The 115343-nt window shown below is 65.3% G+C and carries 101 protein-coding genes and 4 pseudogenes (2 of these 105 only partly in view); 58 read left to right on the top strand and 47 right to left on the bottom strand.

The window, feature by feature from the left end; all coding sequences use genetic code 11:
• The 3 genes in view from ACF3NH_RS20725 to ACF3NH_RS20715 are tightly spaced (at most 2 nt apart) and all read right to left on the bottom strand, a layout consistent with a single transcriptional unit that may run on beyond the window.
• Positions 1-664, bottom strand: partial view of an ABC transporter permease gene (locus ACF3NH_RS20725; RefSeq protein ID WP_422925638.1) — the 5' portion only. The gene continues 449 nt to the left of window position 1, outside the view; only the first 664 of its 1113 coding nucleotides appear in the window; its start codon is at positions 662-664; its stop codon lies off the left edge, out of view.
• Between the two features lie 2 nt (positions 665-666).
• Complete coding sequence (gene rbbA / locus ACF3NH_RS20720; protein WP_459077150.1) at positions 667-3489, bottom strand: ribosome-associated ATPase/putative transporter RbbA; 2823 nt, start codon at positions 3487-3489, stop codon at positions 667-669.
• Positions 3453-4493 carry an HlyD family secretion protein gene (locus ACF3NH_RS20715; protein ID WP_422925699.1) on the bottom strand — a complete coding sequence of 347 codons (1041 nt, stop codon included), beginning with the start codon at positions 4491-4493 and terminating at the stop codon, positions 3453-3455. The genes rbbA and ACF3NH_RS20715 overlap by 37 nt, the downstream gene beginning before the upstream one ends.
• Positions 4494-4751: 258 nt before the next feature.
• Here ACF3NH_RS20715 and ACF3NH_RS20710 point away from each other — a divergent pair, with 258 nt between their 5' ends.
• The 10 genes from ACF3NH_RS20710 (at position 4752) to ACF3NH_RS20665 (ending at position 15281) form a co-directional block, all read left to right on the top strand.
• Positions 4752-5099 carry a TetR/AcrR family transcriptional regulator gene (locus ACF3NH_RS20710; RefSeq protein WP_422925636.1) on the top strand — a complete coding sequence of 116 codons (348 nt, stop codon included), beginning with the start codon at positions 4752-4754 and terminating at the stop codon, positions 5097-5099.
• Complete coding sequence (locus tag ACF3NH_RS20705; protein WP_422925634.1) at positions 5096-5386, top strand: TetR/AcrR family transcriptional regulator; 291 nt, start codon at positions 5096-5098, stop codon at positions 5384-5386. The genes ACF3NH_RS20710 and ACF3NH_RS20705 overlap by 4 nt, the downstream gene beginning before the upstream one ends.
• 6 nt (positions 5387-5392) lie before the next feature.
• The gene (locus ACF3NH_RS20700; RefSeq protein WP_422925632.1) at positions 5393-7177 is read left to right on the top strand and encodes a PHA/PHB synthase family protein; all 1785 of its coding nucleotides are present in this window, start codon (positions 5393-5395) and stop codon (positions 7175-7177) included.
• 8 nt (positions 7178-7185) lie between these two features.
• The gene (gene fabI / locus ACF3NH_RS20695; protein ID WP_422925630.1) at positions 7186-7965 is read left to right on the top strand and encodes an enoyl-ACP reductase FabI; all 780 of its coding nucleotides are present in this window, start codon (positions 7186-7188) and stop codon (positions 7963-7965) included.
• A gap of 6 nt (positions 7966-7971) precedes the next feature.
• Entirely contained in the window at positions 7972-8574 is a 603-nt protein-coding gene (locus tag ACF3NH_RS20690; RefSeq protein WP_422925628.1) for an HdeD family acid-resistance protein, read from the top strand.
• Positions 8575-8677: 103 nt separating this feature from the next.
• Positions 8678-9730 (top strand): alpha/beta hydrolase, encoded by a 1053-nt coding sequence (locus ACF3NH_RS20685; RefSeq protein WP_422925626.1) that lies wholly within the window; start codon positions 8678-8680, stop codon positions 9728-9730.
• Positions 9731-10167: 437 nt separating this feature from the next.
• Positions 10168-11673: a DASS family sodium-coupled anion symporter gene (locus tag ACF3NH_RS20680; RefSeq protein ID WP_422925624.1), complete on the top strand. Its 1506-nt coding sequence runs from the start codon at positions 10168-10170 to the stop codon at positions 11671-11673.
• Between the two features lie 85 nt (positions 11674-11758).
• The gene (locus tag ACF3NH_RS20675) at positions 11759-12433 is read left to right on the top strand and encodes a 2Fe-2S iron-sulfur cluster-binding protein (protein ID WP_422925622.1); all 675 of its coding nucleotides are present in this window, start codon (positions 11759-11761) and stop codon (positions 12431-12433) included.
• A complete protein-coding gene (locus ACF3NH_RS20670; RefSeq protein ID WP_187777956.1) occupies positions 12430-14049 on the top strand; it encodes an FAD-binding protein in 1620 nt (539 codons plus the stop codon). Before ACF3NH_RS20675 ends, ACF3NH_RS20670 begins: the two co-directional genes overlap by 4 nt.
• On the top strand, positions 14046-15281 hold the full coding sequence (locus tag ACF3NH_RS20665) for a complex I 51 kDa subunit family protein (protein ID WP_422925620.1): 1236 nt from the start codon (positions 14046-14048) through the stop codon (positions 15279-15281). Before ACF3NH_RS20670 ends, ACF3NH_RS20665 begins: the two co-directional genes overlap by 4 nt.
• 80 nt (positions 15282-15361) lie before the next feature.
• Here ACF3NH_RS20665 and ACF3NH_RS20660 read toward each other — a convergent pair.
• From ACF3NH_RS20660 to ACF3NH_RS20645, 4 genes and pseudogenes are all read right to left on the bottom strand, one after another.
• Positions 15362-16434 (bottom strand): annotated as a pseudogene (locus tag ACF3NH_RS20660) (IS630 family transposase).
• A gap of 302 nt (positions 16435-16736) precedes the next feature.
• Positions 16737-18377, bottom strand: a complete 1641-nt coding sequence (locus tag ACF3NH_RS20655; RefSeq protein ID WP_422925618.1) for a Na+/H+ antiporter — start codon at positions 18375-18377, stop codon at positions 16737-16739.
• Between the two features lie 81 nt (positions 18378-18458).
• On the bottom strand, positions 18459-18938 hold the full coding sequence (locus ACF3NH_RS20650; protein WP_422925616.1) for a hypothetical protein: 480 nt from the start codon (positions 18936-18938) through the stop codon (positions 18459-18461).
• A gap of 151 nt (positions 18939-19089) precedes the next feature.
• Positions 19090-19749: a TetR/AcrR family transcriptional regulator gene (locus ACF3NH_RS20645; RefSeq protein WP_422925614.1), complete on the bottom strand. Its 660-nt coding sequence runs from the start codon at positions 19747-19749 to the stop codon at positions 19090-19092.
• A gap of 140 nt (positions 19750-19889) precedes the next feature.
• On the opposite strand from ACF3NH_RS20645, the gene ACF3NH_RS20640 reads away from it, so the two are divergent.
• The 22 genes and pseudogenes from ACF3NH_RS20640 to ACF3NH_RS20535 all read left to right on the top strand — a co-directional run.
• Positions 19890-20207: a phasin family protein gene (locus ACF3NH_RS20640; RefSeq protein ID WP_422925612.1), complete on the top strand. Its 318-nt coding sequence runs from the start codon at positions 19890-19892 to the stop codon at positions 20205-20207.
• 303 nt (positions 20208-20510) lie between these two features.
• A complete protein-coding gene (locus tag ACF3NH_RS20635; RefSeq protein ID WP_422925610.1) occupies positions 20511-21686 on the top strand; it encodes an acetyl-CoA C-acetyltransferase in 1176 nt (391 codons plus the stop codon).
• Between the two features lie 89 nt (positions 21687-21775).
• On the top strand, positions 21776-22501 hold the full coding sequence (gene phbB, locus ACF3NH_RS20630) for a beta-ketoacyl-ACP reductase (RefSeq protein ID WP_422925608.1): 726 nt from the start codon (positions 21776-21778) through the stop codon (positions 22499-22501).
• Between the two features lie 331 nt (positions 22502-22832).
• Entirely contained in the window at positions 22833-23201 is a 369-nt protein-coding gene (locus ACF3NH_RS20625) for a phasin family protein (protein ID WP_187777964.1), read from the top strand.
• A gap of 38 nt (positions 23202-23239) precedes the next feature.
• The gene (locus ACF3NH_RS20620; protein ID WP_422925606.1) at positions 23240-25699 is read left to right on the top strand and encodes a DUF3141 domain-containing protein; all 2460 of its coding nucleotides are present in this window, start codon (positions 23240-23242) and stop codon (positions 25697-25699) included.
• The gene (locus tag ACF3NH_RS20615; RefSeq protein ID WP_422925604.1) at positions 25696-27099 is read left to right on the top strand and encodes a bifunctional enoyl-CoA hydratase/phosphate acetyltransferase; all 1404 of its coding nucleotides are present in this window, start codon (positions 25696-25698) and stop codon (positions 27097-27099) included. Before ACF3NH_RS20620 ends, ACF3NH_RS20615 begins: the two co-directional genes overlap by 4 nt.
• On the top strand, positions 27096-28289 hold the full coding sequence (locus tag ACF3NH_RS20610) for an acetate/propionate family kinase (protein WP_422925602.1): 1194 nt from the start codon (positions 27096-27098) through the stop codon (positions 28287-28289). The genes ACF3NH_RS20615 and ACF3NH_RS20610 overlap by 4 nt, the downstream gene beginning before the upstream one ends.
• Before the next feature lie 24 nt (positions 28290-28313).
• Positions 28314-28811 (top strand): Rap1a/Tai family immunity protein, encoded by a 498-nt coding sequence (locus ACF3NH_RS20605; protein ID WP_379656219.1) that lies wholly within the window; start codon positions 28314-28316, stop codon positions 28809-28811.
• A gap of 19 nt (positions 28812-28830) precedes the next feature.
• Entirely contained in the window at positions 28831-29121 is a 291-nt protein-coding gene (locus ACF3NH_RS20600; RefSeq protein WP_187777968.1) for a glycine zipper domain-containing protein, read from the top strand.
• A 605-nt stretch (positions 29122-29726) separates the two neighbouring features.
• Positions 29727-30461 carry a hypothetical protein gene (locus tag ACF3NH_RS20595; RefSeq protein ID WP_422925599.1) on the top strand — a complete coding sequence of 245 codons (735 nt, stop codon included), beginning with the start codon at positions 29727-29729 and terminating at the stop codon, positions 30459-30461.
• Positions 30462-30512: 51 nt separating this feature from the next.
• Positions 30513-30824, top strand: coding sequence for a hypothetical protein (locus tag ACF3NH_RS20590; RefSeq protein WP_422925597.1), 312 nt, complete (start codon positions 30513-30515; stop codon positions 30822-30824).
• Between the two features lie 24 nt (positions 30825-30848).
• The gene (locus tag ACF3NH_RS20585; protein ID WP_422925595.1) at positions 30849-31802 is read left to right on the top strand and encodes a DUF3991 domain-containing protein; all 954 of its coding nucleotides are present in this window, start codon (positions 30849-30851) and stop codon (positions 31800-31802) included.
• Between the two features lie 87 nt (positions 31803-31889).
• Positions 31890-32138: a hypothetical protein gene (locus tag ACF3NH_RS20580; protein WP_422925593.1), complete on the top strand. Its 249-nt coding sequence runs from the start codon at positions 31890-31892 to the stop codon at positions 32136-32138.
• Between the two features lie 141 nt (positions 32139-32279).
• Entirely contained in the window at positions 32280-32555 is a 276-nt protein-coding gene (locus ACF3NH_RS20575) for a hypothetical protein (protein ID WP_422925591.1), read from the top strand.
• A 70-nt stretch (positions 32556-32625) separates the two neighbouring features.
• Positions 32626-33909: a DUF1173 domain-containing protein gene (locus ACF3NH_RS20570; protein WP_422925589.1), complete on the top strand. Its 1284-nt coding sequence runs from the start codon at positions 32626-32628 to the stop codon at positions 33907-33909.
• Positions 33910-33921: 12 nt separating this feature from the next.
• The gene (locus tag ACF3NH_RS20565; protein ID WP_422925587.1) at positions 33922-34239 is read left to right on the top strand and encodes a hypothetical protein; all 318 of its coding nucleotides are present in this window, start codon (positions 33922-33924) and stop codon (positions 34237-34239) included.
• Between the two features lie 71 nt (positions 34240-34310).
• Positions 34311-34733, top strand: a complete 423-nt coding sequence (locus ACF3NH_RS20560; protein ID WP_422925585.1) for an ester cyclase — start codon at positions 34311-34313, stop codon at positions 34731-34733.
• A 585-nt stretch (positions 34734-35318) separates the two neighbouring features.
• Positions 35319-36264 (top strand): IS630 family transposase gene (locus tag ACF3NH_RS20555; RefSeq protein WP_198368402.1). Its coding sequence is split into 2 segments (ribosomal slippage): positions 35319-35659 and positions 35658-36264, totalling 948 coding nucleotides; the frame shifts between segments, so codons are not numbered across the junction.
• A gap of 216 nt (positions 36265-36480) precedes the next feature.
• Entirely contained in the window at positions 36481-37002 is a 522-nt protein-coding gene (locus ACF3NH_RS20550) for a hypothetical protein (RefSeq protein ID WP_422925583.1), read from the top strand.
• Complete coding sequence (locus ACF3NH_RS20545) at positions 36999-39164, top strand: type IV secretion system DNA-binding domain-containing protein (RefSeq protein WP_422925581.1); 2166 nt, start codon at positions 36999-37001, stop codon at positions 39162-39164. Before ACF3NH_RS20550 ends, ACF3NH_RS20545 begins: the two co-directional genes overlap by 4 nt.
• A 15-nt stretch (positions 39165-39179) precedes the next feature.
• Positions 39180-42179 (top strand): MobF family relaxase, encoded by a 3000-nt coding sequence (gene mobF / locus ACF3NH_RS20540; RefSeq protein ID WP_422925579.1) that lies wholly within the window; start codon positions 39180-39182, stop codon positions 42177-42179.
• Positions 42180-42316: 137 nt separating this feature from the next.
• Positions 42317-42630, top strand: a pseudogene (locus ACF3NH_RS20535) (transposase); the annotation flags it as partial.
• Between the two features lie 158 nt (positions 42631-42788).
• Here the strand turns inward: ACF3NH_RS20535 and ACF3NH_RS20530 are convergent.
• Entirely contained in the window at positions 42789-43370 is a 582-nt protein-coding gene (locus ACF3NH_RS20530; RefSeq protein WP_422925577.1) for a TetR/AcrR family transcriptional regulator, read from the bottom strand.
• 436 nt (positions 43371-43806) lie between these two features.
• Here ACF3NH_RS20530 and ACF3NH_RS20525 point away from each other — a divergent pair, with 436 nt between their 5' ends.
• From ACF3NH_RS20525 to ACF3NH_RS20500, 6 genes are read left to right on the top strand one after another with little or no spacing between them, the layout of a single operon-like run.
• The gene (locus ACF3NH_RS20525) at positions 43807-44922 is read left to right on the top strand and encodes an HlyD family secretion protein (RefSeq protein ID WP_422925575.1); all 1116 of its coding nucleotides are present in this window, start codon (positions 43807-43809) and stop codon (positions 44920-44922) included.
• Positions 44923-44931: 9 nt separating this feature from the next.
• Positions 44932-45984 (top strand): FUSC family protein, encoded by a 1053-nt coding sequence (locus ACF3NH_RS20520; RefSeq protein ID WP_422925573.1) that lies wholly within the window; start codon positions 44932-44934, stop codon positions 45982-45984.
• Positions 45985-46036: 52 nt separating this feature from the next.
• A complete protein-coding gene (locus tag ACF3NH_RS20515; RefSeq protein WP_422925571.1) occupies positions 46037-47197 on the top strand; it encodes an MlaE family ABC transporter permease in 1161 nt (386 codons plus the stop codon).
• Positions 47198-47200: 3 nt separating this feature from the next.
• Positions 47201-48004 carry an ABC transporter ATP-binding protein gene (locus ACF3NH_RS20510; protein ID WP_422925569.1) on the top strand — a complete coding sequence of 268 codons (804 nt, stop codon included), beginning with the start codon at positions 47201-47203 and terminating at the stop codon, positions 48002-48004.
• Positions 47991-48965, top strand: a complete 975-nt coding sequence (locus ACF3NH_RS20505) for an MlaD family protein (RefSeq protein WP_422925567.1) — start codon at positions 47991-47993, stop codon at positions 48963-48965. Before ACF3NH_RS20510 ends, ACF3NH_RS20505 begins: the two co-directional genes overlap by 14 nt.
• 53 nt (positions 48966-49018) lie before the next feature.
• Entirely contained in the window at positions 49019-49594 is a 576-nt protein-coding gene (locus ACF3NH_RS20500; RefSeq protein WP_422925565.1) for a PqiC family protein, read from the top strand.
• Between the two features lie 191 nt (positions 49595-49785).
• On the opposite strand, the gene ACF3NH_RS20495 is transcribed toward ACF3NH_RS20500, so the two are convergent.
• The 5 genes from ACF3NH_RS20495 to ACF3NH_RS20475 form a co-directional block, all read right to left on the bottom strand.
• Positions 49786-50016, bottom strand: coding sequence for a hypothetical protein (locus ACF3NH_RS20495; protein ID WP_422925563.1), 231 nt, complete (start codon positions 50014-50016; stop codon positions 49786-49788).
• A 61-nt stretch (positions 50017-50077) separates the two neighbouring features.
• Positions 50078-53788 (bottom strand): conjugal transfer protein TraG N-terminal domain-containing protein, encoded by a 3711-nt coding sequence (locus tag ACF3NH_RS20490; protein WP_422925561.1) that lies wholly within the window; start codon positions 53786-53788, stop codon positions 50078-50080.
• Between the two features lie 12 nt (positions 53789-53800).
• The gene (locus tag ACF3NH_RS20485) at positions 53801-55216 is read right to left on the bottom strand and encodes a conjugal transfer protein TraH (RefSeq protein WP_422925559.1); all 1416 of its coding nucleotides are present in this window, start codon (positions 55214-55216) and stop codon (positions 53801-53803) included.
• Complete coding sequence (locus ACF3NH_RS20480; protein ID WP_422925557.1) at positions 55213-56145, bottom strand: conjugal transfer protein TraF; 933 nt, start codon at positions 56143-56145, stop codon at positions 55213-55215. Before ACF3NH_RS20480 ends, ACF3NH_RS20485 begins: the two co-directional genes overlap by 4 nt.
• A gap of 98 nt (positions 56146-56243) precedes the next feature.
• Positions 56244-56561 carry a hypothetical protein gene (locus ACF3NH_RS20475; RefSeq protein ID WP_422925555.1) on the bottom strand — a complete coding sequence of 106 codons (318 nt, stop codon included), beginning with the start codon at positions 56559-56561 and terminating at the stop codon, positions 56244-56246.
• 442 nt (positions 56562-57003) lie between these two features.
• On the opposite strand from ACF3NH_RS20475, the gene ACF3NH_RS20470 reads away from it, so the two are divergent.
• From ACF3NH_RS20470 to argC (ACF3NH_RS20460), 3 genes are all read left to right on the top strand, one after another.
• Positions 57004-57657, top strand: coding sequence for a hypothetical protein (locus ACF3NH_RS20470; RefSeq protein WP_422925553.1), 654 nt, complete (start codon positions 57004-57006; stop codon positions 57655-57657).
• Between the two features lie 53 nt (positions 57658-57710).
• A complete protein-coding gene (locus ACF3NH_RS20465; RefSeq protein ID WP_422925551.1) occupies positions 57711-59486 on the top strand; it encodes a S49 family peptidase in 1776 nt (591 codons plus the stop codon).
• Positions 59487-59850: 364 nt separating this feature from the next.
• Positions 59851-60828 (top strand): N-acetyl-gamma-glutamyl-phosphate reductase, encoded by a 978-nt coding sequence (argC, locus tag ACF3NH_RS20460; RefSeq protein ID WP_422925549.1) that lies wholly within the window; start codon positions 59851-59853, stop codon positions 60826-60828.
• Positions 60829-61011: 183 nt separating this feature from the next.
• Here argC (ACF3NH_RS20460) and ACF3NH_RS20455 read toward each other — a convergent pair whose 3' ends face one another.
• The 18 genes from ACF3NH_RS20455 to ACF3NH_RS20370 form a co-directional block, all read right to left on the bottom strand.
• A complete protein-coding gene (locus ACF3NH_RS20455) occupies positions 61012-61737 on the bottom strand; it encodes a nuclease-related domain-containing protein (protein ID WP_422925547.1) in 726 nt (241 codons plus the stop codon).
• A gap of 2 nt (positions 61738-61739) precedes the next feature.
• Positions 61740-64490, bottom strand: coding sequence for a conjugal transfer mating pair stabilization protein TraN (gene traN, locus ACF3NH_RS20450; protein WP_422925545.1), 2751 nt, complete (start codon positions 64488-64490; stop codon positions 61740-61742).
• Between the two features lie 13 nt (positions 64491-64503).
• Entirely contained in the window at positions 64504-65538 is a 1035-nt protein-coding gene (locus tag ACF3NH_RS20445) for a TraU family protein (protein WP_459077149.1), read from the bottom strand.
• A complete protein-coding gene (locus ACF3NH_RS20440) occupies positions 65528-67000 on the bottom strand; it encodes a TrbC family F-type conjugative pilus assembly protein (RefSeq protein ID WP_422925544.1) in 1473 nt (490 codons plus the stop codon). The genes ACF3NH_RS20445 and ACF3NH_RS20440 overlap by 11 nt, the downstream gene beginning before the upstream one ends.
• On the bottom strand, positions 66987-67541 hold the full coding sequence (lepB, locus tag ACF3NH_RS20435) for a signal peptidase I (protein WP_422925542.1): 555 nt from the start codon (positions 67539-67541) through the stop codon (positions 66987-66989). Before lepB ends, ACF3NH_RS20440 begins: the two co-directional genes overlap by 14 nt.
• On the bottom strand, positions 67538-68140 hold the full coding sequence (locus ACF3NH_RS20430; protein WP_422925540.1) for a hypothetical protein: 603 nt from the start codon (positions 68138-68140) through the stop codon (positions 67538-67540). The genes lepB and ACF3NH_RS20430 overlap by 4 nt, the downstream gene beginning before the upstream one ends.
• A complete protein-coding gene (gene traC / locus ACF3NH_RS20425; protein ID WP_422925538.1) occupies positions 68137-70611 on the bottom strand; it encodes a type IV secretion system protein TraC in 2475 nt (824 codons plus the stop codon). Before traC ends, ACF3NH_RS20430 begins: the two co-directional genes overlap by 4 nt.
• Positions 70612-70780: 169 nt before the next feature.
• A complete protein-coding gene (locus ACF3NH_RS20420; protein WP_422925536.1) occupies positions 70781-71674 on the bottom strand; it encodes a DsbC family protein in 894 nt (297 codons plus the stop codon).
• 15 nt (positions 71675-71689) lie between these two features.
• Entirely contained in the window at positions 71690-72118 is a 429-nt protein-coding gene (gene traA / locus ACF3NH_RS20415; RefSeq protein WP_422925534.1) for a TraA family conjugative transfer protein, read from the bottom strand.
• A gap of 228 nt (positions 72119-72346) precedes the next feature.
• On the bottom strand, positions 72347-73057 hold the full coding sequence (locus tag ACF3NH_RS20410; protein ID WP_422925532.1) for a TraV family lipoprotein: 711 nt from the start codon (positions 73055-73057) through the stop codon (positions 72347-72349).
• Between the two features lie 14 nt (positions 73058-73071).
• The gene (locus tag ACF3NH_RS20405; RefSeq protein WP_422925530.1) at positions 73072-74556 is read right to left on the bottom strand and encodes a TraB/VirB10 family protein; all 1485 of its coding nucleotides are present in this window, start codon (positions 74554-74556) and stop codon (positions 73072-73074) included.
• Positions 74553-75617, bottom strand: a complete 1065-nt coding sequence (locus ACF3NH_RS20400) for a hypothetical protein (protein ID WP_422925528.1) — start codon at positions 75615-75617, stop codon at positions 74553-74555. Before ACF3NH_RS20400 ends, ACF3NH_RS20405 begins: the two co-directional genes overlap by 4 nt.
• Positions 75618-75620: 3 nt before the next feature.
• Positions 75621-76247 carry a TraE/TraK family type IV conjugative transfer system protein gene (locus tag ACF3NH_RS20395; RefSeq protein ID WP_422925526.1) on the bottom strand — a complete coding sequence of 209 codons (627 nt, stop codon included), beginning with the start codon at positions 76245-76247 and terminating at the stop codon, positions 75621-75623.
• Positions 76244-76525: a type IV conjugative transfer system protein TraL gene (gene traL / locus ACF3NH_RS20390; protein WP_422925524.1), complete on the bottom strand. Its 282-nt coding sequence runs from the start codon at positions 76523-76525 to the stop codon at positions 76244-76246. The genes ACF3NH_RS20395 and traL overlap by 4 nt, the downstream gene beginning before the upstream one ends.
• A gap of 219 nt (positions 76526-76744) precedes the next feature.
• Positions 76745-78604 carry a hypothetical protein gene (locus ACF3NH_RS20385; RefSeq protein ID WP_422925522.1) on the bottom strand — a complete coding sequence of 620 codons (1860 nt, stop codon included), beginning with the start codon at positions 78602-78604 and terminating at the stop codon, positions 76745-76747.
• Positions 78605-78606: 2 nt separating this feature from the next.
• The gene (locus tag ACF3NH_RS20380) at positions 78607-79173 is read right to left on the bottom strand and encodes a hypothetical protein (RefSeq protein ID WP_422925520.1); all 567 of its coding nucleotides are present in this window, start codon (positions 79171-79173) and stop codon (positions 78607-78609) included.
• On the bottom strand, positions 79173-79724 hold the full coding sequence (locus ACF3NH_RS20375) for a transglycosylase SLT domain-containing protein (protein ID WP_422925518.1): 552 nt from the start codon (positions 79722-79724) through the stop codon (positions 79173-79175). Before ACF3NH_RS20375 ends, ACF3NH_RS20380 begins: the two co-directional genes overlap by 1 nt.
• A gap of 436 nt (positions 79725-80160) precedes the next feature.
• Positions 80161-80424: a hypothetical protein gene (locus ACF3NH_RS20370; RefSeq protein WP_422925516.1), complete on the bottom strand. Its 264-nt coding sequence runs from the start codon at positions 80422-80424 to the stop codon at positions 80161-80163.
• An 865-nt stretch (positions 80425-81289) separates the two neighbouring features.
• Between ACF3NH_RS20370 and ACF3NH_RS20365 the strand changes: the two genes are divergently transcribed.
• A complete protein-coding gene (locus ACF3NH_RS20365; protein WP_422925514.1) occupies positions 81290-82090 on the top strand; it encodes a pentapeptide repeat-containing protein in 801 nt (266 codons plus the stop codon).
• Here ACF3NH_RS20365 and ACF3NH_RS20360 read toward each other — a convergent pair.
• Entirely contained in the window at positions 82072-82530 is a 459-nt protein-coding gene (locus ACF3NH_RS20360) for a hypothetical protein (RefSeq protein WP_422925512.1), read from the bottom strand. The two genes, ACF3NH_RS20365 and ACF3NH_RS20360, sit on opposite strands and share 19 nt — an antisense overlap.
• Before the next feature lie 36 nt (positions 82531-82566).
• Between ACF3NH_RS20360 and ACF3NH_RS20355 the strand changes: the two genes are divergently transcribed.
• The 3 genes from ACF3NH_RS20355 (at position 82567) to repC (ending at position 86356) form a co-directional block, all read left to right on the top strand.
• Complete coding sequence (locus ACF3NH_RS20355; RefSeq protein WP_422925510.1) at positions 82567-83238, top strand: hypothetical protein; 672 nt, start codon at positions 82567-82569, stop codon at positions 83236-83238.
• A gap of 362 nt (positions 83239-83600) precedes the next feature.
• Entirely contained in the window at positions 83601-84800 is a 1200-nt protein-coding gene (locus ACF3NH_RS20350; RefSeq protein ID WP_422921854.1) for an IS256 family transposase, read from the top strand.
• Between the two features lie 236 nt (positions 84801-85036).
• Positions 85037-86356, top strand: a complete 1320-nt coding sequence (gene repC / locus ACF3NH_RS20345) for a plasmid replication protein RepC (protein WP_422925508.1) — start codon at positions 85037-85039, stop codon at positions 86354-86356.
• Here the strand turns inward: repC and ACF3NH_RS20340 are convergent.
• From ACF3NH_RS20340 to ACF3NH_RS20325, 4 genes and pseudogenes are all read right to left on the bottom strand, one after another.
• Positions 86318-86476 carry a hypothetical protein gene (locus tag ACF3NH_RS20340; protein WP_422925695.1) on the bottom strand — a complete coding sequence of 53 codons (159 nt, stop codon included), beginning with the start codon at positions 86474-86476 and terminating at the stop codon, positions 86318-86320. The genes repC and ACF3NH_RS20340 overlap by 39 nt on opposite strands.
• Before the next feature lie 157 nt (positions 86477-86633).
• A complete protein-coding gene (locus tag ACF3NH_RS20335) occupies positions 86634-88955 on the bottom strand; it encodes a S8 family peptidase (protein ID WP_422925506.1) in 2322 nt (773 codons plus the stop codon).
• 160 nt (positions 88956-89115) lie between these two features.
• Positions 89116-90099: an AAA family ATPase gene (locus ACF3NH_RS20330; protein WP_422925504.1), complete on the bottom strand. Its 984-nt coding sequence runs from the start codon at positions 90097-90099 to the stop codon at positions 89116-89118.
• 583 nt (positions 90100-90682) lie between these two features.
• Positions 90683-91334, bottom strand: a pseudogene (locus ACF3NH_RS20325) (IS5 family transposase); the annotation flags it as partial.
• Between the two features lie 188 nt (positions 91335-91522).
• On the opposite strand from ACF3NH_RS20325, the gene ACF3NH_RS20320 reads away from it, so the two are divergent.
• Together ACF3NH_RS20320 and ACF3NH_RS20315 are read left to right on the top strand one after the other, a co-directional pair.
• Complete coding sequence (locus ACF3NH_RS20320) at positions 91523-92554, top strand: IS110 family RNA-guided transposase (RefSeq protein ID WP_073140731.1); 1032 nt, start codon at positions 91523-91525, stop codon at positions 92552-92554.
• Positions 92555-92896: 342 nt separating this feature from the next.
• Positions 92897-94236 (top strand): annotated as a pseudogene (locus tag ACF3NH_RS20315) (IS701 family transposase).
• A 258-nt stretch (positions 94237-94494) separates the two neighbouring features.
• Here the strand turns inward: ACF3NH_RS20315 and ACF3NH_RS20310 are convergent.
• The 3 genes from ACF3NH_RS20310 to ACF3NH_RS20300 form a co-directional block, all read right to left on the bottom strand.
• Positions 94495-95217, bottom strand: coding sequence for a hypothetical protein (locus tag ACF3NH_RS20310; protein WP_422925502.1), 723 nt, complete (start codon positions 95215-95217; stop codon positions 94495-94497).
• Positions 95214-95879 carry a ParA family protein gene (locus ACF3NH_RS20305; RefSeq protein WP_422925500.1) on the bottom strand — a complete coding sequence of 222 codons (666 nt, stop codon included), beginning with the start codon at positions 95877-95879 and terminating at the stop codon, positions 95214-95216. Before ACF3NH_RS20305 ends, ACF3NH_RS20310 begins: the two co-directional genes overlap by 4 nt.
• A 352-nt stretch (positions 95880-96231) precedes the next feature.
• On the bottom strand, positions 96232-96459 hold the full coding sequence (locus ACF3NH_RS20300; RefSeq protein WP_422925498.1) for a P-loop NTPase family protein: 228 nt from the start codon (positions 96457-96459) through the stop codon (positions 96232-96234).
• A 264-nt stretch (positions 96460-96723) separates the two neighbouring features.
• On the opposite strand from ACF3NH_RS20300, the gene ACF3NH_RS20295 reads away from it, so the two are divergent.
• Both ACF3NH_RS20295 and ACF3NH_RS20290 read left to right on the top strand, forming a co-directional pair.
• Positions 96724-97481, top strand: a protein-coding gene (locus ACF3NH_RS20295; RefSeq protein WP_422925496.1) for an IS5 family transposase whose coding sequence is annotated in 2 segments (ribosomal slippage) — positions 96724-97063 and positions 97063-97481 — 759 coding nt in all. Because the reading frame shifts where the segments join, the coding sequence is not laid out codon by codon here.
• A 506-nt stretch (positions 97482-97987) separates the two neighbouring features.
• Entirely contained in the window at positions 97988-98185 is a 198-nt protein-coding gene (locus ACF3NH_RS20290; protein WP_422925494.1) for a transposase, read from the top strand.
• A 691-nt stretch (positions 98186-98876) separates the two neighbouring features.
• Here the strand turns inward: ACF3NH_RS20290 and ACF3NH_RS20285 are convergent.
• From ACF3NH_RS20285 to tnpA, 6 genes are all read right to left on the bottom strand, one after another.
• A complete protein-coding gene (locus tag ACF3NH_RS20285; protein WP_422922157.1) occupies positions 98877-99953 on the bottom strand; it encodes an IS5 family transposase in 1077 nt (358 codons plus the stop codon).
• Positions 99954-100686: 733 nt separating this feature from the next.
• Positions 100687-101886 (bottom strand): IS256 family transposase, encoded by a 1200-nt coding sequence (locus tag ACF3NH_RS20280; protein WP_422921854.1) that lies wholly within the window; start codon positions 101884-101886, stop codon positions 100687-100689.
• A 449-nt stretch (positions 101887-102335) separates the two neighbouring features.
• A complete protein-coding gene (locus ACF3NH_RS20275; protein WP_422925492.1) occupies positions 102336-102935 on the bottom strand; it encodes a plasmid pRiA4b ORF-3 family protein in 600 nt (199 codons plus the stop codon).
• Positions 102932-104524: an IS66 family transposase gene (gene tnpC, locus ACF3NH_RS20270; RefSeq protein WP_422925490.1), complete on the bottom strand. Its 1593-nt coding sequence runs from the start codon at positions 104522-104524 to the stop codon at positions 102932-102934. The genes ACF3NH_RS20275 and tnpC overlap by 4 nt, the downstream gene beginning before the upstream one ends.
• A gap of 60 nt (positions 104525-104584) precedes the next feature.
• Complete coding sequence (gene tnpB / locus ACF3NH_RS20265; RefSeq protein WP_422925488.1) at positions 104585-104932, bottom strand: IS66 family insertion sequence element accessory protein TnpB; 348 nt, start codon at positions 104930-104932, stop codon at positions 104585-104587.
• Positions 104929-105333 (bottom strand): IS66-like element accessory protein TnpA, encoded by a 405-nt coding sequence (tnpA, locus tag ACF3NH_RS20260; protein WP_422925486.1) that lies wholly within the window; start codon positions 105331-105333, stop codon positions 104929-104931. Before tnpA ends, tnpB begins: the two co-directional genes overlap by 4 nt.
• Before the next feature lie 185 nt (positions 105334-105518).
• Between tnpA and ACF3NH_RS20255 the strand changes: the two genes are divergently transcribed.
• Both ACF3NH_RS20255 and ACF3NH_RS20250 read left to right on the top strand, forming a co-directional pair.
• Complete coding sequence (locus ACF3NH_RS20255; RefSeq protein WP_422925484.1) at positions 105519-106025, top strand: transposase; 507 nt, start codon at positions 105519-105521, stop codon at positions 106023-106025.
• Positions 106026-106029: 4 nt separating this feature from the next.
• Positions 106030-106344 (top strand): transposase, encoded by a 315-nt coding sequence (locus ACF3NH_RS20250; protein ID WP_422925482.1) that lies wholly within the window; start codon positions 106030-106032, stop codon positions 106342-106344.
• Between the two features lie 115 nt (positions 106345-106459).
• On the opposite strand, the gene ACF3NH_RS20245 is transcribed toward ACF3NH_RS20250, so the two are convergent.
• Together ACF3NH_RS20245 and ACF3NH_RS20240 are read right to left on the bottom strand one after the other, a co-directional pair.
• A protein-coding gene (locus ACF3NH_RS20245) for an IS630 family transposase (RefSeq protein WP_198368402.1) occupies positions 106460-107405 on the bottom strand; the annotation gives its coding sequence in 2 pieces (ribosomal slippage) (positions 106460-107066 and positions 107065-107405; 948 coding nt in all).
• Between the two features lie 118 nt (positions 107406-107523).
• The gene (locus ACF3NH_RS20240; protein WP_422925480.1) at positions 107524-108450 is read right to left on the bottom strand and encodes a replication protein RepA; all 927 of its coding nucleotides are present in this window, start codon (positions 108448-108450) and stop codon (positions 107524-107526) included.
• A 1306-nt stretch (positions 108451-109756) separates the two neighbouring features.
• Between ACF3NH_RS20240 and ACF3NH_RS20235 the strand changes: the two genes are divergently transcribed.
• The 7 genes from ACF3NH_RS20235 to ACF3NH_RS20205 form a co-directional block, all read left to right on the top strand.
• Entirely contained in the window at positions 109757-110752 is a 996-nt protein-coding gene (locus ACF3NH_RS20235; protein WP_422925478.1) for a site-specific integrase, read from the top strand.
• A 221-nt stretch (positions 110753-110973) separates the two neighbouring features.
• Positions 110974-111462 (top strand): hypothetical protein, encoded by a 489-nt coding sequence (locus ACF3NH_RS20230; protein ID WP_422925476.1) that lies wholly within the window; start codon positions 110974-110976, stop codon positions 111460-111462.
• Positions 111459-112244: a segregation and condensation protein A gene (locus ACF3NH_RS20225; protein WP_422925474.1), complete on the top strand. Its 786-nt coding sequence runs from the start codon at positions 111459-111461 to the stop codon at positions 112242-112244. Before ACF3NH_RS20230 ends, ACF3NH_RS20225 begins: the two co-directional genes overlap by 4 nt.
• A gap of 195 nt (positions 112245-112439) precedes the next feature.
• On the top strand, positions 112440-112886 hold the full coding sequence (locus tag ACF3NH_RS20220; protein ID WP_422925472.1) for a hypothetical protein: 447 nt from the start codon (positions 112440-112442) through the stop codon (positions 112884-112886).
• Positions 112887-113365: 479 nt separating this feature from the next.
• Complete coding sequence (gene argC / locus ACF3NH_RS20215; protein WP_422925470.1) at positions 113366-114343, top strand: N-acetyl-gamma-glutamyl-phosphate reductase; 978 nt, start codon at positions 113366-113368, stop codon at positions 114341-114343.
• A gap of 433 nt (positions 114344-114776) precedes the next feature.
• On the top strand, positions 114777-115184 hold the full coding sequence (locus ACF3NH_RS20210) for a hypothetical protein (RefSeq protein WP_422925468.1): 408 nt from the start codon (positions 114777-114779) through the stop codon (positions 115182-115184).
• Positions 115073-115343, top strand: the 5' end (the start) of a protein-coding gene (locus ACF3NH_RS20205; RefSeq protein WP_422925466.1) for a site-specific integrase. It continues 410 nt past the right edge of the window; only the first 271 of its 681 coding nucleotides appear in the window; its start codon is at positions 115073-115075; its stop codon lies off the right edge, out of view. Before ACF3NH_RS20210 ends, ACF3NH_RS20205 begins: the two co-directional genes overlap by 112 nt.

The following is a 115343-nucleotide window of genomic DNA, read 5'->3' as shown; positions in this document are numbered from 1 at the left end:
TGACCATGATCTCGGTTGCCGTCACAGGCATCACCAGCAGATGCTCGATGGTGCCATGCTCGCGCTCCCGGATAAGCGCGGCGCCGGTGAGAATGATCGAGAGCATGGTTACCGAAGAGATGACGTTGGTGATAGCGCCAAACCAGCCTTTGTTGAGCTCCTGGTTGAACCGCGAGCGAAGGTTCAGGTCGATCGGGACCGTGGCGCCGCCGCGATAGCCATTGAGGAACTCACTGACCTCACTCGAGGTGATGGACTGGACATAGCCGCCTCCAGAGAAAGCCTGGGTCATCCGGGTGGCGTCGACGTTGAGTTGGATGGTCGGTGCGCGGCCAGCCAGAAGATCGCGCTGGAAATTCGGCGGGATATCGAGGGCGAAGGTATCGAGGCCCGCATCCATGCGGCGATCCATCTCCGGCTGGGAGATGATCCTGGGTACGGAGAAATAGGGGGGAGTGAAGGCTGTGATGATGCGGGAGGAGACTGGCGACTGGTCCTCGTCGACGATCGCGATGGCGGCTTGATTGAGGGTCTCCGGCATTGATTTCGAAGCGGTGTAGATCGACAAGGTAAAGGCATAGACGATCAGCACCAGCAGCATGGGATCGCGCACCAGCCCGCGCAGCTCCTTGATGCCCAGCTGGAGGATATTTTTGACCTGCATGGTCAGCGCGCCTGCTTGTTGAGCAGCATCGTCCCCAACAGGAGAAGTACGGGAATAGCGATGAGCAGGGGCAGGAAATCGGCCCAAAGGTCGGCGAAACCCAATGCCTTGGAGAACGTCCCGCGTGAGATCGTCACGAAATAAGTGGTGGGGTAGAGCCGTCCTATCACCGCCCCAGCGCCCTGCAGTGACGAGACAGGGTCCGTCATACCAGAATACTGCACCGCGGGAATAATAGTCATCAGCGCGGTGCCAAAAATCGCGGCGATCTGGCTGTTCATGAAGGTCGAGATTACCAGCCCCATTGCGGTCGTGATGATCACATAGAGCAGGGCCGCAGCGGTAAAGGTGAGTAGGCTCCCAGTGAAAGGAACACGAAAGATGAAGATGGCCACGGCCGTCAGCATGACGAAGTTCGACATTGCCAGGGCGATATAGGGAAGCTGCTTGCCCAGCAGGAATTCGAGGCGCGTGACCGGGGTCACGTAGAAGTTGATGATCGAACCGAGTTCCTTCTCTCGCACAACGCTGAGCACTGCCAGCATCGCCGGAATCATCATGAGAAGAAGCGGAATGACCGCCGGCACCATCGCCACCAAGCTCTGGATATCCGGGTTGTAGCGGTACCGGATAGCGAGCTGGAAACTCCCGACCGTAGCAGCATCGCCATGGAGCTGCCGGGCCTTCTGCGTCAGCCAGCTCTGATGCATGCCCTGCACGTAGCCGCTGACGGTCTCGGCTCTGGATGGCATGGCGCCATCGATCCAGGCGCCAATCTCGACAGCCCGACCGCGCGCCACATCACGACCGAAGCCGGAGGGGATCTCGATGGCCAAGCTCAACTCGCCGTTGCGCATGCGTCGATCGAGATCGGCATAGTCGGCGATGGGGGCCTTTTCAGTAAAATAGCGGGAGCCGGCGATCTGCAGGGTGTAATCGCGACTGACGGTCGTATCGTCCCGGTCGAGTACGGCGAATGACAGGTTCTCGACATCCATGTTGATGCCGTATCCTACCACGAACATCAGGATCACGGTGCCCAGAATGGCCAGCGTGGCCCGGATAGGATCGCGCCGAAGTTCGAGAGATTCACGCTGCGTATAGGCGAACATGCGGCGGACATCGAAGATCCGCTTCCGATATGTCTGCCTGGCTGACACTGCCGGCTTTTGATCACCGGTCTGAGCGGGAGAGGCTTGCGATTCGGATCCTGCTGTGCCCTTCGCTGCGCGAATGGCATCCTCAAGATGGGCGATGAAGGCCTCTTCAAGGGTCGCGGCACGACGTTTCTCGACAATGGCGGATGGCTTATCGCTGACCAGGACCTTGCCGGCATGCATCAGCGAGATGCGGTCGCAAAGCTCCGCCTCGTTCATGAAATGCGTCGAGACGAAGATCGTCACCTTGTCCTTGCGGGACAGGTCGGAAAGGATCTGCCAGAAACTGTCGCGGGCGATCGGATCGACGCCGGAGGTCGGCTCGTCCAGGATGAGGATGTCCGGCGAGTGGATCATGGCTACGGCCAGCGACAAGCGTTGACGGATGCCCAGCGGCAGAGAGTCCGGTAGTGCCTCCATGATCCCGGCAAGATCGAAGCGCGAGACCATCTCATCGATACGCGCCGGAATGACCGCAGGCTCCAATCCGAAAAGACGGGCGTGCAGATCAAGATTCTGCCGTACGGTCAGCTCGGTGTAGAGCGAGAAGGCCTGCGACATGTAGCCGATGCGGCGACGCACTGCCATGTCCCTGGCATTGACCTCCTTGCCAAAGAGGTGCGCCTTCCCCTCAGTGGCGGAGAGAAGACCGGTCAGCATTTTCATGGTCGTGGATTTGCCGCAGCCATTCGAGCCGAGAAATCCGAAGATCTCGCCCTTGCCGATGCGGAAGCTCACATCGTTGACGGCCGTGAAGTCGCCGAAGCGCATGGTGAGATGCTCGGCCTCGATCGCGATCTCGCCTTCCGCCTCGGCCTGCGGTGGAATCACCACCTCCTGGTGACCGCTGCGCCGTTCTTCCGGCAGCAAAGCGATGAAGGCCGCATCCAATGTCGTGGCACCGGTCTTCTGGCGTAGATCATCCGGGGTTCCCGTCGCCAGCACCTTGCCCGCATCCATGGCCACCAGCCAATCGAAGCGATCGGCCTCCTCCATATAGGCCGTTGCGACGATGATGCTCATGCCTGGGCGGTCCTTGCGGATCTCGTCGATGAGTGCCCAGAACTGGCGACGCGACAGCGGATCGACACCGGTCGTGGGTTCGTCGAGAATCAACAGATCAGGGTCATGGATCAGCGCGCAGCACAGCCCGAGCTTCTGCTTCATACCGCCGGAGAGCTTGCCGGCCGGACGGCTCGCGAAGGGTGACAGCCCGGTGCTGCGCAGCAATTCGGCGATGCGGCGCTCGCGCTCCTGCTTGTCATGACCGAAGAGGCGCCCGAAAAAGTCGACATTCTCGAAGACAGACAGCGTCGGGTAAAGATTCTTTCCCAGGCCCTGCGGCATATAAGCGATCCGGGCGTAGATGCTGCCGCGATGGCTTGTATTGGCGATATCACCGCCGAGAACCTCCACTGTCCCATCCTGGACCGCGTGGGCTCCCGACACCAGCGACAGAAGGCTGGACTTGCCGACGCCGTCCGGCCCGATCAGCCCAACCATGACACCCGATGGCAGGTCGAGATTGATCGCCTCCAGGGCTATTGTCTTGCCGTAACGCAGCGTCACGGCCGTGATCCGGACGACGGGCGGGTGCTCGGCTGCCCGCGGCGCGATGGGGGCCATTCTGGTCATTGTGCCAGCTGACCGGTCAGGTGTGGCGGCCATGCCGCCTGCGGATCCAGCCGGACATAGGCCATGCCCGGCAGGCCGGTCTTTACTTGCCGGATGTAGCGCTGCAGAAGTTCAGGCGAGATCTGAGCGCGGATCCGGAACATCAGCTTCTGGCGCTCTTCTGCGGTTTCCACCGTCTTGGGGGTGAACTGCGCCACGTCGGCCACGAAGCTCGCCGTTGCGGGGATGACGTATTGCGGGGCGGCATCGAGGATGATGCGGATCTCAGTGCCCATGGCGACGCGCCCGGCCTGCTCCGTCGGCAGGAAGAACGTCATATAGACATCCCCGAGGTCGACAAGATTGAGCACCCGTCCCCCGGCCGAGAGAACCTCGCCGGGCTCTGCCACACGATACTGCACGCGCCCGGCGCGTGGCGCGACCAGCGTGCTGTCGTCGATGTCAGCCATGATGCTTTCGATGGCCGCTTTCGCGGCATCCACCGACGCTTCCGCATCGACGACTTGCGCCTTGGCCGCATTGATGGCGGCCTCGGAGGCGGCCAGTTGCGCCTGTGCGGCGCCCACCGCGGCACGCGCACCCTGCATGGTCGCGCGGTTGTCGTCGAGCGTCTGGACAGAGACGGTATTGCTGGCCGCGAGTTGCTCCGATCGCGCCAGGCGCCTGGTCGCGGCATCGAGTTCAGCCTGCCGTTGGGCGACGACGGCGACTGCCGCGGTGCGCTCGGCCTCGCGTTGGGTCACCAGGCTTTGCGCCGTACCGATGCCGATGGTCGCCCGCTGCAACTGCGCCTCGGCCTGGCGCCTCTGCGCCTCCAACTGCATGGTGTCCATCCGCGCGAGCACCTGGCCCGGTTCCACGAAGTCCCCTTCCCGGACCAGAATTTCCCTGATACGGCCTGCCGCTTTTGTCGAAACGTCGATCTCAACCGCTTCGATGCGGCCGTTTCCACCGGCAATCCCCTCCGGAAGATCGCTGCCGCCCAGCTTCTTCCAGGCAAAATAGCCTCCGCCGGCGACCAGCACGGCGAGTGCCACCAGCAGCAAGCGCTTACGAGTTGCTGTCATTGCCATTTAAGCTTGGCCCCATCATTACCTCGTCCGGCATAAGATCATGCCCGACATGCCTCAGTGCTCCGGCGCCAGGTCCAGAGGACTGGGATCCTATCCTGGCTGCAGGTTCGCTCTCCCTTGCCCACCCGGGGTCGACCGGACCCGCGCTGCAATGTTCTCTTTTAGTTTTCCTCTGCAGTCAACTACTGTTGACCCTCGGTGACAAGGGGGTAATGTGGGCGCATGGCAAAGGAAATCCCCTCGGTTTCGAGATTCGGCGACGCGTCTGCAGCGCAGAAGGCCACGACGCGGGATCGCATCCTGAGCGCTGCAATCGTCCAGTTCTCGCGCCGGTCCTATGAGGAGGTCGGACTGAGGGATATCGCCGCCGTCGCCGGGGTCGACGTCGCTTACGTCCATCGGAGCTTCGGATCCAAGGAGCAGCTCTTTGCCGAGGCGGTTCGACGAGCGACCGCTGTCGATCGTGTGGTGTCGACGGCCGGAAGCGACCTCCCGAGATCACTGGCTCGCCAGATCCTTCTGCCCGCCGGAGGATGCACGACTGCTGAGATCGGCAGCTGGAGATCGTGATCCGCTCGCTCTCCGGTGTCACAGCAGGACCATTGCTGAGAGATTTCATTCTGAACGGTTTGATCGAACCCCTGAGTGACCGGATCAGGGATCCAGAAGCGCGGCGGGCCTCACTGGTCGTGGCCCTGTTGGCAGGGGTGAGTATTCTGAGGAATGTTCTCCAGGTTCAGCCTTTGAGTGGCGCGGATAAGGGCGTGTTTGAGGCCCTGATCACCGACACCATTGACCATATCGTCAGGGCCGATCCCGACGAGCTTCGGGCGAACAGAATCACAAAAGGGGCTTAGTGGCTGATGAACATCATGCAGGTCATCCCCCATCCCGCCCCGCTTGCTCAGGATCATGAGGCGCCGGAGGGTGAAGCCTTCAAAGTCATTGATCGGATGCGCGAGGCTTTGGGCGCGCAGCTGACAGGCGGGCTCTCACCGGCGGCTCTGGCGCTGGCTCTCTTCGACTGGTCGCTGCATCTGGCCATGGCGCCCGGCAAGCAGATGGAACTCGCCGAGAAGGCGTCACGAAAGCTGGGCAGGCTGATGACCTACGCGGCCACCGCCGGCCTCGATCCCGAAGCGCCAGTTTGTATCTCGCCACAGCCGGGCGACGACCGTTTTCGCGCCCAAGGCTGGCGGCAGGCGCCTTTCAACATCTCGACGCAGGCTTTCCTGCTCAATCAGCAATGGTGGCACGATGCCACCCATGGCGTAGCCGGCGTCACCCCACATCACCGCGACGTGGTCTCCTTTGCCGCCCGCCAATGGCTGGACATCTTTTCACCGTCGAACAATCCGCTGCTGAATCCCGAGGTCCTGACCAAAACCATGGAAGCAGGTGGCGGCAATCTACTGCAGGGCTTCCAGAACTGGGCCGAGGATGTAAGCCGCCTCGCTGCCGGCCAGCCGGCGCTCGGTACCGACGCCTTCCTGCCGGGACGCAACGTCGCGGTTACACCGGGCAAGGTGATCTATCGCAATCATCTCATCGAGCTGATCCAGTATGCGTCGACGACGGAGGTGGTGCTAGCCGAACCCGTGCTGATCGTTCCGGCGTGGATTATGAAATACTATATCCTTGATCTGTCATCACAGAACTCCCTGATCCGCTATTTGGTCGATCAAGGTCACACGGTGTTCTGCATTTCTTGGCGCAATCCCGATGCCAAGGATCAAGACCTGACCCTAGATGACTACCGGCGCCTGGGGATCATGGCGGCGCTCGACGCTGTGGCGGCCATTCTGCCGTGCCGCAAAGTGCATGCCACCGGCTATTGCCTGGGCGGGACCCTGCTCGCCATCGCAGCGGCGGCCATGACACGCGCCGGTGACGACCGGCTGGCGTCCATGACGCTGCTCGCGGCCCAGACCGACTTCACCGAGCCAGGAGAGCTGGCGCTCTTCATCGACCACAGCCAGTTGCATCTCCTGGAGAGCATGATGTGGAAGCGCGGCTACCTCTCCTCCGACCAGATGGCCGGCGCCTTCCAGCTGCTGCGCAGCAATGACCTCATCTGGTCGCGCGTCGTGCACGACTATCTGATGGGCCAGCGCACCCCCATGATCGACCTGATGGCCTGGAACGCGGATTCCACCCGCATGCCCTACAGGATGCATGCGGAGTATCTGCAGCGCCTCTACCTGGACAATGAGCTCGCCGCAGGCAGCTTCATGGTGGAAGGGAGGCCAGCGACGCTGCAGAACATCCGCGTCCCGATGTTCGTCGTCGGCACGGAGCGCGATCATGTCGCCCCATGGCGCTCGGTCTTCAAGATCCATCTCCTGAGCGACACGGAGATTACCTTCGTGCTCACCAGCGGCGGCCACAATGCCGGCATCGTCAGCGAGCCAGGCCATCCCCGCCGCCGCTTCCGCATGGCCACGAAGCAGGCGGCCGATCCTTGCGTCGGTCCCGATGAATGGATGGACATGGCCCGCCTCAGTGAAGGCTCGTGGTGGGCTGAATGGGCCTCCTGGCTCGCTGCCCGCTCCGCGCCGGATCGCCTACCGCCTCCCGCCATGGGCGCAGCCGGGAAGGGTTATCCTCCTCTCGAAGACGCCCCGGGCAGCTACGTGCTCCAACGATGAGGCCCGGCATGAGCATGACCTCTATTGTTGATCTGAGTGGCAAGCGCGGCCTGGTGGTTGGCATCGCCAATAAGCACAGCATCGCGGCCGGGTGCGCCGCGGCCTTTCGGCAGGCCGGGGCCGAGCTTGCAGTCACCTACCTGAACGAGAAGGCGAAGCCCTTCGTGCAGCCTGTCGCAGAGGCCTTGGGGGCCTCCCTCCTGCTGCCCTGCGATGTCCGCGTGCCCGGCCAGCTCGAAAGCGTCTTCGATGCTGTGCAGCGGGAATGGCCGAGGCTGGACTTCCTGCTGCATTCCATCGCCTTCGCGCCCCGCGAGGATCTGCAGACCGGTGTGGTCCATTGTTCCGCTGAGGGCTTTGCCCTGGCCATGGACGTGTCCTGCCATTCCTTCATCCGCATGGCGCGGCTCGCCGCGCCGCTGATGAGCGAGGGCGGCTCCCTGATGACGGTGAGCTTTTACGGCGCAGACCGCGTCGTCGAAAACTACAACCTCATGGGGCCGGTCAAGGCAGCGCTGGAGGCAAGCGTCCGCTACATCGCCGCGGACCTCGCCAGCCAGGGCATTCACGCGCATGCCATCTCTGCCGGCGCGGTCAAAACGCGGGCGGCTTCAGGCATCGATCGCTTCGACGCCCTTTTGGACAAAGTCCGTGACCGCACTCCTGCCGGTCAGCTTGTCAGCATCGATGAAATCGGCCGGATCGCGGCCTTCCTGGCGAGTAGCGCCGGCGCGCCGCTCTCCGGCTCCGTCATCTTCGCCGACAATGGTTTCCACACCACGGCCTGACCAAAGATGCTCATCACCGATCGACAATGGAAGGACACCGGCATGGCCCGGGATATCGACTTGAACAGCCTCGAAGGCGCCATGGGGCGGATCCAGTCGAACTGGATTTGGTTTCTGGCCTTCGGTCTCGGGCTGGTACTGCTCGGCCTGGTGGCCTTTGCCAATCTCTTTGTGACGACCCTGGCCACGATCTTCGTGCTCGGCATGCTCATGCTGGCGGCGGGAATTGCGCATATCGTACTGGCAATTCGTAGCAGGAACTCCAGCCGCTTCTGGGTCTGGCTGGTCTCCGGGCTGCTCTATGCCGCCGCCGGTCTCCTGGTCATCGTGAACCCGCTCCTGGCCTCCACGGTCATTACCCTGTTCGTCGCCCTCGCCCTTCTCGTGGCGGGCGTGGGCCGCCTCTGGGCTGGCCTTGGCAGCAGCGCCGACCGTGAGAAGATCTGGTTCATTGTCAGCGGCGTCCTGACGATGCTGACGGGCGTGCTCATTGCGACCGGCTGGCCCGTGAACAGCCTTTGGGTCGTCGGCTTGTTCCTGGCCGTCGATCTTCTCATCCAAGGCTTCGCCTATGCCAGTTTTGGCCTCGCTCTCAGGACGGCAAAGTAAGGCCTCTATGGACGATCACCTCCGCGGCACGACGGGCACATGGGGAAGGCTCCCGGCCGTTCTCCTGCTCCTTCTTCTGATAGGCTGCGCAGCCCGGCCAGGAATGGAGGTCCTGGCCCCCTCTGCAACTACGCCGACCTCAGTAGACGCCATTACGGTCTATGTCGCCACCACCCGGGAGCGACAGGCTCCCGATCAGAACAGCTTCACCAATCGTCGGGCGCGCGAGCTGAACTTCGCCGATTACACTGTCTCGGTTCCGCCGACGCACAAGCCCGGACGCATCGAGTGGCCGCGCACGCCCGCCGATCCGGCGACGAGTTTCACGCCGATCCGCGACACTGTGCTGACGCGCCCCTCCTTTGAGGCCGCGCTCGCGGGTCGCCGATGCGGCGAGACCGGGGCGAGCACCGCCGTCTTTGTTCATGGCTACAATACTAACTTTCCTGAGGCCTTGTTCCGGGTTGTGCAGATGACCGCGGATACGGATCCCAGGACGATCTCCGTTCTCTTTGCCTGGCCATCAGACGCATCGACCCTTGGCTATGTCGCGGACCGCGATTCAGCGATGTATTCCCGTGACTATCTTGCTGATTTCCTGTTCAGGCTGACCCAGCTCTGCGGCGGCGGCCAGATTACCCTGGTCGGTCACAGCATGGGGGGTTGGCTGACAGTTGAGGCACTCCGCCAGTTGCGCCTGACGGGCCGTGACGACGTCCTTAAGCGATTGCAGGTCGCGCTGGCCTCGCCCGATATCGATATTGAAGTGTTCCGCACCCAGATGAGCATTATCGGGCCCCTCTCCCCGCCGATGACCGTGCTGGTGTCCCGTGACGACCGGGCCCTGTCCGTCTCCAGCCGCCTTGCTGGCGCGCGCCAAAGGCTGGGTCGGCTCAACGTCGACGAACCCGAGGTGCAGGAGGCGGCCCGCACCGCTAACCTCAACATTATCGATATTTCTGGCCTGGAAGCGTCGGACAGCTTCAACCACGACCGGTATGTCAGCTTTGCCGGGGCTTACGCCAAGATGGCGGCGACCGGAACTGTCTCACCCGGAACCGGGCTGCGGCAGGCCGGGGCGTTCGTGTTTAGGGCTGTCGGAACAGCCCTTTCCAGCCCCTTCGTGCTGGCCGGCCAGGCACTGTCGCCTGAATGATCGCCAGCGGCGACAGATCCACTTGGTAGCGTGGGCTTCAATCGGAGCCACGCCATCTTCGGAGAAGGTTCGTGAGATTGCCACTTCCTTATCGCACCTTGCGAAGCAGTTGGAGGTGTGGACTGCTCCTGCTGTGCTTGGTGAAGTCGGCCAGCGGCGTCGTCGCGCTGAGGACCCACGTGAGGCTGCAGCCGCCGAACGATTGTCCTGAAGAGGTTATACTGCGCCTCGTGCTTGAGCGGCTGCCCCGCCTCGCTTGCTGAGCAGCAGGATGGGGCCTGATTGAGATGCCCGGGCCATCGTGGCGCTGGTCCCTACTGTGGAACCCTTAAAGGTGGACCTGCTTCATGCAGCGGCCCTACTCCCGAGGTAGGAAGCCGTCGAGAGACTGTAACCGGGGCCTCTTCCGGCCGTCTGTAAATTGATAGGGAACCGCGATGTACGAGCGTATAAGGGCGATACTGCATTATTTCGACCAGGTCGTACCGTTCCGGCTTAAACCGGCTATTATCACGACGCTCGTCCTCGTCGCGCTGCTGTTGCTACCGGTGCCAGACGGCCTGACACCCAAGGCCTGGGGCCTGGTAGCCATCTTCCTCACCACGATCGTCGCCATCATCCTCAAGGTGATGCCAATCGGCGTCATGGCGATGATGGCGATCGTGATCGTCTCACTGTCGCAGGTGACCTCCACTTCCTCGAAGGGGGCAGTGGCCGATGCACTGGCCAGCTTCTCCAGCCCGCTGATCTGGCTGATCGTGGTGGCCATCCTGATCTCGCGCGGCCTCAAGAAGACCGGGCTCGGCAACCGGATCGGCCTCATCTTCATCTCGCTGCTCGGCCGCCGCACGATCGGGATCGGCTATGGTCTCGCGGTCTGCGAACTGGTGCTCGCGCCGTTCACTCCCAGCAACACGGCGCGCGGTGGTGGCATCGTGCATCCGATCATGAAGTCGATCGCTACCGCCTTCGATTCGGATCCTGCCAAGGGGACAGAGCGCAAGATCGGAAGCTACCTCGCGCTGGTGAACATGCATGCCAATACGATCACATCTGGCATGTTCGTGACTGCCACCGCGCCCAACCCACTGGTGGTAGATTATGTGGCGAGGGTGACCAACGGGAGTTTCCACCTGTCCTGGACGACCTGGGCTCTGTGCATGGTCCTCCCTGGTCTTGTTTGCCTTCTGCTCATGCCGTTGGCGATCGCCGTCTTGTCGCCGCCCGAGGTGAGGGCTACCCCGCATGCGGTGCAGTATGCGCGCGACGAACTGCGGCAGATGGGACCGCTGAGCGGCAAGGAGAAGGTAATGATCGGCACCTTTGCGCTGCTGCTGATGCTGTGGGCCAATATCCCGGCGATGCTGTTCGGACCCGCCTTTATTTTAGACCCGACCGCCGTGGCCTTCGTCGGCCTCTTCGCGCTCATTATCACCGGCACCATCAACTGGGACGACGTGCTTTCGGAGAAGAGCGCCTGGGATACGCTGGTCTGGTTCGGTGCGCTGGTGATGATGGCGGAGCAATTAAATAAGATCGGCGTGATCGCCTGGTTTTCCGATGCCCTCAAGAGCGGCATTCTTGCCGCGGGGATGGGCTGGCAGGCGGCGGCCGCGCTGCTCGTCGCCCTGTTCGTGTTTTCACACTACCTCTTCGCTAGCACCACAGCGCATATCAGTGCGATGATGCTCGCCTTCCTCACGGTGGGCGTGCAACTGGTGCCGCCAGAATACCATGTGCCCTTTCTTCTGATGATGGTGGCCGGTTCGACCATCATGATGACCCTGACCCATTATGCCACCGGCACTTCGCCTATCATCTTTGGCAGCGGCTATGTGACGCTCGGCAATTGGTGGCGGGTCGGTTTCGTGATGTGCGTCGGTGAGTTGCTGATTTTCGCAGTGCTGGGCAGCTTGTGGTGGAAGCTGCTGGGCTTCTGGTAAGCCGATCCGGCATCGGCGATCAAGCGGCCCGCACAGTCGAAGCCTAGCCGGGCCGGCAACAAGGTGATTTTGGAGGGGGGCCGCTGTGAAAGAGAATGGCACCGGCAGCGCGGCGGAGGTGAGCTTCATCTTCGATGGTCATGCTATCGCAGCCACGGCCGGGCTTTCCCTGCTGCAGGCTTGGAGCGCTGCCGGCTTGCCCTTGACCGAGAATGTAGGCTGCATGGGCCAGGGCGTCTGCGGCGCCTGCCGCGTGTTGGTGCGCCGTACCGGCGAGAGGCTGGCCGGCACGGCACTGGCCTGCGAGACGCAGGTGGAGGAGGGGATGCAGGTCGCCTTCGTCGACCACTTCCCGGCCGACCGCCCCCATGCTTACGACCTGCGCACGCTGACCGATAGCTGGACCGCACTGGACCAGATCGACGCCGTCTTCCCAGAGGCCAAGCACTGCCGCCACTGCGGCGGCTGCGATCGCGCCTGCCCCAAGGGCATCGAGGTGCAACGCATGGTCAACCTGGCCGCCGGGGGCCACGCCTTCGCAGCGGCCGAACTGTTCGATCACTGCGTACTCTGCAACCTCTGCGTCGCCGCCTGCCCGGAGCACATCGATCCGGCGCATCTCGGCCAGTTCGTGCGCCGCATGAACGCCGCGCTGACCTTGCGCCCCGTCGACCTGATTATGCGCCTGCGCGAGATCGAGGAAGGGCGTCAGCCGGTCGATCCCGACGCCCCCGGCGCCAACCCACCGGTGCGGCTATGACTGCCGGCATTCCCTACCCCGAGGCGCTGGCCGCCTGGCGCGCCCGGATGCCCGCCCTGCCGCAGGCGCTGGACCTGCCAGTGCCCGATTTGCTGCGCGGATTCCACCCGGACCAGCAGCCCGATGCCACGGTGCCGCTGCGCGTGGGCGCCAGCGCCGGGCAGCCCTGCCGGGCCGAGTTGGCCGCGCTGTTGCACGCGGATGCACTGGTCGAAGATGTTGACATCGCCGGCGCGCCGACCCTGGACACCGATGTGCTGGTGATTGGCGGCGGCGGCGCCGGCTGCGTAGCGGCGCTGACGGCGGCGCGCGCCGGGGCGCGGGTGGCATTGGCCACCAAGCTGCGGCTGGGCGACAGTAACACGGTGATGGCGGAGGGCGGGATCCAGGCCGCGGTGGGCCCGGACGACAGCCTGCAGCGGCATTTCGAGGACACTCTGCGCGCCGGCCAGTTCGCGGCCGACAAGGCGCTGGTGGCGGCGCTGATCTCGGACGGGCCGGCGGTGATCCGCTGGCTGATCCAGGAAGGCATGGGCTTCGATCTGGCCGAGGGCAGCGACCGCATGGGCGGTACGCTGCTACGCAAGAAGCCCGGCGGCGCCACAGCGGCGCGGCTGCTGTCCTACCGCGACTTCACGGGCCTCGAGATGATGCGGGCGCTGCGCGAGGCAACGCTGCTGGCCCCCGGCATCACGCTGCTAGACCGCCATCCGGCGCTGGAGCTGCTGACCGACGATCGCGGCCGCTGCGCCGGCGCCGCGCTGCACGATTTGGCGCGGGGCCGCACAGTGCTGGCGCGCGCCGGCGCCACGGTGTTGGCCACGGGCGGTGCCGGCCGGCTGCACATCGCCGGCTTCCCGACATCCAACCATTATGGCGCCACGGCGGACGGGCTGGTGCTAGCCTACCGGCTCGGCGCCACGCTGCGCGAGATAGACAGCTTCCAGTATCACCCGACCGGCATCGCCTGGCCGCCCTATCTGGAGGGGCAACTGGTCAGCGAATCTGCCCGCTCCTCTGGCGCCGCGCTTGTGAATGGCCTGGGCGCGCGCTTCGTGGACGAGCTGAACACGCGCGACGTGGTGGCCGCCGCCATCCTGCGCGAGATCGTCGAGGGGCGCGGCATCGTGCGCGACGGCTATGCCGGGGTGTTTCTCGATACGCCCGGGCTGGAGCAAACGAAGCCCGGCATCCTGGGCAAAAGCCTGGTCACGCTGACCCATCTCGCGCGCCGCGCCGGGCTCGACGCGGCGGCCGAACCCTTCCTGATCCGCCCGACCCTGCACTACCAGAATGGCGGCGTGCTGATTGACCCGGAGGGGCGCAGCGGCATCCCCGGCCTGCTCTGCGCCGGGGAGGTGACGGGCGGGCTGCATGGTCGCAATCGCATGATGGGTAATGCGCTACTGGAGCTGGTGGCGTTTGGCCGCCGCGCCGGCCGTAACGCCGCCGCCGATGCGCGGGGGGAGCGGCCGCGCAATGTCGGCCTGACTCACCTGGCTGCTTGGCGCCGCTCCCTGATCGCGCAGGACCTGCCGCTGTCGCGCAAGGCGCCGCTGTTATTCCCCCCCTATGGCAATTTTAACGCGGTCACGGACCGGGGGAGAGCTGCATGAAAGTGCTGACCGAAGACCGCAACTGCGTGGGCGCCGACCTGGCCGCCTGGACGGCGGTGGGCGGCGGCGGCGGCCTGGAGCGCGCCCTGGCCGATCCCCCCAGCATCATACCGGCTATCGAGGCATCGGGCCTGCGCGGTCTGGGCGGCGCCGGGTTCCCGACGCACCGAAAATGGACGGCCGTGGCGGCGCAGCCGCCCGGCCTCGGCAAATGGGTAGTGTGCAACGGCAATGAGGATGAGCCAGGCACTTTCAAGGATCGCTTCCTGCTCTCCCGCACACCGCACCAGGTGATCGAGGGCGCTCTGGTGGCGGCCCTGGCGGTAGGCGCCGCCAATATTGTCCTCTACGTCAACCCGCGCGAGGGCGCCACAGTGGCGGTGCTGCGGAAGGCGGTAGCGCAGTGGGAGGCCCACCCGCTGCTCGCACGGCTGGGGGCCACCATCGGGGAGGCGCTCCACCTTGTCGTCGTCACCGGGTCGGGCCTGTATATCGGCGGAGAGGAAACAGCTGCCATCGCCAGCATCATGGGCGGCTTCCCCTTCCCCTCGCTCAAGCCGCCATTTCCGGCGGAGCAGGGAGTGCATGGCGCACCGACCCTGCTGAACAATGTCGAGACCTTGACGTATGCTGGGCAGATCCTGCGCCATGGGCCGGCATGGTACCGCGCGCTCGGCCTGGGGGGCGCGCCGGGCGCCAAGCTGTTCTCGCTGTCGGGCGACGTGCTGCGTCCTGGGCTGCACGAACTGCCCATGGGCACCTCTCTCCGCACCCTGGTCTTCGAGCATGGCGGCGGCATGCTGGGGGACAAGGCCTTCAAGGCGGTGTTCACCGGCGGCCCCTCCAATACGCTGTTGACGGCTGCGGACCTTGACGTGCCAATGGATTTCGACAGCCTGCGGGCACGCGGCTCCCGCCTCGGCACCGGCGCGATGATCGTGGTGGGGGAAGGCACCAGCATCCTGCGCAAGACGGCGGAATATGTCGCTTTCTTCGCCAATAATTCCTGCGGCCAATGCCCACCCTGCAAGATCGGCACGCATCAGGTGTCGCGCATCCTGGAGCGGATCGAGGCCGGCGCCGGCCGGCCTGGAGACCTCAAGGCGCTGGAAAATCTGACCCAATTGTTGCCTGGTAGCGGACGCTGCGGGCTTGTGGATGGAGCGGCCACGGTACTGGCATCCTCACTGAAGACCTTCCGTGCCGAATATGAACGGGCATTGGTCGGCTGAGCCCAGCCGGTCAGCAAGCCCGCTATCATCAAGACCACGAGGTCGCGGGGCGCGGAGAAAGGTGACTGATACGCCCGGTTTCATCGAGTGACCTGTGCCCAAGCGCGAGTTCCGATGCTTGTGATGCGTTGAGGCTGTTGTGTAAGCCAGTTCCAGGCATCGGAGCAGGCCTCGACGATGGCGTCGTAGCTGTCGAAGACACGATTGCTGAGCTTGTTGCTGCGCAGATAGGCCCAGACGGTCTCGACGGGGTTGAGTTCCGGACTGTAGGGCGGCAGGTGCAGGAGGATGATGTTGTCCGGCACGCGCAGCCTGCCGCCCGGGCGATGCCATCCCGCACCATCGATGGTCAGCACGGCATGCGCCCCGGGGGCGACATTGGCGCTGATCTCGGCCAGATGCAGGTTCATCATGGCGGTATTGGCCAAGGGCAGTACCAGGCCCGCGCCGATGCCGCGGGCCGGACAGATGGCGCCGAACAGATAGGCCCAGGAATAGCGCTGGTCTCGCGGGGCCACGGGCCTGGAACCGCGTGGGGCCCAGAGCCGGGTCAGCGTGCCTTGCTGGCCGATGCGGGCCTCGTCCTGCCACCAGAGTTCCAGCGGCTTGCCGCGGGCCCGCTCTGGCAGCCGGGCCTCTATGAGGGCGGGGAACGCCTGCTGAAAGACGCCTGCGCCGCGGCGTCACGGCCAGGATGGCGGGGGCGCGCGACCAGGCGGCGAAAGCCCAGCCGATGCAGCAGGGTGCTGATGGTCCGCTCGGCCAGCACCACGCCGAAGCGGGCCTGGATCTCGTGTGCCAGATCCGCCCTGCGCCAGCGCACCACGCCGTGCTGCGCCAGATCCGGCCCCCGGGCGCACCCATTCGGCAACCGCGCTTTCCTGCTCGGGCGACAGCCGCCGCCTGGGGCCGACATCGCCTGGCCGATCCGATAGCCCGGCGAGGCCTTCGTCATTGTAGCGGTGCACCCAGTCCCGCAGCGTCTGCCGCTCCATCCCCGCAGCTCTGCCGCCTCCGTGCGCGAGGCACCCTCCAGCACCAACGCAAGCGCCAGTATCCGCCGCGAGGCCGCAGCATCCTTCGTGCGCCGGGCTGCCTGGCGCAGCCCGGTCGCATCCAGCTCCATACGGGTTATCTCGATCGCTATCGCCATGCCGGACACTCCGTCTGTCAGATGCAGAGCCCAGCGAATCACCTCCAGCCCGAGCCCGATAGCCCTCACGAGTCAACCAAATCAGCTGGCCGTATGAGTACGACGCTTCGAATAGCTCATAGTGATCAAGATATTATTCGATCACGGAGCATTTACTATAAACGCAATATTTTGCGACCATCTATGAACACCCAATCCTTCCTCGGTATCCTCCGCCTTGAAGCCGCCGCCGAATGGACCAGTCCTGACAGAGCCTCAACTTGCGTGGCTACCCCCTATACTATCTCCTGTGATGCGATCCGCTAACGCATTCCGACGCGGGCCTCGACAAGATCAATCTCACGGACAAGCCTACGGACAAGATCATCGTGGATCTGGCGGGAACGACCGAGACGATAGAGTTCCTCACGCTCGGCCCGCATGGCCTCCAACCGAAGCCGGTGATCGATCTCCTCCAGCCTTCTGACCTGGGCCGCGGCTTCACCGGTCATGGCGCGGCCGTCAATGCGTTGCCGGTAAAGCTCCATCAGCCGGGCGGCGGCGTCTGTGATGAGATCCGCATCGCTACGGCCCTGTGACAAGTCATGCTGCATCCCTTCGATGGCCTTGATCGCAGCATGGGCCGCGGCGATGCGGGCACTATCTTCCTCTTGCTGATGGGAAGGCTCAGGCGGCAATTCGAGGCCTGTGAGAAGAATAGGCAGGCCGATGCTGGCGGTGGCCAGCGAGACGATGATCACCCCGGCGGCCAGAAAGATCGCCAGGTCGCGCGCCGGGAAGGGAGAGCCATCGTTCATGAGAAGAGGAAGCGTCAATACACCTGCCAAGGTAATGGCGCCTCGGACGCCTGCCAGTGAGGTGGCGACGACCAGGCGCCAGCTGGGCTTCGGCACTTGTGTCCCTTTCCTGGACGCACGAAACAACGTGAAGCGCAGCGACAGCCAGACCCAAAGGAAACGCAGCGCCGCCAGAGCCGCGTTGATCGCAATGACATAGACAATCAGCCAGACAGGATCGTGGTGGCCGGTCGTACGCACGACTTCCGCCGCGCCGACCACAATGCTTGGTAGCTGCTCGCCGAGCAGGACAAAGATGATGCCATTCAGGGTGAACTGCACCGTGTCCCAGACTGCGCTGCGGCGCACGCGTGTGACAGCGAGTGCCTGACCGCTCTGTTCCGCATAACTCATGGTGATACCCGCTGCCACGGCGGCAAGAATGCCGGAGCAGTGGAGGTGCTCGGCCAGGAGGTAAGCGCCGAAGGGGATCAGCAGACTGATAAGGATCTGGGAACCGGTCTCCTCGCCTAGACGGCGGGAGACAAAGTCCTTCGCCTTCATCACGACCCAGGTCACGGCGGCGCCGAGAGCGATGCCGCCGAGAGCGACCCACAGGAAGGTGCCGAAGGCCTCTGTCATCGAGAAGATGCCCGTGAGCGCAGCCGCTACGGCAAACTGCATGCAGACCAGCCCCGAGGCATCGTTGAGCAACGATTCCCCCTCGAGGATATGCATCAGCCGCTTCGGGATCGGCACGCGGGCAGCGATGGCGGATACCGCGATCGGATCCGTTGGCGAGACGATGGCCGCCAGTGCGAAGGCCACCGCCAGCGGCATCGACGGGATCATCCAGTTGATGAACAGGCCGAGGCCGACGACCGTGAAGACAACCAGGCCGAGGGCCAGCTCGAGGATCGTTGCCTTGTCGCGGAACAGCCCTTCCTTGGGAATGCGCCAGCCATCGAGAAAGAGGAGCGGCGGCAGGAACAGCAGGAAGAAAATGTGGGGTTCCAGCTGCACACCGAGATCGGCGACGGATGCGATAACGGCGCCCAGCGCAATTTGGACCAGTGGCAAAGGAAGGGCTATGGGCGACAGCCTCGCGAGAGTTCCGCTCAAGACGACGGCGACCAGAAGAATCAACGAGACGCTGATACTTTCCATGCTGACGTTTTCTCCATGGATTGAGGTCCCAGCATTTTGAAGTCCGACCAAAGCAGGACGGCATGACGAAGGGCTGCAATATCAAGGCCCCGGTAGGTGGGGCTGGGTAAGGGCGCGCAGTACGTCGGGCTGGAGCACACCAGGCTGCACCACCACCTGAGACGAGGGCGGCAGTGGGGGCGGCGGCACGACTGCTGGCTCGGGAGAGCGCAGACAGCCCCGCACGATGGGCGCACAAACGCCATCCCGCCCAGCCAGATCATCATTATCACCCGTATAGTTCAGGCCAATGACCCGGCCTTGGGCGATGCGGAAGATGGCGTGACAATAGGAACCGCTGCCGGCGACCTTGAACCCACCAACCAGGGGAAGCGTCATGTCGAAGCCGCCGACATTGGCGTTGGCCTGCTCGTAGGACAGTAATTCCGATCCGTCCTCGAGCTTCAGGGTCCGCTTGGGGATGCCGGCACAGGCCTGCAGGTCCACCGCTTTCATGCCGACCAAACTTTGCCGCGCCTCGCGCGCGACCTGAGCGCCTTGAGAGGAACAGCCGGCCAGCATCAGGGCCAGGAGCAGGACATGGCAACAGTAGGCATCGATCCCCCCTGGGTGTGGTGCTGCAAGGCGGGTGTGGCTACAGGCGCGGGCGATGCCCGAGAAGTTTACCAATCCTGGTGCGCGTCGATCCCGACGAGCAAGATTGCTCCGTCCGTCAAGATGACCGCCCACGACTGGATCCCCGCACCTTACTGGAGGACCCAGGCTTACTGGCCTTCGGAGAGGGCGGCGGAGGAACGGCAGGTGAGTTGCCTATACTCACATCAATGATGTTCGCGATCAGCATCTCGAGATCATCATCGACCTCACCTTGGAGGGGCTCGGTCCGCAGCACATGGCGGAAAATGCTGATGCCGACAAGGCAGGCTGCCAGCAGCGCAGCACGCTGGGGTGCCAGGTCATCAAGCTTCGGAACGAGCGGCGTGATGACATCTCTGACAAGGGCTTCGCGGAGAAGTGGTATCGCCTCGGGACTGAGCAGATTTCGAACGAAAATATCCAGGGGATCGATGACCCGGAGGGCCTGGTCCAGGCTGGGCTCCATAATTCTGGCGGTTAGACGCGCTGTCAGCTCATTGCGTTCGCCCGCGAACAGGCGTTGCGGCTGGACAGCGATATTCACCACCTCTGCGAAGAGCTTCTCCTTCGAGCCAAAGCTGCGGTGGACCAGTGCGACATCGACGCCAACATCGGCCGCTATGTCACGGAGCTTGGTCTCCTCATAAGTGTGCTGAGCGAAGCGGAGCATCGCAGCTTCCAGGATGCGGCGGCGTGTATCCTGCCCGCGGTTCTCGATATCCAGTTTCAGGGGCATTTCACCCCTCGGACCCATTGCTCATGCTTAACCTTCAGTATAGCGTTGCTTAGTGTCAACCGTGGTTGATATAGATCAGGGCCAGCTTGGCTGGCGAGCTGATAATGCTCATGCCTGACCATGCAAGGGATTATTTTGTCATGTCGACGGATCCACGCGAAGCCCGGCTGCTACTTGCACCGCCGGAAGCGACGGCGTTCCCGGCCTGCCCGGATTGGGCGAAGCCGCTGACCGATGCGTCCAGCAGGTTTTCGGGCGAGTTCCTGAAATTCCTCGCGTCGGGCTTGCGAACCCAGGCTGAGTTTCTGGATGGACTCGCGAACTGCAAGGATCTCGCGGATGTCTTCCAGCTTCAGAGCACTTTCATGCAAAACTCGTGGGAGCTTTGCCTCACCGGAGCGGCACACTTGTCGAAGATCACGCCGGACAACTCGGTCTTTGCCCGGAGCCCCTTGTAGCGCCATCGCCCAGGCAGAGGCGGCGCGAGTCAGGAGAAGCGACATCCTGCGCCGGACGGGCGGCCTCTTAGGCTGACCGGGACGCACAGCGGCACTGTTCCGTTTCGGCCAAGCTCTGGTATCGCGATTTCGGCTGTCGTGGCGGCCATCCGGCCGGAAGACGACGCCGAATCATCTGAATGTCCGCGAAACAACGGTTGTTGACATAGATCAAGGCGGCGGACCAAAAAGGCATTAACTCTTAGAAATGTGGTCCGGAGTTCTGCGGATCTCCTTGGTCAGCGATGGGGGCTGGGCGAACTGATGAAGAATGACATCGTGATTGTCGCCGCCACCCGCACGGCGGTTGGCTCCTTCAACGGCGCCTTTGGCGCGACCCCAGCCCATCAGCTGGGTGCAGCCGTGATCAAGGCTGCCCTCCAGCAGGCGAAGGTCGAGCCGCGGGAGGTCGATGAAGTCATCCTGGGGCAGGTGCTGACGGCGGCTCAGGGCCAGAACCCGGCGCGTCAGGCGGCGATCGGCGCTGGCCTGCCACAGGAGACCACCGCCTGGGGCCTGAATCAGGTCTGCGGCTCGGGCCTGCGCGCCGTCGCCGTGGCGGCGCAGCAGATCGCCAGCGAAGACGCCGCTGTCATGGTGGCCGGCGGTCAGGAATCCATGTCCCTGTCCCCTCACGCGGCCCATCTCCGGGCCGGCGCTAAAATGGGTGACGTCCCCTTCGTCGATACCATGATCAAGGACGGTCTCTGGGAAGCGTTCCTTGGCTATCACATGGGAACCACCGCCGAGAACGTCGCCCGGAAGTATCAGATCTCCCGCGAAGACCAGGATGCCTTCGCCGTTGCCTCGCAGAACAAGGCGGAGGCGGCGCAGCGGGAGGGACGGTTCAAAGGGGAGATTATCCCCTTCACGGTATCGACACGGAAGGGTGATACCATTGTCGATCGTGACGAATACATCCGTGCTGGTACGACGCTGGACGCCGTAACCAAGCTTCGCCCGGCCTTCGCCAAGGACGGTAGCGTCACCGCCGGCAATGCCTCGGGCATCAATGACGGCGCCGCGGCCCTGGTGCTCATGAGCGCCGCGGAAGCCAACAGGCGGGGCTTGACCCCCCTCGCCCGCATCGCCTCCTGGGCGACCGCCGGTGTTAATCCCGCCCTGATGGGCACAGGGCCCATTCCCGCGTCACGCCGGGCGTTGCAGAAAGCTGGCTGGAGCATCGGCGATCTCGATCTGATCGAGGCCAACGAGGCCTTTGCGGCGCAGGCCTGCGCGGTGAGCAAGGAACTCGGCTGGGATCCGGCCAAGGTCAATGTCAACGGCGGCGCCATCGCAATCGGTCATCCGATCGGTGCCTCCGGGGCGCGCATCCTGGTAACCCTGCTTCACGAGCTGATCCGACGCGATGGCAAGAAAGGCCTGGCGACGCTGTGCATCGGCGGAGGGATGGGCATCGCGCTTACCGTAGAGCGTTGAGAGCGCCGGGTCGTTGCGGGCGTCGCAGAGTTCCCCAATACAGTGAAGACGCCTGAGCCTTTTCAAGCCTGACGGGAGAAGAGAAGATCATGTCGAAAGTGGCGGTCGTCACGGGGGGAACACGCGGTATCGGTGCCGCGATCTCGAAGGCCCTTCATGCAGACGACTATCGGGTGGCGGCTGTCTATGCTGGCAATGATGATGCGGCGTCGGCTTTCCAGCAAGCGACCGGAATTGCCGTTTACAAGTGGGATGTCTCGAATTTTGAGGCCTGCGCCGCTGGCCTGATTCGTGTAACCGAGGAGCTCGGCCCTGTCGACATCCTGGTGAACAATGCGGGCATCACGCGTGACAGCATGCTGCACAGGATGACGCTCGAACAGTGGCAGGCCGTCATCAATACCAACCTGAACTCGCTTTTTAACATGACCCGGCCAGTGCTCGAGGGAATGCGGAGCCGCGGCTTCGGTCGCATCATCAATATCTCCTCGATCAACGGGCAGAAGGGTCAGATCGGGCAGGCCAACTACTCCGCCGCCAAAGCCGGGGACATCGGATTCACCAAGGCATTGGCACAGGAGAGTGCCAAGAAAGGCATCACGGTCAATGCCATCTGTCCCGGCTACACAGCCACAGACATGGTGCGGGCTATGCCAAAGGATGTTCTCGAGAAGTCGATCCTCTCGCAGATCCCCGTGGGTCGCCTTGGCGAGCCGGAGGAAATCGCTCGTTGCGTGCAATTCCTGGCTTCCGAGCAGGCAGGCTTCATCACCGGCTCAACGCTCACGGTCAATGGAGGGCAGTATCTCAGTTGACCAGCCATCCGTGGCTCGCCATCGGGCGGTAGGGAGAACAGAAAGCATGGCATTGCAGCTTAATGGCGAGAGAAGAGTAGCAGTCCATCACCACAACGAATCGCGTGATGTTGCTGTTCACAGCAGCATTTTTCCTGATTCTAATGTTAGACTTACTGCTCAAACTCGAAAGGCTTTACAAACCGGTTAGGCGGACTAAGAGATCGTGAGTGTCAGGCCGCACGCTCCTCATGGTGCCCGCGAACTGCGAGCCACCTCTTCAACCAGAGCTGCCGCTGACCCGCTGGCCTTCCATTTCCCCCAAATCACTCCATCATCGAAGGATCACTCCATGTCTGCTTCCTTTCCGCCCAAAATTGACGGCATGCCAAACCTGTCCTGGGATGCCATTGCGCCGCGCCTGCAGCCGCTATGGCATGCCACCCAACAGTCGCAGTCCATCGTCGCTGACGCCGCCAAGCGCGAGATAGAGATCCTCGCCGAAGTGCAGGGCCGGTTCGGCACGGCCGTGCAGAAGCTGGCCAGCGCCAGGGAGCCCGGTCAGTTCCTTGCGGCTCAAACGGAGGTCATGGGCGCCTTTCTCCAGGGCGCGACGCTGAATGCCCGCAATCTCCTCCAACTCTCTGAGAAGCTGCAGGAAGCGAATGCGTCTTTGCTGGCAGAAGTGGCCAACAAGGCATCGACAACGACCGGCAAGTAAGTTCCCGGCATAGGGCGCGACCTCCGGTCGCGCCCGCCATGCTGCTCGCTTGCGGCATGGATCCCGCACATGCGAGGCATCTCATGAAAAGTTCTGCCAATCTCCACGCCATTCACTGGGACGCCCCCTGGACGCTGTGGCAGTTGGCTGCCGAATACGCGATGGATGCCTGGCAGCGGCAGATCCTATTTCTCGACGTGTTGCGTCAGCGTGGCAATCAGTACCACGAGCACATGGCTGAGAAGGCACCCAATGTGCTGCACTTCTCGGCGCAGGTGGTGCTGGATGGCAATAGCTTGCCACGGCCGGTCAATTATATGCTCTCCCGCATTGTGCCGGCCGAGGGCATCAAGATCGACAGGCGCAAGCGACCTTTCATCATCATCGATCCTCGCGCCGGGCATGGGCCCGGCATCGGCGGCTTCAAGGCTGATAGCGAGATTGGTGTCGCGCTGAAGGCGGGTCATCCCTGCTACTTCGTCGGCTTCCTGCCACGCCCGGAGCCTGGGCAAACGGTCGAAGACGTCATGCGGGCGGAAATAGCCTTCGTATCGCATGTTGTCGGCCTTCATCCTGAAGCCGAAGGGCTACCAGTCGTGATTGGCAACTGCCAGGCGGGATGGCAGCTGTTGATGGCGGCCGCGACGCATGCCGAAAACTTTGGTCCGCTTCTGGTCGCAGGGACGCCCGTATCCTTCTGGGCAGGCGAGCGGGGCCGCAACGTGATGCGCTATTCGGGCGGCATGCTGGGTGGAACCTGGCTGACCGCGTGGGCGAGCGACATCGGCAACGGCCTGTTCGATGGCGCCTGGCTGGTGCAGAATTTCGAGAACCTGAATCCCGCTAACACGCTATGGACCAAGCAGTACAATGTCTACAGCAAGGTAGACACCGAACCGCCTCGGTTCCTTGAATTCGAAAAATACTGGGGCGGCTACGTTCTGCTGAACGAGCCTGAAATCCAGTACATCACCGATAATCTCTTTGTCGGCAACCGGCTGGCCACAGCGGAGCTGGTGACGCAGGACGGCTTGCGGATAGACCTGCGCAACATCCGTTCCCCCATCATCGTCTTCTGCTCCAAGGGTGATAATATCAGCCCGCCGCCGCAGGCGCTCGGCTGGATTCTGGATCTCTACGAGAGCGTTGATGATATTCGTGCCCATGGGCAGACGATCGTCTATGCGCAGCATGACAGCATTGGCCATCTCGGAATTTTCGTCTCCGGCAAGGTCGCGCGGAAGGAGCACGAGGAATTCGCCTCCAATATCGATTTCATCGACGTGCTGCCGCCCGGCCTCTATGAAGCGGAAATCGTCGACCATCCTGAGTCCAAGCCGCAAAGCAGCCCTTATCTTCTTCGCTTCGCGGCGCGAGACATGGAGGACCTCATTGCGATCGTCCAACCCAGCCAGCGCGACGATCGCAGCTTCGCCGCGGTCTCCAGGCTTTCCGAGATCAACCTCACCCTGTATCGCAACCTGATGCAGCCCTGGCTACGGGCGGTGATGACAGAAGAAGCGGCCGAGACGATCCGCTTGATGCACCCGCTTCGACTGAAGCATCAGCTTCTCTCTGACGCCAATCCACTGTTCGCCGGTCTGCCGGAGATTGCAGCCCATGTACGGGACGGCCGGCGACCAGCATCGCCTGACAATCCCTTCCTTGCTTTGGAACAAAAGGTTTCAGATCAAATCGAGACGCTACTGGATCAGTGGCGGGATGCCCGCGACAACATCGTTGAGCTGACTTTCCTCAGCGTCTTCGGCAATTCCGTATTGCAGGCGCTCCTCGGCCTCGGCACTCCTGAAGCGCCGGTGCGTCGGCGCCCTAGCCAGGATCCGGAAAGACGCGCTTTCGTTGCCCGTCAGGTGACCGAGCTACGGAATGCTGTCGCCGAAGGGGGGCTCTTTGAAGCCTTACTGCGCGCCTTGGTCTTTGTCGGATTCAGGGAAAACCTGGCCGATGAACGGACCTTCAATATGCTGCGTCGCCTGCATGATGTGCACGGCAAGAACCTGGCGCTGCAGCCCTTCAAGGAGGCTCTACGCCGGCAATTGTTCCTGGTCATGCTGGACGAAGGCGCTGCGCTGAAGGCTCTGCCTGGTTTGTTGCATGAGGCCAGCGTCTCGGAGATTGAGGCCGGGCTATCCGGCTTGGCGGCGATCGCGGAGGCAAGCGGAGGCCTGAGCTCAGGAGGGAAAGCGCGGTTGCGCCAGATTGAGGATCTGTTTCGCAAGGCCTCGAGCGCGGCCGCTCTGCCCGAACTGACCGGAGCTGCTGTATCCGACACGGCTGCAGCGCCGTCCGTCCCTGCCGCAACCGCCACACCAGGTGCTCCATCTGGTTCTTCCATGCCTTCTGGTCCCGCCCCATCCGCCGAGCCTTCGGTGCCGGTGGCATTTAGCCCGCCTGCCATGCCGCCCGCCCCTGCGCCGCCGGCGAAAGTCGCACCATCCCGCCCGTCGGGTCGGAAAGGCAGCGGGGGTACCGCATGACCACAGACGTCGTCCCCAACCGGACCTTCGCCGAGATAGAAGTCGGTGACAGTTCCAGCCTGACCCGTGTCATCGCTCAGCAGGATATTCAGCTTTTCGCCGCGCTGACCGGTGACGCCAATTCAACGCACCTAGCGGCGCCGCACCGGGCCGAGGGAGGGCCCTTGCCGACGGCGCACAGCATGCTGGGGGCTTCTCTGATCTCCACCCTGTTGGGAACGCATCTGCCCGGTGCCGGGACGATCTATGCCGGGCAGGCGTTGCGCTTTGAAAGGCCTGTTCAGACGGGGGACGGCTTGACTGTCTCGGTGACCGTCAAGGAGAAGCGGGAGGCCGATAGCCGCATCTGGCTGGATTGCCGCGGCACCAATCAGCGGGACGAATTGGTATTTGACGGCGTGGCCGAGGTCATCGCACCCGCCGAGAAGCTCTGGATCTCGCCCGGCGATCTGCCCGAGGCGGTGCTGCATCGTCATTCTAATTACGACCGCCTGATCGCCCGCTGCGCCGGCCAGCGCAGGGTCCCCTGCGCCGTCGCCCATCCTTGCGACGCAGCCGCCCTCAGCGGCGCCCTCGAGGCCTGGAAGCAAGGCCTGATCCTGCCGATCCTGGTCGGGCCCACGGCACGCATGCGGGCCGTGGCGGCAGAGGCCGGGCTGGACCTGGGCGAACTGGAGATCGTGGACACGCCCCATAGCCATGCCTCGGCCGCGCGCGCCGTCGAAGTGGTTAGAGATGGTCAGGCTGAGTTGCTGATGAAGGGCAGCCTGCACACGGACGAGCTTATGTCAGCTGTCGTCGCACGGGAGGGTGGATTACGCACCGAACGGCGCATCAGCCACGTCTTCATCATGGACGTCCCGACCTATCCGGAGCCGCTCTTCATCACCGATGCCGCCATCAATATCCTCCCTGACCTGGCAACCAAGGCGGACATCATCCGCAATGCGATCGACCTGCACCGAGGGCTGGGCCTGGGGGCCCCGCGCGTCGCCCTGCTCTCGGCCGTGGAGACCATAAACCCCAAGATCCCCAGCACGTTGGACGCGGCAGCGCTGTGCAAGATGGCCGACCGCGGGCAGATCGTCGGCGGCATCCTCGACGGACCGCTGGCGCTAGACAATGCCATCAGCCCGGCCGCAGCCCGCATCAAGGGCATTGTCTCGGACGTCGCCGGCCGGGCCCAGGTGCTGGTGGTGCCAGATCTCGAGGCGGGCAATATGCTGGCCAAGAATCTCAGCTTTCTTTCCCGCGCCGATGCGGCGGGCATCGTCCTCGGGGCGCGCGTTCCAATCATTCTGACCAGTCGCGCCGACAACGAACGGGCCCGCCTTGCTTCCTGCGCCGTTGCCGCGCTCTATGCCGAGCATCTGCTTCTTCAGGCCGAGCCACTGGCATGACCCGCACCATCCTGGTGGTGAATGCCGGCAGTTCGAGCATCAAGTTCCAGCTTTTCGAGGTGGGGCCAGCCGCCGCCTTGCTCCGCCGCCTCAAGGGGCGGCTGGAGGGCATTGGAACGGAGCACCCACGCTTGCTCGCCTGGGACGAGAAGGATGCGTCATTGGCCGACCTGACGTTGCAGCCGGATCAGGCAGCGACGGGCGAGGCAGCTCAGGCCGTTCTGGGTCGTTGGCTTGCCACCCATCTCGGCGGGCCGCCATCCGCTGTGGGCCACAGGATCGTGCATGGTGGCAGCGAATTCACCAAGCCGGTGCTGATCGATGAGGCGGTGCTCACACGCCTCGAGGCCCTCGTTCAACTAGCTCCGCTACATCAACCGCATAACCTGGCGCCCATCCGCTCGATCCGCTCTCGTGTCCCGCAGTTGCCGCAGGTGGCCTGCTTTGACACCGCATTCCATGCCTCCATGCCTGAGCTGGCTCGACGTTTCGCCATTCCGGAATCGTTGTACCAGAAAGGTGTCCGACGCTACGGCTTCCATGGACTGTCCTATGAGTTCATCGCGTCCCGCCTGCCGGCAGTCGCGCCAGAGATTGCAAAAGGGCGCGTCATCGTGGCGCATCTTGGTTCGGGAGCATCGGCCTGCGCCATGGTTGGCGGTCGTAGCGTCGACAGCACCATGGGGTTCAGCACGCTGGATGGGCTGCCGATGGGGACCCGTCCGGGCCAGCTCGATCCCGGGGTGGTCCTCTACCTTGCGCGGCAGGGCATGGCCGAATGGGAAGTCGAGCACCTGCTCTACCACGATAGCGGGCTTCGAGGCCTGTCGGGCCTTAGCGGTGACGTGCGCGATCTGTTGGCCAGCCCCCTGCCCGCCGCCGTCATGGCACTCGAATACTTCGCCTATCATACGGCGCAAGCCTTCGCGGCGCTGGCGTCATCCATGGGGCGGCTGGACGGCATCGTCTTCACCGCTGGCGTTGGGGAAAACGCGGCCATGATCCGCGCGATGATCTGCCAGCGTTGCTTCTGGATGGGCGTTAAGTTGGATGCCGGTCGCAACGTGATCCACGGCCCGCGCATCAGTGCGCCAGCGAGCACTGTGCCGGTCTATGTGATCCCGACCGATGAGGAGCAGATGGTGGCGTGCCATACCCTCGCTCTTCTCGATGCCGCGGGTGCACCGTGAGTCGGCCTGTACGCCTCCTCGACCATGTCATGGTTGTCGTGCAGGCGGTTACGATCCGAGGCTGATCGACATCACCGGAGACATCATAAGCCCATGTGTAAAATCGTTTTCCCGGCTGCGCTTGCAGCCCTGCTTGGCATCAGCGCTCCTGCCCTGGCCGAGCCCGCCCCCGCCCTGCCGACCTCCGCCAGGACCGCCGCGGATCTCGCTGCAATCTGTCTCCCAGACGCACAGGCGTCACAGCGCCTCCAGGCCATTGCCTATTGCCAGGGTTTCGTCACCGCTGCCGGGCAGTATCATGCGCTATTGCATCGACCCGGCGGGCCCTGGCGGCCGCTCTATTGTCTGCCCGACCCCACACCCAGCGTGGCGCAGACGGCGATTGCCTTCGCCACCTGGGTTCAGCAGAACTCGCAATACGGCAATGAGCCTGCCCTGGATGGGCTCATCCGCTGGGCGCAGCTGGCTTATCCATGCCCGCCCGAACCGCCCGCTCCCGCCCGAGCGCGGCCGGCCCGCTAAGAAGAGAAGGATCACTGCCATGACGACCTCTCATTCTTCCCGCCTCACCCTTGCAACCTTGACACTGCTCGCGCTTGGCGCCTGCGCCAATATGACCCGGTCTGAACGCAATGTTGGAACCGGTGCCCTGAGCGGTGCAGCCCTGGGCGGCATCCTTGGTTCCTTCACCGGCGATCTCGGGTGGGGAGCGTTGATCGGCACCGGCGTCGGTGCCGGGGCGGGTTATCTCTATGAGCAGTCCGAACGCTCCCAGGATCGGTCCTACCGTCGGGGTGTACAGGACGGTTCGCAGCACCGCTCAGGCCGCTGAGACATTGGTGCGGTGCCGAGGGCGGAGCCGATGCTCATCCGACAGCGACGGTTCCGCCTCAATGCCGGTCCTGTAACTGAGCGAGCGGCCACCGTCAGGCGAAGCCTGGAGATCGGCGTAGTCTATGCTTTTCCGACGGCGTCAACCAACGTTTCCGCCCTACAGGTGACGAGCCCTCACACAAGAACCCATCGGCGCAGACGCGCCCCGGTGAGGGGGAAAGGGGCGCTGCCCCATTTCCCCCAGGGCATTCGGCCTATGGCAAGGCAGGGCCGCCCCGGCCGCAGGGCGCAAGCACGCCCCGCCTCCGGCGCAGCCCGGCCTCGCCCGCCCAAATGCCACCCCCCTATCCCCGGTCTCGCCGACGGGCAGCAAAGCTGCAGTTGCTGCTTGGAATATTTAAGTAAAGAATATATCTAGTAAATAGGAGGCAGTTGCAGCATCCGAAGTGACAATAACGAAAATGCGAGTAGCCTCTTTTCTGTTGTTATTTGTACTGTATTTGCTATCTTTCTCTTGCGGACAACAACGCCGCAAACAAATCGCCCCCGGACGGTGCGTCAACACCGAACGAGGGCTAACCCGAACCGGATGGATTGAACATCATGGCCCAGGCTCAGAAGAAGATCGCTGCTTCCCCCGCCCAGGACAAGGGCGCCATGGCGCAGGCAATGACCGATGCCGCCTCGCGCAAGACCAGCACCCAGGCCGGCGCCGCTGTCCAAGCCCGCGAACAGGCCGCCCGCTTCCTCAAGCCCTCCAACCTCAAGGCCCTGGTGGCGCATGCCCCGGCCGCCGACGAGATCGCCAGCATTGCCACTGATTGCAGCGTCCCTGCCCCCGACCTGGACGCCATCGACGCCACGGCCCGCAACAACCTTGTGAACCTTGCCAGCCTGTGCAGCGGCGATGAGCCGTCCCGTTCCATGCGTATCCTGATGGACCGCACCGTAGGCGCCGCCTTTGCCCATGCCTGCGCCCAGGTGGAGCGCGCCGGCGCCGCGGAGCGGCAGGCACGGGAATTCTTTACCCGCAGCCTCAATGGCGACCGTGACGATGACCGCGCCCCGATCTGGGGCATCGACCATGCGCCCGATGGTGAGGACAACCCCGGTTACGGGATGGACGATCGCGGCGAGAAGCTCGCCTTCATCGCCGATATCCGCCGCCTGGAGGTGGCCGTCTATGTCCGCCTCGTCGCCACCATGGCCGAGACCTACGAGGACCTCACCGGCGAAGCCTGGAAGCCCTATGTCGGCAACAACCAGGGTGGCACCGTGGTCCAGCGCAGCACCGAGGCCCGCATCAACCGCGCCCGCCGCTACGGTGCCGCCCCCTGACCGCCTGGGCGGGGCTGCAAGGCCCCGCTCACTTTTCGGATGGGATCACCGATGCCCCACTCCATCCAGCTTCCGAGGCCCGAGGCGGTGAATGACAATCGCCCGGGCTCTCTGGCACCCAGCCATGGCTCTGCCCTCTGGCGCCTCGCCTGGCAGGCCCTGGCGGCCGCCCTGATGGCCCGTGGCCTGGGCGATGGCACTGATCTGGTCCAACCCTGCGATGGCGAGGTCTGGCAGCTCATGGACAGCCGGCCCGAGGCCGATGGACGCATCTCCTGCGGCTTCCGCCATCGGTTCCATCCCGCCATCCGCGATCGTGTCTTTCTCCGCGTCACGATCCGGCCGCCCCCCGCCCTCGCATGACCGCCCGCACGGGAGAGACCCCCCATGCCTCGCGATCCCGAAATCGACCAGCTCCGCGCCCAGGTCGATTGCCGCACTGTCCTTGAACGGGCCGGCTGGCTGCTCGACAAAGCCGGAAGCAGCCGCCGCACCCAGAAATTCCGCCAGGGCAGCGGTCTCATCATCATCGTCACCCATGATGGGCGCGGCTGGTTCGATCCCCTTGATGGCACCAGACAGGGCCGCGGTGACGTCCTGGCCCTGGCGCAGCGGGTCTGGCGCATCAACTTCAGCGAGGCCCGCGCCGCCCTGCGGCCGCTCGCCGGCATCGCCCCCACCCTGATCCTGGCCCCCGGCGAGGCCGACAAGCCGCCCCTCGCCCGGACCGCTCTCCTGCGGATCTGGCGTCGCACACCGCGCCCCCGCCCAGGATCGCCTGCCTGGAACTATCTCAACAGCGTCCGCGCCATCCCGTCCGCCAGCCTCGCCCACCCCGGCCTTGCCCGCCTGCTGCGCGAAGGGCGCCATGGCGAGGCCTGGTTCGCACATCGCGACATCGCCCAGGGCGGCGAACTGGTCGGCTGGGAGATGCGCGGCCCGGAATACAAGGGATACCGCGCCCGGGCGCAGAAGGGCCTCTTCGCTGTCGGCGTAAAGACGAGTGAGGCGCGCCGCATCGTCGTCTGCGAAGCGGCCATCGATGCCGTCAGCCTCGCTGCCCTGGAAAGCTGGCAAGCCGGCAGCCTCTATTGCTCGACCGCCGGCGGATGGCGCGCCGGGGGACTGGCCCATGCCGGACTGCTCGCCCTGCTGGCCGCGCGTCCCACCCCGCACCTCGTCGCCGCGACCGACAACGGCACTGGCGGCGAGCTGCTCGCCCGGCGCCTTCGCGATCTCGCTGCTGACAAGGATGCTCCCTTTGCTAGACTGTCACCGCCCCCGCCCTATGGCGACTGGAACGACCAGTTGCTGGCGCAGGCTGGTAGCGCCACGGCATGACCAGGCACAGCGGCCCGGTCATGCCGCAGCCCGTTGGCTTCGCGCGGTGCCTCCGGCGCCGCGCTTTCGCTTCTCCGGAGACTGACCATGCGTATCGTCACCACCTTCACCAACCCGTATATCCGCGTCCGCTACGACCAACCGGCCGCCTTCGTCAGCAGCACCGGGGGTAGCGGTAAGGCCATGCCGGCCGATGTCTTCTGGCGCGAGATGGCGACCCAGCGCCGCCAGCACCGGCGCCTTGGCATCCCCTATCGTATCACCCAGGTCATCGACCATGACGGCGCCCAGGTCGCCCCGCCGAAGGCTTCGGAAGGGTCGCCCGAAGCAGCCTGACGGGAAAGCCTCGGCGCCCCGAGGCTAAACAGGTCCCATTTTGCTGCATTACGGGGGGTGCGGAATCCCGCCGTCTGAACCAGCCTTGTGCGAGCGCGGCACCGCCGCGCGACCGTCTGACCACGCGCAAGGAGCACCGTCATGGCTATCCTTCGGCCCATCGAGGTTGTCGAAATCAGCACCGTCCCCATCAAGGTCGGCAAGACCCTTGAGGCCCGCCTGAAGGCCGTTCGCGACGCCGCCAGGGCCCGTGGTCTCGAATTCCCTCTCAACGAGCACCTCGCCGCCGCTCTGGAGAAGGCCGTCACCGCGGCTGAGAAGGAACTTGGCATCATCCCGCCGCAAGCCGCCGAGTCCAGCGCCACGGCGCGTCGCCGCGGACGCCCGCCCGCGCCCCCTGCCGCCGCTGCGGAATAGCCTTCCCCTCGCCCCCCCCCGCGCCTCTCGGCCGGCCGGGCTGAGGGTGCCCAACCGGGAGAGCCCTCCCATGGCAGCCTATCAGGCCAACGGCCGCGACTTCGACGCGGCCTCCCCTGACCTACAGCAGGTCCTCGCCCGCCTGCATGGCCAGAAGATACGGCCCCTCTGCCTTTGCCGGCAGCCGCCCCTCGAAGCCTATATCGCCCGCCTCGGCGATCGCTTCGTCATCAAGCGCATGCCCGACACCGGGCCGCTGCACGCGACCGACTGCGACCACTATGAGCCGCCGGCCGAGCTCTCCGGCCTCGGCGAGGTTTTCGGCTCTGCCATCCAGGAGAGCGCCGATGAAGGCAAGACCAGCCTCCGGCTGGCCTTCAGCCTCAACAAGGGCGCCTCTCGCAAGCCGCCCACCGGCGACGGCGCCGAGCCCGATAGCGTGACAAGCGACGGGCGAAAGCTGACCCTCCGCGGCACGCTCCACTACCTCTGGGATCAGGCCGGCCTGGCACGCTGGACGCCAGGTATGGAAGGCAAGCGCCACTGGGCCGTGGTGCGCAGGCACCTGCTCCTCACCGCCGCCGGCGCCGCGGTCAAGGGTGCCGCCCTGGACAGCCTGCTCTATGTCCCCGAGACCTTCAGCGCCGGGCACCGCGAGGAGATCGACGCCCGCCGTTCGGCGCGGCTGGCGCCGCTCACCGCTCAGGGCGCGCGTGGGGCCCGACCACTCATGATGGTCATCGCCGAGGTGAAGGACATCGCCCCTGCCCGCTATGGGCATCGCATCATCGCGCGCCATCTCGGCAATTTCCCCTTCATGCTGCCGGACGACCTGCAGAAGCGCATGGCCAAGCGCTTTGCGCGTGAGCTCGAACTCTGGGGCGCCGTGGACGGCGCCCGCCTCGTCATGATCGGAACCTTCGGCATCACGCCCGCCGGCATCGCCAGCATGGAGGAACTGGCGCTGATGACCGTCACCGATCACTGGGTTCCCTTCGAGGATCTCCAGGAAAGGCAGCTGCTGGATGAGCTCGACCGGCACCGGCGCTCCTTCCGCAAAGGGCTGCGCTATAACCTCGCCAGCTCCAGGCCGCTCTCCCAGGTATTGCTGTCCGACACGCAGCCGGCACCGGTCGCCCTTTACATCCTGCCGGCCGCTCCCGCACCGGCATACCTCGCTGCGCTCCGGGAACTGGTGACCGGCAGCAAGCTGCCGGCATGGTTCTGGGAGCATGCAACGGGCCCCATGCCCGCTCTGCCCCCTCGCTCCGGATATCAGGCAATGCCCTTTCCCGAGACCACCTCGGGCGCCGCATCAGCCGATGCTGGCCCCCTCCTCCAATCCGCTGGCTGAAGGACCCGCAGCATGCCACGCCGGAAAGCGAAAGAAGCGATGATCGCTTCATTCCATCTCACCTATAACAACCTCGAGCCGATGGATTATCCACCCGATGTCGATCAGCTGCTGACCTTAATCGGCTGGTCCACGGCCGAGGCAGCGCGACGCCTGAAGCGTGCGCCGGTGACCGTCAGGCAATGGCGCACTAAGGCGCGCGCGGCGCCACCTGAAGTCGTCGCGTGGTGTCAGACCATGGCATGGGCGGTCGAGAGAGCAGGCAAGCCGACCGTGCTCTGGGACAGCGAGCGGCGCGGCCGCCGCCCGAGAGATGCCCACCGAGGGTAGCAAGGCGTTTTATGTTTCTTCCGGCTTCGGTGAGAGATGTAAGCTGGCCATCCACAGAAGGAAGTTCAGCGATGTCCGGCGAGCCTGTTTTGCGCGGCTTGTTCGACCGCTGGGAGCGCGTATGGCACGAGGGCCGCTACGACCTGGTCCCCGATTGTGTCGCCCCGCACTACATCCGGCATGACGAAGCCGGGGATCGGACTGTCACGCGGGAAGCCTACGCCGCCGAACTCGCCAGGTTGAAGCAAGATCGGCCGGATGTGCGCATCGTCGTATACGACCACACATTGCAAGAGAACCGTGCCTGGTACCGCTTCACGATGAAGTGGACCGACCAGGGCAGTGGCGAGGTGCGCACCCGCGCAGGCATGCAGGCCTACCGCATTGAAGGGGGCAAGCTCGCGGAGACATGGGTTACCCTTCAGCCGCTGGGTTCGTCGTGGGGCGGCGCTGTGGCACAGGAGAGCTGGACGAGCCCGCCGCCCATGAACTGACGCATTGCCGTTGTGGGACAAAGGCAGGATCCAGCGAGAAGCGCCATAGAGCGCAGCTCGGGTCAGCATGTGGCGCCGCATCGGGCTGCCGCGTCTCCGGCCTCTGGGCGGCGATCCCCACGGGTTCGCTCCTTCCACCACGCGTCGCCCGGGCGGCACGCGCGGCGAGAGGGGCTCAAGCGCCGCCCCCCTCGCGCTCCCCCGCTTCCAATCCAGACAGAAAGATGAGCCGCCAGGAACCCGGTTCTGAGGACCGCCGGAGCCATCAGCAGATTCCGAAAGCCAGAGGCCAGACCCTGACCTCGCCGGGGCCACGGATGAGCGCCTTTCCCACTACCAGAGAGCCGCAAGTGCGGCGCACACCCCACGCACGGGGATGCTGGTTGGAACTGTGCCACAGTACGGCATTTTACCACGGTATTTTAGTCGTTTAATTGTGCCACAATGCGAGGATCCATGTGGCACGATTGTGCCACATGGCCGTTGGTGCTCTGTCTAGAGCAGTTTCCGCGTTCACCGATTCAGAAGAGGATTCCCTTCTGCGGCGGGATGTGATTCGCTTTTCCTCCTGCGAGGGAGGACAGGATGGCCCGAGCCTACAGCCAGGATCTCCGGACGCGTGTGCTCGACGCAACGGCACGCGGGATGTCGGCACGGCAGGCCGCAGCCCATTTCGGAGTGGGTGTGGCAACAGCCGTTGTGTGGGTACGGCGAGCGCGGGATGAGGGTGAGACGGCGGCACGCCGCCAGGGGCAGCCCAGAGGCTCCAAGCTTGATGGGCAGGCCGATTTCCTGCTCGACCTGGTCGCCGTCAGGCCCCTCATTACCCTCCGCGAGATGCAGCAGCGGCTGCATGACGAGCGCGGCCTCTCGGCGGGGATTGGCACGCTCTGGCGCTTCTTCGCGGCACGGGCGATCACCTTCAAAAAAAACCGCGCACGCCGCCGAGCAGGACCGGCCGGACATCGCCGCGGCCCGCGAAGCCTGGTTCGATCGGCAGCCTGACTTTCATCCTGATCGCCTGGTGTTCATCGATGAAACCGGTGCCAGCACCAAGATGGCGCGACTGCGGGGCCGTGCCCCACGTGGCGAGCGCCTGCGTGCAGGCGTGCCGCACGGACATTGGAAGACCACCACCTTCGTCGCCGGTCTCCGCCTCACAGGCCTGACCGCGCCTATGCTGCTCGATGGGCCCATGACCGCGCAGGCCTTCCAGGCCTATGTCGAGAAGGTCCTCTGTCCAACCCTGTGCGCCGGCGACACCGTCATCCTGGACAACCTGGCTGCGCATAAGCGCCACGAGGCCCGCCGGGCTATCGAGGCCACGGGTGCGTCCCTGCTGTTCCTTCCGCCCTACTCGCCGGACTTCAATCCAATCGAGAATGCCTTCTCCAAGCTGAAGGCGCTCCTGCGCAAGGCGGCGGAGCGCACCCTGGACGGGCTCTGGGCCACCATCGGCCAACTCCTCGATGCCTTCACACCAGCAGAATGCGCCAACTACTTCACCGCCGCCGGATATGAGCCGGAGTAGATGGAAAATGCTCTAGCCGTCAACTTTACCACGTCACATCAATACATTAGAAATGTAGCACGTTGTGGCACAAGCTTGGACACCCCTTCGGCGAAGTTGAGCGGGTGTGGCTTGAGAAATCGTTAACTGGTGCGCACTTTACCCCAGTTACGGGGGGTCCCAGTTGAGTGGGTGCCTGCCAGACTTGACCTCCTATCCACACCGGAGGTCAGGAAGATGGACCCTAAACCGCAAGATGCCCCTGAGCGCTTTGAGGACGGTTCGGTCCTCACCGAGAGCCTTCATATCCGCCTCGCGAGCCAGATGAAGGAGCTTTTGGAGGTCAGGGCGCGATCAAGAGGCGTGAAAGTTTCGGACATGGCGCGCGACATCCTCGAGCGGGCCCTCTTCGATGATCAAGGGCCCTCGGCATCCGATCGCATTCTCACACAGCTTCAGGAGCTGTTGTCGCGGAGCCAGGATGGTGCTCGCGATAGCGACATGAAGCTCCTCCTCAAGGACACGTTGGAGATGCGTCACTTGCTCGTGGCGAGCATAGAAAGGGCGTCGCTCGCGTCGATCGTATCCCGCCGGGTTCTGACGAACGTGCTGCCCCAGAACGCCAACAAGCCGGCGATGATTGCAGAGGTGCAGTCCGAGCTGGATGATGATCTCGAGGCCTGTCAGATCACAGCCCGACACCATGCCGGCAAGCAGCAGCCGGCCGCCAACACCAACCAGAAGGTGGCAGGGCAATGATCCGCCGGCGCCCCAAACTCGCTTCCAATGCGCCTCTTTCGCCCCGGATTACTGACGATCTCAGCCGGGGCGTGGGCCTCACGCTGCTGCGCTTTCGTGCCAAGATGCAGGCCTTCCTCTGGGTCTGCCTGGTCGGAGCCGCCGCCGTTGTCGGCTGCGTCGTAGCCTGGGCGATGATCCGTGCCGAGGACGGGCAATGGGGCGCCGCCGGCCTCTGGGCCACCAGCTGGTTCATCAATGATGTGCTGCAGAGCCCATGGGGCGTCTGGCGCATCGATACCGGCGGCGAGCCCGAGAAGTGGAGCACCTACATGGTGCGCACCAGCCAATGGCACATCGACGCCTTCGGCAATATCAGCGATGCCCTGGTGGAGGGTTTGATCGGCGGCGCCATCGCCCTGCCCTTCGCCATTGGCGGCGCCGCCTGGATGGCCCGCCACGCCGGCCAGGGAGCCCGCGATCCGCATCATCTTCGCGGTCGGAAGATCCTCAGTGAGGCCGCCCTGGCCCGCCTCGTCAAGCGCAGCAAGCGGGGTGGTGACAAGACCCTCGCCATCGGCCGTGTGCCCATCCTGAAGGACAGTGAGCGCCAGCATTTCCTTTTCCTGGGCACCACGGGCGTCGGCAAATCGGTGTCGATCATGCGCATGGCCGATGCCGCGCGCGAGCGCCGGGATTCCGCCGTGATCTACGATGTGACGGGCGATTACGTGCGCAACTTCTACCGCCCGGAGTATGGCGACGTGATCCTCAACCCCCTTGATCAGCGCTCGCCTCACTGGTCGCCCTGGGCGGAGATGCAGCACGATGCCGATGCGGATCGCCTTTCCCATGCCCTCGTGCCGCGCGGCGAAGGGTCCAACCAGTTCTTCTCCGATGCCGCCCGCGCGCTATTGGCGGCCAGTCTGCTGCACTTCAGGAGCCGTCCGGATCGTTCCGTCGAAGGCCTCCTGCGCTTCATGTTAACGGCCACCAAGGAGGCCAAGCTGGCAGCGTTCCAGGGCACCGAGGCGGCCAAATACTATGCCGAAGGTGCGGACCGTGCCGGCGCATCGGTCGATATGAATCTCGCCACCTACCTGCGCTCCATGCGCTTTCTGCCCGCAGCCGCGGGCAGCACCGACGACGAGTTCTCGATCACCAGGTTCATGACCGCCGCCGACCAGCCGCTCGACGGTCGTCTCAGGAAATACAAGCGGCGGCCGTGGCTGTTCCTCACCTCTCGCGAGCGCGACCATGCCGCCATCCGGCCGCTGCTGACCTGCTTCGTCGACAGTGCGATCTCCGCCCTGATGGGGCTTGGCCCGCGTGAGGAGCGCCGGGTCTGGTTCATTCTCGACGAGCTTTTCTCGCTGCATGAGGTGCCGAACCTGCCGCGGGCGCTGGCCGAGGGCCGGAAATTCGGCCTGTGCACGATCGTCGGCCTGCAGAATACCGGCCAGCTCAATGACATCTACGGCCGCGACCAGGCACGTTCCATGCTCTCCCTGCTCAATACCCGCGCGGCCTTCCGCGTCGGCGACGCCGACAGCGCGAAATGGGTCAGCGAGCTGCTGGGGCAGGCCGAGCGCGAACGCACCGAGGAGGCCGCGCGCTATGGCTCGGCCGATGCCCTGGAGGGCATGAACATCAGCACCCGGCGCGGCCTGGAGAACATCGTCCTGCCCTCTGAGGTGATGGACCTGGAGGATCTTGAATGCTTCCTCACCTTACCGGGGAAGTGGCCGGTCGGACGGGTGAAGCTCAGGCGCCCGAATGGGTGGGAGCGCAACCAGATCCATATCGACTTCGCCCCGGCCGATCCGGCATTGACGGCTGCCGCCCGGCTGCGTGGCACCCCGCTGGGCGCCACCTCCCCAGAGGTGAATACCGATGGATGTGCGGAGATTGCCGACCCGCCGCCCGACTCAGTGTCTGGTGATGCTGCCCCGAGCGGCACGGATCATCCCGTTCGGCAACCTGCCGCGGCGGAAGAGAAGGTGCCTGTAGATCCTGTAGATGAGGAGCCTCCGCAGAGCGTGCCGGCGGCAGGGCCGATCGCAACGGCGCCGCCTGTAGCAGGTGCAACGCCATCCGGAGAGCCGCCCCAGGCCCCCTCCCCCGACGCAGCGGAGTTACCGGAGGTTCCCTCCAGCAGGCGCCGCGCAAACTCTGCGTTTTGATGGAGTGACGGGGTCATGATGTCGATCGGGGCGATCAAGAGCGCGGCCGCTGCTTCGGTCTATTTCGAGAAGGACGACTATTACATCGAGGATGGATCCAGCCCTTCCGCCTGGATCGGATCAGCCACCGAGAGCCTGGGATTCACCGGCGGGAGCAACCATAGCGGCGAGCATGCCTTGCCCGTGGAGCGGGACACCTTTCGGGCCGCGCTGGGCGGGGAGATGCCCGATGGCACCCGCCTCGGCACCCATCGCAACGGCGAATTCGTCCATCGCCCAGGCTGGGACCTGACCTTCTCCGCGCCGAAATCCGTCTCGATCCTGGCTGAAGTGGCACGCGATCAGCGGGTGATAGCGGCGCATGACCGCGCCGTGCGCGCCACCATGACAATGGTCGAGGCGCGCTTTGCCACCACGCGTGTCCGTGATGAAAAGGGCGAGATCCAGCACGTCAGGACGGGGGCCCTGGCCGCTGCCTCTTTCCGCCACGATACCAGCCGGAGTCAGGAGCCGCAGCTCCATACCCATGTGGTCGTCATGAACGCCACGATCACCCCGGATGGCAAAGCGCGGAGCCTGGAACCACAGCCGATCTACGCCGCCCAAAAGGATATCGGCGCCTATTATCGCGCCCACCTGGCAGCGGAGCTCGGCCGTCTCGGCTACGAGGTGGAATGGGGCCAGAAGGACCGCACGACCTTCGAGGTCAGGGGCGTGCCGAAGGAGCTGATGCAGGTCTATTCCACCCGCTCGGCCGAGATCGAGGCTGCCCTGGCGGCCAAGGGTCTCACCCGCGAGACAGCCACGCCACGAGAGGCGGAATATGCGGCCAAGGACACCCGCCGGCGGAAGGAGACCATCGACCGGCCACGCCTGCTCGAGCATTGGCAGGGCACCGCGGCCGAGCATGGCGTGCGGCTGGACAGGCTGGTGGCGCAGGCCGGGCAGCGCGCGCCGGAACCCAGCCGGCGCGAGATCGCCGAGCGTCAGGCCGCCCTGCAATCCGTCCAGCTCGCCATTGCCGTGCTGGCGGATCGGGATGCCGTGTTTTCCCGCGATCGCCTGCGACGCGAGGCCCAGGGCCTGGCAACGGGTGCAGCCACGCCGGCGCAGGTGGAAGCCGCCATCCGGCGCTCGGCCGAGCAAGGTCTTCTGTTGCCGAGAACCGCCATCGAGGTCGACCTGACGACACGCCGGGACGCGCAGGTGCCAGGCTGGACCACCCCGCAGGCCATCGAAACCGAGCGCGTCTTGTTGCAGTCCGCGCGCGACGGCCAGGGCATTCTTCGCCCTATTCTTTCCGCCCAGGATTCCGCCGCCTACGTCGCCCGCGCCGAGGCCGTGGCGCAGCGCGCGGGCTTTTCCTGGACCGCTGACCAGTCTGCCGCCGCGCGGGGTATCCTGGCCTCCCAGGACCGCGTCACCGCCGTCCAGGGCTTTGCTGGCACCGCCAAGACGACCACGGTCCTGGCGACCTATGCCGAAGCCGCGAAGGCCCGTGGCTACGAGGTGATCGCCATGGCGCCGACCGCCAATGCGGCCAATGTGCTGGGCGAGGCGCTCGGCATCGAGGGCCGCACCGTGCATCGCCATTTCGAGGAGATGCGTCGCGACCCGCAGAACTGGAGCCAGTGGACCAGCACCCTGATCTGGGAAGGACGGGCCGCCAGAATGCCCAGCCAGCGGCAGGTCTGGCTGATCGATGAAGCCTCCCTGATCGGTTCCCGCAACATGCAGACCCTGCTGACGGCCGCCGAGGAGCGACGCGCGCGCGTGGTGCTGGTCGGCGACGACAAGCAGCTCGCCAGCGTCGAGGCCGGCCGGGCCTTCGGGCAGCTCCAGGCCTCCGGAGCGGTCACCACCCATCGCCTGGAGACGATCGTCCGGCAGACCGATCCGCAGGCCAGGGAGGCCGTCTATGCCTCCCTGCAGCGCGACGCCGGGACCGCACTGAGAGCCATTGAGCAGGGCAAGGGCAGGCTTCTCGTCGGGAAAGATGGGGCAGAGCGGATCGCCGTCATGGTGGACCGATGGCAGGCTCTCACGGTCGCCGAACGGAGCCGGACGCTGCTCATTGACCCGAGCCGCGAAGGGCGGGACGCGGCCAATCTCGAGATCCGCGACAGGTTGATCCGGGAGGGCAGCATCGAAGGCAAGGAAGCCCAGGTGGTCGCGTTGCGGCCGAAGGATCTGACCCCGACCGAGGCGCGCCTGGTGCGCAGCTACACCGCCGGCGACGTGGTACGGTTCAACCAGGACCAGGGTGCCGGCTCGGGCTTTGATTGGCGAAGCTATCACACCGTTATCTCCCGCGATGTCGGCAGCGGATCGGTGCTCCTGCGAGGCGAGGACAACCGCCTGCGCCAGTTCCAGCCAGAGGCTGCCAGGGCCGATAAGGGCCAGTTCGAGGTGCTCGAGACCGTCGTTCGAGGACTGCGCGCCGGCGACGAGATCCGCTGGACCAGGAACGACCGCAGCCGGGGCATCGCCAATGGCAGCCAGGCGCAAGTGCTGTCCGTGGATCCCCGGCGGGACACCGCGACGGTGCGCCTGGCCAATGGCCACCACACCGAACTGAATCTGAAAAGCCCCGGCGACAACCACTGGGATTATGCCTGGGTCAGGACCGGATACAGCGCCCAGGGCGCGACCGCGGATCGCGTCATCGCACATGCCGAGAGTTGGCGGCTCAACCTGGTCAATGCCCGCAGCTTCTACGTCTCGATCAGTCGCGCCAAGGAGGAGATCACCCTCGTCACCGATAATCCCGAGGCTTTGGTCGCGGCCATCCGGGAGCGTGCAGGCGGGAAGCAGACGGCCATGAGCCTGCCGGAAGTGCGTGCGATGGCACCAGGGCTGCAGTTCGAGGCCCAGGCCGTCATGGCGCCCAAGGGCGTGCCGCTACAGGAGAAGGGATCTGCGCTTGCCCAGACCCAGAATAGCAGCGGGGCCACCGCATCTCCGCGGCAATCCGAGAAAAGCAAGGATCTCAGAATGGATTTTGGATTAGAGTAGTCCTCTGGCGATTTCTAGAATCCAAATCGGCCTTGGGAATCCCGCCGCCTTAGTACAGTCCTGTCAGGTAATACGCCGCGATCGCTATGAACCGCCCCGGGTGTGTCGGAGGCCCCAACTGTTGAGAGGATGGGGCTATGACGAAGAAGACATCGAACCGGTTTTCGCCTGAGATCCGACAGCGGACGGTGCGAATGGTGCTTGAGCATGGGGGCAACCATGCCTCGCAGTGGGCCGCGATCGGCTCGATCGCGGCCAAGATCGGATGCACGGCCGAGACGCTCCGGAAGTTGGTGCGGCAGGCGCAGCGCGATACGGGCCATCGTCTCGGCACGACGACGGAGGAGCGCGGGCGTTTCAAGGTACTGGAGGGCGAGGTCCGCGAGTTGCGGCAGGCCAATGAGATCCTGCACAAGACTTCGGCCCATTTTGCGATGGCGGAGCAAACCCGGGTGTGGATCTTAGCAGTGTCCCCTTCCGTAAGAAGATAGGCCTCAAATCGGCGGCGATGTTCCTCGGAATCGTTTTGTGCCCGCTACCGCACAGCCTCTTGTTCCGCCAAGCTCGCCTCCCGGCGGGCAGCGCGCTCCGCGAGCAGGCTCTCTAAGGTCAGCATGATTTTTGTCCTTTCCTTCTCTGCGCGGTTCGAGCCCGCTTCTGTTCTTCCTGACCGAATGCACTGCCGCCGGCCCCTGGGCATCCCCTTGGCTGCAGAAGAAGATCAAAGAAATGCTCCCGGTCTTCCGGCGTGAAAGGGCACAGGCCGAGCAAGGCCGAGAAAGCCAATCCCTTGGCCGCCAGCCATCGGATGGTCGCGGCATCGGGGGCGGGCGAGTCATTCCTGATCTTGGCTATTTTCTCCGCCGCATTAGCTCGCTCAATATCAAGCAGGCCATGATCCTCGGCGACGGCGCCCAAAAGCGCAAAAGCAACGGAACGCTGCATGGTGATGGCTTCGCGCGCCGTCGCGATCTCCGCGTTCAGGAGCGCATCCGGGGCGTTCTCTCCGATCTCGAGGAGGTAATCGCGGGAGAAGGTGGAGAAATACTCTCGCTGAAGGTCGAGGAGAGCTCGCAGTACGGCATCCTTTGTGCGGAACTGATGCATCAGCCCGCCTTTGCTGATTCCACTTTGACGCGCCATGGCATCCAGCGTGAGTCGGCCGGGCCCGTCTCGCTCGATGATGATCAATGCCGCTTCAAGAGCGGCCGAACGAGACCGGCGCGAACGCGTAGGATTGTCCATAACCTACCCCTGAGTGAGGTGACTGCCTCTGACCTGCGCGGAGCGTCGGCCCCGGCTAGAGGCCAACGCTCTAGATCTGCGCATAATAAAGCGATACGGTTGGTTTGTAAAATGCCTCGACCTGCTGTAGACACGTTGCGGTACCTCCGGCGGGCTGCCGGTAGCCATTGTCGTGGGTCGATAAAGTCAGCCCGGGAGGCGTCTTGCTCACGATAGGTCGAAGTCATCGCTGTGAAGGCGCATCCGCCTATCGGCGAAAGCAATCCCCGCTCCCGAGCATATCCGCCGTGGAATGGTATGAAGCCGGAAGAAAAAATTCCCGCTGCAACAGGATGCAGATCGTGCAGGCCATTTTTTTTGGCAGAGAGAATGAAGAACCGGCATGAGCTCTGAAGTCTTGAATGTCGTTCCATCACCAACACCGGCATCGGACAGCCGTAAGCCAGCTCTGATCACTGGTATCGGCGTCGCGGTGCTGCTTCTGGGTCTGGCGGGCTGGTATGCGGCGGCTGATCGCTGGACCCCTTACTCCGGCACCGGCGCTGTTGCCGGCTACGTCGCACAGGTGGCGTCCCAGGTTTCCGGGCCGGTGACCGAAGTGCTGGTGGAGGATAACAGCCACGTCCCGGCTGGCACGCCGCTGTTCCGCATCGACCCTACTTTGTACGAACTGGCGGTCCGCCAGATGGAGGCCGAGCTCGCTCAGACCTTGCAGGCCACCAGCGCAGGCGTCGCCGGCATTGCCGCCGCCGAGGCGCAGGTGGCCCAAGCCAATGCCGCCCTCCAGAATACCCGCGCCGTCTCCTCGCGCACCCTGCAGCTGGTCGAGCGCGGCGTCTATCCCCAGGCCCGTGCCGATGATGCCCGTGGTGATCTGCGGACGGCCGAGGCTGCTCTTCGGGCCGCCGAGGCGCAGCGTGACCAGGCAACGCGCCAATTGGGCTCCGCCAGTTCGGACAATCCACAGGTCGTGGCCTCAACCGCGCGGCTGCAGAAGGCTCGCACTGACCTGCTGAACACCACTGTTATCGCAGCCACGGATGGTGTGGTCACCAACCTCTCTCTGACGGTCGGCCAGTACGCCGCTGCCGGCCAGCCTCTTCTGACGGTCATTGATTCGCGAGGCGGCTGGTTGGTGGCCGATTTCCGTGAGAACCAGTTGCTCAACATTGACCCGGGCGACCCCGTGGAGATCGCTTTCGACGTGGCGCCAGGGCGGATTTTCTGGGGCCGGGTGCAGAGCATCGCCTGGGGTATCGACACGGGCCGGCTAAGCTCCGGCGGCCTGGCTCAGCCGCAGGCCAGCACCCGCTGGTTCGAGCCGGCGCGGCGCATCCCGGTGCGCATCGAAGTGTCGCAGGATGACGTGCCGCCAAAGGTGCGCATCGGCGCCAAGGTTTCCTTGGTGGTCAATGCCGCCGGCGAAGAGTCCGGTCCGCTCTGGTGGATTGCTCAGGGATTGATGCGCGGCGCGACTCTTCTCTCCTACCTGTATTGAGGCGCGCGCATGTCCGCCGCTCCCCGCCCCTCGCGCCGAGATGACCCGCTCTTCAGTCTACGCTGCGCGCTGGGCATCGCCATCGGCTTCCTGCTGATCGAGCCCCTGAAGGTCGATCCAGGTATGGTCCTGCCGTCACTCCTGGTCAGCCTGCTCTGCGGGCAGCGCGGCCCCTATACGCCGGTGAAGACCCTGGTCGGCATGGCCTTCGTGACCCTGCTGATCTGGCTGGTCTTCGCTCTCTGCGTGCTGACCCAGGGAATGCTCGCCGTGCAGTTCCTCACGCTGCTGGGCATCTGCTATCTGGCCTTCTACCTGCTGGTGCGTAGCGGAAATCCGCTCGGCGTCATGCTGCTCGTCTTCACCGTGATGATCGGCGCGATGTTCGGCCAATCTCGTCTGGCAGCCGAGGCCATGCGTGACGCCTTCACCGCGACCGCTGCCGTCTCCGCTTTGCTGATCCCGTGCCTCAACCTGCTCCTGCCGCCGCGCACTGATGCCACCACGCCCACTGCGCTGTCTCCGCCAGCGGTGGAGCGACCGGCCTTGCAGGCTCTGCTCCGCCTGGCCATCCTGGCACCCGTTTTGCTCGCCTTCCAGACCATCGCCTCGCCCTCTGACCTGATCTTCGTCATCATGCTGGCCCTGGTGCTGGCCTATCCGACGCGGCAGGCGCAGCGTACGGAGGCGCGGGAGCGGATCAGCTCCACCCTGCTTGGCGGGGCGGCGGGATTGCTGATCCTCGTGATCTTCACCTTCCAGACGCATTTCCCAATCCTGCTGGGCTTGGTCTTCCTGGCCGCCCTGATCTTCGCCGAGCGGATGATTGCTGGCCGCGCGTCGGCCAATACCTACCAGCTTGGCCTTTCCGTCGTAGCTGTGATCGTGGCGGGGGCCACGGTCGATGTCCATCCGCTGGAGACGGCCGCGACCCGGCTCAGTCTCACCATGGCCGGGGTCATCTTCGGCCTGTCGCTGCTCTCGCTGTTGGAATGGGTTTTCGCAGCCGTCCTGGCACCCCGCTCTGGTGATCCCGGGGCCTCCGCCCGGTCAGCCCTATGAGCAGGCTCATCTCCCCCAGTTCCGCTATCCCGGGCCTCTGGAGCGCTGCCCCATGACCGCGTCCTGCACGCCGCCCCAGTGGCAGCTGGACCGATATGGGCCGGAGGCGGCGCTACGTCTGACCGGTGACTGGATTGCCAGCGAGAGTGGGCTGCGCGACGCCGCAGCGGCGCAGCGGGTACTAACCGAGAGCAATGGCGCGACGCGACTACGCTTCGAAGTGGACGAGCTAGGCCGCTGGGACAGTGCCCTTGTGGTCTTCCTGCAGGCACTACGTGAGGCTGCGGCGACCCCGCAGGCCGGCGGAGCCTTGCCGCCGGTCGCCCTGGATGAAAATGGGCTGCCCGAGGCAATTCGCCGTCTCCTGGCTCTGGCAGCAGAAACGGCATCCGACCCGGCCCCGGCGCCGCCGCGCCCGGCCCCCCTGCTCACCCGGATTGGCCAAAGCGGCATTGCCGGCTGGGCGGACGCGGTCGCCGTCGCCGCCCTGATTGGCGACACCGTGCTGCGCGCCGGCGCCGCTCTGCGGGGACGCGTACGCACGCGCTGGGTGGATGTGTTGCAGCTGATGCGGGAGGCGGGCGCCGGAGCGCTGGGCATCGTGGCGATCGTCAATGGCCTGGTGGGCGGCATCCTGGCCTTCGTCGGCGCCGTCCAGTTGCGCCGCTTTGGGGCCGAGATTTATGTCGCCGACCTGGTCGGTATCGCAATGGTGCGCGAGATGGCGGCCGTGATGACCGCCATCGTCATGGCCGGCCGGACAGGGGGTGCCTACGCTGCACATATTGCCACGATGCAAGGTAACGAGGAAATCGATGCACTGAAGGCGCTCGGTATCCCAGTCTACGATTATCTCGTGCTGCCGCGCATCGCTGCGCTCGTCGCCATGATGCCGCTCCTCTACATCTATGCCTGTGCGGTCAGCCTGCTCGGCGGCCTGGTTGTCGGCGTGGCAACCCTCGATCTGACACCAGCGGCCTATCTCCAAGAAACCCGACAGGCGATCTCCGGCACGCAGTTCCTGTTCGGACTGGTCAAGAGCATCGCCTTCGGCGCGCTGGTCGCCTTGGCCGGCTGCCACATTGGGCTAAAGGCCGGGCGCAGCGCCGCCGATGTCGGTCGCGCCGCGACCGGTGCTGTCGTCGCCGGGATCATCGGCGTCATCGCGCTGGATGCCGTTTTCGCCGTCTGCGCCGACGTCCTGGGGATCTGAGTCATGGCTAAAGACATCGCCGAAGGAGACCGGCTGCGTGCCCAGGGCCTGAAGCTGGCCTTTGGGGAGAAGGTCATCCAAAGGAATCTGGATTTCTCCATCCGCCGCGGCTCGATTTTCGCGCTGATGGGAGGCAGCGGCTGCGGCAAGAGCACTGTGCTGAAGGCGATGATCGGGCTGCTGCGGCCCGCAGCTGGCACCATCCTGGTGGATGATGAGGATTACTGGGCAGCAACCGAAGCGCGCCGGACCGAGATCGGCCGGCGCTTCGGCGTGCTGTTCCAGAGCGGAGCACTGTGGAGCTCGATGACTGTGGCCGAGAACGTGGCTCTGCCTCTGCAAATGCTGACCCGCCTCGATCAACCTTCGATAGACGCTTTGGTGCGGCTGAAGCTGTCCCTTGTCGGCATGGGGACCGCCGGTGGCAAGATGCCATCGGACCTCTCCGGCGGCATGCGCAAGCGCGCCGGCCTGGCCCGGGCGCTCGCCCTCGATCCCAGCATCCTGTTCTTCGACGAGCCATCGGCCGGTCTGGATCCCGTCACCTCAAAGCGCCTGGATGATCTTATCCTGGAGTTGCGGGACGGCCTCGGTGCCACGGTTGTCATGGTCAGTCATGAACTGCCCAGCCTCTTCGCCATCTGTGACGATGGCCTCTTCCTGGACGCCGAGACACGCACCGCAATCGCTCACGGCTCTCCCAAGGCACTGCGCGATAGTTGTGATCACCCCACAGTGCGCGCCTTTATGGAGCGTGCCCGGCCGGACCAGCCAAACTTCAAGGACGACCAGCATGGCCGCCGCTAGACCTGCCGTCGTTGGCGGCTTTCTCCTCGGTGCACTCGCGCTCGGCGTCGCCGGCATATTGTTCTTCGGCGGCACCCGGTTGTTTGCCCAGGCTACACGTGCCGTCGTCTTTTTCGAGGGGTCTGTTGCCGGCCTTGATGTCGGCGCACCGGTCACATTCCGCGGCGTCCGGCTAGGCTCGGTTCAAAGCGTCGCGCTGCGGTTGTCCACGAGCGGGGCTGCGCGGATACCCGTGGTCATCGAGCTGCTGCCGGGCCAGGTGTTCCGAGAGGGCGAAAAATCCGCGCGCGGCGAGCCGGGGCTCGAGCAGATGGTGGCGGCCGGGCTTCGAGCGCAGCTCAATTCCCAAAGCTTTGTGACCGGACAACTTCGCGTGGATCTCGACTTCCGGCCCGACACGCCGGCAGAGCTGCTCCCTACGGAGACCGGCGGCATAGTGCAGATACCTGCTATACCTTCCGACTTCGACCGGCTGCGCAGTACGCTGGCCGAGGTTCCTGTGCAGGAGGTCATGCAGACCGCGCAGCGAACTCTGATAGCGGTCGAGCGCATGGCGGTGCGCCTCGACACAGCACTGCAACCCCTATTGGACAGCGCGCAGCGAAGTGTCGAAACGGCAACGCGTGCCCTGGGCACAGCCGAGCAGGCAGTGGTCAAGTTACATGCCGATACGACGCACACGTTGCAGGAGGTCGATGAGCTTGCCGCTGGCGCGAGGCGTCAGATCGATGCCCGAGGTGCCGAGCTGGCGCGCGTGTTGGGATCAGCCGACCGGGCCACCCGACAGGCGGAGACGCTGCTCGCCTCACTGAATAGCCTGACAGCCCCTCGCTCTCAGGTCCGCGGTGACCTCGAAGCGGCCATCCGAGACCTTGCCGCCAGCGCCGGCTCGTTGCGTGGCTTCGCGCGGACGATCGAACGTGATCCAAGCGCCGTATTGCGTGGGAGGGATGCGCGATGAAACCTAGGCCAAATGTCCCGTTGCAGCGTTCCCGTCGGGCAACTCTCGCCCTGATGGCGATGCCGGTGCTGGCGCTCGAAGGCTGTGGCTCGTCAGGGCCGCCGCCGACCGTGTACGTACTGGGTGGCTCCGATCCCGAGGTTCCGGGTGTCGAACCACTCACGGGACGTGCGGTCGTGGAGGTAAAGCCAGTCCTTGTTCCGGATTATCTCGACGTGACTGATCTTCTGGTCCGCCGGGCCGGGAATGTGGTGGCACCTAGTCAAACTGGCCGATGGGGAGAGCGCCTATCGGTGGGAGCCACGCGGGCTCTGGCGGGCACCCTTGCGCAGCGCCTGCCGGGCGTGGTCATCGTCACCGCCCCGCCAGCAGAGCGGCCAGCGCGGCAAGTCCTTGTGGACTTGGAGGTCTTCGAGGCCCAGGAGGAAACTGACGTTATCCTCATCGGGCGCTGGCGCCTCCTGGATGGCGCCGGACGCGAGACCCTTGCCGGCGAGCGTGTTTCGCTGAAAGAGCCTGTGGCCGGGGCCAGCGATACCAAAATCGTAGCAGCAATGTCTCGCGCCCTTGCCCTGTTTGCCCAGAGGGTTGCGATCGGTGTCAAGTCCAGGCTGTCAGTCTCTGGATGAACCGAGCTGCAGAAGGAAGCCTAGGCTGTCATGGCCGAGAAGAGTGTGCCGTTCCAGGAAAAGGAGCCGGCCATTGGGCCGCCCCAGAAGAGCAAGGATCTCGAGATGGATTTTCGGGCTGGAGTAGGCAACCGACGCGAGCATCTCCAAGTCTGCCCCATGAACCCTATCGGATCGGCCGACGGTCTCGCTTAGTCCTGTATCATGCTCTCCCATTCCCTTTGCTGATCCATAGCCATGTCCCATTCCCTACTTGCAGCCATGCGCTCCCATTCTCTATCCATCGCCTCGTCCATGAGGCGTTGAGGATGGTTAATGGGCAGCAGCGCCGAAGGCATCCAATAAATGTTCGACGGCGCACCGCCACTTTTCAGGCGCCTTAACAAGCATATGACGACCGCGCAGAAGAAGAGAAGCTCCATTGCCAAACCCTCCATTCCCGATGGGCATTTGAGACTCTCGTCATCATACTCGTTCTAAGCATTATCGGCTTGCAACAGCCGGCCCCTCGGGGAGCCGCCGGAAAAGCGCTGCTTCACGCATTCGGCGCTCCGGGTTGGAATGCTCCAGGAACGCCTGGGCAGCCCCGTCCCGGTCACCAGCGTTCAGCCGCTCGACAACCGGGCTTCTCTGGAAGCCGGCCGGCCCCAAATTATACGCCAGGCTCACGAGTGCAGCACGTTCATTTCCATTCACGGGAACGCCGACCGCGTTATCTACGGTCCGCTCATAGACCGGCCGGACGCGGTCAAAGAGCATGCTCTCCTGATCCCGCGACAGGCGTGTGACGAAGCGGTTCTGCTCGACAAAGGCCTGAGCCGCAGGGCCCTGCAGTCCAGCCGCAGCGGATATTTGCTGGGCAACGGCCGGAGATACGCCAACAGATCGCAGATCCTCCCGGATCTCGCTGGCCGACCGGCTGCCCATGTCATACCCGGGCCCGATAGTCACGCCGCTGTTACCCTCCGGCCAATGCAGCCGCCCGCTACCGGGACCCATCTCCTCGTGCAGGAGAAATCCCCGGCCGACGTCAGGCGCTGCGGGCCGGGGTGAGGTACTGCCCGTCAAAGCGTCCCGCAGCGGACCAGGCGCGCCGCTCTCGCTCCTGCGCGCGTTCATGCCGGCGACCGACTGCAGATCGCCGACCGCGCCAGCCCTGGTTGATTGGGCCGCATGGCGCAGTACCCCCACCACAGCGTCCGGGTCCATGCCCATACTCCGGGCCTCCTCGCGCACCGCGACCTCAGATGCATCGAGCCTGCGGAAATAAGCGTCATTGTAACCCGGCAGGCGCTGCGCCAACCATCTCTCGGCAGCTTCCCCGGTCTCCGACATCGCGGGCGCGCCTCGCAGGCCATAAAACTGCGCCTGCGCCTCTGTCAGGCCGTGCTGCTTACCCCATTCCCGATGCTCATTAACCTGGGGTTCGAACGAGGCTCCGTCGGCAGCGGCCCTGAGCGTTGCCCAAATGCCGCCAAAAGTCTCGGCGCCCCATTGGCGCAGGACATCGGCCCTGAGTCCGGGATCAGCTATAGCCCGCGCCGCTGTGGATTCTCTCTGCCTGATCTGTTCAGCCGTGGGAGCGGCCATCGCTGCGCCCAGGCTTCGCGTCAGCGCTATATTCTCTTGGTGCTGATCCGGAATATCAGGCCCGCGACCACGGCCTTCACCGAAATTGTCATTGACGCCGGCGCGCAGCCGAGCTCCGCGATCGGTCACACCGGCAGCGCCGTGGGGAAGGGGCAAATCCGGGCTGCCAACGGAGTTACCAAAGCGACCCTGATTCCGCCCGGCCCCGATCGGGGACTCCCATGAACTGCCAACCGCTTGGCCCAGGATCTCTCCGAAGGCGCGATCGCGCATCTGCCGTTGCAGGGTCGTAGGCGGATTCTGCTCCAGATTGGTGTCGCCTTGCAGGGCACGAAGCTGCGCATACACCATCGCCCCCTGGCTTCCGCCAAAGTGCTCTGCCATCCCCGGCAGATTGGCAAAGCGCTGCGCGACCGCTCCAAGGCCAGCCTGAGTCGTGGCTTCGCTGAGACGCTGCCGAACGGCCGGGCTGCGCATGACCGCCTGGACCGCGGCTTGGGCAGGAACGTTCATCGCCGTTGCGGTACTGAGGCTCATGCGCTGTGCCTCGCCGAACCTGTCTGTCGCCTGCACAGCGCGCTCGGCAGCGCGGGAGACGGACTGCTGTTCGCTAAACATCTCCTGGTTTAGCCAGGATTCGCCTGTGCTGCTGGTGAGGTCCCGGGCCGCCGCCCTGGTGAGATCGGCGGAGAGCTGGCGGTCCTCGCCGATCCGGCTGCTCAGGTCCGAGGAAAGTTTTTGCACTTGCGATTCGGATAGCTGAGCAGTGCTGGTACCATTGAAGCCGACATTAACGCCGCGTAGCCCTCTCTCACCGCCGCCAAATGAGTAGCCGGCGGCCAACTGCAGGGCTTGGCCGTATGAGACCCCGTACTCCTGCGAGATTGAGCGCGCGACGCTCCCAAGCCGATTCTCGGCAACACGGTAGGCTTCACTTTGCGAGGCTCTCTCACTGGTATTGAAGAGCTGCCCCTCGCGCCCTTCTCGTCCCTCCTGCGCCGATGACGTGAAGACCTGCCCCAGCGCTGAGCGAAAGGCCGACATGGCCAGCTGCTGCTCGCCACGCGTGGATTCAACCGAGGCCGTGTTCTCCCGCCTGTAGCTGAAGCTCGGGAGCACCGCCTCCGACCCTGTCCTGTGCATGCCCGAGGTCGGGTTGAGTGTGGTCTGGGGCGCGATATCCATGCGACCAAAGGGCCGGGCGATCGTCCGTGGCGCCACCACTTCGGGGGTCAGGTTCTCGGACGCCGCCATTCTGCTGGAAAGCTGCGTCAGTGCGTGGATGCTGCCGCCGACCAGGAACAGCGCCAGAGCTGGCGCTGAGGCGGCCAGGAAGCCGCCGACCGAAAGCCAGTGTATGAGGACGGAGTCTGCATCCACGAAGCCCGCCATGCTGGATAGCGGGTTGCCTGCCGCGCTGATCGCCGAGAACCGGCCTGTCACGACATGGTGCAGGAACAGGTTGATGATGGCGAGGACCGGCGTCCAGAGCTGGATCCAGAACAGCATGCCCAGGTAGCGCCCGGCGACATTGAACCCGAATGAGCCAAGGGCGATGATGCCCGCCAGGATAGGCGACACCGCGAAGACGAAGGCCTCCAGGAAGGTCACCATCGGCCGGACATAGGTGTCGAACATCGACTGCTGCCCCATCCACTGGGCGTTCCGGGCTCGCACCGCGTCCTGGACCATCGTGGCGTAAGCCGCCCTGAAGGTCTCCGTGTACTCCTGGGTCATCGCCTCGTCGTAGATCGGCAGGAGGACGGAGGAGATGACGAATTGCTGGGCTGTGACGTTGGTGACGCCAAGGGCCGAGAGGGCATTGCCGATCGCTGGAAGCGCCGTTGTACTCGCCGGCAGATTGAGGATGCTGGTCAGGATGGTCTCGTAGGCCGGTAGAAACGATGCCAGGGTAAAGGCCGCCAGCAGCTCATGACCCTGCGCGCATGTGACGTTCTGCGGGGCTCCGCCGACAAGGACCTGCGTTCCCTTCACGATGTTGTCGAACTTCAGCGCCTGCATGAAGTCGGCCGAGCGGCGCAGCGTTTCGGTGCTGATGTTCTTCGTCTGCACGCCGGCGACGGTGCATTCCTTGATGTAATTCACCCATGATTGCATCATGTCGGAGCCGGCGACCGGCGAATTGGCCGCGCCCAGACCGAACTGCGTCAGGCCATGGATGCGCACCCGCTTCAGGGTCTCCAGCGATGAGCCATAGCCGTGCTCGGTCATGGCCGGGCTGGAGAAAGCCGTCTCCATCAGCTCGGTCGTCGAGAAGCCGATCCTGCTGATGGCAGAACCGAAGGCGGCAATGCCGACAGGGACGCTGTTCACGGTCCTCACGGTCCCGTCGTAGACATTGGTGATGCTCACCATGGTCGTGGAGCCGAAGGCCAGGGCATAGACGAGCCAGCTCAGGAAGATCCGGCCGACCGGGATCGTCATGCCGCCGGCCGCCAGGCCCTGCATGACCGTCAGCAGCGCGCCCAGCCCCAGGCACATCTTCACCATGCTGGAGAAGTCGGCCGAGCCGGTGACCATGGCCACGGCGGTCAGGACGCTGGTAAGAAATTCGGCATCTCCAATCGAATAGATGTGCCACATCGCTGCCCCCTGTCAGTTAGAGGCCGGGGTGGCGGACGGCCGGTTTAGCTGGGCCGACCCCACCACGTTCATCAGGTCCTGATAGGCGCGAACGGTCTCAATTAGGCTGCCATACCGCGTCTGCAGCTGCAGAGCCTCCTGCGCCACCTGGAAGCGGGCCTGGCCGAGCTGATCTTGTACCTGGCGGATGTGGGGGTGCTCCGTGGCAGCCACAGCAGCGGCTGTGCCATCCACCAGACTCACCATGACGACACGCGCCATCTCCAGCGCGAGTTGTGGCGCCGAGCGCTCAACCAGGATGCGGCCGGCATCCTGGCTATAGGAGGAAAGGCGGACAATCAGGCCCCCCAAGCCCGAGGGCAGCATCGCCAGGGTCTGCTGCTCCAGTGTCGACGGCGCCTCATTGGTCGCAATCTTGGCCACGATGCCACGGGAGGTCGGGGAGCCCAGCAGGGCGGTGATGATGCGTTGCTCGAAGCCGGTGACGTCGATGGTCTTGGTCACGAGGTTGCGGCACTGATTCTCTCCGTAGTCCGAGCAGCCCTCGATCGTCGCCGTGCCGCCGCTGACCAGGGTCGCCAGAAGATGGGTCTTGGGGGCCAGCACGCGGATCGCCAGATTCTCGCCTCCGCCCCCTTCATAAGGGGCGACGTCCCCGACGATGACGGTGCCGGTGACATTCATCATGATCTCCAGCAGCTCCATGTCGCCCGTGACGAACCAGTTCTGGGCCCCCTGGCGACGAAGCGCCCGCCAGACGAGATTGCCCTGGATGCGCTGCTCGACCCTCTCCGGCACGGCATTGGTGGCCTGGCGGATCGGCGCCGTCCCGGTCGTGGTGGTCCAGCTCTCGAAGACGTCGCCGACGCCGGCGATCGTGTTGATGAGCGAGGCCTCGGTCTCGACCTGGCGGCCCAGGGCCCGGGCGCCGTCGGCGACAATCCCCTGCGCCATCTGGCAACTGTTGGAGAAGAACTGGTTCATCTCCTGGATCTTCCGCTGCAGCGTCTCGATGGTGCTCATGCAGTCGGGACACATGGAGCGCAGCGCAATATTGAAGGCATAGCCCGCCGCGTTCATGGCCACGGCGCGCATCAGCTGGGTGAATTGCTCGGCGTTGATGAAGGAGAAGCTGCCGGCGAAGAAGTCGATGCCGCCGCAGCCGGCCTCGATCGAGGGCGGCACAAAGGAAGCGATGCTCTCATTGACGATGCGGTTGCGCATGCTCACGCCGCCGCCACTCAGCACGCCGCGTCGGCCGGTATCGAAGGCGGCCGGGGGTGTCGCGACCGCCATGGCGTTGAACATCTGCTCCATCTCGGAGGCGAGATTCGCCGAGGCGGGCGTGGGGGCCGCGGAGGTGAGGCCAGTGGCGGCGACGAGCGCCGGCACGACCAGGCGCCGGCGCAGATGGTCAAGGACGGTCATGGCGCGTCTCCAACATGCTGCCGGATCGCAGCGACCAGGGCGGCCGGATCGGTCAGGGTTGCGGGATCGAGGACATCGGCGAGGTTGGCGAGGGACCGGCTCTGGACTTGCCGGGTGGCCTGCCAGGCCTCCTCAGAGATCCAGCCCGCTATGCGGGCCTGGCCGAGAATGCGTTCCTTGAGTGCCTGCAGGGCCAGCACGCCCTGGCTGACCGGCACGACATCGCCGGGCGGCCGAAGGAGGAAGAGGCTGGGTGTGCGCTGCACGCCCAGAACGGCCGCCTGCCCCGCATCGCGGGTGAAGTTGGGGAAGGCGCCATTCGGCATGGGCTTCCCGTCGAGCGCGACGGCCAGGATCTTCAGGCCGTGGGTGCGCTCCAGCATCTGCAGGATCGGCGCCTGCTGCTCGCAGTAGACGCAATCCGAGCGGTAGACGAAGAGGATACCGGTATCCTGGGCGATGTGCTGCAGCAGGGCATCCTGGGCCTGAGCGGCCATACGATCGACCTGGCTGGCGGCAAAGGGCGCCAGGGGCCGCTCGGCATTGGCATCGAGGTCTGGATTGGTGGCGACGACCTGCTGGTAGGATTCCGTGAAGCGGCTGGTCTTATCCAGCATGATCCGCTGCAGATAGAGGTAGGCTTGGACGTTCTCTGGCGATGGATCGTCGATGGCCTGGTCCCGATAGCCTTCCAGCCTCTCGCGAAACCAGGCCGCGCTCAGAGGCGCAGGACCGGATACCGCCGGCGCCGGCTCTGGCTGAGGGCCCGGCGGGGGGGGCTGCGGCGAGGGCGGCGGGATGATGGCCTGGGGGGCTGGCTCCGGCCGGCGCTCCTCTTCCTCCGGATCAGGTTCGACAATCTCCCGGTAGAAGAACCAGCCTTCACGGCCGCCCTGCGTCCATTCCCGGCCAGCGGTTGGAGGCGGCATTCCCTGCCCCGCTGACCGGAGCTGCTCCGAGCGCGTGGCTGGCGCCAGGAAGAGAGGCAGGCACGCCAGGGCACAGCATTGCAGGACCTTTGAGGGCCTCATGACGGGTCACTCCCCCGCAAACGGGCCCAGGCGACGAACATCAGCGTTCCGATCGTCGCCCAGATGCCCGCGGTCAGGGCGCCGGCGAGAAGGGAAACCGCGATGACCCGCTCGGCGAAGTCTCGATCCAGGGTGGCGGGATCGATCGTGGCGGCCGTGATCGCCACGAAGCCGTAGGCGCCGAGCGCGAGACCGCCAAGGGCACAGCCAAAGCGGAGGGCGTTCACCAGAAGGTTTCGGCCTGCACCGGCGGGAAGCCAGCCGAGTTTCGTCTTGGTGTCAGGTAGGCTGGGGTGCAAATCCGCGTTCTGCATCGGACCCTCCGCTGGAGAGCGGAGAAGATTAAGGAGGTCCGAAGCGCACAGGACCCCCCGTAATACGACTAATTATGTTCTATTCGGCCAGGTCCCGCCCCACATTCGGGTGCGCTAGTCTGCCGGCATCCTTCTCAACGCCGGAGGCCTTCTCATGAGAATGCACATTCGGTCGCTTGCCACTGCGGCGGTAGGCGCGCTGCTAAGCGCTTGCGGCAGCCCCGGAGCGCCTCAACCGCCGAGACCTGGTGACAGTTTTGCACTCACGGTCATGAGGGCAGCGGGAGCGCAGGGTTCGCTCCGCGATGCCAGCCCCAGCCAAAACAGCCCGCCTGGCGCATCGCAGGGATCGGAACTTCTTCCAGCCGCGATCGATGCAGGCGGTCTGGCGGCCAGCGTTGCCTCTCCTGCTCCTGGATTCACCAGCCTCGGAAGCGGGTTGATGACAGGCGCCTCAATTCTCCTGACGCGCGATGCGCCTCCAAAGGAATCCTTCAACCAGATCATCGCCTGGGTTCCCCCATCTGAGGCGATGGACGGTGAGGCCGCGCGCGTACGCATTGTGGCTCTCGTAGGGGATGCTCTTGATCGCGGGTTCAAAGCGGTTGGCTTGGCCAACGCCTTGACCTACCGGCGTCGCACCGCCGTAGCGAAGACTGTCTTCGGGGACCAAGCCCTCCATAGAGCCGAGTTCACCTTCACGGCGCCGCCCTGCGACGAGCGAGGTGTCCACTGCACGATCCGGATCGCTGTGGCATCGGAAGTTCCCTCGATCAGCGCTCCGCCCGAAGCACTAGGAATTGGCGCCGGCTACGCATTTGGATCGAGTGCCAATGCAGGAATTGCCCTCGAAGTGCTGGATACGCGCGAACTCGTCCACAAGAAGCTGGCACGCTTCCCTTTTGTTGAGGCCCTGCAAGAGGCCAGTCGCGAGCTCCCCGACTGGGTTTACCTCTACGCTGCCCCGCAGAATGCCTCAGTGTTTGACCCCAGGCAGGGTAAGCCTGTCTTTCTTCGGGCGCCCGTTATCCTTCATCGAGGCCAAGTTTATCCATTTATCCGCGGGCACGCCGCGCCCGTTCCAGCTCAGAGCTGAGGAGGCGCAACATGGAACCTTCGAATACAAGGCCGCCTGGAATGGTTCGCCGAATGGCCCGTCTGGCGGGGCGCACCTTGAGAGGGCTCCTTCTCCTGTTAGGCGCGGTCACGTTGATTGGCGCCGGCGGCGGCGCCTACGCCCTGCTGAAGTTGCGTTCACCGCCCAGCCTTCCGCAATCGACGGCGGGCTTGGTCCTCCGTCTTGATTTAACACGGGCGCCCACGGACGCAGGGCCGATGCACCCGGTAGCTCAAGCGCTGAATCCGGGACAGGCGCAGCCTCGCCTTCGCGACGTCATCGAGGCCATCGACCGGGCCGCGCGTGATTCGCGCATTCAGCGCCTGGAGGCGCGGGTCATTGCTGGGTGCTGCGGCAGCCTTCCACATGTGCAGGAGATCAGGGCCGCAGTGCTGCGCTTCCGCGCATCGGGAAAGCCGACCTTGGTGCATGCGGAGAGTTTCGGCGAGAGCCAGCCCGGCACGGCTGCCTACTACCTGGCCTCCGCTTTCCGAACGATCAGCATGCCAGCCATTGGAAGCCTTCAGATCACCGGGCTGCGTCTTGAAGCGCCCTTCGCCGCCGAAGCCTTGGCAATGCTCGGGGTCGAGGCGCAGTTTGGCCATCGAGGCGACTACAAGTCTGGTCCCGAGACCTGGACGAACAGCGCCCCCTCCCCTGCCAACCTGGCAATGTTGAACAGTCTGGCCGACGACCTGTTCGGTCAGGTGGTCGACGGTATCGCAAGCGCCCGGAACCTCGATGCCGAGGCTGTGCAGCTGGCGATCGATCACGCGCCACTGACTGCGCCGGAGGCCCTGCAAGCCAAGCTGATCGACAGCCTGGCCTTCGAGCGTGATGCATTCCAAGCCGGCAGTGACAATCTCATTCGCGTTAGCGTCCGCAGCTACCTCGCTGCGGGCCGACCATCACCGGTCGCGGGCACGCGGATCGCCATGATCTATGCCTCCGGCGGGATCGAGGATCCGGATTCCTCTGGCCCGGCGCGGCCCGGGTCAATCGCCCCTCGGCCGCTCGCCGCGGCTTTGGCCCGAGCCATCGACGACACCGAGGTCAGGGGCATTCTGCTGCGGTTGGACACACAGGGCGGATCACCGACAGGCTCGGCTCTCGTCGGCGCCGAGATCGAACGGGCGCGGCGGCTCGGCAAGCCCGTGGTGGTCAGCATGATGGGATATGCGGCATCCGGCGGATACTGGATCGCCAGCCATGCGGCGGGCATCGTCGCGCATCCCGCCTCCCTCACCGGTTCGATCGGCGTCTACGCCGGCAAGATCAACTTCGTCCGCCTCATGGATACCCTCCAGGTGCACTGGGCGGCCGTCGAGCGCGGAGCCAACGCATCGATCAACTCGCCCTTTGTCCGATATGGCGAGCGTGAAATGGAACGGCTGAATGCCTCCCTCGACAACACCTACCGACAGTTCCTGCGGGTTGTCGGCGCTGGACGCGGCCTCAGTGAAGACGAGGTTCTCGCTGTCGCCGGCGGCCGGGTCTGGACCGGGCGGCAGGCACTGGAACGCAAGCTGGTCGATCGGCTCGGCGGTCTGGAGGAGGCCGAAGCCCTGCTTCGGGAGAAGCTGGGACTTCCTGCCGATGCGCCCTTGGATCTTCAGGCGTCCGAGCCTGCTGAGGGCGCTCTGTCGACAATCGTCAAGGCCCTGATGCCGCAGCAGAGCCTGCCATTCCTGGGTGGGAGTGCCGCCTCTTCTATCGGGGTGCCCTCGCAACTCAGCTCCGCACTCTCTGCGATGGAGGAACTGGGCGGCCGCGGTGCTCTTTCGATGATGCCGCTTGCGATCCGGTGACCTGGAAGGGGGCCGAAAGCCCCCTTCTGTTCTGGTGCTCTATTCCGCCGGGTCGGGCTACCGCCGCGCCCCGACCCTAAGCAGTCCTAGGAGGGGAGCACAGCTATAAGCTCCCGTTGACAGATGTTCAGGCGGATCATTACCGTCCGTCCCATGGGTGACCTTCGCCTCCGCACCGCGAATCGACGCCGTCGCTGCTTCTCGGCGGCGGCTTCCGTGGCTGCGTGCAGACAGGCCCCTCCCCGGTGAGGTCCGCTCCCTAGCGGTCCACCCCCGAGGCGGCATCAGCCCGCATCTCCGAACCCCCGCAGCCCTAGGCTCCGGGGGTTTTTCTTTGCCCTTACTCCAGCAGCAGGACACCACCATGAGCATTCGCGTCGGCATTGTCGGCATCAGCGGTTTTGGCGGCGGCGAGGCGATGCGCCTGATCGCAAGCCACCCCTCCTTCGAACTCGTCTACGCCGCGGGCGAAGGCAGTGCCGGCAGCCGTCTGGTGGACCGCTTCCCTGGGGTGCCGGCGAAGCTGGCCGAGCTGGTGATCGAGAAGTGGGACCCAGCGACCCTGCCGAAGCTCGACATACTGTTCGCGTCGCTGCCCACGGGCAGCTCGGCCGAGGCGCTGGCGCGCGTCCCCAAGGACGTGAAGATCGTCGATATCGGCGGCGACCACCGCTACGTCGATGGTTGGGCGTATGGCTTGGCCGATGTCTGGCCAGCCCAGATCGAGGGTCACGGCCGCATTGCCAACCCCGGCTGCTTCCCCGCCGCGACGCTGACCGCGCTGGCGCCCCTGCTGGCCAACAAGCTGATCGAGCCGGAAAACATCATCATCGACGCCAAGACCGGCATCTCCGGCGCCGGCCGGGGCGGCGCCGACAGCCGGTTTGGCTATGCCGAGAGCAACGAGAACCTGGTGTCCTATGGTCTGCTCAAGCACACCCACATGCCTGAGATGGCCAGGACGATCGAGCGGCTGAGCGGCGGCAGCGCGGCCGGGCTGGTGTTCACGCCACATCTGGTGCCGATGACCCGTGGCGTACTCGTCACCATCTACTGCCGTGGCCGCGCCACCACGGAGCAATGCCTGGACGCGGCCCGGAGCTTCTACGCCGGCCGGGCGTTCGTCCGCGTGACCGACAAGCCGCCGCAGACCAAATGGGCGACCGGCTCCAACCTCGCCTTCGTCAGCTACGCGGCCGATCCAGAGCGCAACCTGGTGATCGCGATGGGCGTGGTGGACAATCTCGGCAAGGGTGCAGCCGGTCAGGCGGTGCAGAATGCGAACCTGATCTGCGGCCTGCCAGAAACCGCGGGGCTGGCAGGGGTGCCTGTTTGGCCATGAGATGCGCTAGGTCTGCAAACCACAAAACTCGGATATTGCAGATATCAGGATTTCTGCACCACTTGTCCGGCCTTGATCCGGTTGACCTCGTGCGGCGCAGAAGTCAGGTGCCGAAGCATCTGCACGCGACCCGTGACTCCCTCTACTTAGGTAAAAGCCCAATCAGCCACCGCCGCCCTCACCTCATGTCAAGCTCCAGAGCCACGGCTGGAGTCCAAAGCGCCAGATGAGCCAGATGCCTATGATGAAGCCTGCCATGACCTCGAACTCCCGCAGCCAGGGCCGGCGAACCCCGAGCTGACGCAGATGGCGATCGCGCAGATCCTCTTTGGATCCGAGGGCATCGGCGATTGCGAGCAGACGAAACCAGGCTGTCGATGTCTCGATTGATGTCGCCTCTTCGCCCCAGGCGGCAATCTGCGCCTGCAGGCCGCGAAGGTCGACGGCCGCGGCGCCTGGCTCACAGGCGAGCTTGAGCCGGGCGCGCGGGAGCACGATCAGCGGAATGAAAGCTCCAGGGCCGAGCCCCGTAGCTCCCATGGCGGCCTCGAGATGCAGCTGGTTCTGTCCCAGGGGATTGGGGAAGCTGAACCACAATCCGGAGAAGCGATGCCGCCACTCGCTGGCCTGGGCCGTCCCGGCGACGCGGCCACCATGATTCTTGGTCTCCAGCACCGCGATGCGGTCGCCGGCGAGCACCAAGTGATCGACCTGCGTCAGGTGCCCGTCCACACCGACCGGAAGGTAGACATCGTGGGCCGTCTTGAGCTTCCCCTCCTGGAGAAGCCGGCGGACGAGGCGCTCGCCCCGCCATCCTGACAGCCGCCGGCGTGTCAGGCGGTCGGCACCATTCAGCGCCAGGAGCACAAAGCCGAGGCCAGCGGCAGTCAGGAGAGGATCGAATGCCATGGCTATGGTGCCGCCGCCGCGCCGCGAAGCTGATCGAGCGACTGGCTCTGCAGATCCTGGATATCCATGCCCTGCAACCGCTCCTGGGTCCGGGTGAGCGCATCGGGCCGGGTGCCGGTCGGGCTGGCGGCGTTCAGCACCTCGCGGCCGGAACCGGTCAGGCTTTGCAGCGTGACGGTCGTGGGGTCGGGGATGAGCCCTTCGGCGTTAAGGATCGCCACCCATTCCGAAAGGTCGACGCGGGTCCAGTCGGCGCTGCCGAACTGGGTGATGGTCAGCCCGCCGCATTGCGGATTCCTCGCCGTACCCCAGTCCATGCCCAGCTGCGGCCGGATCTGCTCCTGCAGGATGCGGGAGAGCGGCGAGTTGAAGCAGCAGTAGCTTTCCCGCCGCTCGATGCAGGTGCCGAAGCTCGTGTTGCAATAGGAGCCGACCAGATGACAGCTCTTGAGCTGGCGCTCGACACCCAGCTGGAACTCGGATTCCTCGCAGGCCCAGATGATGTTCACGAGGATCGTGAAGACCTGATAGACCATATAGGCCCACATGATCCAGCCGAGTGCTGTGCCAATGATGGCCTGGCCGCCGCCCAGCTGCAGAGCACCGCCTGCAATGCTGCCGTCAACGGCGGCTGCGCCCGCCACGCCACTTGCATCTACGGCGACGGTTGAGAATAGCATATTGGTCGCTTCGGTCCCGAATAGCTCCACGGTCCATTCAGCGGTTTGCCGGAGCATGGCCTGCTTGGCCGTGGTCAATAGCCCCTGCGAGGCCGCCTCCGTCGCGGCTGAGGTTGTACTGCCTGTGACAGAGTTGACCGTGCTCGTCCAAGCTTCCTGCGCCGCCGCCCAGGTATCGGTCAGCGGGCTGCGCAGCACTTCCCAGGCCCCGCGAAGCTGGCTCGTCCCCTCCATCGACATGATGGCGGAGTCCACCTTGCCGATGGCCATGACCAGCTTGAGGTAGTCGCCAAGCGACACGCCGCCCGGCTGTTCGCAGCAATTCACCATGCCACCCACGGCCCGCTTGCAGGTGCGCGCCTCGCCGGGAAAAAGCTCGCAGCTTCCGGCTGCGGCATCGGCCGCGGTGCAGGTGCCGTCCTGGCCGATCATCTGCAGAGCCTGGAGGGACGCCGCCGCCTGGGCGAAGTTGTTGTTCGATTCAAAAACGGGGTTGGTGCATTCGGTCCCCATGCAGCGGATGGGACCAGGGCAGGAAATCTCCGTCGCCGGCGTGACACTTGGAATCTCGGTCGAGTAGCCGCAGTCATACACGTCCTGGTAGACGTAGCAGGTGCCGGAGGGCCCCTGGGCACCTTCGACGCACTCCGTCCGCACAAAGCCGCAGCTCGCATTCTGCCGCAACGGCGCGCAGGTATCCTGGCGTGGGCCGTTGGCGACCGGGCATTGCCGGTTGCCATTGGCGTCGGTCCAGCACTCCATCGGCCCCGAGGTGAAGCCGCAGGAGAGATTGACCGTTGCCTGCCGGCAGATCGGGTTGACGAAGCCCGCCATGAAGCGGCTCTCGTCCGAGGTAAAGTTCTCCGGGCAGACCCGAATGCCGTCGATGGTGGCGCAGTTGCCCGCATCCAGAGGCGGCATGATGTCGCAGCTCACATTGGCCGTGCAAAAGCCGTCGCTGGCGGAGACGAGACGTGCGATATCCTCGTTGGTCCCCCAATCATCGCCCTGGATGATCTCGCCAGGATTGAAGACGATGCGCACCAGGGCATAGCCCTCGCCGCGTCCCGTGACACTGGTCCTGATACGGAAGCGCCCCTCGCCCTCCTGCTTGAGCCGCGATGTGACATCGACGGACAGGGCCTGGTCGCGGCTTCGCCCCAGTTCGCAGCGGCCGCCCGTCTCGGGTGGAAAGGCATCGCCGTTGGGGCCGGACCAGACCTTGGTGCCGCCCAGCCAGATCTGCATGTAATCATCGTAAACGACCCTGACGACATGGGCGGATTGAATAGCGTTCGGGTTCGTGCTCCGGAAGACAACCTCTTCCTCGAAGACAGAGCAGTTCCCCGAATAATAGTCGTTGCCAACACGCCCGACCCACATTTCCAGGCAGTCGGCGCCGCAGCTGGCGAAGTTGCTGGGGCCGCTCACCGGCTGAACCATGTTGGCGACATAGGCGTGGTGCAGCGTGAAGGTGGCGCCGGGATCATAGACACGATCGCAGGTGCGCAGGTCCGGCACGTGGGCGGTCATGGAGCCCGGCGCGAAGGCCCGCGTCGTGGTGCAATAGGCGAAGTTCTCGCGGATGCTCTCCAGGTTGCTGACCGTGCTTCCAGTCTGGCCCCAGACCGGATCGCCGCGCAGATCGGGCGCCATGTTGTCGCGGCTACCTGTGACGGTGCGATAGGCCTCGCCGGTCTGATCGTTCTGCTCCGCCAGCCCGGTCTGGCTGTCCCGGCCCATGGCCTCGATCCCGGCCGGATTGTTGAAGCTGTTGCGCAGCTGTTCCACGGTGAGGGTGGAGCCCGCTCCCGGAAAGAGCTCGGCGGCGCCGATGTTCAACTCACGCGCTTGGCCAGGAAACAACGTGACATTGCCATTGGCGTCGGCCGTTCCCAGCCGGCTGGCATCGGGGAAAATATCGGCGCCGAGCAGCTGGCCGGCCTGCGAACCCCGGTTGATGGGATCATCCGGCGCCTGAGCCCAGAGCTGGTTGGACTGCACGACCAGCACGGCGGCGGCGATTAAGGCAGTCAGCGGCTGACTCACCAGGGGATGGCGCAGAAGCTTCATGGCTTTCGCCTCCTCACCAGGTCATGCAGCAGTCGGTCCACCTCCAGACGAGGTAGACCGGATCGGGGCCGCGGCCGGGGATGTTGCGATGCTCACCCCAGGCGAAGGTGCTGCGGCCGATCGGGTGGTTGCCGTTCGCCTCGGGCAGCGGGAACATCATGGAGAGCCGGTACTGGCTCTTGGGGATCATGGGATCGAGGACGCCGCGGCACAGGGCGTCATTGCCCATGGTCCGCCAGGCCAGGCCGCGGCGGTGCTGCGCGGCCAGCGCGCGCGTGGCCAGCAGGCTGGTGGCACGAACCGGGGAACTGGGACCGAGGGCCGTGCCGACGAAGGGGTAGAGCCCACCCCAGGATCCGGCACACCAGAAGAGCTCATCGATCGGCTCATCGGTGAGCGCGGCTGCGGCATCGGCGGTACAGGCCGCCTGCACAGCGGGATCGGCGACGACGGCCGCCTCGGGATTGGCGAAGAAGGCCAGCTCGGCGTGGCTCCAGGTCGGATCGAGCTCACTGATGTAGAGCAGGTCGAAGTCTTGCATCCCGCCTGCCAGGCAGTCGGCTTCGACAAAGAGCTCCAGCATCGCCATCACGGGGAAGGCAAAGGTGTGGTAGTGCCAGTAGGCGCCGTCACCGTCGTTGTAGGTGTTGTCCCCCGTACCGCCGCGAAACAGCGGATCGAAGCCCGGCAGGTTGATCCCGCCGAGCGAGGGCGAGCAGCCGGGCGCACGGACCAGCTCCAGCAGCAGGGAGGGCATCCACATGCCGACGGTGATGCCGGGATGCGGGACGCCGAGACCATCCGAGCATAGGCAGGCGATCTGATCGGTCGCCTTGCGCGGCACCGAGCCGCCGGCGGCCATGGTGGCGCCGGCGACGCGGATCGGGAAAATGCATTCCCAGCAGATGTCGGTGATCATGGCGGTGCCGAGGATCTGTGAGTCGGGGCAGTCCGCGGCGGCCTCGCTCTGACGGGGCAGGAGGAAGCAGGCGGTTGCCACGACGAGAGCCATGGCGGCCAGCCAGGGGGCGCGGCGTTCACCGGACATTGCGAACCTCCTCGGCCCGGGGGAGCTCCGCGGCCATGACTTCCTCGATGCGCAGGCGGGAGCCCTCGGCCTCGACCCGGCTGGGGGTGAACTCCAGGCCCATGCGGCCGCGGAGGACGGGCGGTAGCAGGAAGACGCGCTGCCCGACGGTCTCGACCAGTCGGGCATGCTCGTCCCAGCCGGCGCCGCGTTCCATGGCCGTTGCCATCAGGATGACCGGCTTGCCGGCCTCGCGCTGCCGGCGGGCCCAGGCGACCTGCCGGGCATCACGGGGATCAAAGACCACCACGACCGAGCGGAAGGGCACACGCTCGAGGGGGTTCAGGCGCATACCGGCTGGCGCCAGGACGCTGCCGCCCGGCCCGGGCATGTCACTCTGCAGGTAGATGGTCGGGTCGAAGTGCCGGATCCGGCTGCGCGGCGCCGGTGGCAGTTCGGTGAAGATCTGCCGGCGCCACCACTGGTCGGCCGAGCGGCGCATCTCTTCGCGGAGATCGAGGCCGGCGAGCTGGGTCTTGATCTCCTCGACCAGATCGGTCTCGGCGACCTCGGCGGTCGGGCCGAGCGCATCATCCAGCGGCCGTGGCGCCGGCCTGGCCTCCTCCTGGGCAAGGCGCAGGCGCATGGCGGCCGCATTGGTGGTGCCGCGGAGCTGACTGCCGGTCTGCGGATCGACCAGCGTGGGCACCGCCACGACCCTGTGGCGGCCGAAGGCCGGCGGATCGACGGTCTGGGTCGGGACCGGCTGCAGGCCGCGCATCAGGCCCGCCATGCGCGTAACGGCATCGCGGAGCTTTTCCCCAGGCTGGAAGCCGCGCCAGACCACGGTGACGGCGCCATCTTCGGAGGCGGCGGCCAGGGCATCACGGATGCCGGCCTCACCCATGCTGGTGGAGACGAAGAGCAGCAGGGGACGGGTCTCGGCTGGCTGCGGAGCGGCAGCCGCTATTCCTGGAGGCGCCTGCCGGGCCGCCTGCTCGCCGCCGCGCAAGATGCCCTGGAGCGCGGCATCACCCTGCGCTGCGTCACGCAGGGTCCGGCTGTGGCCCGCGATGGCGTCCAGGTCCTGCTGGCTCCATCCGCCTGACTGGCCGAACGCGCTGCCGAACAGGCTTATGGCCAGGCCGATCCCGGCGAGCGCCATCATGGCCCGCAGGCGATGGCGCTGCCGGCGCCGCTTCCGCAGCTCCTGCTGGGTCGGCATGGCCGCCAGGGCCGCGCGAAGCAGCTCTCCGGCCAGCAGCGAGGGGCTGACGTCTTCCTCCCTGGCCCGCTGTCTCAGCTCCCAGCGGACTGCCGCCGGCAGGGTGAGCGTCACCTTCTCCCGCAGTTCCGACGCCGGCCTGGGCCTCCGGTTGCGCAGAAGCTCGCCAAGCGAGACAGCCGGCCCCGAGTTGCCGAGGGCCAGAAGGTGCTGAAGGCGGCGCCAGGATGGATGCTCGATCTTCTCAGAAGAGAGCATGGCCGGTCCCCAGGATGGAGGTTGCTGGCAGCGGGCCCCAGTAGCGGCTGTCATAGCTGTCGGCCGTGGCGCCCATGACCCAGAGATGCCCTTCCGGCACGACCAGCTCGCGGACAAAGTCCTCATCCTCCTGCCCCAGGCTGCGGGCGACGAGCAGGCCGAGCCCGACCAGGCGACCATTTACCGTCGTCTGGTCCGGGCCGACCGTGATGCGATCGCCGGGCAGGCCCACGACAACTTTCCCCACCAGGCTGCCGGGCCTGAACATGCGTTGCCGCCCGGCCTCGGCCGTGAAGACGGCGATCTGGCCGCGGCCCGGCCTGGTGGCTTCCCGGTCGATCAGGACGGCCCGGACATCCGGCAGACAGCGGCTGACCTGGGGATCGATGGCAACCGACCATCGCTGCGCCGCATAGGCGGCGGGCGGTCCCACGAGCAGCCCGGCGAGCGCCGCCCGGAGGGCAAAGCACCGCCACGGCATCTTCCGGTGGATGACGCCAGCGGCACGGCCGGCGATCCGGCCTGCTATGGTGGTGCTCATCGGGCGCCTACCCCCAGAAGGCCGCGAAGCAGTGCCGTCGCCTCCTCACGGCTCATGGTCTCGGCCTGGCCGACCGCGGTTGGCGGCGCCGGCCGGAGTTGATCCGGTGCTGGCAGGCTTGGGGAAGGCCCCGCAGGGATCACGTAGGGCATGATCAGCGACCGGGCCGGTGAGCCTGGCGTCGGCCCCGAAAGCGGCGCCGGGCGCGGGAGAGGCCCACCCGCCGCCGCCGGCAGCACCTCCGGCGGCGGGATGAGCATGCCCTCCGGCATAGCCTCCACGGCGACCCTGGTGAGAACCAGGAAGCCAGCCTCCTGGAAACGGGCGGCCCGGGCTTTGTAAGCGGCGAAGCCGGCCTGGAGGATCTCCGGTGCCGTGCCCTGACCCAGCGCCGCGGCCAGCGGAGCATAGTCCATGACGATCAACGGCGGACGCATGGTGAGCTCAGCCTGCAGCCGGCTTTCCGACCACCAGGCGCCGCCGGCGCCGCCCACGAGCGCCGTGCCGAGGCAGAGCGCGGCAGCCATAACGCCGGAAAGGCGTGTCGGCCCGGGAGAAGGCGCTGCCGCGGGGGCGGCCGGTACGGCATCCTCCCTCATGCCGCCCTCCCGCTGCCGGCAGGCCGGTTGCGCCGCCGATCACGCTCGGCCAGCACGCCGCGGATGGCGTCAACCGTGCTGAGCCCGCTCTCCCGGTGTCGGGAGATGGCCGCCAGATCATCGGGGCGGGTGCTGTAGAGAAGCCGGGAGAAGGGCGGGACGATCAGCCGGCCGACCCCCTGCCCCATCTCCGACTTGATGAAGATCTCGGAATACTGGCCCGGCAGGGTATGGACCGACTTCAGCACCTCGATCGAGAAGGGCGACAGCGCCAGCTTGTTCTCCGCGACCAGGGTGTCCACCACCTCGCTCTTCTGGCCGAGCAGGAAGCTCCAGGCACTGTTGGCGGCGATGGCCTTGCCGGTGTCCGATTTGTGGAAATCGGCAATGCTCTGCGTCACCGTAATGGCGCTGCCGCCGTATTTGCGGATGCGCCGGTAGGAGAACTCGATGAACTTGCCGAGCGCCCCGTCCGAGAGCAGCTCCCAGGCCTCGTCGATCAGCAGGATCTTGCGCACGTCCTTGGGCATGCGGAACATCTGCTGCTGGATGGCATAGATCAGCATCAGCAGCACCACCTGCTGCAGATGCTTGCGCGAGCGCAGATGGTCCAGCTCCAGGACGGTGAAGCGGTTGCGGAAGCTCACCGTGTTCGGACCGTGGAAGTAGCGGCCATAGGCACCAGCCGTGGTGAACTGGTAGAGTTGCACCCCGACATCCTTGACCCGGGGATCGTCATGCCTCTTGAGGCGCTCCGCGATCAGGTCGATGGTCATCTCCTGACGGTGTTCCGACCAGAGGTCCCGCATGCATTGCCGCAGCTCGGCGGTCTGCAGGTCGGTCAGGCCCTCATTCGGTGCCGCCATGGCGATGACGCAGGCTTCCAGGACATCGCCCTCATCGTCGTAGTCCTGGACCAGCGGAAAGGGGTTGAGGCTCATCTCCTTGTCCGGGTGGAAGTCGATGAAGTCGCCGCCGAACTCCTCGGTCAGCTTCTGGTAGGAATAGCCGGCATCGACGGTCCAGACCGAGGCGCCCATCCCGAGATAGCTCTCGATGATGTTGTTCGCGAGGAAGGATTTGCCCGAGCCGGACTCCGCGGCGATCGTGCCGTTGTAATTGGTCGAGCTGTCGAAGAGGCAGAGGTTCATCAGCTGCCCCTGGCGGGAGACCAGGTTCAGCACCGGCCTGCCGCTGCCGCGCCAGTCGGCAAAGACCGGCATCAGCCGTGTGGCATGCTCGGTCGTGCAGGTGCGGTAGCGCCCGAGATCCCGCACGGCCTTGCGATCGGCGCAGAAGGGCAGTGCATTGATGAAGAGGGGCAGGCAGACAAAGCGGTCGCGCATCAACCCGAACTGGCTCTCCGACCAATAGGTCGTGGCATTCGACTGATCGGCCAGCGAGCGCTGATGGGCGGAGCGGATGCGCTCCTCGAACGGGGCGGTCGGATCCTCTGGGCTGGAGAAGAGGCAAAGTGTCAGGGCAAAGCGAACCGGGCGGTGCCCATTGTCGATGCTGGCGTTCAATGCATCGAGATCGCGGTGCTTGATGGCCAGGTTCGGCATCCACTTGGCCATCGGGCCAAGCGCCGAGTTGGCGACCCATTGCCGCTTGGTCGAGAGCTTCATCTTCTCGCTCTGCTGGCCCGGATAGTAGAGCGAGAGGGTCATGAAGAACGGTGATCGCAGGCCGCGCGAACCGTGCAGCATGTCGCCCACCAGATAGGCACCCAGGCCGAAGCTCAGGCTCTCCGGTAATGTCTTGGCGGAAAGCAGCGAGACCCGGACGTCATCCAGCCAAACTCCGCTGCGATCGACGCGCAGATCCGTCGCGTGGTCGAAGACCTGCTGGGAGAGCGGAAGATCGTCCCTGGCCTTGTCGCCGCCGAAGATGCGCCAGGACGCCGCCTCGCTGCGATTGAGATAGGTGCTCAGCAGGCCGACAAAGAGATCATTGGTGATGATCTCCGGTGCGAGCCCGGCATGCTCCAGCGTGGAGTGGACCCGGCTCTGCAGCTGCGAGACCGCTTCCATCTCAGCCTCGGTCGGCTGGCTGCCGGCAATCGGCACCTTGGCGCTGATGATGACCTGAAAGTCACGGAGATAGAGACTGCCTCCCTCCGCAAAGCCATGGTCAGCGGCCTCCCTGAAGAAGGCGATGCGGGATTCCAGCGCCCCGGCCAGGATGCCATCAGCATCCGGCGCGCGCATGCCGCGGATCTTGTCGAACTGGCGGACCAGGTTGGGCGAGGCCAGGAGGGAGACCTGCAGCATGGTCTCATCCGGCCAATCCTCCTCCAGCAGCGTACGCAGGCGGCCCTCGGTCTTGTCGTCGCCGCCCGGCAGGGCACGGCAGAGCAGGCCGAAAGCGAGTGTTCCGTCCTCGCCATAGAAGAGCTTGCGTTCGGATTCATAGGCGAGGATGGGAATCAGGCCGGCCACATCCCCGGCAGCGCCACGGTCGATCTTCACGGGGAGGATCCTTCTTCCGCAGGGTCATCGGTGTTGTCGTGCACCGTCGTAGGCAGCGCTGCTGGCCGGGCGACACAGCCGCACGCCAGCACGGCCTGGGCCAGGTGCAGGCGCCACGCGAAGCTGGACGACGCCACTTCCCCTTCCTCCTGCTGCCGACCCACGCGGCTCACCGCACCGGGTTCGACGAATTGGCGGGAGCCTGCGCCTGCGAGCGGTTCACCGGCGCCGGTGTCGGCCCGGCCTGGGAAAGCCAGAGTGCCAGATTCGGCGGCAGGCCGGCCTGCGGCCGGCCATCGGAGCGGATCAGATAGGGCACACCCTCCAGGCCGATCAGTCGCGCCAGCACGAAGCGCTTCTGCATGGGGCCGAGATCGCAGTTGGGTACTTCGGCGAGCTCGGGCTCATAGCGATGGCTGATCATGGCGGCCCGGGCCGCACCCTGGTCGCTGGCGCAGCCCAGATTGCGCACGGTACGGGCCGAGCGGTCCCCCAGCAGCGGCACGGCGAGGATGACGAATTTGTAGGCCCTGGGATCGGCTTCGACGAGCGCGTTGATCTGGCTCATCAGCTGCTGGCAGTAAGGGCAGTGCGGGTCGATGAAGACCACGGTCTCGCGCTCACCCTCACCCATCACAGTCGGCCTGAGATCATTCCAGACCACCCCGAGGCCCGAGAGGCTGACGGTCTGCGCCGCCGAACGCAGGTCGGCGAGGTTGTCCAGCTCACGACCCTGCCAGAGATCGTAGATATTCCCCCGCAGCACCCAGCGGCCGTTGGAGGAGAGAAAGTAAAGGCCCTCACGATTGTTGAGCTTCACGGCGGAGAACTGCCCGCCGGGCATCCGCTCGATGCTCTCGATCTGACCATTCAGCCCGGCCGGACCGGTGCCCGGGGAAAAGCCGAAGCTCGGGCTGTTGGGTGGCTGCTGCGCCTGGGCGCTGGCGATGGAAAGGAGGGCCGCCGCGAGGGCGGCGGCCAGGGCGAAGCGCGGCGGAACCGCCCCTCGCATCGACTGCACGGGCGCCGCGGGCAGCGACGCGGAGGGACGGTTCCTTGCCATGGTGGATCGCTCTCCTCAGAGGCCGGAGACGGCCGTGAGCAGATTGACGGCGGGCAGCGCCTTGGCCGTCGCCTCGGGCAGCAGCGGCACCGTGCCGGTGACGATGTTGTCCAGGATGGTCGGCGCGTTGTAGAGGCCGATGGCGCCGCCGACACCGATGGCGAAGGCCATGATGGACTGGCGCGCCACACCGGCGACCAGGCCGACGATGACGAAGGCACCGGCGACGATCTTGCCGAGGGTGCCCTGCATCCAGCCTGTCAGGGTCGTCCAGACGTCGGCGAACTCGGCGCCGTCGGTGCCGGCATGGGCGGGATCGGCCAGCATGACGGCGGCGGCGGCGAGCGCGAGGACCGACAGCGCCTTCTTCGCCTGCAGGGAGCCCGCACGGCGTGCGACCAGGCCGGCGCGCCGCGAGAGGAAGTTCGACAGCTTGCGGGACATACTGTGCTTCTCTTCATGGTCAGGGGCGACCGGAACAGCCCGGCCGAGAGAAGCTTCGAATGGTCGCTCAAGAAAAACACTCCCCGAAATCCGGGTAGAATGCGCACCGATTTACGAATCTTCCGGCTCAAAACGCTGTCGCGACGCACGATAGCGAGTCCCAATGCGCTGCAGCCCGCCTGACCATGTGGTCAGACGGGCACTTCATCTCGGGAATGGCGCGTGCGTCTATTGGTTACGCGGCTGTGCGGCGGGCCGGCGTCCTGATGTGGACGCGGCCTGGACCGGCGGGCGCGGTCCAAAGAAGCCGCCATCACCGCCCGATGAAGTCCGTGCTTCGCGCATGTCGGGGTCCATGCCCCGGGGCCCGGGCAGCGGCGTCAGTGCCGGCGGCGTGGCTTGCATGGGCGCGCCAAAGCTGTCGCCGCCACGCGGCGGTTCGAGCGGACGCAGCACGGTCGAGGTGGGCACGGCGGTGTGCCCGACCATCCAACGCCGCTCGGCCAACTCGGTATAGACGTAGCCTGGCATCACCAGGTCGCCCTTGTCGGTCTCCCAGGGCGCCACCCAGACGCGCATCACGAGCGACGGTGTGCGAAGCGGCACCGCCCCGTCCTGCGAGAAGGAGACCGGCAGCGCCGGGGAGGCAGCAGCCGGCGATACAGGTCCTGGCGCTGACGCCCCGACTGCTCGCGGGGCGGGAAGCGGCTGCGCCGATATGCCACCCGGCGCCGGATTGTCCGGCGCGGCGTGATCGGTCTGCAGCATGGGTCCATTGCGATTGTCCGTCATCCGATAGACATCGCGGGCGCTGGCGCAGACCCCGGCGGGCACTTCGCCGCAGATGTAGTCGGAGGCGCCCGGCATCGCGACCCCACAGGCGGTCAGGAGGGGAAGACCCAGAAGAGCGGACAGGCGGCCAATGGATGCGACACTCATCAGGCTCTCTCCTTTCAGCCGGGCAGGCGCAATGTCGCGCCCGCCGTCAGGATGACGTCCACCCGGCGACCTGCCGAGATTTCGATGACGGGAAACACGTCACCCGCCTGGTCAAGATAGAATTGCGCGATGCGGTCGAGCGCCCGACCGCTGCCCCGGGCGAGGCCGCTGCCAAGATTGTCTTGGGCGCCTTCGAAGGAGAAGCCGCCGCCGCCCGAGACGCCGATCTGGACGCCTCGCGTGTTGGAGAAGGCTTCGGCGACGCCCTGCATCAGGCCGACCACCAGGGCACGCGCGACGAACTGACCCTGCTTGGTCACCAAGCGGCCGCGGATGCCGGCCTTGCCATCCTCGCCGCTCGCATAGGCCTGGATCTTTTCCTGCACGACGGTTCCGTCATTCAGCACGCAGGAGAAGGTCTCGCCGCGCATGTAGGAGCGCTCGGAGGAGAGATCCCCGAAGCCGCTGACCAGCAGGAAGCATTCCCGCACATCCGCCTTGAAGCGGTTTGGCAGGATGGCGAGGTCATTCAGGCGGATCAGCGCCGGCAGGGGATCGCGGCGGGCCTGGCGCGAGGTTGGCGCATCGAAGCCGGCCAGCACGACACCGCTCAGGATGGCGCCGGCCGGCAGAAAGGCCTGCTCGCCTGTCCGACGCTGCGGCATGTCCTGGTTCTGCCGCTCGACCGGCGGCGGCGCGATGTAGCGCATGGCGCCGCCGCCGGCCGCCGCCGGCGTCGCGCCTCCCCTCCTGCCGCCCTGGGGCTGGGGCTGGGGCTGGACGGCGACAGCGGGTTCAAAGCGCGGGCGCTGAGAAAAGACGCCTTCCGGGCTCAGGTCGCCGAGGGGGTTTGTCGGCGGATCGGGCGGCAGCCCTGCATTCAGGTCGATCCTCGGCGGCCGGCCCCCGAAGGCGATCGGATCCGCGGCGGGCTGTGGCGGGTCCGGGGCCGGCGCGCGCATCGACGCCGCATCTGGCGCCGGCTGTGCCGGCGGATCCGCGGCATTCTGCTGTGCCGCTGGCGGCTGGGTCGCCGCAGGCGCAGGCGTCGGAGCCGCCGCAGCCACTGGCTGCTCCGGCGTGCTGCCACCCAACTCGGCGATCCGCGCCTCAAGCTCCCGCAGACGCACGCGGTCCTCGGCATTACCCCGGCCGCGTGCCCCTTCGATTTCGCGCCGGAGCTGGCGGGCCTGGGATTCCAGCAAGGCGACGTTGCGTCGGTTTTCATCGGCAAACCGCTGTTCGAGACGGTGGTAGCGGTCGAGCGTCATGCTGAGCTGGGCCGCCAGCCCGTCCACGGTCACAGCACGGGTATTGTTGCTGATCATGACCTCGCTCACCACGTTCTGCCGGCGGTTGCCCTGCCGCTGGATGCTTTCGTCCGCGGGGATCACCAGCCAGAGGAAAGCGACCAGGGCCGTGCCGCCGCCGCCGAAGACCAGGATGCGCTTGCCGCGGGCCGGCAGGCGGTTCCAAATCCCGCTCGTGGTGCCGCTCATCGGCCTGCTTCCGCCTGCAGCAGCGACGGCCGCGGCGTGGATCGCTCCTGCACCGGCGTATTGCGCTGGACGATGAAGATCTCCGCGCTGCCCCCGGGCGCCAGCATCGGCGATGGGGAAAGAGCGACGGCCGCTGTGCTGGCACTCCCGCACCAGCTCTCGACGAATTCGCGGGCCTCGCCCGAGGTGTTCCGGACCACACCGACATAGGCCTCGAGCTGCGCGCCCACGACCAGCTGGCCACGCCGGAAATCCACCGTGATGCCGGCATCGGTGCGGCAGGCCGGCGGGCTGACCGAACCCGCCATCTGGCGCATCTCATAGCCGGGCGGCACCTCACCGACCGCCAGCCGCCGCATCACGTCGCGGATGGTGTCAACATAGGGCTGGCCCCGCTCCCAGCGATCGGCGGTGTCGACGCGCTCGCGCACCGTGCGGGAGGAGACCCGCGTGGCGCTCTCCCCCGGAAGCCGCAGATCCAGCTCGACCGGCGGGATCAGCCGCGGCACAAGGGTCAGGGAGATGGCTACGCTATCATCGCCATCTTCGTGGATGAACATGGTCAGCGGCTGCTCGCTGCGGGGCGAGACGTAGATGACATTGCCCCGGCTCTGGATCTCCTCCGGCGAATTGGTCTGCACCCCGGCCCGCTGGAAGGGGGTGACGATGCGGTTCATGTGCCCCTGGGCGATGGGAAAGATATTGTTCGCCCCCGTGCGGACCTGCACGATGCCACTCACCGTGGCGGCACTGGCCGCGGCACGCGGGGAGACCGCCGCGGGCACGGTCGGGATGGTGGCCTCCTGTCTCTGCCCCGTCCGGGCGGCCGGCACCGCCGCGAGCCTCGCAGAGGGCTGCGGGGCTGCCTGGGACGCCCCGGGCGCTGTGGACCCTGCGGCGCCCGTCAGCCGGCCAGGAGGCACCTCCACATGCCGTACGGCGCCCTCCACCCCTGACGCTCCGGCAGGCGCCGCGGGTGCTTCCTGGGCCAGCACGGGCCGGAACAGCAGGGAGATGGCGATCAAGGCCAGGGCGGCCTGGCCGAAGAGAGCATTCATCATGGCTCAGCTCCTGCTGGCGCGCTCGCCTGAGGCGGGGCGCTGATTGTTCTCGCGATCCAGCACATCCTGCGTCCGGGGGAGACCGGCATAGCTCGACAGGCCACAGAGCTCCGGCTTGAAGTCCCGGATCTGGATGCGGAACTCGAAGGTCCGGTCATTCCGGGCCTGGCTGCCGGTGACGCTCTCCACGACCTGCTGGCCCTGGACGAAGGTGCGGCCGGTCGAACGCTCATGCAGGACCCGCCTCGCCTCAAAGCGCGTGCTCACCCGGTCCTGACGCATCTGCAGGCTCTCCCGCTCGATGGCAGTGACCACCTCGTGGTAGATGTCGGGACAGAGCAGCCCCTCGACGCTGCGGCGGACGAAGTCGGTATTGCCGGGCGTCACATTGCCCAGGACGCTGGCGAAGTAGGCGGCCCAGGATTCCAGGAAGGCCGGATCCGCCGTGCCGCGCCGCACGCTGACCTCCTGCTTGAAATCGGGCGGCACCATGGTGACGGTGCGGTCCTGCCGAAGCACCAGAAGCCCCAGCCCGGCGATGGCAAGCGATTGTGCCGCCAGGGCGACCGCCATCATGTTGTTGAGGCGGCGGGTACCCTCCCAGGAGCGGAAGAAGGTCGCGAACTTCATGGCCACCAGATCCGCGCGAAGGGGTTCGGAAAGGAGTAGCCGCGCCCGGGCCACAGCCCCGACCAGTAGATGGCGTGAAGCACGTAATTCTCGGGGCGCCCGTCACGAAAGCGGCGATAGACCAGGCTCAACACCAGACCGAGCGCCAGGCCGCCCATCATCCGCTCGAACATCAGGCCGACGACCATCAGCAGACAGGGCGCGAAGAGGTCGTCGATCCGCCACAACAGGAAATAGGGCGGCTCATCGACGGTGCGGGGCAGCGGGATACTCTGCATCGGGGACCCTCCTGAGCGGAAAGTCTGCCTTGCACGATCCTATCTGGAACCCCCCGTAAATAGCGTAAAGTGAGCACCAGTTCCGATCCTTCGGGCCGGCGGTCCGTCAACGGGCGATGGGCTGCACAGCACCTCAGCAGGATGCTCGCCATCACGACGTCTGAATTCCGCCAGGAATCTGCTGCGCAAACTCCCGCCGCCTCGCTCCTGTCAGCCCGCTCAGAGCGGGACGTTATCCTGCTCCACGAGCGTTCCCGGCCGCAGTCTAACCCCCACGACGGGACCTTGCGGGACCGTGCCGCCAGCCCGGCGCCACGTGTTTCCAGCTCGGCCAGAGCGCCGATGATGGTCAACATCACCTGATCCTGGACCCTGACGAAGCCCTCGCCAGAGATGGTCGAGCTCCTCGAACCGCCGAACAGGGGGCGCGCGTGCCGCGCGCGAAGCGATCAAAGCCGGGATCCCGGCGGCTTTCCAGGGCCGGATGCTGTGCATCCGGGTCCTGTGGCCCATCTCGCCACACAACTCGGGCACGCCATGCTGGTGACCAGATGTTCGGCGGCGTCGACCGCAATCGACCTGCCCGAGCCCAGCGCGTTGGACCGGCTGGCAAAGTGGTTTGATGCCGAGGTTCATGGGCAGATCCGCGGTCGCGTCGCGGGGGGCATTGCGTCTGATCGTGCGGCAGCGCTGGTCGCCCTGCCGCTCATGCCGCCCGGCGGCAGGGCGAGGGGCTGAAGCTTGGAACAGGCGCCTGGGCCGTCGACGTCGCAGACGATCAGGCTCTGGACCTATGGCCTTGGATGGCTGGACAGCCTGATCGACCCTGAGCCGCTTTTGGAGGGTATCACCCCCACCAGACTGCGGCAGTTCGCCGTCGAGGTTGCGGCCGCCCTCGCCGAGCAGCATCAGGCCATCGGGAATACCCTGATCGGCATCATCGGACAGGTGCTGGAATCCGTGCTGACGCAGGACGCCGGCGCTGCCTTCGGACATGCAGTCAGGCAGTTCCTGTCCATGCCAGTCGGCGTCGCACCCATGACGTGGCGTTGCGACGCCGTTCCCCCCTGGCGCCGCAGCAAGGACCGTCCCCTGCCCCGGCGGATCCACGCCAGGTGCCGCGTCCTGCCGATCCGGTTGCTCAATCGGATGGCAATCCAACCGGCGATCCAGTACCGCGACCGACAGGCGTTCGTTGCCAGATGCGGCTGTGCCGTGCTCGGTTGTGCCCACAATCTCCACATAGGGCAGACCTTCCGGCACGCCGCCGAGGTCATGAAGATCGGCGTCATCGACCAGTACGTCCGCTTCCTCTTGCCCAGGCACCGCGGCGGCAGCCGTCCCGCCATAACCCACGGCGGCCGCGGTAGGCCGCGCGAAAGCACTCTCCTCGTCTCTCAGCACATCCGCCATGGCGCCCGCGACGGCATTGCCCATCACCACACCCTCGACAGCGATATGGTCCTGTTCACGGACACCATCCAGCAGCTCGCCTTGCCGGCCCGCCTCTTTGGTGCGCGCCAACGCCGCCTGAAACTGCCGGCGGGCACAGCAGCAGGGGCAGCCGCGCGGCGTGTCAATGCAGTGCCATCGCCAGGCTGGATTTCCGCAGTCACCGCACACCTCGCGGATCATCTCGTCACGATCGCGCAGGATCGTGCAGGCCTCGTTGACCGTCAGGCGGTCCTTGAGGAAGAGCGGTGTCGTGCCCGGTAGCAGCCTCTCCGTGCAGTGGTAATCCAGAACCTCAAGGCAGTAGCGATAGTAGGCGAACGCGCAGTCAGACAGGATCGCGGGCCTGAGTTCCGGCGCGTCCGGCCCCTTGCAGCGGACCTCGAACTCTCGGACGCACTCCATATACAGAGTGGCGTGATAGATCTTGCCGAGCCGGGTCAGGAAGCGCCCCGCTTTGGGAGGCCGACCCCTTGGACTCGCTCTTCCGGCCATACGATCTGGGATCAGTGCCCTGACCCGGCGCAGTGAGAGGCCTGTGACATCATGTGCCAAGCGCGGAAGCAGTCCCTGATCCAGCAGCGACATGGTGGCCAGGCAAATGCGAACTTCCCGACGGCTCTGCATGGTCAGTTCTCCTTGTGCTTCGAGACAGAGGGGGTGGCTGGCTCGAGGCCAACGGCTTCGAAGACGACGCTGACGGCCGCGGGTTGCTCGGCGTCCTTCCCGGCGCAGACCAGATCCTCACGAACGTGCAGCCACGAAACAGGGGAGCATTCCAGTTCCGCGCGGAGCCCCGGATGCGACTGCAGCTCCGCTGCGAAATCCGGCTTAATGCCATACAGAAGAAAGGCGGCGGCATCGCGCGAACGCCAACTGGGCAAGGCCAGGTCAAGGTAGCGCGCATGCAGAAGGCGCAGGCCATTGATCGCCCGCGGCCGATTGGCATTGAGCCCTGGCTCTACCCGCGCACGGAAGACGATCTCTTGCAATGCAAAGGCCGGCCTGACGATGCAGCGGAGGTCAGCGACGCAGGGGTTAGCGCCCTGCTGCCATAAGGCCCCGAGACAGGCCGCGTCGGCATCCGCGATCCCGAAGGCCTCTGCCATGGCCGCGGGACCGCACTCGTCCATCATGATAAACATGGTCCGCAATGCCAGATGATTAAGTTCCTGAAGCGGGAGAAGCGAGGGCATCACTCGCCCCCTCGCCGCGCCAGGTGCCGCAACCCGGCCAGCCCATAATAGGTGGCCCAGACCAGCGTGCCGTATTCGCGCGCACGCCATTCGGTCCAGGAATGGTAGCGCCCGACACCAAGCACCGGATCCAGCGGGATGCTGTCCATCGCCCTGCGCAGAATCGAGGCGGCGATGCGAAGGTTCGAGGCCGGGTCGAGCAGATCCTCCACGGACGCCGCCAGGTGACCATTGTGCCTCAGGTTCACCTGCATCAGCCCGATATCGCTGTTGCTGTCGCGCGGCAGGGTGCGGAGCAGCAGCTCGGCTGCCTCCCGGCTCTCGGCAAAGACCGGACCATTGGGCGTGCGCACGGTCCACGGCCACGGCGCGATCCGGCCGCTGCCCGCCGATCGGCCCGCCTCCACGAGAGAGATGGCGTAGAGCAGCAAGGGATCGGCAACGCCCGCCCGGTTCGCCGCCTCTTCCCAGATGGTGCCGTGTAACTCCAGGCAGCGGGCCTCACGCCCTCCCGCAAATAGAGCGGAGACCAGAAGCACCACCAGGAACACGAGTCTCAATTTTGATCGAGACGCCAAATGTATAGTTCGGCGCGACCCTGTTCCAAACTGTGAACAAAGCTCGATCATGGCGCCATCTTTCCTTAGTGCTATCTTAATGGTCAACGAATTTCTAAAAATTCCGCAATCGAATGGTGAAAGAATATCCAGGATGCCGCGGGGTAATTTGCGGGCGAGGAAGAGGCACCGGTGCGCCGCCGCAAGTAGTTGTGGCGCCCCTTTTGTTACACGCGGTAGTTGCAAGCGCCTTTCATTTGCTGTGAAATACGGCGCCGGCATCCATTCCGACCCTCCAAAACGTCTGCCACTTGTGCGGGATCTTTGCTCTGACTCCGCAAAGATTCCGGCGACATCCCGCATGGAGCGTGATTGTTCAGTCAGGCTCTCTGTCTCATTCCGCAACTGCGAAGGCTTCGCGAGTATGTGATCAGAGAGCATGGAGCCTGAGCCTCCTCTCGATGTCGCGCGGCAGCACGACTTCGCTGAAGCGATCAAGACTCATCCCTGTCGGCTGCGGATGATCGACGCAGAGGCCCGGGCCTTCATCGCGGTGTCGCCACCACCAGTCCGACAATGGCGTGGCATCTTCGAGCTGCCACGTCGCACCGCCTGCTGACCGCAGGCTGATCCTTCGCAGGCGTTCCCAGGCCGCCCGCAGCATCCCCTGAACAAAGCAGCGGATCCTGCTCATGACGTCGAACTGCGTGCAGGCCCGATAGCTCCGAAGGCCTTGCGACAGCGAAGAGGCTTCTGGCTTCAGCGCCGTGCAGCACCAGCCCGTCACCCAGCCAGTAATAGACGTCGAAGGCGATGGCACAGGCGAGCGGCGCTTCATTGCGGAGCAATCGAAGGCCGGTTCGCGTCTCTTTTTCCTGGAGCAGGCGTTTGGTGGCTGCGAAAGCTGACCGGCTCGGGCTAGCCAGCATTGCGCTCTCGTGTGCGTGATCGCGCTGTAAGGGTGTCTGAGCGCTCATGCCCGGAGGATAAGTGACCGGAATTCCCCTGGAACCCCCCGTAATGGGAGGAATTTTTGCCGAATTCCGGAGGGTTCCGTAGGGGCCCGGCTTGGCTAGCCTTCCCGGCATGACCGGAAAATCCGCAGCCCTCCCCTTCTACCTCCTTCTGGCCTTGTTCGTGGTCGCTTCCGGCTGTGCCGGGCCGGAACCCCCACTCCCCGAGCCGCTGCCGGTGAGCATTAATCCTCCCCCGGCACAGCCCATCACCACGGCCTCCATGCAATGGTTCGCGCCGCGCGCGAACGGCGCCGGCTTCGAGGTTGGCGCCTGGCAGCATGCGCTGCGGCCGCCTGCTCTGCCTGCCCTATATAATGAGCGGCCTACCTTTGGCGCCGACGCGGCACAGGCACCTCCGGACAGTGAGAGAGCACGCGCAGCGGTCGCCGCGCTGCGGCGCCTGTGCGCCGGCGGCCAGCGATCCGCAACAGCAGAGGAACTGACGCTCATCGCCTGGCTCAGTTACACGCCGCCAGGCTCTCCGGTCACAGCTGACTGCGCCCTGCTGGCCGCCGCCGATGCATTGCAGGGGGCCATGGCGCCATGGCGGTAGTTCTCTCTCGCGACCATCGCACCACACTGCTCAGCGATCCCGCCGAACAGATGCCAGCGCTGCTCCGACATTGCGCCGAACTGCGGCATGAGCTGCCCGGCGCCGATCTCCCTGGCCTTGATCTGGAAGGCCTCTCCCTCGACAGTCTGGCGATCCCGGGAGGAAGTCTGTTCCGCGGGCGGCTGCGGCGGACTAGCATCACGCGTGCGAAGCTCGAGGGCCTCGACGCGCCCGAGCTGGACGCGAAGAATGTCGACTTCATCGACTGCGACCTGACAGCGGCGTCCCTGTCGCGCGCGCGCCTCTCCCGTGTTCGCTTTGTCCGCTGCAACATGCGGCGGGCCCGCCTCGATGAGAGCGTCCTCAGTCACTGCAGCTTTATCGAGACCGATTTGGGAGAAGCCAGCCTCCAGGAGGTGGAGGGACGCTCGTGTCTGTTCGAGCGCTGCGTTCTTGACGACGCCATTCTCTGCGCGGCCGAGATGCCGCTCGCGACCTTCTGGTGCTCGAGCATGCAGAGCGTCTTTGCCGAGGCCGCCATCTTTGCCAGATCGACATTCCGCCGGACCGACGCCAACCGCGGCTACTTCAGGGACGCTGATTTCCACCGCGCGCAGATCATTCGCACCACAGGCATCTGGGCCGATTTCAAGGCCGCACGGTTTCTGGCGGCGCAGTTGCGCCGCTTTGATGCTCGCTTCGCCGACTTCCGCTGCACCGAGGGCCTTGATCCGATGACCGCGGAGCTCTGCGCCGCGGGCGGCCTGGCCGTTCAACCGGAGAGTGCCTGATGCTGTTCCAGCCTGTAGCGGAAGTAAATGCCCGTCGCGAGGACCGCCCCGGCGCCAAGCCCGAAGAGGAGGATCGCCGTGGGCGCACGCTCCTCGCCATGCAACGCCAGGAGGGTCGCCGCGCCGACCGAGCAGGTGAGCGCAGCTCCGCCAAGCAGATAGGAGACCAACAAGCAGTCGACCCTGCGCCAGCTCAGCAGGCGCGCAGCTGGCTGCCCGGCCGAGAGGCGCGCCGAGCGCCACAGCGCCGGCATCATGGCGGCGGGGGCACAGAGCAGAGCCGCAAGCCGCTCTTCCGCCGATGGCGTCGGCGCATAGATGGCCCGAAGCACGGCGATCGTCGCGCAGACATAGACAACGGCCGCCCCGATGGAGAACAGCCAGCGGCGGGTATCCTCGCGCCGCAGCCAGGCGGGCTGAATGGCTCTGAGGAACTGCATCGATCGCCGGCTCCGTCATTCCCCGTGATGCGGAGGATGATGAATCGGCCCCGGCCCGGTGCCAAGCCAGGATGCAATGCCGCCGCGTCAGTGGAGGAGATCTTCTTTGGCGATGACGACATCACCCATGGAGCCTCATCGTCCGCGGATCATGACGAGCACCACCCTCTCCCCTCCCCGCGCCCGCACCAGGCGAACTTCGGCATGGCCGCCGCCGCATTCCTGCTCCTTATGGGGCCATGGCCGCCTGGGCCGGGGGCCCAGGCGGTAGCGCAGGATCTTCGGATCGAGGACGGAGTGCGTTGGACTATCGATGGCCGGCGGATGCGCATCTGGGGCGTCGAAACCGTCCAGGACGACGCTGACACGATCGCCCGCACCAACCAGGCGGTGATGGTCTATCTGCGCGACGTCGGTCCCTTGAACTGCATTCCGGTCCTGACCGAGAAGCCCGGCCTGGTCCATAGCCCGGCATGCCCGGCCCGTCCCACGGACGAGGCCGGGATCAGCTGGGTCATCTGCAGGACAAGCGGCCGGCAGAAAAGAGATGTCGCCAAGGATCTCGTTCGCCGGGGATGGTTGGCTGACTCCCCGCCATCCTCATGCCGGGCCTACGCGCTTGAGACGACTTCGGCACGGCGGTCTCGACTCGGCCTTTGGGCCTACGTACCGCACGGAAGTCAAGAATCGGGCGCTGATATACAGTAAAGCCAAACGCACAACCCGCTGAATAGAACTAAATGGATCGCATTTAGCTGGTAACTTTCAGTCCTGACATTTCGATTTGCAAAGCGCGCAACGTCTTGGAATATCAAGAGATGCGGACTTGGCAGACGGCGTCAGGTTGCACCAAACGCGCGGACCGCGGCGAGTTTGCGGCACGCGCAGTCTTTAACCACCGGCAAAGGATCAGAATGGCGCGCTGAAAAACAAAAGAGGCCAGCGCCTGCAAGCACTGGTCGTGCCCCGGGTGGTGGTGTAGGAGGCAGCCGCCCAAGTTAGGGCGGCCATCGCGGTGATCCTCGGTAGGGTTGTGTTGCAACACGCAACTCTGACGCAAGGACGCCACGATGACCGACGAGAGGATTGCCCTTCGCGAGCTTCTGGAGAAGGGCTCTGACGCGACTTTTCTGCGGGAGATGATCGGCTTTGCCGCCCAGCGGCTGATGGAGCTGGAGACGGACGGCCGCTGCGGTGCGGGGCATGGCGAGCGCAGCGCCGAGCGGGTGAACCAGCGCAACGGTTATCGCGAGCGGGATTGGCAGACCCGAGCCGGCACGGTGGAGCTTCGCATCCCCAAGCTCCGCAAGGGCAGCTACTTCCCGGCTTTCCTGGAGCCTCGGCGGCTGGCGGAGAAGGCGCTGACGGCAGTCATCCAGGAGGCCTATGTCCAGGGCATTTCCACGCGCTCGGTGGACGACCTGGTCCGGGCCATGGGGATGGAGGGCATTTCCAAGAGCCAGGTCTCCCGGCTCTGCGCCGAGATCGACGGCCGGGTGCAGGACTTCCTGGGCCGCCCTATCGAGGGCGACTGGCCCTACCTGTGGCTCGACGCCACCTACGTGAAGGTGCGCGAGGCTGGCCGCATTGTCTCGGTCGCGGTCACCATCGCGGTAGGCGTCAACAGTGACGGACGCCGCGAGGTGCTCGGCATGGCGGTCGGCGCCTCCGAGGCGGAGACCTTCTGGACGGACTTCCTCCGCGGCCTGACCCGGCGCGGCCTGCGCGGCGTCAAGCTGGTCATCTCCGACGCCCATGAGGGCCTCAAGGCCGCAGTGGCCAAGGTGCTCCGGGCCACATGGCAAAGGTGCCGCGTGCATTTCGGCCGAAACGCCGCCGCCCATGCGGGCAAGACCCAGCGCCGCATCGTCTCGGCTTGGATCGGCACCGCCTATGCCGAGGCCGATGCCGCGGCCGCCCATGCCCAGTGGCGATCCGTGGCCGACCAGCTCCGCCCCAGGGTGCCGAAACTCGCCAGCCTGATGGATGCGGCCGAGGAGGACGTGCTGGCTTTCATGGATTTCCCGCGGGAGCACCGCGCCAAGCTCCACAGCACCAACCCCATCGAGCGCCTCAACGGCGAAATCAAGCGGCGCACCGACGTCGTCGGCATCTTCCCCAACGAAGCCGCCATCACCAGGCTCGTCGGCGCTCTGCTCCTCGAGCAGTCCGACGAATGGGCCACACAGCGGTCGCGCTACATGACGCTGGAGACCATCGGCGCTGTGAGCGATACTGCCCCCGTCAGCCTGCCCGCCGCGGCAGCCTGACACCGCGGCTCAGCCCGCTGAGGAGCGCCGCTCCTACACCACAGGGTGGGACACGATCCAAGCACTGACCTCTTCTGATCCGAAAGACCCTGATCCTGAGAGAGACCACGGCCAAACGGCCACCAGAATATGGTCATCAGGATAGGAATGAGCCCGCCCTTCGTCAAGCGACCCTTCGCGTGACAACGGGAAAGCTTTGTCTCGCGGTTCGTCAGCGCTCCTGAGAGGAGCGAGACATGAATGTGCCCCGGGGCAATCCCGGCCGACCTACGGGACGGCGTAAGATCGACCCCGCCGAATTGGCAAATGCGAAGCTCAAGCTGCCGGAGGGTGTGCAGCCTCGCAGAGGTGAGATGCTCTGGGCGCTGAAGACAGCCGCCCCCGCCTATGGCTGGCCGATGAGGCTGGTCCATTTCATGGACCATCTCATGGGCTACACCCACGAAGGCGACTGGCAGCACCCGGCCTGGCCAATCGTCTGGCCCGCTTCACGCGAGCTTCAGGAGCAGCTCGGCATTGGACGCACCCAGCTAAAGGCCATGGTGTCCATTGCCATCGAGGCCGGGCTGATGATCCTCCGCGAGAGCCCCAATGGCCATCGCTACGGGCGCCGGGATTCCCGTACCGGGCGCATCCTGTTCGCCTACGGCTTCGACCTGGCTCCCCTCGCGGCACGCAGGGAGGAGTTTCTGGCGGCCGGCCGGGCGCACCGGGAACGTCTGGCCGAGGGCAAGCTGTTACGTCGGGAGATCGCCCGCCTGAAGAACCGGTTACTGTCGGTGCTCGAGATACCCGCTCCTGCTCTCGACAGCCGGCGGCCCGATCTTCTGCGGGAAGCGCAGGTCCTCTTTCTCAGCCGGCGCGAAAGCTGCGATCCGACATACCTGTTGCCGATCGCCAAGCAACTTCGGCAGCTTGACCGCGAAATCGTCGGGCAAATTGAAGCAGCTTCCGCGGAAAAGCCTGTGAATTCTGACCCCTTGGGGTCGGAAAACCGACCCCACATACAATCTACCTATGATCTGGATATCGCTAAAGCGAATACAAACCCGGCGAAACCGCCTGCAGCGCCTCCGGCTGGTCAGGAAAAGCTGCAACGAGGAAAAGAGCGTCAAAAACGAGATACCTGCCGGGGATCATCCGCCGTCAGTCTACAGCCGACCCCTCACATGGTTGTCCGCCTCTCGCCGTCGTTCCGATCCTGGATCCGCAATCCCAGACCTGGATGGAGCGATATTCTGGAGGCGGCCGGCCTTGTGCGCGCCGAACTCGGCATCAGTCAGGATGCCTGGGGAGACGCTTGCCTCGGTCTGGGACGGATCAAGGCAGCCCTAGCCCTGGCTGCTATCTCCGCCCGCCATGCCTTTGGAGAAGTCCAGGCCCCAGGAGGCCTCCTTCGGGCCATGACGAAAGCCCAGGCAAGAGGCGAACTGCGCCTGGACCGCACAATCGCGAGCCTTCTGCGTCGCGGGCTGCCGCCGGGGCGGGAAAACATGCATTCGTCCTACCGCAGATCTTCAGGCCTTGATCAGGCGGTAATCAGACACGGTAGGTGAGAGCATCGGCATGGATGTGTCATCGGCGTACACTCGCGCGCCTCCCATGGCATGACAGCCAGTGAACGCGGCCACCGGTTCCGCCAGCTTGGCTGACTTGCCGACCCACCCCGCTAGCAGCCCTCGCGGCAGATCGATCCCATCCGGCGCGTAGAGACCTTGTGATTGGGAGTGAGGGATGGTTTAGCTGCCTACAGCCAAACCGCGACTGTGATTGATTCATGTTGGAAGCGCCATATGGCACCTGGCTTGGCGGCCATTGAAGCTCCGAGACTCGTCACCCGATGGGCACTTCGATACCGATCTTGTTGGCAATGGACGTGTAAAGATCGATTTCGGCTTCGGGCGCCCGGATGGAGACAATCAGCGCGTAGCGCGCCGAACGGTCCCAGCGCTGCAGGCCAGGATTCTCCTTCCACCAGCCGCCGATCGGGAAGACACCAATGGACTCCCGCTCAGCCAGCGCCGCCGCACTACCCCGCCAGATATCGGAATGAAGGGAACCGCGGTCGCGCAGTTGCGGTCCCAGGATCCAATCATCGCCCGCGCCGGCGATCGATTGGCCGGCTTCCTCGGCTTCAGCAGCGCGGTTGATCCTCTGGCGAAACTGGTCGAGCGTTTCGAGCGACCTCTTCACCGCGAACCGGAGACCGTGAGAGGCATAGCGATGCCGGCGCGTCCATCCACGCTCTCCAGGATTGGGCTCCACGAAATAGGATAGCGTGATCCGGAGTTCGACATCCTGTTGGCCGAGGGACTGAAGCTCACTCCTAGGCCAGGGAAGGCTATGGAGATTCATGTCCCGGGTCTTGATGGCCGAGCCGTCGCGCCGAAACGGCAACAGCGCATCCTCGACCATCAAAGTGGCGTCGTTGGTGGCGCTGTAGAGCGCGCGGCGCCAGGTCGGCACGCCCCAGCCATAGCGACGCAGCATTGCCATCTTCTGCGCCTGAGAGCCTGCCCGCTCGACGTGCTGGCGCATCACCGGGGTCCATTCGGCCGCGTGGACAACCAAGCCGCGCACCGTCTCCGGCCAGAGCTCCGGTCGCGCAGCCAAGATCCGCGCCGACAGCCGCGAGGCAAGGGCCGTGGCGGCGCTTGTCTCGCCGAAGGGGCGGAGCAGGCCCTCGGCAGGTCGGGAATGCGCCGTCAAAAGCTGCAGGTCGTCGATCGGCTCAGCGCTATTGATCCCATCATGCGCCTGATTGCCGCCCTCGAAGACCACGTCGGGCCGGATCGGCCACTGGCGGTCCCAGGTGCCCGAGGTTCGGCTCGTCGGGCAAAGTCCGCCGGCTGGCGCCACCGGTTCCCACCCCCCGAAGTCGGGATGCGTGATGGTGATCCGATTGGTGCAGGCGCCGGCGATCAGCGCGTTCCAGGCCTGGGCGGGGTTCTCCGCCTCGGCCAAGTCATTGCGGTCCGGGTAGACCGCTACGTCGATGTCGTCGCGCAAATTGCCCGTAGCGAGGACAAAGAGGCGACGCGTGTTGCCGCCGCCATACGCGAGTTGGTCGATGGCGGCGGACCAGGAAGAAGGGCGCCCACGCCCCAGCCCTACATCACTAGTCACGGCCATGCAGTAAACCCGGGACCGCCGCGGGGCCTGCCCCTCGACCATGGCAACACCGGCCGCTGTGATGGCGCCGTAGAGTTCCGGTGGGCTCTGCCCACGCCGCGGGAGGATGCGAACGGTCTCGAGGCGATGCCGAGGAGAGACATCAGTCGTCCTGGTCAAGGCGGCCTCGAGGTCCCCGTACAAGGCGACCCCGGCCATCCCGGTCCCGTGCCCCTGCCACTGACCCGAACTGTCATCGAGGCCCCATGACATGTCGTAGGCATGCTGATCGGCAGCCAGGAGGGCGGGCGCGATCAGCGGATGGGCACGAACGGCGCCGCTGTCGAACACACAAACGGCTGGCGCATCGCGCCCTGGCGGCGTCACCCGTCGTACGAGATCCTCAACCCAATCCGCCTGCTCGAGCGGCTGCATCTCCAGGAAAAGGCTTGGCGTGTCCTTAGCCCGCCGCAATTCAGCGATGGCATCCGTGTTGGTCACCAATCGAGTCATCGCCGTTTCATTGGCAAGAGCGAGGGCGACGTCTCGCTCGGGGAAACTGATGGTGTGGTCCTTGAGCTCCAGGTTGATGCGGGAGGCAGCCTGCCGGAAGTCATCGAGGCGTCCTTCCCGCAGCCAGACCTCCCACCAGACCTGCTGCCCCCCCGCCGGATAGGTCTCTGCCGCGTCCGTGAAGAGCGAACGCACTGCTCCCAGGCGCACGGTCTCGATGCGCGCAATCAGGGCTTCGTGCTTCGGTTTACCCCAACGCGTCTCCTCGTCCCGATAAGCTTCGATCTTCTCGAGGAAAAACTCGGCGGCGCTGTTCGGGACGAATACGGTCGCCGATACCATCGCGTCGCCCTCAGCGGGCGGTTTAACGGCGACGAGCTCGATGGCGTTACGCTTGCTCTCGAGTGCCTCGACCGCCGCGCCTTGCGCAATGGAAATATCGAACTGCAGGTAGAAGCCCGGCTCGCCCGTCGCGATGCCCTCCTCTCGCGCCGCCAGTTGCTGGCGCGCCTCGGCGAGTGCCCGTCCCATGGCGCGCTCGAGTTGGCGCGCGTGCGCCGCACGGACCCGCGCCGGGGGAAGCCCGGAGCTGCCACGGTGCGGAGATGTGTATGGTTCGCTCTCTCCACCGCCTTCGAGGTGCAGATGGGGACGGTTGCGTGGGGCACGGGCCATGGAGGTGGGAATCAGATCACAAGGCGGCAGCCTTGCGCTCCCTGAGGGCAGCGACCAGCATCTCGGTGCTGATCGCCTCCGAGTCGGCGAGCACGGCTACCTTGGCCGCCTCATCAGCGGCGCGGGCGATCTCGGCTTGGCTGAGGCCTGATGCCATCTCGAGAATTGGTGACCAATCCAAGTTCCCCAGCTTGAACGTCGCCAAATGTGCTTCGGCAATGCCCCGCGTCACCTCCGGGCTCGGCATCCCATAGGTGATCACATCATCGAATCGCCGAAAGAGCGCCTTGTCGAGCAGCTCAGGGTGGTTGGTCGCGGCGACGATTACGCTCGCGCTGTCGTCGTTCTCCAGAAACTGAAGGAACGAGCTCAGGACACGGCGGATCTCGCCCACATCATTGGTCCCAGCCCGCTGGGCACCGATCGCATCGAACTCATCGAAGAAGTAGACGCCACGCTGCGCGGCGATCGCCTCGAAGATCAAGCGCAGCCGCGACGCCGTCTCACCCATCAGCTTCCCGATGAGGCCATCATAGACGACCGTGAAAAGTGGCAGTTTGAGCTCACCGGCAAGCGCCGCGGCAGTCATCGTCTTGCCCGAACCAGGTGGCCCGACCAGCAAGAGCTTTCGGCGCGGCGCCAGACCACGGGCGCGCAGACGGAGCTGCTGCCGCTGTTCGGTGAGCACCCGCGCCAGTCGCCCATGAAGTTCTGTGGGCAGCACCATGCTGCTGAGTCGAAGGTCCGAGTAGCGCGCGGCTAGCAGGCTGGAGAGCTCGCCTTTTGGTCGGGCGAGCGGAACAGCGCCGGAGCTACGGCGTTCGGCCGCCTCGGGCTTTTCCCGAGCGGTGTCGATCAGCCCCTGCAGCTGCTGCGCGAGCTTCCCATGGCCCTGGCGTGCCTCATGCGCTGCCAGCTGCGTCGCGACCGAGAGGAAGCGGTCCTCGTCGCCGGCGACGTGGCTTTGCAGCAGAGCAACTATGTGGCGCGCCGTTGTCATCGACCTATGGTACTGTCAGAGATGAAAGATCAAAACCATAAGCGAGGTCGTTCCCCCCTGTATCGTGAAAAAGATGGCACTCCAAACTCTTCCTTAGTTGCGCTGAAGGACGGACTTACCTGAAGAGCCCTTCCCCGCCCCACGCGGTAGGTGCGACTGCGCGCTGAGGCTGTATCTGGCAGGAGGCCTCCCCGGGGCTGGTCTCTGCTCTGCATACGATGGGGGTGGTTTGCCTCAGCCCCGGCCACCGCACATTCAGGCAGCCGCCGCGCGCAGCTCCCCCGGCTTGGGTTGAGCTTACAGCGAGTTCACCGAACGCGCGATCTCCTAGCGCAACGTCACCTCCTTCTACCGTGCGAGCTCCAGGCGCCGCCGTCTCCATGAGCAGCCGCGCCTTCATCTCCAGCGAGTAATTTCGGCGCCGTTCGCCACGCGTGACGATCTCCACCCGCTCCATCGCCACAGTGCCCGCACCAGTGCTAGCACCTGCGCCATTCAGCATCCCCGCCATCACCATACCTCCGCGATGGCCTACCTCTCAGTCATGCCATCCTCACGCAAGAAGGGTGCTGGAACGGCGCTTACATTCGATCAGGTGGCGCTGTGCGTAGAGATGCTTGTCGAGAGGATGTTTGCGGGCGCGGGACGGGTTGTTCGGGATGACAGCCAAGGCGCCCTTGCTGGCGATGGCCTGGCGCAGGCGATCGGCATCGTAGGCAGCGTCGGCCATGACCATCTGGGCGGGCAGGCCTTCTATGAGGGCGTAGGCCTGCGGGCAATCGCCGCGCTGGCCACCCGTCAGGACGAAGCGCACCGGCGCGCCCAGGCCTCTCACGGCCATGTGGATCTTGGTGCTCAGCCCGCCGCGGGAGCGGCCAAGGGCCTGATCTTCAGACCCCCCTTTTTGGCGCCGGCGGCGTGCTGGTGGGCCCGGATGATGGTGCTGTCGACGATCAGATACTCGAAGTCGGGATCGTCCGACATCGCCTCGAAGATGCGCCGCCAGACGCCTTTCTGGCTCCAGCGGCTGAAGCGGCGGAAGACGCTGTTCCAGTCGCCGAAGACGTCCGGCAGGTCGCGCCAGGGAGAGCCTGTGCGCACGATCCACAACACACCTTCGACGAACATCCGGTTGCCCGACCGGTCGAACCCTTCTGGTCAGGCCGCCCGATGATCAGCGGCGCCATCCGCTCCCACGCCGCGTCGCTCAACACCAATCGGTCCAACACGCCCAAGAAAACCTCCTGAAAGGTCCCTTTGAATCACGCCTTACACCCTTCGGGAATCCCTAGAGTCCACACAACCTAGATGCCGTAATGGGCCGGCCGCCTGGGCTTGGGCGGTAGGGCGGCTGTCCCTCAGAGTGATGGTGTGTGGAACGGGGTCCGAACGGGTCGGCCCCAGGCATCATCGAGGGACAGCCATGGAGTACTATGCCGGGATCGACGTATCGCTGAAAGACAGCAGCGTGTGCGTGGTGGATGGCGGCGGCAAGATCGTGCGCGAGGCCAAGGTTGCGAGCGAGCCGGAGGCGCTGATCGCCTGGTTTGGCGGCCTCGGCCTGGAGGTGGCGCGGATCGGGCTGGAGGCCGGTCCCTTGTCGCAATGGCTCCATGCCGGGCTGAGCGAGGCGGGGTTTGAGGCGGTGCTGCTCGAAACCCGCCACGTGAAGGCGGCGCTTTCGGCCATGACGGTGAAGACCGATCGGAAGGATGCACGCGGCATCGCCCAGCTGCTTCGGATGGGCTGGTACCGCCCGGTGCATCGGAAGTCGCCCGGGGCCCAGGAGGTGCGCGCGCTGCTGGTCGGACGCAAGCTGCTGCAGAGCAAGCTGCGGGATGTTGAGCTCAGCATCCGCGGCATTCTGCGGGGCTTCGGCTTCAAGGTAGGCGAGGTCAGCAAGGCAAAGTTCGCAGCCCGGATCCGGGAGCTCGCAGCCGGCCATGAGATGCTGGAGACGGTCACCGGCGCGATGCTGACGGCGCGAGAGGGTCTGCTGGCGGAGTTCATGCGGCTGCACCGGCGCATGCTGGCGATCGTGCGCGCTGATGAGGTCTGTCGGCGGCTGATGACGGTGCCAGGCGTGGGGGCGCTGGTGTCGATCACCTTCAGGACGGCGGTGGACGATCCGCGCCGGTTCAGTTCATCCAAGGCGGTAGGCGCGCATTTCGGGCTCACGCCGAAGCGCTACCAGTCGGGCGAGACGGACGTGACCGGTGGGATCAGCAAGGTGGGCGACGCCATGGTGCGCACCGCACTCTATGAGGCCGCCAATGCGGTGCTGAGCCGCCCGACGCGCTTCTCCGCGCTCAAGCGCTGGGCGATGGAGGTTGCCAGGCGCCGGGGCCTGAAGCGGGCCAAGGTGGCGCTGGCCCGTAAGCTCGGGAGCGTCCTCCATCGCATGTGGGCCGATGGCACGGAGTTCCGCTGGGGCAAGGAGGCGCAGGCAGCCTGATACAGCGCGGAGAGGATGGAGCTTCGGGCAGGACGGGTCAGTCCGATCCTGCTCGTCTGAGGTCCCGTCGCCGGGACGCGGGAGGCAGTGAGGCCGGGAGTAGTGCTGTGGAAACCCCCTGGGGCGAACCACGCGTCTTAGATTGGCCCGCTGGCTCCTTTCTGACCGCATGATGTGGCGGCCTCGTGCCGACCACGGACGGAAGCATGACACCGGCGACGTGGTACTCACTCGAGGGGCTTGACGCCCGAAGGCCCATTACGGAAGCACTACTTTGGCAGGCTGCTGCGAACCGATAGGCTTGCTGCTGGTTCTGTTCGGCGTGTTGGCCGAGGTAGTGCCATGGCAAGATCGCTGGACTGGCGGACAACGCTGGAGCGCTGGCTGGTGCCGTTTCTGACGGTTCTGGAGCATCCAGCACGACAGGCCATGTGTCCGCTCTACGTGGCCGGGCTGATTGGCCCGGGCGATCGCAAGAGCACGCAACCCATGGCGGAGCGGCTGGGGCAGCCGAGCCATGATGCCCTGCACCACTTCATCTCGGCAGGTGTCTGGGACGCGGCACCGCTCGAGGCGACGCTGCTCCGTGAGGTCGACCGCCTCGTTGGTGGCCCGGCCTGGCTGGTAGTGGATGACACGGCGTTGCCGAAGAAGGGCCGGCACTCGGCTGGCGTCGCCCCACAATACGCATCGGCTCTCGGCAAGAACGCCAACTGCCAGACGCTGGTCTCGCTGACCCTCGCGGCTGGCGAGGTGCCAGTGCCGGTCGCGCTGCGCCTGTTTCTGCCCGACAGCTGGACGAACGACACGGCCCGCATCGAGAAGGCTGGCGTACCCGACGTGTGGCGCACCCCACGGACCAAGCCGGAGATCGCGCTGGCTGAGATCGACCGGGTGTTGGCTGCCGGCGTGCGGTTTCGGGCTGTGTTGGCTGATGCCGGGTATGGCCTGAGTGCGCCGTTCCGGCAGGGCTTGAGCGACGTGGCCTGTTCTGGGCGGTTGGCATTCCACGTCAGCAGAAAGTCTATCCCGCCGACGTGCAACTGATCTTTCCCATCGCGGGCCACGGCCGGCCACGACAGCGGCACATCCCTGATACCTTGTCAGCCGCTGCTGAAACGCTGCTCAGCGGTGCAGATTGGCGGCAGGTCAGCTGGCGTCGCGGCAGCAAGGGCAAGCTGAGCGCGCGCTTTGCCGCTCAGCGCATCCGGGTGGCCGACGGGCCACCGCAGCGGATCCGGGATGGCGGCGGTCAGCACATGCCCGGCGAAGAGGCTTGGGTGATCGGCGAGCACCGTGCATCGGGCGAACGGAAGTACTACCTGTCCAACCTGCCTGCCAGCGTGAGCCTGCGTAGCCTTGCGGCGGCCATCAAGGCGCGCTGGGTGTGCGAACAGGCGCATCAGCAGATGAAGGAAGAACTTGGCCTCGATCACTTCGAGGGACGCTCCTGGACAGGCCTGCATCGACACGCGCTCATGACGATGCTTGCCTATGCCTTCCTGCAGCACCAGCGCCTGACCGCCGCGGCGAAGCGGGGGGAAAAGGCACGTCGGCCCACCACCAGATCCGAGCCTGCCCGCCGTGCGTCACGCCATCATCGCTCACCTGCTGCAGATGAACCAGGCGCCGCCGCCAAGACGATGTCCGCATTGCCGACGCTTGCTCTCGCTGCCGCCTAAACGCCGCCTGCCAAAGTAGTGGTAGGCGGCGATGGCCTTGAGCCAGAACTCAAGACCCTGCCCTCAGAGTGACCTGCCTGCTTACACAAGTGATAGGCCCGGGCGGTCCGCTCGGGGTCGCTGACCTCCTTGCGATATCCGGCCTCATGCGCTCAGGGATTCGTGGCACCGCACCCGCGATTTAGGTCCTGCCACCATCCGTGATAGCTTCCAAGTCTTTGACAGGCAAAAGCAGAGGAGCGCCATTTAAAATGCACGCTAACCTTTCGGTCTCAGTACATCTAATTGGGCATTTAGGTCCGCGATCTCCTGATCAAGCTTAGCCAGCCGCGCAGCGACGCCTTCACGCTCCGTCAGAAGGGCATTCCGGCGCGTTTCGATTCCAACTAGATTGACCTTGGCTGACGGCTCGGATGCGTGCTCGATCAAGATGCGCGGGATTTTGTGCTTCCGAAGCTCAGCCTTGACCGCGACGATTTCAGCCCGCGTTACATCTGCCCGTAGAAGGCCACGCTTTTTGACGAGGTCCTGCCCTTCTGAAGGCATAGTGCTGATTTCATACAGCAGCGTATAGGACGGTGATCTCTCCAGTGGGATGCGCAGGTCTTCTGCGAGTTCGGCCGCCCGTCGCAATTTGGTAGCCACGCTATCAGAGAACGGGAACAGCCGCTCGCTACCTTTCCGGAGCGCGAGGTATTCGTCTGGAGACAAAGTCCGAGACAGGTCCAGCAGCGTCCGGCCGATCAGAAGAGCAGCAATCTGTGCTTTACCCCACTGGTCAAGGATGCGTGTACGGGCTTCGACCACCTTCCGGAGAGTGTCTTCGGAAACCCGCAGGCCGGAAAAAATATCCGCCACGATATCTCGGCCAACGTCCGAGACAGCCGCCAGCGCTTTGCCCTGATTGCGACGGTCATCGCCGGCCAACAGATTCATCTCCTCAGCACCAGCACGCTTCTTAAGAGACGGCAGCTTGCTCACAAACCTAGCTCCCGGCGGACATGCCTCCATACGTCCTGCATGACCTCGCCCCCTCTAGATCTGTCGTAGTCCACCACAGCCAGCCCAGACGCGAATGGACTAGCGATATCCTCTAAAAGCGGCACCTCAACGGGAGCTACCCGACCATGGCGGTTCAGAGCCGAGCGGGCCGAGGCAAACGATCTCGTGCGCCGATTGGCCTTATTCAGCACGAACTCGCCACGCGCCCCGCTTTCAGAAAGGGTTGTCCAATAAGGGACCACGCTCTCTAAATCGTCTGTGGACGCGCTAGTGGGCAGCAGGACGTAATCAGCCTGTCGGCACAGGCTGATCATATCCGCGAGCCCATGCTCAATACCGGGCGCCGTATCGACGATGGCGAGATCGCGCCCTGTCAGGTCCAGGCTCGCCCACTCCTCCACCGAAGAAGCGATCACCTCACACCTGACAAGCTGGGGGAATTTCTCGCGGGCGGCTTCACGGCGGTCCGCCCATTTTTTGAATGTGCGCTGCGCGTCCTGATCAACACCGACCACGTCCAGGCCCGCTTGGCGAGCGGCAACGATTAAGTTGCGACTAAGGGTACTGCGTCCACAGCCGCCCTTTGACCCGCCAAGAACCAGCACCTTGCACCGCTTCGGCGGCACTTTCTTCGCAGCCATCGCACACTCCCATGCACATTGACGCACCATCGCAGAGCCGCAGCTTAGTGACAATTCGGATCCCGAGTTTTCCCTCGGGAAAATAGGTCCGAAACGATACCAAAATTCTGGGCAATAGGGCGGTCGGTCGGCGTATGGCGCGACAATCTGGGCGCGAACAGTGCGGCGATTGGCGTAATCGGCTGAGGCTGCAGCGGATAGATGATTGTCCTGGAGCGTCCACTGCGGCAAGGAGTTTCCGCAGCTGCGCGGCGGTCAGAATGAGGTGTTGTCGTGCGGGAGGGGAGGGATAGACGGCCCGGCCCGCGCTTCCGTTCAATGGCGGCGCGACTTCGAAGCTTCCGGCGTATCTTCAAGATTGTAGCGTGGTGTATAAAGCCGCCACTGCGGAGAGGGTCATGGCCTGTCCCAGTAAGATCGGGCGCCATCCCCCGAAAGGCTGAATTATGGCGATGGGCGACGTTTGGCGCTCATGGCGGGTGGCAACGAGTTCAAAGATGACGCTGGTCTCTGACTGATCCTGGGAGACGTAGGCGGTCTCGTCGAAGATCCATAGGCGGTACTGGTCCAGCTTGGGCATGGCAGCGTCAAGTTGTAGATCGCGACGTGTAGCCTAAAGCCTCTGCAGCAGGTCGGTGGTGAGCGTGAACAGCACGAGGCTGAGTACAGCCGCAAGGTGGACTAGCCAGTGCTGGTGGGTCGAACGCCAGTATGTTGACCGTGCCACCAGCTGTAGCCTGCGGCGGAGCCGTAACCTACGACTCGCTAGGATCAGGACCCATTAAATTACTTGTCGTGAGGGGCATGGGCTGATTCACTGCGCCACTCATTGATGGCGGCGCGCGTGACTGAACTGTTCTGGCTGACGGATGCCCAAATGGAGCGGCTCAAGCCGTTCTTCCCGCTCTCCCATGGCAGACCAAGGGTTGATGATCGGCGCGTGCTGAGCGGGATCATCTTCGTCAATCGCAACGGCCTGCGCTGGCGTGATGCGCCACCAGCCTATGGGCCGCCCAAGACGCTCTATAATCGCTGGGTTCGGTGGAGCAGGATGGGCATCTTTGCCCGAATGCTGAAGGTCCTTGCCGAACAGGCCTGTGATCCCTCGACGGTGATGATCGATGCAACCCATCTCAAGGCCCACCGCACAGCTGCCAGTCTGCGCGGTAAAAAGGGGGCGGCAGACGGCTCATTGGACGCACCAAGGGCGGCCTGAACTCAAAGCTGCATGCCCTGGCCGACGCCAAGGGCCGGCCCCTCAACCTGTATCTGAGTGCCGGTCCAACGAGCGACTATATCGGCGCCCGGGCGCTGCTGCCTTCGATGCCCAAGGCCCAAGTGCTGCTGGCTGATCGAGGATACGACGCGGACTGGTTCCGCGACGCCCTGGCGCAGCGAGATATTGTCGCCTGCATCCCCGGCCGACAAACACGCAAGATCCTCATCACCCATAATGCAGCGCTGTATCGGCAGCGCCACAAGATCGAAAACGCATTCGCCCGCCTCAAAGACTGGCGCCGCGTCGCCACCCGCTATGACCGCTGCGACGATATCTTCCTCTCTGCATGCGCTCTCGCCGCTATGGTTATCTTCTGGCTATGAGCCCTGACCCTAAGCATCGAGACGGCCTCGAGGTCGAAGTTTTCGAGTCTCATGCCCGCCGGCAGACGCGTATCTGAAGGTGGCGCTGGACGCGCCGGTTGGCGCGATCGGCCAGTTCATGCTCTGTCAAGGCGGCGAGGCAGTGGGCAGTGGGCCATCCCCCCTTGCCGGCGCCCGCGGCGAAGTCGGGCAAGATATGCTTCATGGCCAGCGCCGATCGGTCCGGAGGCGGTCATGCGACATCTCCCTGTGGATGGTGAGGACGTCGTTGTAAACTCTAACGGTTGGATGGCGGCGACCACGCCGGGTAGGAGGGATACCGGGCATATTTAGGAGGCGCCCTGCTTCTGGGAGGACCTCGAGCACACCGTCCAGGTCCTGAACTACTATGAGGGACGCTGCCTTTTAGCCTTATGGAGCTCGAATGGGCGGCCCATGTAGGCTAAACATGAGCTTGCTCCTTTAATGCCCCGACAGGGTCTCGCGCTTCCGTAAGGGGCAGGCTAGTGACTGTGTCTGTGACTGATGCTTCGTCCAAGGTGGCGGTCATCCCTTCCGTCCAGCGCCGCCGGAGATGGTCACCGGCCGAGAAGGTCCGCATGGTCGAGAAGGCCTACGCGCCGGGCGCCTCGGTAAGCTTGCTGGCCCGGCGGCATGGAGTTAAATCCGAACCAGTTCTTCTCCTGGCACCGCTTGACGGCTGAGGGGGCCTGCACCGCGGCCGCTGCAGCACCAGTCCGCGAACTGCATAGGCTGCTTGGCAAGAAGTCGCTGGAGGCGGAGATCCCAGATGCCCAGACCATCCTGCAGTTACTCTCAGCCGGGTTCGCCCATTACAACGGGGTTCATCCTCATCGCGCGCTGGGATACCGTTCCCTACGCCCGTTCATTCGTGCCACGCTAACAGCCTGACCCTGTCCGAGCATTCAGGAACAAAAACAAAACCCTACGTCCACCATCGGCAGCAGATCATAGGACCTAGACGCCAGAGCTCATCAGCCACATCTTGTGCTAACATCAGACGGGTACGCCGCCGTTCTAGCTTCGCATCGAAGCTCTCAAGGGAACCGCAGGACGGCTTAAGTTCTACCCCGTGGAAGGCCTGTTCCAGCCGGATGTCGCCCGACACCTCGAGTTGCGCCACATTCTTGCGCTAGCGGACAAGGACTTCGAACGGAGAACCAACGTTCTTGCCTGGTAATAGGGGAACACGACCGCGCCCATTTTGCAGCCAGCCGAGTCCGTTGAGGTGGGCTGGATACCTCCAGAAACCCTGCGGCTTCGGCGGATGATGTTGGTTTGAGGCTGCCGGTGCTTCAGGGATGCGGATGCGCGTGCCCATCTGGTGGACGGAGCCGCTCAGTCGATGGCGGCGGCTTGCCTACTTGCGTGCCGCTACGACGTCGCGGGCTTGCTGCTGAGCCAGACGAACCGCTTGAGGTTATAGGCGAGATTGGCGAGGCCGATCTTCACCCGTGCCCTGGCGATGCCGATGGTGCGCACGACCAGCGCCATCGGCCCCTTCTGCCGGGCAAAGACGTGTTCGACCGCGGAGCGCACGGCCGACTTGCGGGCATTGGCCCGTCGCGTCCTTGCCGCCATCGGCCGCCCCGGGGGCTTCTTGCGGTGGATGCGCGAGACCATGCCACGCTCAGCCAGCCAGGCCTCGTTCTTCGCTGAGCGATAGGCGGTATCGGCCCAGACATCGCTGGCGGTGTTGCCGGCATCGACCACCTCCGCCAGCCGCGCCCCGTCATGGGCGGCCGCATGGCTCGCGGTCCAGCCGCGGATCAGGCCGTGCCGGCGATCGATCGCGACGTGGTTCTTGTACCCGAAGGCCGGAACCGCGAGATCGACCTGCGGGGTGCCATCCTCGCGCGGCCTGGCCTTGGAGAACTTCACCGTCCAGCGCGCGTCGCGGTCCTTCTGGCGCAGCTTCGCAGGCATCTCCGCCCAGCCCTCAGGGATCTTGCCCGCCTTGATCGCCGCCCGCTCGGCCTCGGTGTTGCGCTGCTTCGGTGCGGCGACGATGGTCGCATCCACGATCTGCCCGCCCATCGCCAGGTAACCCGCGGCACGCAGCGTGGCGTCGAACCGCGCGAACAGCCGCTCCACCGCGCCGGCCCGCTTCAGCGCCTCGCGGAACGCCCAGATCGTGTTGGCGTCCGGCACCGGGTCGGCCAGCGCGAGGCCGAGGAAGCGCATGAAGGACAGGCGGTCCTTGATGAGGTACTCGCAGCGCTCGTCGGACAACCCGTGCATCGCCTGCAGCAGCAGGATCTTGAACATCAGCACGTGATCGAAGGCGGGGCGGCCACCCTTCGTGCCGTCCGCGCGCGGCACGGCCTGCTCCAGCTCGGCGCGGAACATCGTGAAATCAACCAGCGCGACGATCCGCTCGAGGTCATCGCCCTTGGCCGACAGCTCCCGCAAACGCTCCTCCACATCGAAGAACCCAGGCTGCCGAACCATCGCCTTCCCTCGCGCTGATCCGCGTCAGTGAATCAGCCGAACGGCATCAAGGCGAGGGGTTTCTGGAGGCGTCCGGCTTGGTCCGGATCGTCTGTAAGAAGGGAGCCCGAGGCGGCTAGAGCACCTTATGGTCTAATAAGGGCCGTCCGGGGACTCTTCCAGGCAAGAGGCATCCTCCAAGCCGGGGACTTTTCCAGGAAGGGAGCAACCTGAGCACCGCCTCGAATCACCTGACAAGATAACTGGGGACGAATCTGGTCAGATTAGGAGGCGAGCAGATTAGGACGGACCAAAGTATGAGGCGGTAAAGTTCCTCAAGCCGGCGATTGAAGCGGGATCCGTACCTCTTCAGGAAAGGTGAAAATCTGGCCTTTGGTACGCTGTCAAACTTGGCCAGTCGGCGCTTTGAGAAGCTCTAGAAGCTTTCGATTCCATTGATGTGGACGCCGCCCTCAGCGAACTAGTCGTCCCGGTGCCGGGTCCTGTTGTGCTTAGCGAAGCCTGCTTCCACCAAGCCGTCGTAGCCCTTCCAGCCATCGAAATGGATGCTGGCGGGGAGAGCGACCTTACCCGGATGATGGCGTACAGCGCTGATTTGGAACAGTTTCTGACGATGTTGGCATGCACCCGCCGCGCTCAAGGGTGCCGAAGACAGGCGTCATGCGCCCGGCGCCGGATCGTGTCCCACCCTGTGGTGTAGGAGCGGCGCTCCTCAGCGGGCTGAGCCGCGGTGTCAGGCTGCCGCGGCGGGCAGGCTGACGGGGGCAGTATCGCTCACAGCGCCGATGGTCTCCAGCGTCATGTAGCGCGACCGCTGTGTGGCCCATTCGTCGGACTGCTCGAGGAGCAGAGCGCCGACGAGCCTGGTGATGGCGGCTTCGTTGGGGAAGATGCCGACGACGTCGGTGCGCCGCTTGATTTCGCCGTTGAGGCGCTCGATGGGGTTGGTGCTGTGGAGCTTGGCGCGGTGCTCCCGCGGGAAATCCATGAAAGCCAGCACGTCCTCCTCGGCCGCATCCATCAGGCTGGCGAGTTTCGGCACCCTGGGGCGGAGCTGGTCGGCCACGGATCGCCACTGGGCATGGGCGGCCGCGGCATCGGCCTCGGCATAGGCGGTGCCGATCCAAGCCGAGACGATGCGGCGCTGGGTCTTGCCCGCATGGGCGGCGGCGTTTCGGCCGAAATGCACGCGGCACCTTTGCCATGTGGCCCGGAGCACCTTGGCCACTGCGGCCTTGAGGCCCTCATGGGCGTCGGAGATGACCAGCTTGACGCCGCGCAGGCCGCGCCGGGTCAGGCCGCGGAGGAAGTCCGTCCAGAAGGTCTCCGCCTCGGAGGCGCCGACCGCCATGCCGAGCACCTCGCGGCGTCCGTCACTGTTGACGCCTACCGCGATGGTGACCGCGACCGAGACAATGCGGCCAGCCTCGCGCACCTTCACGTAGGTGGCGTCGAGCCACAGGTAGGGCCAGTCGCCCTCGATAGGGCGGCCCAGGAAGTCCTGCACCCGGCCGTCGATCTCGGCGCAGAGCCGGGAGACCTGGCTCTTGGAAATGCCCTCCATCCCCATGGCCCGGACCAGGTCGTCCACCGAGCGCGTGGAAATGCCCTGGACATAGGCCTCCTGGATGACTGCCGTCAGCGCCTTCTCCGCCAGCCGCCGAGGCTCCAGGAAAGCCGGGAAGTAGCTGCCCTTGCGGAGCTTGGGGATGCGAAGCTCCACCGTGCCGGCTCGGGTCTGCCAATCCCGCTCGCGATAACCGTTGCGCTGGTTCACCCGCTCGGCGCTGCGCTCGCCATGCCCCGCACCGCAGCGGCCGTCCGTCTCCAGCTCCATCAGCCGCTGGGCGGCAAAGCCGATCATCTCCCGCAGAAAAGTCGCGTCAGAGCCCTTCTCCAGAAGCTCGCGAAGGGCAATCCTCTCGTCGGTCATCGTGGCGTCCTTGCGTCAGAGTTGCGTGTTGCAACACAACCCTACCGAGGATCACCGCGATGGCCGCCCTAACTTGGGCGGCTGCCTCCTACACCACCACCCGGGGCACGACCCGGCGCCGCGGACACGGCTAGGGCCGAAGAAGCTTTCATCGAATTCCACCTTCGCCAGCGAAGGGACAGTCGCGGGTGGCGATCCCCCATGCGTTCGCAGAAAGGGTAAGAGGCGCAGGGTCGTCTTGCGTTCCAAGCCGGAGAGTTCGATGCCTGAGAGGCGGTCAGATCGGCGCGGAAGAAGCGCAGGATCGGAAGGAATTTGGCCTCTCAGAGCCTGTTTGAGCGTATCCATACGGCCAAGGCCGCGGATGCCGAGGTCAGGTGGTGGGCGGCGTTCGCCGCTACCGGTCGGGGCTGAGCTCCTCGGGGGTGCCGATCCTGGGAGGGCCGTGATCAGCTTGCTGGCTTGCGCCTGACGGCTGGTTTGCGTGACCATGCCTTGGCGAGGTCCGCGACGGCCTTCGCATGCTCGTCGATGTCGATCTTGGCTGGGTCGAATGGCTCGCCCGCCCCCTCGCTCATCTCAGCATGGTTCTCGTGCTTTGGATCGGCGATGGCCTGGAGGAATTCAGCGTAGCCCCAGGGACCACCAACGTCCTCGGGCGGGCAGCGTCCGGTCGCGTCGATCAGGAGCGGGTATGTGAGGCCCGGCGCGACCTCCGTGACGCGCTCGATCTTGACCGTGTGCTCCCAGCCATCACCGAAGTCGTAGAGGTACTTCAGCGTCTTCGCACCGGTGTCCTCGAGGACATCGACGAGGCGTGCCTTGCGCGCATCGAGAGGGCCTCCGCCCCAGTCCGGGTCGGGCATGCCCCAGCCCACATCGCGGGCCCGGATTTCGTAGAGATGGCTGTTGGTCCAGCCCATTGCGGCCTGGAGGACGAGGTGCAGGCGATCGAGGCGGATCGTCAGCGGCACCTCGACCCGGCGCAGGACCACGGGCTTGACCTCATCGAGGGTGATCTTGAGAGGGGCAATGCTGTTGCTGGTCATGCCGCCACCTTCCGTCGCTGCATCTCCCGCGCCCAGTTCCAGGGCATCAGCTCATCCAGTTTCGAGAGGGGATGGTCGGCGATCCTGGCCAGCATATCGGCAAGCCAGGCACGCGGGTCGACGTCGTTCAGCTTGGCCGTGGCGACGAGGGAGTACATGGCGGCAGCACGCTCGCCACCGCGGTCGCTTCCCGCAAAAAGCCATGCCTTTCGGCCCAGAGCCACACCGCGCAGCTCGCGTTCGGCTGCATTATTCGTCAAGCAGATCCGGCCATCGGTCAGGAACCGGGTGAACGCGTCCCAGCGCTTGAGCATGTAATCCATGGCCTTGGCGAGGTCGGCATGCCGCGACAGCCTGCCGCGTTGCTCACGCATCCAGACCTCGAGCTCGGCCGCCAGAGGCGCGATGTGCTCGCGACGCACGGCAAGGCGCTGTTCGGCCGGCAGCCCGTTGATGGCGCGCTCGGCATCAAAGATCGCGTCGATCCGCCGCACCGCCTCGGCCGCGAGTGGTGCGCGAGCAACCTCGGCGAGCTTGAACAGTTTGCGCCGGCCATGGGCCCAGCACGTTGCCTCGGTGATCGGGCCGGGCTTGCGTCCCGCTTCGTAGAGATTGTTGAACCCGGCATAAGCGTCCGCCTGCAGGATCCCCGTGTATCCGGCCAGGTGTCGGTTCGGGTGCTCGGCCGTGCGGTCCCGCGAATACCGGAACATCGCCGCCGGTGGTGCCGGCCCGGCAAAGGGCCGGTCGTCGCGCACATAGGTCCAGAGGCGGGCCGTGACGGTCTTGCCGCGGGCCATGAGCGGGACGGTGGTGTCGTCGCCATGCAGGCGTTCCGCCGCCAGGACATGGGCATCGATCCGCGCCACCAGAGGCGCCAGCATGGCCGTGCAGGTGCCGACCCAGTCGGCCATGGTGGAGACGCTCAGTTCAACCCCTTCGCGGGCAAAGGTCTCGCTCTGGCGGTTCAGCGGCAGGTGTTGGCCGAACTTGGCCTCCAGGATCATCGCCAGCAGGTTCGGCCCGGCCCGTCCGCGGGCGATGGGGTGGAATGGTGCCGGTGGCTGTGTGATGGTCTCGCAGGCGCGGCAGCTGAGCCGCTCCCGCACGGTCTGGATCACCTTCCAACTCCGGGGCACCACCTCGAGCGTCTCCGTGATGTCCTCGCCCAGCTTGGCGAGCTTGCCGCCGCAGCAGGGGCAGGCAGAGGGCGACGGGAGCACCACCCGCTCGCGCGGCAGATGGGCCGGCAGGGGCGCGCGAACGGGCTGGCGGCGCGGCGGGAGGCCGGCGCGATCGCCGCTCCCCTGCCTGCCGGTCTCGTTCCCGGTCTTGGCCGCGTCCTCGCTGGCGGCCGTGACCAGCTCGTCGAGCTCGAGTTCCAGCTGGTCGAGCAGCTTGCGGCCGCGCTCGGAGGAGGCGCCGAACCGGTCATGCTTGAGCTTGGCGATCAGCAGCTTGAGATGCGCCACCATCGCCTCGGCGCCCGAGGCACGCGCCTCGGCCTCGCGGCGCGCCAGTTGTTCGGCCGCAAGGGCGGCGCGCAGGGCGGCGACATCATCGGGCAAGGCGTCCGGCGTGGGTGTCACGCCGTGGATGGAATCACAGATCCGCGCCTGGCTGGTAGTCGAAATGCGTGCCGATCTGCCTTATCCCGCGACCTCCGGGCGCCATGTCCGTTGTGGGTTCCGCCAGTCGATCCCGTCGAGCATGTAGGCGAGTTGGGATCCCGAGATCACCACAGAGCCATCCGCCGGCGAGGGCCAGATGAACCGCCCGCGCTCCAGCCTTTTCGCGTAGAGCGACATACCGACCCCGTCGTGCCAGACGACCTTGAGCAGGTCACCTCGGCGCCCACGAAAGACGTAGAGATCACCGGCATAGGGATCACGCCCCAGCGACTGCTGCACCTGCAGCGCCAAGCCATTCATGCCGCGCCGCATGTCGGTGTGGCCCACGGCCAGCCAGACCCGCACACCCGTAGGAACCGGGATCATCCGCGCAACGCCGCCACCACGCGCCGCAGCACCGCCGAGCCGATCTCCTCGCCCACCCGGATCACCGTACCATTCGGCAGAGTAATCTCGATCCGCCCTCCACCAACCTCGCATCTCGCCCCGTCCGGGCCAGAGGGCGCTGAGGACGCGGCTGGCACACTCCCGCGCGGGGCGGGCACATCCGCCGTCACCTGCACCGGCACGAACATCGGCACCGGCTCGGGCGCCAGCGCCCCCTCCCGCACCTGCGTGCGCCAAGTCCACAGCACGCTCCGGCTCACCTCGTGCCGCCGCGCCACCTCAGCGAAGCGCGCCCCGGGCTCCCCGGCCTCCGCCACGATCCGCAGCTTGTCCTCAAGCCGCCAACGACGCCGCCGTTCAACCCCGGTGATGATCTCCATGCCTCGCTACCCCGATCTTAAAGACGCTCCTACGAACGTCGCTAAGATCAGAAGACAGGTTCAGCCGAGAGACGAAAGGCGGCCGTCGGCGGATGGGTACGTTTGAGCGGCCCTCTGTCGTCCGTCCCCATCTACTCCTGAGGTGAACACCATGAACCGCCTGGCGGGGCGGAAAGGTGGGAGAGATGTGGACGGAGCGGCATCGGGCACGCCATGCGGCGCGCCTGAAGCACATGGTATCGAGCTACGCAGTGCGCGAGGTGGCAGACTGGCTGGAGCGGGCCGATCCACCGAACAGCGATGGCGCGACACCAACCCTTGCCGTGGTGCAGGCCATTGCGTGGCACCTGCGGGTAGGCGGCGGATGGCGGGCGCTGCCACCGGGCATGCCGCCGTGGCGCACGGTGTACGGCTGGTTCCGACGTTGGCAGGCCTTGGGCCTGTTTGGGCGCATGATGCGCGATCTGGCCCGGCTGCGCCGTCGCGCGGCAGGCCGCAAAGCCGATCCGAGACTGGCGATCATCGATACGCAAACGGTGAAGTGCATCCCGGTGCGTGGACCACGCGGCTTCGATGCCGCCAAGCGGACGTTGGGGCGCAAGCGGGTGGCCATGGTGGATGCTGACGGCAACTGGCTGGCCATCGCGGTCGTCCCGTCGAAGGCAGTGCCTCCGACCGGTCCAGGAGCGTGACACCTTGCCTGCGCTCGACGAGGGCAAGGCAGCCTGGCCAAGCCTGCGCGTGGCGATCCTCGACGGTGCCTTCACCGCCGAGCGCTGCCGCCTCTGGTCCAACCTGCACGGCATGCGCCACGAGGTCGTCACTCGCGCGCCCGATCAAAAAGGCTTTGCTGTGCTACCCAGGCGCTGGGTGGTCGAGCGATCCTTCGGCTGGCTAATCCACTGGGGCGGTCTGCTGCGTGACCGCGCCGGTCGCCTCGACGTCGCAGCCGCCCGCATCGCCTGCGCCGCCGTTTTCGCCGCCACCGAGGCCCTCATCAACCCACTCTGATCCCGCTCAAACAGGCTCTGAGATGCGCGCGTGGCACAAATAGCGATTTCTCTGAACCATCACAGCACCTTAGCAGATGCTCAGACTATCTAATCTGGACTAGAGCATTTTCCATCTACTCCGGCTCATATCCGGCGGCGGTGAAGTAGTTGGCGCATTCTGCTGGTGTGAAGGCATCGAGGAGTTGGCCGATGGTGGCCCAGAGCCCGTCCAGGGTGCGCTCCGCCGCCTTGCGCAGGAGCGCCTTCAGCTTGGAGAAGGCATTCTCGATTGGATTGAAGTCCGGCGAGTAGGGCGGAAGGAACAGCAGGGACGCACCCGTGGCCTCGATAGCCCGGCGGGCCTCGTGGCGCTTATGCGCAGCCAGGTTGTCCAGGATGACGGTGTCGCCGGCGCACAGGGTTGGACAGAGGACCTTCTCGACATAGGCCTGGAAGGCCTGCGCGGTCATGGGCCCATCGAGCAGCATAGGCGCGGTCAGGCCTGTGAGGCGGAGACCGGCGACGAAGGTGGTGGTCTTCCAATGTCCGTGCGGCACGCCTGCACGCAGGCGCTCGCCACGTGGGGCACGGCCCCGCAGTCGCGCCATCTTGGTGCTGGCACCGGTTTCATCGATGAACACCAGGCGATCAGGATGAAAGTCAGGCTGCCGATCGAACCAGGCTTCGCGGGCCGCGGCGATGTCCGGCCGGTCCTGCTCGGCGGCGTGCGCGGTTTTTTTTGAAGGTGATCGCCCGTGCCGCGAAGAAGCGCCAGAGCGTGCCAATCCCCGCCGAGAGGCCGCGCTCGTCATGCAGCCGCTGCTGCATCTCGCGGAGGGTAATGAGGGGCCTGACGGCGACCAGGTCGAGCAGGAAATCGGCCTGCCCATCAAGCTTGGAGCCTCTGGGCTGCCCCTGGCGGCGTGCCGCCGTCTCACCCTCATCCCGCGCTCGCCGTACCCACACAACGGCTGTTGCCACACCCACTCCGAAATGGGCTGCGGCCTGCCGTGCCGACATCCCGCGTGCCGTTGCGTCGAGCACACGCGTCCGGAGATCCTGGCTGTAGGCTCGGGCCATCCTGTCCTCCCTCGCAGGAGGAAAAGCGAATCACATCCCGCCGCAGAAGGGAATCCTCTTCTGAATCGGTGAACGCGGAAACTGCTCTAGACCCTCGGGGACTTTTCCAGGTGCACTCCTATCGGAGTGCCCGCTCCGGCACCGGCGGATGGGAAGGATGGAGCACCAAGCCGCGCTCCTCTAGGTCCACCTTGGCATCCGGATAGACGGCCAGTGAGAGCTTGAGATTGTCTAGGAATGTTACTCGGAAATTGTCCATGCGGGTCACGCCGTTACCAAACTGAGCCTTGAGGGCTGTCCAAGAAACAGGGGTGGGCTTGTTCAGGACGTGGAGACGGTAGGCGAGCCAAGCGTAGATATCTAATGCTACGGAGTTGTTGTTGATGGCTCTGATGGCGGCCTCCTGGACTGGAACGGGATGCCGTTGCAAGAGATCGAAGAAGACTTCGCTCAGCCGGGCAGTTTCGACGAACAGACTCCCTTGCTTTTCGTTGGCGTCGCTGCTCGGCACGAAGAGGGCGGTATCAACCACGTTCTGATTGACCAATCCGACCTTGCCTTGGCCCTGCTGTATATGGAAGGTGAACCGGCATCTTGAGATTCGTTCCGCTTGGTCGCGCACATCACGCTGGGATTTCCCACCTTGGGGAATGCCCATCCGTTGAAGCCACTCTCTCAGACTCCCTCCGAGCTCGATTTCTCGGCTCTTCGTGCGGATAGCCGTGGACTGGAGATATAAGAAAATCAGCCGGGCACGTGACCCGTAAGCAACGCCGGAAGGGACGAAGCTACGTCCGTCTGGGCCGAGCTTGGAGCCAGGCTCTACGATCAAGGAGATCCGTTCGCTATGGATCTGCCAGCTCTGGCCGTCGGGAAGTCGCCGGTGGGGCAGGGCGGCTTGACACCATCCGGAGTAGAGGAAGCCGATGCCCGCCTCCTCGTCGCTCATAAACTGGCTCGCGGCCTCGACGACCTTGCGATCGACGTCAGCCTGAAGCGCCGCCTTCTTGCCTCCATGCTCGATGAGCTGATGCACCGTTCCCATAGACACGCTTCATGCCCCAGGCAGGGGGGCTTCGTCACCGGGGACTTTTCCAGGGAGTGTTAGTAGCTAGAGATATTTGATAAAACTCTATTAGTAAGGCCTGTTAGAGTCCCCGGGACAACTCCTGTTAAGACTTTGATTCTCCGTTCCGACGGCGGCGGCCCCTCCTGGAAAAGTCCACACGTGACCCTGGAAAAGTCCCCACTCGGCCTGTGGGCGGCTGAACGGTTTCGCCTGGAAAAGTCCCCACTAGAGAGGCCGCGAATCGGGGAGCGATAATCGCCCGCTCACCAGGATCCAGGGTCTGATGACCCATTGCCCGTGCTCAACTTCTTTGATCCATCATCCTCGCCAATCGGATCGTCAGATCCTTCGGGAGGAGGCCCAATTACGCAGGCGACCTACCCAGGCTTAGAATTCCATGAATCTCTGCCCGGCTCGACAGCGCAGTGGACGTGCTGGTTGTCTTCCAGACCGCCGACGCACGGACATCGAGCGCCACCTGATACGATTGACAGGATGGCACTATCATTGCCTAGACCCGTCAGTATGGACGTCGTTGTTACGCCGACAAGGCAGCTTCCGGCAGACATCTTCGATGCCATCGGCGGGGCCGGCGACCGGACGTGACAACTGGGTCGAGCTCGCGAAGCTGATCTCACCGGCGGTAGAAGGCGAAAGGGACGCCTGGCATACTGGAGGCGCGTCCCTCCAGGAAATGGATGCAGACGCTCGCTTTCAGCACTGTAGGAGGCTGCTGAGCCGCTTCGAGACGGAGGCCGCCAGCGGCACGACAGGTGGCCCGCGCGACGCGTCTGCCGGTGGGGAAGGGGTCTCGACGCGCCAACGGTCCCATTCCAGTGAGCTGGGTCATGAAGATCGTGGCAGGCGAGCAGGCCACAACGTTGACGCAAGGTACCAAGCTCCGATGCCTTCCTCCTGGAGCGGATGGAGGATCTGTTTGCGTTGATCGCCGCTCGCTCCGCGTCCTGCTCCCGTACGGGGTGGTCACTGGCGAGGTTCGATGAGGCCGCAGCCGTCCCGGGCGGCTGCGCGGGCGGGCCAGTTTGCGGTCGCATTGGCGACCCGAGGGAACAGTGGCCTGCGCTGAAGCAACCACTCCTGCAGGCTGTACCTCGGTGAACCGGCCAAACATCCGAGACGAGGTGCTGAAAATCAATGGTTTAGCGGGTGTCCGCGGGCCTCTCACTCGCGATAACGCCTCTTATCGCGAGTAAGCCCGTTAATACCGCTTGCCCAGCCTCCAGACGGCCGGCACATTGGCGCATCGAGGCCGGGGAGCAGCATGGGCGGCGAGATCGCGATCGGCAGCGGGCAGGCGGCGCAATGGGTGGCGGAGCCGACGGAGCAAGGCCTGGCCGCGCTGCTAGCGACCGAGGAGTACCGCCAGCTTTCCTTCGCGCCCGCGACGCAGCGCGCCTACAGCGCCGACTGGAAAGACTTTTTGGCGTTTTGCACTGCGATGGGTTTCGTCGCTCTGCCGGCGACGCCAAAGACCGTCGCCGCTTATCTGGTCACCAGCGCCAAGACGAAATCGCCAGCCACGGTGCGGCGGCGCCTGGCGGCCATCCGGCTGGCGCACCGCCTGGCACACCAGCCGACGCCAACCGACGCGGCCGAGGTGCAGATGGCGCTGAAGGGCACGCGGCGCCGGCATGGCCGCCCGGTGCAACCGGCCGCGGCCATCCGCCTGACGGAATTGCGCCGGCTGCTGTCGACCTGCAGGGAGGATGCGACCGGACGGCGGGACCGGGCGCTGTTGCTGCTGGGCTTCGCCGGGGCGCTGCGACGTTCGGAGTTGGTGGCGCTGGACGTGACGGATTTGACGCACACGACGGACGGCCTGCGGCTGCGCATCCGGCGCAGCAAAACCGACACGGCGGCGGAGGGGGTGGAGCTGGGCATCCCACGCGGGCGGAACCCGCTGACCTGCCCGGTGCGGGCGGTGGAAGCCTGGCTGTCCACGTTGAAGCACCGCACCGGGCCGCTGTTCCGTGCCGTGCACCAGACCGGCGCCATCGGGCGGGAACGGCTGCACGCGGATTCGGTGCGCTTCATCCTCCAAGCCCATGCCAGGAAGGCCGGGCTGCCGGTGACCGGCCCCAAGCGCATCACCGCGCATGGCCTGCGCGCCGGCTTCATCACCGAGGCGTATGACCGTGGCCTGCGCGACCGCGACATCATGCAGCACAGCCGGCACCGGGACCTCAAGACGATGCACGGCTATGTCCGCCTGGCCCGGCTGCTGACCGACAGCCCAGCGGGCGAAGTCGGGTTGTGAGCAGCTTCCGGTTCCCGTGGGAGGACAAGGCTGCCCCGCCCGCGCCGGCGCCAAACCCTCCGGCTCCTGGCCCGAAGCCCCGCCCGGGGCGGCCGAAGGGACTGGGCCGCGCCGGGGCGATGCTGGCCCGGCAACCACCGGTGGAGCCGGCGGCGGACACGGCGGCACGCCATACGGAATGGTTGGCCTGCCGCCTGGATGTCTCGGGGTCGGAGGACGCATTGCGCGCCTTCGCTATGGCGGCAGCCGGAGCCGGGGTGACGCCCTGGGCGCGCGATTTCGCCGCCGAGGAAGAGGATGTGTTCCACCTGCTGGCGGCACGCGCGCCCCAGGACGGGCGGCTGTCGCTGGAGGCCTGCCGCATCTTCGCCGCGCAGTTCCGGGAGCGCTTGCAGGACCACCACGATCGCGCCCTGGCCGGCCTCGGCCACAGCTGCGCCTGCCCGTTCGACCTGCAGGCGCTGCTACCGGTGCCGGCGCCGATCCTTGGCCTGGGCGCGCGGCATCCGGACGCGGCACGCTGGCTGGCGGCGCATTGGGGCACAACGGAACTCCGCAAATCCATGCTGCATCCCGGCAAGGCGCGGCAGCGCCCGCCGGCCACGCTGCGCTACAGCTTCTTCGCCGCCGATACGCTGCCGCGGGCGGCGGTGCGGCGCCTGGCGAGGGCCTGGCCGCGACTGGCGCTGGACCTGGGCGGCGCCGGGTGACACCAGCGGCGGAGGTGCAAGGCGCCACGCTGGTCGTCCACCTGGAGGGCTATGACGGGCCGATCGACCTGCTGCTGGAGCTGGCGCGGGCGCAGAAGGTGGACCTGGCCCGGCTGTCGCTGCGCGATTTGATCGACCAGTACCTGGCGGCGGTGGACGCGCATCGCGGCGTGGCATCGCTGGCCGAACGCAGCGAGTGGCTGATCGCCGCCAGCCGGCTGGTGTTGCTGAAATCCCGGCTGCTGGTGCAGGCGGAGGACGCGCCCGCGCCGGCCGACGCGGACCGCCTGCTGGAGGAGCTGGCCCGCGCCGCGCAGCGGCAGCACGCGCGGGCGCTGGCGGCATGGCTGGAGGCGCGGCCGCAACTCGGCCACGACATCTTCGCCCGCGGCCGGCCGGACGCGCCGCGGCAGGCGGGCTACCAGGGCGATATCCTCGACCTGCTGCTGGCGTGTTTCGACCTGCTGGAACCGCCCCGCCCGGCCGCCCCGCCGCCGCGCTACACGCCGCCGAGCCTGGATGTCTGGACCCTGGCCGAGGCGCTGCAGCACTTGCAGGCGCAGTTGTCTCAGCACCCGGCCGGCGGCGCGCTGCAGCACTTCGTCCCGACGCGGGAGAGCGGCGAAGCCGGCGGCCTGCGCCGCCGTTCGGGCGTGGCCAGCACCTTCCTGGCGGGGTTGGAACTCGCCAGGCAGGGCAGGGTGGTGTTGCAGCAGCAGGAGAATTTCGGCGCCCTGCTGGTGCGGCTCAGCGCGGACGCGGGCGTCCCGGCGGCGATGTAGGCGGCGGGGGTGCGTCCGATAATCCTTCTTTGCGGACGGAATGGAGGGGCGCGGTGTTAGAAGTGACGGCGTGACCGGTCTCACCCGTGGACAGCCCTGCACACTTGCCCCAAAAGGAGCCGACCCCACTTTGTTGGCGATGCCGTGACGAGTGGATCTGATTCCCCGGCCAGCGACAAGCCGCTTGAGGTCCAAATGGACATGCCAGTTGAGGCGGTCCTGCCGGCCGCCCAACCAAATGCGACGGGATGCGCGTTTCCAGCCCTTGTGCTGATGACCTACCTCATCTTGCCTGTGGCAGGCGGCCTGCTTGGCGTGATCACTGGAATCAGGACGTCGATTATCTTCCTGCTTGTGCCGGGAGGTTTGGCCGCGTGGGCAGGGTGGGTCATGGCCGACAAGCCCGCCTGGCCTACGCCGCTGCTCAGACCGAGGTGGATCTATGTGGGTATCCTGGGCTGTTGGACAATTCTGCTGGTCAGCATCGCCGCCCTCCTCATCGATTACCTGGCGTCACCTGGCGGACTAGGGGCCGTGTTCATACTCTTCGCGTTGACGCCGGTGATGCAGTTCCCACTCTTCCGGTGCGGCATCCGTACCAAGATTGCGTGGGCATCGTCCTGTCATCGGCCGATCCGGTGACATCTGTCCTCACGACATGCTGCTCCACGGTTCGGCTGGGCCGATGTCGCTAAGGTGAGACACACCAGGAGCACCACACCGACAGTACAGGGGGGATAGGAGCACCTCATCCTTGCACCTTCGCGCGGCGCTCCGTCCGTCCGGCGGTCCTTATTTTCGGACGGAATGTGAGGTTAGGGAGTGCCTCGAGACCCCGAGCAACCCTGGCAGGGCACAGCTACGGACCCTCGTTGACAGATGTTCAGATTGACAACTACCGTGATGTCCCATGAGTGGCCTTCACCTCCGCCCCGCAAACCGACGCCGTCGCTGCTTCTCAGCGGCGGCTTCCGTGGCTGCGTGCAGACAGGCCCCTCCCCGGTGAGGTCCGCTCCCTAGCGGTCCACCCCCGAGGCGGCATCAGCCCGCATCTCCGAACCCCCGCAGCCCTAGGCTTCGGGGGCTTTTCTTTGCCCTTACTCCAGCAGCAGGACATCACCATGAGCATTCGCGTCGGTATTGTCGGCATCAGCGGTTTCGGCGGCGGCGAGGCGATGCGCCTGATCGCAAGCCACCCGTCTTTCGAACTCGTCTACGCTGCGGGCGAAGGCAGTGCCGGCAGCCGTTTGGTGGACCGCTTCCCCGGGGTGCCGGCGAAGCTGGCCGAGCTGGTGATCGAGAAGTGGGACCCCGCGACCCTGCCGAAGCTTGACGTCCTGTTCGCGTCGCTGCCCACGGGCACCTCGGCTGAGGCGCTGGCGCGCGTCCCCAAGGACGTGAAGATCGTCGATATCGGCGGCGACCACCGCTACGTCGATGGTTGGGCGTATGGCTTGGCCGATGTCTGGCCAGCCCAGATCGAGGGTCACAGCCGCGTTGCCAACCCCGGCTGCTTCCCCGCCGCGACGCTGACCGCGCTAGCGCCCCTGCTGGCCAACAAGCTGATCGAGCCGGAAAACATCATCATCGACGCCAAGACCGGCATCTCCGGCGCCGGCCGGGGCGGCGCCGACAGCCGGTTTAGCTATGCCGAGAGCAACGAGAACCTGGTGCCCTACGGTCTGCTCAAGCACACCCACATGCCCGAGATGGCCAGGACGATCGAGCGGCTGAGCGGCGGCAGCGCGTCCGGGCTGGTGTTCACGCCACACTTGGTGCCGATGACCCGTGGCGTACTCGTCACCATCTACTGCCGTGGCCGCGCCACCACGGAGCAATGCCTGGACGCGGCCCGGACCTTCTACGCCGGCCGGGCGTTCGTCCGCGTGACCGACAAGCCGCCGCAGACCAAATGGGCAACCGGTTCCAACCTCGCCTTCGTCAGCTACGCGGCCGATCCAGAGCGCAACCTGGTGATCGCGATGGGCGTGGTCGACAATCTCGGCAAGGGAGCGGCCGGCCATGCAGTACAGAATGCGAACCTGATCTTTGGCCTTCCAGAAACTGCGGGGCTGGACGGCGTGCCTGTTTGGCCATGAGATGCGTCAGGTCTGCAAACCACCCATAGTGGCGTTCGCTATCGGCGGGCACCTACTCCGTCCGAAGGCAGGCATTTTCGGACGGAATACGTTCGTGCTGCACTGATCTAATCCTCTAAGCTGGTCGGCAAATGGAGGAGGATTCAGTGAAGAGGGCGGGCAGAGACGGTGTTCAGGTTGAAATTCCTCCTGAGCACATCGGAAGGGAAGGCCGAGATGGTCGCATGGTAGCCATTCCTCCTGGTCACCTAGGACGCGAAGGCAGCGATGGCCGCATAGTAGCCATCCCGCCTGGTCGTCTCGGCCATGAGGGACCAAACGGCCGGATTAAGCTGGTCTGAGGCACACTACCGAATGACTGGCTGCGTCCTCTCCACCTCCCTGCTGGGCGACCTGAACCTGCCGGCGGATACGGGCCCAGCGGCGGTGCTGCATGCCCTCTCCGTATGCCACCCGGGCACGGGGGGAGGGGAGTCGGCGGGCCTATCGCAGCGCCTGGCGCGGCTATGCGGCCTGGTGCACCAGTCTCGGCCGCGAACCGCTCGGCGCCGATCCCGACACCGTTGCGATGTACGCCGTGCGCTTGGCCGATGACGGCCGCTCCGTCGCCACCCTCCGCGTGCATCTGGCCGCCATCCAGGCAGCCCACCGGCTGGCTGGCCTGGCGTTGGATCTCGGCGATGCCCGCCTGCGCATGGTGCTGGAAGGCATCACCCGCAGCACCGGCACATGGCCACGCCGCCAGGCCCCGCCGCCACGCCGGATCTGCTGCGCAAGATGCTGGCAACCCGGCCGGCGGCCGACACGCCGCTCGGTGCCCGCGACCGCGCGCTGCTGCTGATCGGCTTCGGGGCGGCGCTACGCCGCGCCGAGCTGGTTGGCCTGGCGCTGGGCGACGTGGTGGCCGTGGCGGGGAAGGGGCTCCAGGTGACCATCCGTCGCTCCAAGACCGACCCGCATGGCGCCGGCCAGCTGGTCGCCATCTGGGCCAACCCGGCCG

The sequence above is a fragment of the Pseudoroseomonas sp. WGS1072 genome (assembly GCF_049340465.1).
In the GTDB taxonomy this organism is placed as follows: Bacteria; Pseudomonadota; Alphaproteobacteria; order Acetobacterales; family Acetobacteraceae; genus Pseudoroseomonas.
This window is presented reverse-complemented; position numbering and strand designations above follow the sequence as displayed.

Bases quoted from the DNA above. Each gene is read 5' to 3' on its own strand.
- rbbA (WP_459077150.1), bottom strand. From the start codon at position 3,489: ATGGCCGCCACACCTGACCGGTCAGCTGGCACAATGACCAGAATGGCC.
- ACF3NH_RS20710 (WP_422925636.1), top strand. From the start codon at position 4,752: ATGGCAAAGGAAATCCCCTCGGTTTCGAGATTCGGCGACGCGTCTGCA.
- ACF3NH_RS20700 (WP_422925632.1), top strand. From the start codon at position 5,393: ATGAACATCATGCAGGTCATCCCCCATCCCGCCCCGCTTGCTCAGGAT.
- fabI (WP_422925630.1), top strand. From the start codon at position 7,186: ATGAGCATGACCTCTATTGTTGATCTGAGTGGCAAGCGCGGCCTGGTG.
- ACF3NH_RS20690 (WP_422925628.1), top strand. From the start codon at position 7,972: ATGCTCATCACCGATCGACAATGGAAGGACACCGGCATGGCCCGGGAT.
- ACF3NH_RS20685 (WP_422925626.1), top strand. From the start codon at position 8,678: ATGGAGGTCCTGGCCCCCTCTGCAACTACGCCGACCTCAGTAGACGCC.
- ACF3NH_RS20680 (WP_422925624.1), top strand. From the start codon at position 10,168: ATGTACGAGCGTATAAGGGCGATACTGCATTATTTCGACCAGGTCGTA.
- ACF3NH_RS20670 (WP_187777956.1), top strand. From the start codon at position 12,430: ATGACTGCCGGCATTCCCTACCCCGAGGCGCTGGCCGCCTGGCGCGCC.
- ACF3NH_RS20665 (WP_422925620.1), top strand. From the start codon at position 14,046: ATGAAAGTGCTGACCGAAGACCGCAACTGCGTGGGCGCCGACCTGGCC.
- ACF3NH_RS20655 (WP_422925618.1), bottom strand. From the start codon at position 18,377: ATGGAAAGTATCAGCGTCTCGTTGATTCTTCTGGTCGCCGTCGTCTTG.
- ACF3NH_RS20650 (WP_422925616.1), bottom strand. From the start codon at position 18,938: ATGCTGGCCGGCTGTTCCTCTCAAGGCGCTCAGGTCGCGCGCGAGGCG.
- ACF3NH_RS20645 (WP_422925614.1), bottom strand. From the start codon at position 19,749: ATGCCCCTGAAACTGGATATCGAGAACCGCGGGCAGGATACACGCCGC.
- ACF3NH_RS20640 (WP_422925612.1), top strand. From the start codon at position 19,890: ATGTCGACGGATCCACGCGAAGCCCGGCTGCTACTTGCACCGCCGGAA.
- ACF3NH_RS20635 (WP_422925610.1), top strand. From the start codon at position 20,511: ATGAAGAATGACATCGTGATTGTCGCCGCCACCCGCACGGCGGTTGGC.
- phbB (WP_422925608.1), top strand. From the start codon at position 21,776: ATGTCGAAAGTGGCGGTCGTCACGGGGGGAACACGCGGTATCGGTGCC.
- ACF3NH_RS20625 (WP_187777964.1), top strand. From the start codon at position 22,833: ATGTCTGCTTCCTTTCCGCCCAAAATTGACGGCATGCCAAACCTGTCC.
- ACF3NH_RS20620 (WP_422925606.1), top strand. From the start codon at position 23,240: ATGCTGCTCGCTTGCGGCATGGATCCCGCACATGCGAGGCATCTCATG.
- ACF3NH_RS20615 (WP_422925604.1), top strand. From the start codon at position 25,696: ATGACCACAGACGTCGTCCCCAACCGGACCTTCGCCGAGATAGAAGTC.
- ACF3NH_RS20610 (WP_422925602.1), top strand. From the start codon at position 27,096: ATGACCCGCACCATCCTGGTGGTGAATGCCGGCAGTTCGAGCATCAAG.
- ACF3NH_RS20605 (WP_379656219.1), top strand. From the start codon at position 28,314: ATGTCATGGTTGTCGTGCAGGCGGTTACGATCCGAGGCTGATCGACAT.
- ACF3NH_RS20600 (WP_187777968.1), top strand. From the start codon at position 28,831: ATGACGACCTCTCATTCTTCCCGCCTCACCCTTGCAACCTTGACACTG.
- ACF3NH_RS20595 (WP_422925599.1), top strand. From the start codon at position 29,727: ATGGCCCAGGCTCAGAAGAAGATCGCTGCTTCCCCCGCCCAGGACAAG.
- ACF3NH_RS20590 (WP_422925597.1), top strand. From the start codon at position 30,513: ATGCCCCACTCCATCCAGCTTCCGAGGCCCGAGGCGGTGAATGACAAT.
- ACF3NH_RS20585 (WP_422925595.1), top strand. From the start codon at position 30,849: ATGCCTCGCGATCCCGAAATCGACCAGCTCCGCGCCCAGGTCGATTGC.
- ACF3NH_RS20580 (WP_422925593.1), top strand. From the start codon at position 31,890: ATGCGTATCGTCACCACCTTCACCAACCCGTATATCCGCGTCCGCTAC.
- ACF3NH_RS20575 (WP_422925591.1), top strand. From the start codon at position 32,280: ATGGCTATCCTTCGGCCCATCGAGGTTGTCGAAATCAGCACCGTCCCC.
- ACF3NH_RS20570 (WP_422925589.1), top strand. From the start codon at position 32,626: ATGGCAGCCTATCAGGCCAACGGCCGCGACTTCGACGCGGCCTCCCCT.
- ACF3NH_RS20565 (WP_422925587.1), top strand. From the start codon at position 33,922: ATGCCACGCCGGAAAGCGAAAGAAGCGATGATCGCTTCATTCCATCTC.
- ACF3NH_RS20560 (WP_422925585.1), top strand. From the start codon at position 34,311: ATGTCCGGCGAGCCTGTTTTGCGCGGCTTGTTCGACCGCTGGGAGCGC.
- ACF3NH_RS20550 (WP_422925583.1), top strand. From the start codon at position 36,481: ATGGACCCTAAACCGCAAGATGCCCCTGAGCGCTTTGAGGACGGTTCG.
- ACF3NH_RS20545 (WP_422925581.1), top strand. From the start codon at position 36,999: ATGATCCGCCGGCGCCCCAAACTCGCTTCCAATGCGCCTCTTTCGCCC.
- mobF (WP_422925579.1), top strand. From the start codon at position 39,180: ATGATGTCGATCGGGGCGATCAAGAGCGCGGCCGCTGCTTCGGTCTAT.
- ACF3NH_RS20525 (WP_422925575.1), top strand. From the start codon at position 43,807: ATGAGCTCTGAAGTCTTGAATGTCGTTCCATCACCAACACCGGCATCG.
- ACF3NH_RS20520 (WP_422925573.1), top strand. From the start codon at position 44,932: ATGTCCGCCGCTCCCCGCCCCTCGCGCCGAGATGACCCGCTCTTCAGT.
- ACF3NH_RS20515 (WP_422925571.1), top strand. From the start codon at position 46,037: ATGACCGCGTCCTGCACGCCGCCCCAGTGGCAGCTGGACCGATATGGG.
- ACF3NH_RS20510 (WP_422925569.1), top strand. From the start codon at position 47,201: ATGGCTAAAGACATCGCCGAAGGAGACCGGCTGCGTGCCCAGGGCCTG.
- ACF3NH_RS20505 (WP_422925567.1), top strand. From the start codon at position 47,991: ATGGCCGCCGCTAGACCTGCCGTCGTTGGCGGCTTTCTCCTCGGTGCA.
- ACF3NH_RS20500 (WP_422925565.1), top strand. From the start codon at position 49,019: ATGGCGATGCCGGTGCTGGCGCTCGAAGGCTGTGGCTCGTCAGGGCCG.
- ACF3NH_RS20495 (WP_422925563.1), bottom strand. From the start codon at position 50,016: ATGGAGCTTCTCTTCTTCTGCGCGGTCGTCATATGCTTGTTAAGGCGC.
- ACF3NH_RS20490 (WP_422925561.1), bottom strand. From the start codon at position 53,788: ATGTGGCACATCTATTCGATTGGAGATGCCGAATTTCTTACCAGCGTC.
- ACF3NH_RS20485 (WP_422925559.1), bottom strand. From the start codon at position 55,216: ATGACCGTCCTTGACCATCTGCGCCGGCGCCTGGTCGTGCCGGCGCTC.
- ACF3NH_RS20480 (WP_422925557.1), bottom strand. From the start codon at position 56,145: ATGCCGCCTCCAACCGCTGGCCGGGAATGGACGCAGGGCGGCCGTGAA.
- ACF3NH_RS20475 (WP_422925555.1), bottom strand. From the start codon at position 56,561: ATGCAGAACGCGGATTTGCACCCCAGCCTACCTGACACCAAGACGAAA.
- ACF3NH_RS20470 (WP_422925553.1), top strand. From the start codon at position 57,004: ATGACAGGCGCCTCAATTCTCCTGACGCGCGATGCGCCTCCAAAGGAA.
- ACF3NH_RS20465 (WP_422925551.1), top strand. From the start codon at position 57,711: ATGGCCCGTCTGGCGGGGCGCACCTTGAGAGGGCTCCTTCTCCTGTTA.
- argC (WP_422925549.1), top strand. From the start codon at position 59,851: ATGAGCATTCGCGTCGGCATTGTCGGCATCAGCGGTTTTGGCGGCGGC.
- ACF3NH_RS20455 (WP_422925547.1), bottom strand. From the start codon at position 61,737: ATGGCATTCGATCCTCTCCTGACTGCCGCTGGCCTCGGCTTTGTGCTC.
- traN (WP_422925545.1), bottom strand. From the start codon at position 64,490: ATGAAGCTTCTGCGCCATCCCCTGGTGAGTCAGCCGCTGACTGCCTTA.
- ACF3NH_RS20445 (WP_459077149.1), bottom strand. From the start codon at position 65,538: ATGTCCGGTGAACGCCGCGCCCCCTGGCTGGCCGCCATGGCTCTCGTC.
- ACF3NH_RS20440 (WP_422925544.1), bottom strand. From the start codon at position 67,000: ATGCTCTCTTCTGAGAAGATCGAGCATCCATCCTGGCGCCGCCTTCAG.
- lepB (WP_422925542.1), bottom strand. From the start codon at position 67,541: ATGAGCACCACCATAGCAGGCCGGATCGCCGGCCGTGCCGCTGGCGTC.
- ACF3NH_RS20430 (WP_422925540.1), bottom strand. From the start codon at position 68,140: ATGAGGGAGGATGCCGTACCGGCCGCCCCCGCGGCAGCGCCTTCTCCC.
- ACF3NH_RS20420 (WP_422925536.1), bottom strand. From the start codon at position 71,674: ATGGCAAGGAACCGTCCCTCCGCGTCGCTGCCCGCGGCGCCCGTGCAG.
- traA (WP_422925534.1), bottom strand. From the start codon at position 72,118: ATGTCCCGCAAGCTGTCGAACTTCCTCTCGCGGCGCGCCGGCCTGGTC.
- ACF3NH_RS20410 (WP_422925532.1), bottom strand. From the start codon at position 73,057: ATGAGTGTCGCATCCATTGGCCGCCTGTCCGCTCTTCTGGGTCTTCCC.
- ACF3NH_RS20405 (WP_422925530.1), bottom strand. From the start codon at position 74,556: ATGAGCGGCACCACGAGCGGGATTTGGAACCGCCTGCCGGCCCGCGGC.
- ACF3NH_RS20400 (WP_422925528.1), bottom strand. From the start codon at position 75,617: ATGATGAATGCTCTCTTCGGCCAGGCCGCCCTGGCCTTGATCGCCATC.
- ACF3NH_RS20395 (WP_422925526.1), bottom strand. From the start codon at position 76,247: ATGAAGTTCGCGACCTTCTTCCGCTCCTGGGAGGGTACCCGCCGCCTC.
- traL (WP_422925524.1), bottom strand. From the start codon at position 76,525: ATGCAGAGTATCCCGCTGCCCCGCACCGTCGATGAGCCGCCCTATTTC.
- ACF3NH_RS20385 (WP_422925522.1), bottom strand. From the start codon at position 78,604: ATGCAGAGCCGTCGGGAAGTTCGCATTTGCCTGGCCACCATGTCGCTG.
- ACF3NH_RS20380 (WP_422925520.1), bottom strand. From the start codon at position 79,173: ATGCCCTCGCTTCTCCCGCTTCAGGAACTTAATCATCTGGCATTGCGG.
- ACF3NH_RS20370 (WP_422925516.1), bottom strand. From the start codon at position 80,424: ATGAGCAGGATCCGCTGCTTTGTTCAGGGGATGCTGCGGGCGGCCTGG.
- ACF3NH_RS20365 (WP_422925514.1), top strand. From the start codon at position 81,290: ATGGCGGTAGTTCTCTCTCGCGACCATCGCACCACACTGCTCAGCGAT.
- ACF3NH_RS20360 (WP_422925512.1), bottom strand. From the start codon at position 82,530: ATGCAGTTCCTCAGAGCCATTCAGCCCGCCTGGCTGCGGCGCGAGGAT.
- ACF3NH_RS20355 (WP_422925510.1), top strand. From the start codon at position 82,567: ATGATGAATCGGCCCCGGCCCGGTGCCAAGCCAGGATGCAATGCCGCC.
- ACF3NH_RS20350 (WP_422921854.1), top strand. From the start codon at position 83,601: ATGACCGACGAGAGGATTGCCCTTCGCGAGCTTCTGGAGAAGGGCTCT.
- repC (WP_422925508.1), top strand. From the start codon at position 85,037: ATGAATGTGCCCCGGGGCAATCCCGGCCGACCTACGGGACGGCGTAAG.
- ACF3NH_RS20335 (WP_422925506.1), bottom strand. From the start codon at position 88,955: ATGGGACGGGCACTCGCCGAGGCGCGCCAGCAACTGGCGGCGCGAGAG.
- ACF3NH_RS20330 (WP_422925504.1), bottom strand. From the start codon at position 90,099: ATGACAACGGCGCGCCACATAGTTGCTCTGCTGCAAAGCCACGTCGCC.
- ACF3NH_RS20320 (WP_073140731.1), top strand. From the start codon at position 91,523: ATGGAGTACTATGCCGGGATCGACGTATCGCTGAAAGACAGCAGCGTG.
- ACF3NH_RS20305 (WP_422925500.1), bottom strand. From the start codon at position 95,879: ATGGCTGCGAAGAAAGTGCCGCCGAAGCGGTGCAAGGTGCTGGTTCTT.
- ACF3NH_RS20300 (WP_422925498.1), bottom strand. From the start codon at position 96,459: ATGCCCAAGCTGGACCAGTACCGCCTATGGATCTTCGACGAGACCGCC.
- ACF3NH_RS20285 (WP_422922157.1), bottom strand. From the start codon at position 99,953: ATGGTTCGGCAGCCTGGGTTCTTCGATGTGGAGGAGCGTTTGCGGGAG.
- ACF3NH_RS20280 (WP_422921854.1), bottom strand. From the start codon at position 101,886: ATGACCGACGAGAGGATTGCCCTTCGCGAGCTTCTGGAGAAGGGCTCT.
- ACF3NH_RS20275 (WP_422925492.1), bottom strand. From the start codon at position 102,935: ATGACCAGCAACAGCATTGCCCCTCTCAAGATCACCCTCGATGAGGTC.
- tnpB (WP_422925488.1), bottom strand. From the start codon at position 104,932: ATGATCCCGGTTCCTACGGGTGTGCGGGTCTGGCTGGCCGTGGGCCAC.
- tnpA (WP_422925486.1), bottom strand. From the start codon at position 105,333: ATGGAGATCATCACCGGGGTTGAACGGCGGCGTCGTTGGCGGCTTGAG.
- ACF3NH_RS20255 (WP_422925484.1), top strand. From the start codon at position 105,519: ATGTGGACGGAGCGGCATCGGGCACGCCATGCGGCGCGCCTGAAGCAC.
- ACF3NH_RS20240 (WP_422925480.1), bottom strand. From the start codon at position 108,450: ATGGGAACGGTGCATCAGCTCATCGAGCATGGAGGCAAGAAGGCGGCG.
- ACF3NH_RS20235 (WP_422925478.1), top strand. From the start codon at position 109,757: ATGGGCGGCGAGATCGCGATCGGCAGCGGGCAGGCGGCGCAATGGGTG.
- ACF3NH_RS20220 (WP_422925472.1), top strand. From the start codon at position 112,440: ATGGACATGCCAGTTGAGGCGGTCCTGCCGGCCGCCCAACCAAATGCG.
- argC (WP_422925470.1), top strand. From the start codon at position 113,366: ATGAGCATTCGCGTCGGTATTGTCGGCATCAGCGGTTTCGGCGGCGGC.
- ACF3NH_RS20210 (WP_422925468.1), top strand. From the start codon at position 114,777: ATGCCCTCTCCGTATGCCACCCGGGCACGGGGGGAGGGGAGTCGGCGG.